Genomic DNA, 114,357 nt, shown 5'->3' with positions numbered 1-114,357 from the left:
CGGCGGGATGCGTGCGCCAATGCGCTCGAACTCGTCCGCGGAAGGGTAGAGCACCTGGAACGACTGGCCGATCAGCGCCTCGCGTACGCAGCAGAAGATTGCGGCGACCTGGTCGTTGCAATCGACGATGGTGCGCTCGCGCGCCAGTACGAGGCCGATGGGCGCGAGATGGAACGCGGTCTGGTAGTCGAGCGCGGAGCGTTCGACGGATTGGGTGGGAGCAGCCATGGCGGACGGTGCGGGTATTGCTTTATGTAGTTTTGCGTATTGTGCCGCAACAGGGGGCCAGCGTACGCTTTGCACCCATCGGAGGGGCAGTTTTCCAGGCTCGCGCGGCTCGTTTGGGCCCGTGCGCACGGCCCGGCCGGGCTGCCGGCTTCACGGCAGCGCCGCCGGGGCATGACTAGAATTGAACATCCGGACGCGCCAGACGTCCGCGCGACAAACCGGATTGGCGGATTTCCATTCGAGGAAGGGACACACTGATGAACAAGGTCTATAAAAGCGCGGCTGCCGCGCTCGAGGGCATCGTCAAGGACGGCCAGACATTCGCGGTTGGCGGTTTTGGGCTGTGCGGCATTCCCGAAGCCCTGATCGCCGCATTGCGCGATACGGGCGTGAAGGGCATCACCTGCATCAGCAACAACGCAGGCGTGGACGGCTTCGGCCTCGGCCTGCTGCTGGAGACGCGCCAGATCAAGAAAATGATCTCCTCCTACGTGGGCGAGAACAAGGAATTCGAGCGCCAGTATCTGTCGGGCGAACTCGAACTCGAATTCACGCCGCAAGGCACGCTGGCTGAAAAGCTGCGCGCGGGCGGCGCCGGCATCCCGGCGTTCTTCACGAATACCGGCTTCGGCACGCTGATCGCCGAAGGCAAGGAAACGCGCCAGTTCGGCGACAAGCACTATGTGCTCGAGCATTCGCTCACGGCAGACGTCGCGCTCGTGAAGGCATGGAAGGCCGACAAGTCGGGTAACCTGGTGTTCCGCCGCACGGCGCGCAACTTCAACCCGATGTGCGCGATGGCGGGCAAGATCACCGTGGCGGAAGTGGAAGAGATCGTCGAGAACGGCGCACTCGATCCGGACGCCGTTCATACGCCGGGCATCTTCGTGCAGCGCATCGTGCTCAACGCGCACCCGGAAAAGCGCATCGAACAACGCACCGTGCGCGCCGCAGCTGGCAAACCCGCGGGCAACTGAGGAAGGAGACCGACCATGGCTTGGAATCGTGACGAAATGGCCGCGCGCGCGGCGAAGGAACTGCAGGACGGCTTCTACGTGAACCTCGGCATCGGGCTGCCCACGCTCGTGGCCAACCATGTGCCCGCGGGCATGGAAGTGTGGCTGCAGTCGGAAAACGGCCTGCTCGGCATCGGCCCGTTCCCGACCGAAGAGGAAGTGGACGCCGACATGATCAACGCCGGCAAACAGACTGTGACAACGCTGGCGGGTTCGTCGATTTTCTCGTCCGCGGACTCGTTCGCGATGATTCGCGGCGGCCACATCAACCTGGCTATCCTCGGTGCGATGCAGGTGAGCGAGAAGGGCGACCTGGCCAACTGGATGATCCCCGGCAAGATGATCAAGGGTATGGGCGGCGCGATGGACCTCGTGGCGGGCGTCGGCCGCGTGGTCGTGCTGATGGAGCACGTCGCGAAGGGCGACCAGCACAAGATCCTCGAGGCCTGCACCTTGCCGCTGACGGGCGTGGGCGTGGTCGATCTCATCATCACCGACCTCGGCGTGATGGAAGTGAGCGATGCGGGTCTGAAGGTGACCGAACTCGCACCGGGCGTCACGATCGACGAGATCAAGGCGAAGACCGGCGCACCGCTCGACGTGAGCGCCGTGGGCTGAACGTCGTCGCGTAAGCACGATTGGCGGCGGGCGAGACTTCGGTCTCGCCCGTTTCGTTTTTGCGCATGGCTTGCGCACGGTCCGCGTGCGGCTTGACCGACGATGCCGTGCGGCAAAGCCGTTTACAATCGGCCGAAAGCCTTGATGCGCCTTCGAGCGAGGATTCCGCGATGACCGAATCGACCGCAGTGCCGCGCCAGCAATACGTCCAGTGTCTCAGTCCCGCGGGCCTGCACCGCATCGCGTACACCGAGTGGGGCGACCCCGCCAACCCGCGCGTGCTCGTGTGCGTGCATGGACTCACGCGCTCGGGGCGCGACTTCGACCGCTTCGCGGCCGCGATGGCCGACCGGTATCGTGTCGTGTGCCCCGACGTGGCAGGGCGGGGGCTGTCATCGCGGCTGCTCGACCCGCGCGGCTACGGCGTCGCGCAGTATGTGGCCGACATGGTGACGTTGATCGCGCGCACCGGCGTGGAGAAGGTGGACTGGTTCGGCACGTCGATGGGCGGCCTGATCGGCATGGCGCTCGCGGGGCTGCCGGGCGCGCCCATCGGCCGCATGCTGCTCAACGACGTCGGGCCGCATATCGAACCCGCGTCGCTCGCGCGCATCGGCGAGTACGTCGGGCAAGGCGGGTCTTTCGCTACGCTCCAGGAAGGCATCGACAACGCGGCGCTTCTCGCGGCCTCGTTCGGTCCGCTGAGTGCCGATGAATGGCGCGAGATCAATACGCCGTTGCTGCATGAAGTGGAAGGCAAGTGGCGCTACCGGTACGACCCGCGCATTGCGGAGCCCTTCAAGTCGCTCACGCCCGAGCAGAACGAGGAGGGCGAGAAGTTCCTGTGGCGCTCGCTCGCTGCGTTCGAAGGGCCTGTGCTCGTCGTGCGCGGCGCGCTTTCGGACCTGCTTTCGCGTGAAACCGTCGAAAAGATGGTCGCGACCGGGCGCCAGGTATCGAGCGTCGAAATCGAGGGCGTCGGGCACGCGCCGGCCTTCCTCGCGCCCGACCAGCTCGCGATCGCGCGCCGTTTCTTCGACGGCGAGGCCCTTCGCGCGTCATAATATGAGATTGGCCGGCATATTCCGGCGCGCGCCGATGCGCACCGGATCGTGCCGGTCCGGAAGTCGACCGTTTTTCACTTCTCAACAGGAATTTTCATGGCAGTCATTCGTCACCACGTTGGCCCGCGTCTCTCGGAAACCGCCATCCACAATGGCACCGTCTACCTGGCTGGCCAGATCGCCGAAGACACGACGCAAGACATCGGCGGCCAGATGCGCGAAGTGCTCGGCCACATCGACCGTCTGCTGGGTGAGGCGAACAGCGACAAGTCGCTGCTGCTCTCGGTGCAGATCTATATCGCCGACATGAAGGATTTCCCCGGCATGAACGCCGAGTGGGACAAGTGGGTTGCTCAAGGCGCGACGCCGCCGCGCGCGACGGTCGAAGCGAAGCTCGCGAATCCGGAATGCCTGGTCGAGATCGTCGTGGTGGCTGCGCAGCGCGATTGAGCAGCTGGTTTGATCCTTTTCGTTGTCGCCCGTCCGGCAAGCCGGTGGGCATCGCCTCATGAGTAGCGACACCGTTCCTCCTTCCCCCGCGGTTACCGCCGATCCCGGCGCGCTGCCGTCGCTCGACGACGCGCTTGCGTTCGTGCGCGAGCACGCCGGCGACGCACGTCTTTCCACGGGCGAGCCGCTCATCGAGCATGCGCAGGGCACGGCAGTCATCATGAGCCGGCTCAATGTCGACCCGCCTGCGGTGCTTGCCGCGGCGCTCTTCAATCTCGCGCCGCATCTCGACGATCCGGAAGGCGCGCTCGAAGCGCGCTTCGGCGCGGAAGTCGCGAAGCTCGTGTTCGACGTGCGCAAGCTCTTGCGGCTCGGCACCGTGAGCCTGCGCGCGGCGCAGCACGCCGTGCCCGAAGCGGGTCGCGAAAGTCGCGACGCCCAGGCGGCGCGGCGCGCGCAGGTCGAGTCGCTGCGCAAGATGCTGCTCGCGTTCGCGCAGGACATTCGCGTCGTGCTGATCCGGCTCGCGTCGCGTTTGCAGTCGCTGCGCTTTTATGCGGCGGCGAAGATCAAGCCTGCGCCCGAGATCGCGCACGAGACGCTCGAAATCTACGCACCGCTCGCCAACCGCCTCGGCATCTGGCAACTGAAGTGGGAACTCGAAGACCTCGCGTTCCGCTTCCAGGAGCCCGATACCTACAAGCGCATCGCAAAGCTGCTCGACGAAAAGCGCGTGGAGCGCGAGAGCTACGTGTCCGAGGCGATCGCGCGGCTGCAGAGCGAGCTTGCCGCTGCGCATATCCAGGCCGAGGTGAGCGGGCGGCCCAAGCACATCTACAGCATCTGGAAGAAGATGCGCGGCAAGGAGATCGACTTCTCCGAGCTTTACGACGTGCGCGCGTTCCGCGTGATCGTGCCCGACATCAAGGATTGCTACACGGTGCTCGGCATCGTGCACAACCTCTGGCAGCCGGTGCCTAGGGAATTCGACGACTACATCTCGCGGCCCAAGCCCAACGGTTATCGCTCGCTGCATACGGTCGTGATCGGCGACGACGGCCGCGCGTTCGAAGTGCAGATCCGCACGCACGAGATGCATCAGTTCGCCGAATACGGCGTGGCCGCGCACTGGCGCTACAAGGAAGCCGGTGCGAAGGGCTACGGCGGCCAGTTCAGCGCGAGCAGCAGCTACGACGAGAAGATCGCGTGGCTGCGCCAGCTGCTCGCGTGGAAGGACGATGTGTCGGATGGGCGCCAGCCGTGGGAGCAGTTGCGCCAGGCCACCCTCGACGACGACCACATCTACGTCCTCACGCCCCAGGCGCGCGTGATCGCGCTGCCGCAGGGCGCAACGCCGCTCGACTTCGCCTATCACCTGCACAGCGAACTGGGCCATCGCTGCCGCGGCGCGCGCGTGGACGGCGCGATGGTGCCGCTCAACACCCAGCTGCGCAACGGCCAGACGGTCGAAATCGTCTCGGTGAAAGAGGGCGGCCCGTCGCGGGACTGGCTCAATCCGCAGCTCGGTTATCTCCAGAGCCCGCGTGCGCGCCAGAAGGTCCGCGCGTGGTTCAACGCGATCGAGGCGCAGGAAAACATCGCCAACGGCCGCGCGATGGTGGAAAAGACGCTGCAGCGCGAGGGCCGCACGTCGGTCAGTCTCGATCAGCTCGCGGCCAAGCTGGGCTTCAAGTCGCCCGACGATCTCTTCAGCGTGGTCGGCAAGGAAGAGTTCAGCCTGCGCAACGTCGAGCACGCGCTGCACGACGCGCCCGCGGCCGAGCCCGAAGAGGAGACGCCCGAGCAGCTCACCAAGCGCGCGAGCGGCGCGAACGTCGCGCATGGCGGATCGTCGGGCGTGCTGGTGGTGGGCGTGGACGCGCTCCTTACGCAGCTCGCGCGCTGCTGCCGGCCCGCGCCGCCCGACGCGATCAGCGGTTTCGTCACGCGCGGCAAGGGCATGTCGATCCATCGCAGCGACTGCCCGACCTTCCGGCGCATGGCCGCCCGCGCGCCCGAGCGCGTGCTGCACACCACGTGGTCCGCCGACGTGATGGGCGGGCGCGGTCAGTCGGTCTACCCGGTCGACATCTCGATCGAGGCGACCGACCGCCAGGGTTTGCTGCGCGACATCTCCGAAGTGTTCGCGCGCGAGAAGATGAACGTGATCGGCGTGAAGACGCAGTCTCGCCGCAATGCGGCGTACATGCAGTTCACGGTGGAAGTGTCGAGTTCGGCGCAGATCCAGCGCGCCTGCGTGCTGCTCGGTGAGGTGGGCGGAGTGCAGCGGGCGTCGCGCAGGGGCTGAGGCGGCCACACGAGGCAGGCAAAGATTGCCGCGCTGCAAAAAATGCTTGCCAAGTCTGCGGCTACTTCATATAATCTTCCTTCTTCAGGCTCGTAGCTCAGCTGGTTAGAGCACCACCTTGACATGGTGGGGGTCGTTGGTTCGAGTCCAATCGAGCCTACCAACGAAATCGAATCCCTGGCTTTGCCGGGGGCTCAAGGCAGTAAATGCACACAGCGCGCTGCGCCTGCAAAGGAAGCAGCCATAAGGCGAATACGGTTATGACACCGCGAACGTTTACCGAAACTACTTCGGAGCGACGCTAGTCGAGGACCTCTTTCGCCTCTGCAGTCAGGTTTGAAAAGTGAATGCGGCCCCTCGAAAGCGGGGCCGCATTTTTTTTCGCTGCGAAGTTTTCCGCGGTCTGTTCCCCACGAACAATACGATGTGCCTGCGCGGCACTTCTGGAGAAAAACATGGTTGCGATACGTCTGCCCGACGGTTCGGTTCGACAGTACGATCATCCCGTCACGGTCGCCGAAGTGGCGGCTTCGATTGGCCCCGGCCTCGCCAAGGCGGCGCTCGGCGGCAAGCTCGACGGCGAACTGGTCGATACGTCGACGCTGATCGATCGCGACGCATCGCTCGCCATCGTCACGGACAAGGACGCCGACGGCCTCGACATCATCCGTCACTCGACGGCGCACTTGCTCGCCTACGCGGTGAAGGAGCTGTATCCGGAAGCGCAGGTCACGATCGGACCGGTCATCGACAACGGTTTCTATTACGACTTCGCCTATAACCGTCCCTTCACGCCCGAAGATCTCGAGAAGATCGAAAAGCGCATGCAGGAACTCTCGAAGAAGGACGAGCCGGTGTCGCGCCGCGTCGTCACGCGCGGCGAAGCCGTGGACTACTTCAAGAGCATCGGCGAGAAGTACAAGGCCGAGATCATCGAGTCGATTCCGGGCGACCAGGAAATCAAGCTGTACTCGCACGGCGGTTTTACGGACCTGTGCCGCGGCCCGCACGTGCCGTCCACGGGCAAACTGAAGGTCTTCAAGCTCATGAAGGTCGCGGGCGCCTACTGGCGCGGCGACTCGAAGAACGAGCAGCTGCAGCGCATCTACGGCACGGCCTGGACGAAGAAGGAAGACCAGGATCAGTACCTCCACATGCTCGAAGAGGCCGAAAAGCGCGACCACCGCAAGCTCGGCAAGCAGCTCGACCTGTTCCACATGCAGGACGAGTCGCCGGGCATGGTGTTCTGGCACCCGAAGGGCTGGACGCTCTGGCAGCAGGTCGAGCAGTACATGCGCGGCCGCCTGCGCCTGGCCGGCTACGACGAAATCAAGACGCCGATGATCATGGACCGTTCGCTCTGGGAAGCGTCGGGTCACTGGCAGAACTATCGTGAAAACATGTTCACGACGGAGTCGGAAAAGCGCGACTACGCGATCAAGCCGATGAACTGCCCGGGCCACGTCCAGGTGTTCAACCATGGCCTGCGCTCGTACCGCGATCTGCCCCTGCGCTACGCGGAGTTCGGCTCGTGCCACCGCAACGAGGCGTCGGGCGCGCTGCACGGCCTCATGCGCGTGCGCGGCTTCGTCCAGGACGATGCGCACATCTTCTGTACGGAAGATCAGATCATCAGCGAGTCGATCGCCTTCAACACGCTGGCGATGAGCATTTACAAGGATTTCGGGTTCGATCACATCGACATCAAGCTCTCGCTGCGCCCGGATTCGCGCGCGGGGACGGATGAGACGTGGGATCGCGCCGAGCAGGGCCTGCGCGAGGCGCTCACGGCCTGCGGTCTGCAGTGGGAAGAACTGCCGGGCGAGGGCGCGTTCTACGGTCCGAAGGTCGAGTACCACATCAAGGACGCGCTCGGCCGCTCGTGGCAGTGCGGCACGCTGCAGCTGGACATGGTCCTGCCGGAGCGCCTTGGCGCCGAGTACGTGGCCGAGGACAACAGCCGACGCCGCCCGATCATGCTGCACCGGGCCATCCTCGGTTCGATGGAGCGCTTCCTCGGGATTCTGATCGAGCACCATGCCGGCGCGATGCCGCCGTGGCTCGCTCCGGTGCAGGCCGTTGTGATGAATATCGCGGAAAGTCAGGCCGAATATGCCGCGAATCTGGTCCAATCGTTGCAAAAACAAGGGCTTAGAGTGGTGGCCGATTTGCGCAACGAGAAAATTAGCTATAAAATACGCGAGCACACGCTTGAGAAGGTCCCATACCTGCTTGTCGTCGGCGACAAGGAGCGTGAAGCACAAACGGTAGCCGTGCGTGCCCGTGGCGGCGTCGATCTGGGTGTCATGCCCGTCGATGCCTTTACAGCGCGTCTTGCGGAAGACATCAAGACGTTCAGGTAAGCCACTGCGGCAGCGCGGCTCGTTTTTTTAATTTTTAGAGGAAACGTAACATCGCTACGGATAAGTCGCATCGCATCAACGGTGAAATCACTGCACCCGAGGTGCGTCTCGTCGGAATCGAGAACGAGCCGCTCGGCATCGTAAAACTGGCCGATGCGTTCCGCATGTCGGAACAGCAGGACGTCGATCTGGTTGAAATTGCCCCGCAGGCGGTGCCTCCCGTGTGCCGCCTCATGGACTACGGCAAGTTCAAGTACCAGGAATCGAAGAAGCAGCACGAGGCCAAGCTCAAGCAGAAGGTCATCCAGGTCAAGGAAGTCAAATTCCGCCCGGGTACAGACGATGGCGATTACAACGTCAAGTTGCGTAATCTCATCCGCTTCCTCGACGATGGCGACAAGACGAAGATCACGTTGCGTTTCCGGGGCCGCGAAATGGCCCACCAGGAAATCGGTATGCGTATGCTCGAGCGCCTGCGCACCGACCTCGAAGAAGTCGGTCAGGTCGAGCAAATGCCGAAGATGGAAGGGCGCCAGATGATCATGGTGCTCTCGCCCAAGAAGAAGAAGTAACTGGCGTGCCGCGCGGTTCGACCTGCGCGGCGGTCAACATGCAGTTTTCAATGACGTCTTCGGCGCCCAGGCGCAGGAGGCGGCAAGCAGGTTCCGGAACGGCGCCCGCGCGCTGCACGTGAAGTGCGGCAAACGGGCGTTTTTCCTGGAAGCGGCGGCGAGCTTGTTTTCAAAAGCCAGCCAGTCGCCAAAACAAGTGGAGTGGGTTTCGAAGGGCGGAGTCCCGGCAAGGTGTGTGAACACTGCGCCAACCGCACACCCATGTCCATCAAATAATGGAGTTGTCTGTCATGCCGAAGATGAAGACCAAGAAGAGCGCTGCAAAGCGCTTCGTGGTTCGTCCGGGCGGTACCGTCAAGCGCGGTCAAGCCTTCAAGCGTCACATCCTGACGAAGAAGACCACCAAGAACAAGCGTCATCTGCGTGGTGCAACGGCCGTTCACGATTCCGATCTGAACTCCGTGCGCGCAATGCTGCCGTTCGCGTAATCCTCAACCGATAACTCATAGGAGCGAAACATGCCTCGAGTCAAACGTGGGGTTACCGCACGGGCCCGCCACAAGAAGATCATCAACCTGGCCAAGGGTTACCGCGGCCGTCGCAATAACGTCTATCGCATCGCCAAGCAGGCGGTCATGCGCGCGGGCCAGTACGCCTATCGCGATCGCCGCAACAAGAAGCGTGTGTTCCGCGCACTGTGGATCACGCGTATCAACGCGGCGGTGCGTCAGCACGACATGACCTACAGCGTGTTCATCAACGGCCTGAAGAAGGCTTCGATCGAACTCGACCGCAAGGTTCTGGCTGACATGGCTGTGTTCGACAAGGCTGCATTTGCTGCGATCGTCAAGCAGGTGAAGGCCGCCGTCGCTGCCTGATAGCAGGTATTGCGCAGGTTCGTTGCAGCAGACATTCCGGTAGTCTCGGTGATGCTGCAACAAAAACGGGGCTCCTCACCGAGCCCCGTTTTTGTTGGTAATTACGCTTCTTGCGCCGCTTCATGGAGTGTCTTCGCGCCGTCATTGCCAGGCGTCATCATGGCGTGCCGTGAGCGCGGAGAGGCTCCAAGTCTCAAACTCTGACGCTGAAAAGATGGGATCAATGGATCTGGACCAGATTGTCGCCGACGCGCAAAGCGCGTTCGCCTCCGCCCCCGACGTCAACACGCTTGAAAACGAAAAGGCCCGCTTTCTCGGCAAGTCCGGCGCGCTGACCGAACTGCTCAAGGGTCTCGGCAAGCTCGACGCGGAAACGCGCAAGACCGAAGGCGCGCGCATCAACGCCGTCAAGCAGCAAGTGGAAGCCGCGCTCACCGCGCGCCGCCAGGCGCTCGCGGACGCGCTCCTGAACCAGCGTCTCGCCGCCGAGGCGATCGACGTCACGCTGCCGGGCCGCGGCACGGGCACGGGCAGCCTGCACCCCGTGATGCAGACGTGGGAACGCGTCGAGCGCATTTTCGGCTCGATCGGCTTCGACGTGGCCGACGGTCCGGAGATCGAAACCGACTGGTACAACTTCACCTCGCTCAACAGCCCGGAGAACCATCCGGCGCGCTCCATGCAGGACACGTTCTACGTGGACGGCAAGGACGCCGATGGCCGTCAGCTTTTGTTGCGCACGCACACGAGTCCGATGCAGGTGCGCTACGCGCGCACGCACACGCCGCCCATCAAGGTGATCGTGCCGGGCCGCACGTATCGCGTGGACAGCGACGCCACGCACTCGCCGATGTTCAATCAGGTCGAAGGCCTGTGGATCGAAGAGAACATCAGCTTCGCAGACCTGAAGGGTGTCTACACGGACTTCCTCAAGAAGTTCTTCGAACGTGACGACATTCAGGTGCGCTTCCGTCCGTCGTACTTCCCGTTCACGGAGCCGTCGGCCGAAATCGACATGATGTTCGAGCAAGGCAAGAACGCCGGCAAGTGGCTCGAGATCTCGGGCTCGGGCCAGGTGCATCCGACCGTGATCCGCAACATGGGCCTCGACCCGGAGCGCTACATCGGCTTTGCGTTCGGCAGCGGCCTCGAACGCCTGACGATGCTGCGCTATGGCGTGCAGGACCTGCGCCTGTTCTTCGAAGGCGATCTGCGCTTTTTGCGTCAGTTCGCGTAGAGCGGCGACGCATTCGCTTGCAGTGCGCGAGGCGGACGCAGCACCTGTAGAAGGTGCGCGAGCATCCGCCTACGCGACGGTCACAATCTGTCTGGAACGTAAAACCAAATGCTATTCCCCGAATCCTGGCTGAGAAGCTTTGTCGATCCGAAGCTCACGACCGATGAACTGGCCCACGCGCTCACCATGGCCGGCCTCGAAGTCGAAGGCCTGAGCCCGGCGGCGCCCCCCACCACGAAAATCGTCGTGGGCCGTGTGCTCGAAGTCGTCAAGCACCCGGACGCGGACAAGCTCAACGTCACGCAAGTCGATGCCGGCACCGGCGCGACGCTGCAGATCGTATGCGGCGCGCCCAACGTCGCGCCCGGCATCAAGGTGCCCGTGGCGCTCGTGGGCGCCGAGCTGCCGCCCGCCGAAGAAGGCGGCAAGCCTTTCGCGATCAAGCTCTCGAAGCTGCGTGGCGTGGAAAGCCAGGGCATGCTGTGCTCCGCGCGTGAACTGAAGCTCTCGGAAGACCACAGCGGCCTGATGATCCTGCCGGAAAACACGCCGATCGGCCAGGACATCCGCGAAGCGCTCAATCTCGACGACACCATCTTCGAAATCAAGCTCACGCCGAACAAGGCCGATTGCCTTTCGGTGTATGGCATCGCGCGCGAAACGGCCGCGATCACCGGCGCGCCGCTGCAGGCGCCCGTGTATCCGAAGGTCGAAGTGAAGCTCGATGAAAAGCTGCCCGTGAAGATCTCGGCGCCGGACCTGTGCGGCCGCTTCTCGGGCCGCGTGATCCGCGGCGTGAACGCGCACGCGAAGACGCCGATGTGGATGGTCGAGCGCCTCGAGCGTTCGGGCCAGCGCAGCATCTCGGCGCTCGTCGATATTTCGAACTACGTGATGCTCGAACTGGGCCGCCCGTCGCACGTGTTCGATCTCGACAAGATCCACGGCTCGATGGACGTGCGCTGGGGCCGTAAAGGAGAGACGCTCAGGCTGCTCAACGGCAACACCGTCGAAGTCGATGAAACGGTTGGCGTGATCGCCGACGACCGCGAGATCGAAAGCCTCGCGGGCATCATGGGCGGCGACAGCACGGCCGTCACGCTCGACACCACGAACATCTATCTCGAAGCCGCCTTCTGGTGGCCGGACAGCATTCGTGGCCGCTCGCGCCGCTACAACTTCTCGACCGATGCAGGCCATCGCTTCGAGCGCGGCGTGGACTGGTCGACGACTGTCGAGCACATCGAGCGCATCACGCAGCTGATCCTCGATATCTGCGGCGGCGCAGCCGGCCCGATCGACGATCAAACCGTGAACGTGCCTACGCGCGAAGCGGTGAAAATGCGCGTGGCGCGCGCGAACCGCATCATCGGCGTGAAGATCAGTGCCGACGAGATCGCGCAGATTTTCACGCGCCTCGGCCTCGCGTTCACGCGCAGCGTTGACAACGCGGGCGACGAGAGCTTCATCGTCACGCCGCCGCCGTACCGCTTCGACATCGAGATCGAAGAAGACCTGATCGAGGAAGTCGCGCGTATCTACGGCTTCGAAAAGATTCCGGCATTGCCGCCGGTGGCGCGCAGCGAAATGCGCGCGACCCACGAAACGCGCCGTTCGATCCACGCCATTCGCCACGCGCTCGCCGCGCGCGACTACGCCGAGACGATCAACTTCAGCTTCGTCGATGCCGAATGGGAACAGGACTTCGCGGGCAACGCGAATCCCGTGAAGCTGCTGAACCCGATCGCGAACCAGCTCTCGGTCATGCGCACGACGCTGTTCGGCAGCCTCGTCAACGTGCTGCGCCACAACCTCAACCGCCGCGCCGACCGCGTGCGCGTGTTCGAGGCGGGCCGCGTGTTCCTGCACGATCCGTCGATCAAGGCGAGCGAGATGACGGTGGAAGGCTTCGCACAACCGAAGATGATCGGCGCGCTCGCGTACGGTCCCGCGCTCGAAGAGCAGTGGGGCGCGCAGACGCGCGGCGTGGACTTCTTCGACGTGAAGGGCGATCTCGAAGCGTTGTTCGCATCGCTCGGCGCCGCGAAGACGCCGCGTTTCGTGAAGGCAGAGCACCCCGCGCTGCACCCGGGACGTGGCGCACGCATCGAAGTCGATGGCCGTGCCGTGGGCTGGATCGGCGAGCTGCATCCGCGCTGGATGCAGAAGTACGACCTGCCGCATGCACCGATGCTCTTCGAGGTCGAGGCCGACGCACTGATGGCGCGCGAACTGCCGACGCCTGGCGAAGTCTCGAAATTCCCGCCGGTCCGCCGTGACATCGCTCTCGTTGTCGATCAAAAGATCGAGGTGCAAGCGCTGCTCGACGAGTTCCAGAAGGGCATGCAAGACGAGCCTTGCCGGATTGTGCAGAGGGTTGCGCTGTTCGATGAATTTCGTGCAAAATCAAATACTTCCGGACTTGGCGCGGACGAGAAAAGCCTTGCCTTCCGGGTGACCCTGCAAGATACTGGCGGAACCCTTCAGGACGAAACGGTCGATACGGCCATCAAGTCCCTGGTGGATCGCCTGGCTCGAGTGTATGGCGCCCGGTTGCGCGGATAAGCTTCTCGGCTCTTCACGTACCGACATCGGCTTCCGGTTTGCGAGGTGGCAAGTCAACCCCGCAACCGGCAGCGCGCCATTGCATAGATAGATGAACGAAATGAACTCGAGTGATTTCGAAGCCCTTCTTGCGGCACAGCGTAGCGCCATGATTCGCGACATTCCTGCCTCGTCGGCAAGCGCCACGAACGACACGCCCACGCTGACGAAAGCCGAACTCGCTGAGCTGCTGTTCGACAACGTCGGTCTCAACAAGCGCGAAGCGAAAGACATGGTCGAAGCCTTCTTCGAAGTGATTCGCGACGCGCTTGAAAGCGGCGACAGCGTGAAGCTGTCCGGCTTCGGTAATTTTCAGTTGCGCGACAAACCGCAACGACCCGGCCGCAACCCGAAGACGGGCGAGGCGATACCCATCGCGGCGCGTCGCGTGGTGACGTTCCATGCGAGCCAGAAGTTGAAGGCGCTCGTGGAGAGCGGTGCCGAGGCGAGCTTCCCGCGTTGATGCGTTGAGGTTGTTTGCCCGCGCTGGTGGCAATCTGGCGGGCGTGAACGTATAAGTAGAAATAGCGGACTTCAAGGACCCAGGCGGCGACGCCTCATTGCGCAACCCCCACGACGGCAACCCGGCGATGACATCGACAAGCGAAAAGGTCGTCTTGCCTCCCATACCCGCCAAGCGCTACTTCACCATTGGCGAGGTGAGCGAGCTGTGCGGCGTGAAGCCTCACGTACTGCGGTATTGGGAGCAGGAGTTCACGCAGTTGAAGCCGGTGAAGCGGCGCGGCAATCGTCGCTATTACCAGCATCACGAGGTATTGCTGATCCGTCGCATTCGCGAACTGCTCTACGAGCAGGGGTTCACGATCAACGGCGCGCGCAATCGGCTCGACTCGCATGGGGCGGCAGTCGACGAAGCGGGGCAGGCCGAAGCCGTGGGGGCACCAGTTGCCGAAGGCACGACCGCCCTCGTGGACGTCGATCAGTTGCGCAAGGAATTGCTGCATGTGCTCGATCTGCTCGGGCGCTGAAACACCCCGCTGAAGGCATGCATGTGAGTCGTTCACGAATTACGTGCGAAGCGGTTCTAATTAGGGAAACTCTCTGTTATACTTTCTAGCTCTCGGGGCGTAGCGCAGCCTGGTAGCGTACCTGCATGGGGTGCAGGTGGTCGGAGGTTCAAATCCTCTCGCCCCGACCAGAAATAGAGCCCGCGTAGTCGAAAGATTACGCGGGCTTTGTCTTTTGTGCACCGCGAAAAAACAAGAAGCACAGAAAGCACACGAACGAGACCGCAAGATCCGGCTGTTAATTTTTCTCACATATCGGTGAGAATCCTTCGTTATACGGCGCGTGCCGCTCGCCTTACGATACGCATACCTTCGCGCCGGTGATTCGTGCAATCGCGCGCCCGCGCGCAAACCCGTGCTCACTCAGCGCCACCTCACATGAACCCGATCGAACTCGCGCAACTGGTCCTCCTCGCCGCCCTGTGGGGCGGGTCGTTTCTGTTCATCCGCGTCGGCGTGACCGACTTCGGCGTCGCGCCGTTGATGGCGTTGCGCGTCGGCATCGGCGCGCTGTTCCTGCTGCTCGTGCTGTTTTCACGCCGCCCCGCGCGCGAGGCGCTCGGCACGCTGCGCGAACGCGCGTGGCCGCTTTTCATTGTCGGCATCCTCAATTCGGCCGCGCCGTTCTGCCTCTTCGCGTGGGCCGAACTCACGCTCTCCGCGGGCGTCACGTCTGTGATCAACGCGACCACGCCGCTGTGGGGCGCGGTCGTCGCGTATGTGTGGCTCAAGGATCGTTTGAGTGGCCTGCGCGTGGTCGGTCTCGCGATCGGCTTCGCGGGCGTGCTCGCACTGGTGTGGGATCAGGTCGTCACGCACGCCGGCGACGGCGCATCATCCATCAGCGCCGCGCTTGCCGCCCTCGCGGCGCTCGTTGCTGCGGCGCTGTACGGCGTTGCCGCGAGCTACACGAAGCGCCATCTCACGGGCGTCGATCCTCTCACGGTCGCTGCCGGGACGATGACGGGTGCGACGCTCGTACTCGCGCCGTTCGCCGTGGCAACCTGGCCGGCTACGCCCATCTCGCTGCATGCGTGGGGTGCAGTGCTCGGCCTTGGCGTGGCGTGCACGGGTATCGCGTATCTGTTGTTCTTCCGCCTGATCGCAGCGGTGGGCCCGGCGCGCGCGATCACGGTGACGTTCGTGATCCCGATTTTCGGCATTCTGTGGGGCGCGCTCTTTCTCGGCGAGCGCGTGTCGATGGGCATGGTCGAGGCATGCGCGGCGATTCTTGTGGGCACCGCGCTTGCCACCGGCTTCGTGAAGCGCTTGCCGGGATTCACCGCGCGCCGCAGCGGCGCAGGCGCGGAACGCTAGCAGCGTAGGGCGCGTAACGCACTGCCTTGCGCGCCGGTTTAACGAAATCGCGTGACGCTCACCGTCGCGCGATTTGCATTCTGAAGTTCGCTCAAGCCGCCGCGCGAGGCACGGCTTTCACTTCCTTCTCCCGATCGCTGCGGCCAGCGCGCCCGATCGGCAACGTCGCGACGATCACCGCCCCCAGCACGAGCAGCACCGCGGAATAGATGAGCCCCGCGGCATAGCTGTGCGTCGCGTCCTTGAGCCAGCCGACCACGAGCGGATTCGCCGCCGAGCTGATATTGCCGATCGCATTGATCACGGCGATACCCACTGCGCGCGCCTGCGGCGTGAACGCCTGATCGGGCGTGGTCCAGAAGATCGACATCGCCGTGTACGACCCCGCCGATGCGAGGCACACGCCAAGCAACTGCACGAGCGGCGCGCCGCCTTGCGCCGTCAGCACGCAGCCGAGCCCGGAGAGCAGCATGGGCGCGGCGAGGTGCCATTTGCGTTCCTGACGACGGTCCGAGCGGCGCCCCCACACGATCATCGCGACGATGGTGACGATCTGCGGAATCGTCGCGACGAGGCCCACGGTGACGTTGCTCGCACCGGCGCTGAAGCCCTTCACGATCAGCGGTGCCCATACTGCGACCATCGCGAGCGTATTGACGAGGCAGAAGTACGCCGCCGCGAAGCGCAGGACCACGGGCGAGCGCAGTTGCTGCCAGAGGCTGCGCTCGCTCGCTGCTTGCGCCGTAGGCGCAGCGAGGGCCTCGGACGGCTCGGCGAGCGCGGCTTCGAGCGTGCGCTTTTCTTGCGCGCTGAGCCAGCGCGCGGCGCGCGGCGTGTCGTCGAGATAAAAGAACGCCACGCAGCCGAGCAGTGCGGCCGGCATGCCTTCGAGCACGAACAGCCATTGCCAGCCGGCGAGTCCCGCATGGCCGTCGAGTTTGAGGATGAAGCCCGAGACCGCGGAGCCGAGCGCGGCCGTCACGGGCATCGCGATCATGAAGAGCGCGTTGGCGCGGGCGCGCCACGCGCTCGGGAACCAGCAGGTGAGATAGAGCAGCATGCCGGGCAGAAAGCCTGCCTCGGTCACGCCAACCAGCATGCGCAGCCAGTAGAGCGTGGTGGCGTTGGTGGCGAACATCGTCGCGGTGGAGGCGAGGCCCCACGCAATCATGATGAAGCTGATCCAGCGGCGCGCACCGACGCGCGCGAGCATCAGATTGCCCGGAATGCCGCACGCGATATAGGCGACGTAGAAGAGGGTGGTGGCAAAGCCGAACTGCGTGCTCGACAGGCCGAGGTCCTTCATCATCGTCAGGCCCGCGAAGCCGATGTTGATGCGGTCGAGGAACGAGACGACGAACAGCAGGAACAAGAAGCCGAGCAAATGGCGCGAGACCTTGCGCGTGACTTGTTCGGTGGCGGCTGCGCAGTTTGACTGTGCCTGCGCGGACGTTTGCGGCACGCGCGAAGCATGCCCTTGCGGGATTGGGCTCATGTGTCTCCTCCTAAGCACCGGGACGTGAGCGTGGCAAGGGTTATGACGTTGTTGTTTGCCGCGGATCACAATTCACGCGGATTATGCGAGGCGCCTGCGCGCTGTCTGTCCTCAATTTGGGTACAGCTGCGCAGCGCATTCCGCGAAGTTCGGGAATACCCGGGTCCAGGCGCCATGCCGGTTTTACGCAGAGGGATATCGGGACGACCAGCAAGTCTGAAAATCGTTATTCAGAGATCTGAATGCCCGGTAAATCTAAAGCTCGTAATTGAGACGGATTCGGTAACGAGGTGAGTCCTATTTCGCAAATCCTTCCGTCAATAATCGATGAGCACCATTTATTCGCCTCAATAATCGAAACTGAAAGCTGGCAGTCAGTCATTTTGAAGCCACAGGGCCTTGCAGTGGCGCGATTTGTTGGCTCGCCAGCGAGCGTGTTCGATTTTTCGACGCTAAACTTCGCTCTCATATGTGCGCCAGTCATTAGTGAACATTGGGGCGTGATGCTATTTGTTCTGTCCAGGTGACAAGCGCGTAGTGCATTTCGTATGGGATTTGTGCGGGTGCCGAACCTGCGCGAATCGTGGTTGTGCCCGATGCATGGCGTCATGCTGAATCGATCGAATCGGGGAAAGCTATGAAAGTAAGAAGATTCGTCTGGCACGCTCATGCAGTGCGTTGGGCGCTCACCGCGCTGTGCGCCCTCGGCGCCGCCGGCGCGCAGGCGGACAACACGTTTGGCGTGCAGCTTGGAGCGGGCGTAGCGGACCACGACGTGAAAAAGCTCGACCTCGGCCTGGTGTGGGATCCGGGCCTGCAGTGGTGGCACATCGGCGGGTATCACTTCACGCTGGTTGGTGAAGCACATGTCGCCTACTGGAAGCTGAATGCGCCGGACGCCGTCTACTCGCATATCTGGGAATACGGCGTGACGCCCGTTTTTCGCTTCATCAAGGACAGCGGCTGGTTCAAGCCCTTCATCGAGGCGGGCGTGGGCTTTCACTTTCTCTCGCACGTCCGGCAGACGCCCGATCGCGCGACGTCGACGTCCTTCCAGTTCGTCGACATGGTCGGTGTTGGTGCGCAGTTCGGCGAGCACGGCAACTATCAGGCCGGGTTCCGCTTCCAGCATTTGTCGAACGCCGATATCAAGGCGCCGAATCCGGGTACGAACTTCAGTCAGATCTACTTCCAGTACAACTTCTAGGGTGCCAGCGGGCACCCCGGCGTCTGTCAGGACGCGTGCTAGAATTTTTTTGCATGCCGCCTGTCGCGCGGCGCTCAATGACTGGATTTCCGACTGCATGGAGGTCCCATGCCCGCAGGCAGTCAACTCACGCTCTATACGAGCCGCAAGCACAAGAAGGGCCACAAGTCGGCGGTCGCGTGGATCATCGACGCCGCGCGTGCGCAGGGCGTCTTCGGCATCACCGTGCTGGAAGGCTACGAAGGCCTCGACGCCCACGGAAAGATGCACGCCGCCCACTTCTTCGATCTGGCCGACGAGCCCGCCGTGGTGCTGATCGTCGCCGACGAGCCCTCTATCGACGCGCTCCTCGTCACGCTCGAAGCGGGCGGCGTCGAACTCTTCTATACGCGCACACCAATCGAGTACGGCCGCCTCGCCGGCGCTTGACCGGCAGGGTCTTCACGCCGCCGCGCAGGCGCTTCGCCGCAGGTCCTCCCCGTCACGCGGGCGCCAGTCGATGCCCGCAACCCGTTACACTGTGGGTATTGGTGCGGTGCACCACGCATTGCGCCGCACGACCGGCATTTTCCATAGCGACACGCCGGAGTCGCAGACAAGGAGTGAGGACGAGGCATGGCAATCGAATCGGTAGGGATCGTGGGCGCAGGCACGATGGGCAACGGCATCGCCCAGGCCGTGGCCGTGGCGGGGCTCAAGGCGGTGATGATCGACGTCACCGATGCGGCGCTCGCCAAGGGCGTCGCCACGCTCACCCATAGCCTCGAGCGGCTCGTCTCGAAGGGCAAGCTCGAAGCCGGCGCGCGCGACGCCGCGCTCGCACGCATCGAAACGACCACCGACTATCAGCGCCTCGCGAGCGTCGATCTCGTAATCGAGGCGGCGACCGAGAACGCCGAGCTCAAGACGCGCATTCTCAAGCAGATCGAAGCCGCGGCCCGCCCCGACGCGATCGTTGCGTCGAACACCTCGTCGATCTCGATCACGGCCCTCGCGACCACGCTTGCCGACCCGTCGCGCTTCATCGGCATGCACTTCTTCAACCCGGTGCCGATGATGCCGCTCGTCGAGGTGATCCGCGGCCTGCAGACGCGCCCGGAGGTCGCCGAGTCGGTGCGCGAAATGGCGCTGCGCCTCGAGAAGACGCCGATCGCCGTGAAAAACGCGCCGGGCTTCGTGGTGAACCGCATTCTCGTGCCGATGATCAACGAAGCGTTCTTCGTGCTCGCGGATGGCATTGCGAGCGCCGAGGAAATCGACGCCGGCATGAAGCTCGGCGCCAATCATCCGATCGGCCCGCTCGCGCTGGCGGACCTGATCGGCCTCGACGTGTGTCTTTCGGTGATGGACGTGTTTCTGAAGGACTTCGGCGACTCGAAGTATCGTGCGTGCCCACTGCTGCGCGAGATGGTCGCGGCGGGCCAGCTCGGCCGCAAGACCGGCCGCGGCGTGTATCAGTACGACAAGGTGTCGTAAGGCCTGGCGCCCGGCTTCAGGCGAGCACGCTTACGCGGTATTGCGTGACCTGCCGATAGGTCTTGCCGGGCTGCAGCACCACTTCGTCACAGGCGGGCGCTTCCATGTTGATCTGGTTCGGGAAGCCGCCCGCTTCGAGGCACAGCCCCGCATAGCGCGCACACGTCGCGCCCCGGCGTCCCGGCTGTCCCTCCAGATAATTCCCCGTATAAAGCTGCAGGCCGCGCTGGTCGGTCGAGACGGCAAGCTCGCGTCCACTGCCCGGCTCGTAGACGCGCGCCACCGGCCGCACCGGCCATCGCCCCGGCGCGGCGTGCAGCGTGCCTGCCGTGCTCTCGGGTGCGCGCAGCACGTAGCAGTGGTCGAAACCGCGTGCGCGCTCGAGCTGGGCGTTCGGCCAGTCGAGCCGCGCGCCGAGCGGCGCGCCATGGCGGAAGTCGAAGGCGCTGCCCGAGACGTCGGCGATGCGCGCGGGAATCAACTGCGGGTCGACTTCGAGGAACGCGTCCGCGTCGATCGTCAGCACGTGGCCGCGAATGTCCGGGCTCGCCTCGCCGGAGAGGTTGAAATAGCCGTGGCTCGTGAGATTGAGCGGCGTAGGCGCATCGGTCACGCCCTCGTATTCGAGCGTCAGCGTGCCGTCGTCGTCGAGCGCGTAGCGCACCTGCACGCTCACGTTGCCCGGAAAGCCGCCGTCGCCTTCGGGAGAGTCGAGTCGCAGCACCAGCGAGCCCCGATCCTCTTCCACCTGCCACATCTGCCGATGAAAGCCGTTCGCGCCGCCGTGCAGCAGATTGCCGTTCTCGTTGCGATCGAGCGGATAGTCGATGCCGTCCAGCGTGAAATGCGCACCGGCGATGCGGTTGGCCCAGCGTCCCACCAGACCGCCCATGTACGTGGTGGCGGCGAGATAGTCCGCTGGCGTGTCGTGGCCGAGCAGGATATCCGCGAGGCGGCCGGCGCGATCGGGCGCGAGCCATGAAACGAGCGTGGCGCCGAGGTCGCTGACTGTCACCTTCATGCCCTGCGCGTTGCGCAGCGTGTAGAGCCGCACGGCGTCGCCGCCGGGCAGGGCGCCCCACGGTTCGGAGGTCAGATGGGCAGCAAGAGTGTTCATGAGGTGAAGGGAACGTATGAAGAAAGCGTGTTTGTCCGGGATGGCCGAAGCCGCTTCATCAAGTGGACAGGCGTGGGCCCGAAGCGTTCGCGACACTGTCCTGATATTCGCGCGGCGTGCATCCCAGTTCGCGCCGGAATACGGCATACATGTACTGCAGCGACGTGAATCCGCAGCGGATCGCCACCTCCGCGCTCGAGGCGTCGCGGCTCGCGAGCATCGCCTTGGCGGCGTCGAGCTTGTGGCGCAGGATTTCCTGGTGGACCGTGCATTGCAGTTCACGCCGGAAATAGTCTTCCAGCGACGAGCGCGATACGCCGACATAGTCGGCCACCTGCTCGGTCTTGATGCCCTGGCAGGCGTACTGGCGGATGAAGTGGCGCGCACGCATGACATGCGGGCTCGACAGCGGCTCGTGGCGGGTCGATTCGAGCACGTTGATGCCGACGGGCGGCACCAGAATGCGTTGGCCCGGAAAACGTGCACCGCGCAGCATCTGGTGCAGCAAGTGCGCGGCGGTCTTGCCCATTTCCTCCGTGCCCTGGATGACTGACGAGAGCGGAATGCGCGTGAGCGTGCGGGTGAGCGGATCGTTGTCGATGCCGATGATCGCCACCTGCTCGGGCACGGCAATGCCGTGAATCAGACACGCCTGGAGCAAATGCCGCGCCCGTGCGTCGGTCACGGCGATCACGCCCACGGGCTTGGGCAGGCTGTGCAGCCAGACGCTCAACTGCTCGATGGCCTGGTTCCAGGCGCTGGCGCTGGTGGCCTGGCCGCGGTAGATCGGCGCCTGTACGCCCTCTTCGCGGGCGAGCGCCTGGAACGCCAGTTCGCGCTCCTGCGCCCAGCGGTTTTCCTGCGCGACGGGCAGGCTGTACATCGCGAGGTTCGGCAGGCCCGCACCGATCAGATGCGTCCAGGCCAGCGAGACCAGTTTGCGGTTGTCGGTCGCGATATAGGGCACTTCGGCCGGGTACTGGGCGGCGTCTTCGAATGACGAGCCCACGGCGACCACCGGCAGCGGGCAGCCGCGCAGGGCGTCGGCCACGTCGGGGTCGTCGAAGTCGGCGATGATGCCGTCCCCGTCGAAGCGTTCGATGCCCGCGAGGCGACAGCGGAAGTCTTCCTCGAGAAAGAGATCCCATGCGACGCGCGTGGAGCGCAGATAGTGGCCAATCCCCGCAATGATCTCGCGGTCGTACACCTTATTCGCGTTGAACAGCAGCGCGATCCGGTGGGGTGTCTGGGAAGCGGGGGCACGGGTCATGTCGGGTCGGCGGTTGTTCGCCCGGCGCGGATCGCCGGCGGAAAACCGCCATGTCTCCAGTTCGGGCGCGGTGCGCGCCAAGGTGCACCGCGCTACGATGTCTCTGGCGCCTGCGGCGCGTCATTTTAAGCGTCCGGTTATTTTAGGCCCACATTCGGGTTCGCGGGCGCACCGGTCGCGGCCGTCGGCAGGAAACGTTAGAGGTCTCACGCAATTTCGCAATTGCCGCGCTTTGCGCGTCGCGGGCAGTATGGCGTCACACAGAGGGATGCACGCTGCGCCGCTGCGCTGCAACAACATTGGAGACATCATGTCGTATTTCGAACATATTCCCGCCATTCGATACGAAGGCCCGCAGTCGGACAATCCGCTTGCGTACCATCACTACGACCGTAGCAAAAAGGTGCTCGGCAAGACGCTCGAGGAGCATCTGCGCATTGCCGTGTGCTACTGGCATTCGTTCGTCTGGCCCGGCAACGATATCTTCGGGCAGGGCGCGTTTCACCGCCCGTGGCAGCAGCCCGGCGACGCCATGGAACGCGCGCACCAGAAGGCCGACGCGGCGTTCGAGTTTTTCTCGAAGCTAGGCACGCCTTATTACACGTTCCACGACACCGACGTCGCTCCGGAAGGCAAGGACCTGAAGGACTACACGGAAAACTTCAAGCGCATGGTCGACTACCTCGGCGAGCGCCAGCAGGCGAGCGGTGTGAAACTGCTCTGGGGCACCGCCAACCTGTTTTCGAATCCGCGCTACGCCGGCGGCGCCGCGACCAACCCCAACCCCGAAGTCTTCGCCTACGCGGCCGCGCAGGTATGTCATGCGCTCGACGCGACGCGCAAGCTGGGCGGCGAGAACTACGTCCTGTGGGGTGGCCGCGAAGGCTATGACACGCTGCTCAATACCGACCTCAAGCGCGAGCGCGAGCAGTTCGCACGCTTCCTTTCGATGGTGGTCGAGCACAAGCACCGCACCGGCTTCACCGGCACGCTGCTGATCGAGCCGAAGCCGCAGGAGCCGACCAAGCACCAGTACGACTACGACGTTGCGACGGTGCACGGCTTCCTCACGCAATACGGTCTGCAAAACGAAATCCGCGTGAATATCGAGGCCAATCACGCGACGCTCGCAGGCCACTCGTTCCACCACGAAATCGCCACCGCGTTCGCGCTGGGTGTGTTCGGCAGCGTCGACGCGAACCGCGGCGATCCGCAAAACGGCTGGGATACGGACCAGTTCCCGAACAGCGTCGAAGAACTGACGCTCGCGTTCTACGAGATCCTGCGCCACGGCGGCTTTACCACGGGCGGCATGAACTTCGACGCGAAGGTGCGCCGCGCGAGCAGCGATCCGGAAGACATGTTCTATGGTCACGTGGGTGCGATCGACGTGCTCGCGCTGGCGCTCGAGCGCGGTGCGGCGCTCGTGGAAAACGACCGGCTCGAGCAGTTCCGCAGCCAGCGCTACGCGGGCTGGGACAGCGAGTTCGGCCGCAAGATTCTCGCGGGCGGCTATTCGCTCTCGTCGCTCGCCGCCGACGCAATCTCGCACGGCATGAATCCGCAGCACGCGAGCGGCCAGCAGGAGCGGCTCGAGAATGTCGTGAACCAGGCCATCTACGGCCAGCGCTAGCCGTGCCACGGCGCGCGAAAAATCATTAGCGCGCGCCGTCAAATTCGCAATTGCGCCGTTTGCGATTGAAGGCAAACTGACGCAAAAAATCAGGACGGAGACATGTTCATCGGTATCGACCTCGGCACGTCGGGCGTGAAGGCCGTGCTGCTCGATCGCGCGGGCGATGTGCTCGGCAGCGCGAGCGCGCCGCTCACCGTGAGCCGGCCGCAGCCGCGCTGGTCCGAACAGGCGCCGCAAGACTGGTGGCTCGCCACGCAGAGCGCGTTGCGCGCACTCATCGACGAGGCGCGCGGGCGCGGCTTCGACCCCGCACGCATCGAGGCGCTCGGCCTGACCGGCCAGATGCACGGCGCGACGCTGCTCGACGCGCAGGGCGAGGTACTGCGTCCCGCCATACTGTGGAACGACGGTCGTTCGGATACCGAATGTCTCGAGCTGGAGCGCGCCGTACCGCAGTTGCACGCAATCGCGGGCAATCTCGCGATGCCGGGCTTCACGGCGCCGAAGCTGTTGTGGGTGCGCAAGCACGAGCCTGAGATCTTCGCGCGCATCGCGCACGTGCTGTTGCCGAAGGACTATTTGCGCTGGCTGCTCACGGGCGTGTTCGCCACCGATCCCTCCGATGCCGCCGGCACGCTGTGGCTCGATATTGCGAAGCGCGACTATAGCGACACGCTGCTCTCGGCCTGCGACCTCACGCGCGCCCAAATGCCGGAGGTATTCGAAGGCAACCAGGTGACCGGCACGCTACGGCCCGAACTCGCGCGCCAATTCGGCCTGCGCGAAATCCCGGTCGTGGCGGGTGGCGGCGATAACGCGGCGGGCGCCGTGGGCGTGGGCATCGTGCGGCCCGGCGACGCGATGCTTTCGCTCGGCACTTCCGGTGTCTATTTCGCAGTTTCGGACGGCTTTCTCGCCAATCCCGATTCCGCGGTGCACAGCTTCTGCCATGCGTTGCCGCATACGTGGCACCTGATGTCGGTGATGCTCAACGCGGCCAGCTGCCTCGACTTCACGGCGCAACTGACGGGTTACGAAAGCGTCGCCGCGTTGCTCGCCGACGCCGAGGCAAACTCGAACGCCGAGCGCGACGCGCGCCGGCCGTGGTTCCTGCCGTATCTGAGCGGCGAGCGCACGCCGCACAACAACGTCAACGCGAAGGGCGTGTTCTACGGTATGACCCCGCAGACCTCGCGCGCCGATCTGGCGAACGCAACGCTCGAAGGCGTGGGCTTCGCGCTGCTCGACGGCATGGATGCGTTGCATGCGGCGGGGCTCGTGCCGGACACGATCACGGTAATTGGCGGCGGCTCGCGCAGCGCGTGGTGGACGCAGATGCTCGCCGATATCAGCGGCCGCGCGCTCACGTTGCGCGCAGGCGGCGAGGTGGGGCCGGCCCTTGGCGCCGCGCGCCTCGCGCATCTCGCGCTCGAACCGGGCGCGCCGCTCGACGACGTGTGCCCGCAGCCGCCCGTGCTGGCGATTCGCGAACCTGACGCCGCACGCCACGCCTGGTATCGCGAGGCGCGCCGTCCAACCTTTAGCGCGCTGTATCGCGCGCTCGAACCGGTTTTCGCCACCGGCGCCTGACTAGCGGCGCCGGCGAAGAAAAAACTGCACGGCCAGTGTAGTCGTGCAGCTGATTAGTCGTCCTACGGTTATACCGCACGCTGTGCTGTTTCGCGTGTGTTCCGCATTTACATCGGCAGCACCCTGATAACCATCGCCGCGGCGGCGACGCGTTCGCGCGCGCCTGCGCACCGGCATCAAGAGGAGTATGGAGACATGAATTTCGCCAAACGTCGTTCGGTTCTGAGTTCGCTCGTATGCGGGGCCGTGCTCGCGAGCCTGTCGCTTGCTGCACCGCTCGCGCACGCGAGCAAGGATCACCCCGAGATCGGCTTCTGCATCGACGACCTGCGTGTCGAGCGCTGGTCGCGCGACCGCGACTACTTCGTCGCCGCCGCGGAAAAGATGGGCGCGAAGGTGTCGGTGCAGTCGGCGGACGCGAGCGAAGAGCGTCAGGTCTCGCAGATCGAAAACCTCATCTCGCGCGGCGTGGATGTGATCGTGATCGTGCCGTTCAATTCGAAGGCGCTCACCAATGTCGTTGCCGAAGCGAAGAAGGCGGGCATCAAGGTCGTTTCGTATGACCGCCTGATCCTCGACGCCGACATCGACGCGTACATCTCGTTCGACAACGAGAAGGTGGGCGAGCTCCAGGCGAAGGGCGTCTACGATGCACAGCCGAAGGGCAACTACTTCCTGCTGGGCGGCGCGCCGACCGACAACAATGCGAAGATGCTGCGTGAAGGACAGCTGAAGGTCCTCAAGCCGGCCATCGACCGTGGCGACATCAAGCTGGTCGGCCAGCAGTGGGTGCCGGAGTGGAGCGCGTCGACGGCGCTGCGCATCATGGAAGACGCGCTCACCGCGAACAACAACAAGATCGACGCAGTCGTCGCCTCGAACGACGGCACGGCAGGCGGCGCGATCCAGGCGCTCGCCGCGCAGCATCTCGCGGGCAAGGTGCCCGTGTCGGGCCAGGACGCGGACCTCGCAGCGGTCAAGCGGGTGGTGGCGGGCACGCAGACCATGACGGTCTACAAGCCGCTCAAGCTCATCGCGGGCGAAGCCGCGAAGCTCGCCGTCGATCTGGCGAAGGGCCAGAAGCCGGCGTACAACGCGCAGTACGACAACGGCAAGAAGAAGGTCGATACGGTGCTGCTGCAGCCGACGCTGCTCACGAAGAGCAACGTGGACGTCGTCGTGAAGGACGGCTTCTATACGCAGGCGCAACTGGCAAGCCAGTAACGCTTATGGCCTGACGGCCCGCGCGCGCCAGGAGCGTGGCCACGAATGTGGCCACTGCGTCGCGCGCGGGCCATCGCAGCGAGTAACCAGCGTATGACCGAACCCTTGCTGACGATGCGCGGCATCGTCAAGTCCTTTGCGGGCGTGAAAGCGCTCGACGGCATCGACCTCACCGTGCGGCCCGGCGAATGCGTGGGGCTGTGCGGCGAGAACGGCGCCGGCAAATCCACGCTCATGAAAGTGCTCTCGGGCGTGTACCCGCACGGCACCTGGAGCGGCGAGATCCGTTGGGAAGGCGCGCCGCTCGAAGCGCAAAGTGTGCGCGACACCGAACGCGCGGGCATCGTCATCATCCACCAGGAACTGATGCTCGTGCCCGAGCTGTCGGTGGCCGAGAACATCTTTCTCGGCAACGAAATCACGCTTCCGGGCGGGCGCATGAATTACGCGGCGATGTACCAGCGCGCCGACGAATTGCTGCGCGAGCTGAACATCGACGCCATCAACGTGGCGCAGCCGGTGATGAACTATGGCGGCGGCCATCAACAGCTCATCGAGATCGCGAAGGCGCTGAACAAGCGCGCGAAGCTGCTGATTCTCGACGAGCCGTCGTCTTCGCTCACGGCGGCGGAAACGAAGATCCTGCTCGACATCGTGCGCGACCTGAAGCGCCGCGGCGTGGCGTGCGTCTACATCTCGCACAAGCTCGACGAGGTCGAAGCCGTGTGCGACACGGTGAGCGTGATTCGCGACGGCCGGCACGTGGCCACCGAGCCGATGGCGACGCTCACGACCGATCGGATCATCGCGCAGATGGTGGGGCGTGAGATCCGCAATCTCTTTCCGCGCGAGGCGCATGATATCGGCGAGGTCGTGTTCGAGGCCCGCAACGTGACCTGCTACGACGTGACGAACCCGCGCCGCAAGCGCGTGGACGACGTCTCGTTCTCGGTGCGTCGCGGCGAAATCCTCGGCGTGGCCGGACTCGTCGGCGCGGGCCGCACGGAAACCATGCAGGCGATCTTCGGTGCGTATGCGGGCGCATGCACCGCGACGGTCTTGCTCGATGGCAAGCCGCTGAAAATCCGTTCGCCGCTCGACGCGATCAACGCGGGCATCGCCATGGTGCCCGAGGACCGCAAGCGTCACGGCATCGTGCCGCAACTGGGCGTGGGCCACAACATCACGCTCTCGGTGCTGCAGCGCTTTTCGAGGCACGGCCGCATCGACACGGCCGCCGAACTCGATACGATCCGCACGGAGATGCAGCGCCTTTCGGTGCGCGCGGCGAACCCCATGCTGTCGATTGCGAGCCTCTCGGGCGGCAATCAGCAGAAGGCGGTGCTCACCAAGATGCTGCTCACCGACCCCAAGGTGCTGATCCTCGACGAGCCGACGCGCGGCGTGGATGTCGGCGCGAAGTACGAGATCTACAAACTGATCTTCCAGTTGGCCAAACGCGGTGTGGCGATCGTGATGGTGTCGTCCGAATTGCCCGAAGTGCTGGGCATCAGCGACCGCGTGCTCGTGATCGGCGAGGGCGAGTTGCGCGGCGACTTCGTCAATGACGACCTCACGCAGGAAGACATTCTCGGCGCAGCGATCCAGAGCGTGCGCGCCCAACCCGATACAGCGAGTGCAGTATGACCCCCGACGTCACGACCCAGGGCGCACGCGAAGACCTGCCGCAAGGCGGTAATGGCTTCGCCATGCGTTTCCAGCAACTCTTCGCCCGCTACAAGATCCTCGCGCTGCTGCTCGCAGTAGCGGTGATCTGGCTGTTCTTTTCGCTGCTCACGCACGGCGCGTTCGTCACGCCGCGCAACGTGTCTAACCTGCTGCGGCAGATGTCGATTACCGGCATGCTCGCGTGCGGCATGGTGTTCGTCATCATCGCGGGCGAGATCGATCTATCGGTCGGCTCGCTGCTCGGCCTGCTCGGCGGCGTCGCGGCGATTCTCGATGTGAATCGCGGCTGGCCGATCGGCGTGACCGTGCCGGCGGTGCTCGTGCTTGGCGTGCTCGTCGGACTCTTCAACGGCTGGTGGTCGACGTACCGCCGCGTGCCGTCGTTCATCGTGGGTCTCGGCGGCATGCTCGCGTTTCGCGGCGTGCTGCTCGGCATCACGGGCGGCTCGACCATCGCGCCGGTGTCCGATCACTTCGTGTTTCTCGGCCAGGGCTACTTGCCGCGCGTGGCGGGCGACGTGCTGGCGCTCGCGCTCTTCGTGCTGCTCGCCGTGCTTACGGTGCGCCAGCGTGGGAACCGCAGGCGCTATCAGCTGAGCGTCGTGCCACTCTGGCAAGACGGCGTGAAGATCGTCGGGGCGGGTGCGATCCTGCTTGCCTTCGTGCTGATGCTCGACAGCTATGGCGGCATTCCGGTGCCCGTGCTGCTGCTGCTCGCGCTGCTCGGTATCTTCACATGGATCGCCACGCAAACCGTGTTCGGCCGGCGTATCTACGCGGTGGGCTCGAACCTCGAAGCCACGCGCCTTTCGGGCGTGAACACGAACCGCGTGAAGCTTGTCATTTTCGCGCTCATGGGTCTCATGTGTGCCTTCGCGGGTATCGTCAATACGGCGCGTCTCGCGGCGGGTTCGCCCTCGGCGGGCACGATGGGCGAGCTCGACGCGATCGCGGCCTGCTTTATCGGCGGCACGTCGATGCGCGGCGGTTCCGGCACCGTGTATGGCGCGCTGATCGGCGCACTCGTGATGGCGAGCCTCGACAACGGCATGTCGATGCTCGACGTGGACGCGTATTGGCAGATGATTGTGAAGGGCGGCATTCTCGTGCTTGCCGTGTGGATCGACGTGGTGTCGGGCTCGAACCGCCGCTGAGAAAGCGTGGCGCGCACGATTGCAAACCTGCTGACGCCATGAAAATCATGACCGTGTTCTTGCATCGCGCGTGACACCGCGGCGTAATTTTTGCGGATGACTGCCACGCGCAGTTGCTCTCCTCGCGCGCGCCGAGCGCGCTCTCAGGGCGGGACTCATGTCCCGCCCTTTTTCTTTGCTGTGGCCGCTCAAGCATCTCGCACCGAGCGGCGCATGTTCGACGCGCCGGCGACCGTTTCCTGCCACAATCGTTCGCACCTGTGCAGGGCGGCATGCGCACGCGATACGTGCGATTCATGCCGCCCGCAAGGTCATCGTCAGCCACAGCACCGCGTCGTCGTGTTCCAGCGCGTGCTCGCCGATTTGTCGCTTTGCTGGTGCAACCGCTGCATGAGTGCTCGCGTTGCACCGAATCATGCCGCGAGGTTGTGCCAGCGTTTTGCCAACTTCGGCGGCGCGATTCCGAACCCTCGGAGACAAGCCGACCATGCCCACTCTTTGCGAAATTTGTAACTCCCGGCCTGCAGTCGCGCGCGTGACTGTCGTGCAAAACGGGCAGCGCAAGTCCATGTCGATCTGCGACTACGACTACCGCCAACTGATGCGTCACCAAAGCATGCTCAACCCGTTCGATTCGCTGCTGGGCGGCAGTGGCCTGTCACGCTTTTTCGGTGGACAAGGCGGCGAGGACGAGCACGACGACGAGGGGCACGACCTCGCCGCCGAGGTGCCGCGCGAATCCGTCGATGCGACCGATGCATTCAGCGAGCAGACGCTCGAAATCCTGCAGCGCGCCGCGGAGAAAGCCCATGAACTGCAGCGCAATGAACTCGACACGGAACACCTGCTGTACGTCCTGGCGGACACCGATGTTTGCGCCGCACTCCTGAAGGAGTTGAAGCTCTCGCCGCAGGACATCAAAGGCTATATCGATCAGCACGCGCAAAAGGGCACGGCTTCGCCCGACGCGCCCATCGACAAGATGACGATTTCGCCGCGCCTGAAAAAAGCGTTTCAGTTCGCGTTTCAGGCCTCGCGCGATCTCGGTCACTCGTACGTTGGCCCCGAGCATCTGCTGATCGGACTCGCTGCGGTGCCCGACAGCATTGCGGGCGCGCTGCTCAAGAAGTACGGCGTGACGCCCGAGGCGCTGCGCCAGAAGGTCGTGAAGGTCGTGGGCAAGGGCGCGGAAGACGGCCGCGTCGATGCGCCTACGGGCACGCCCACGCTCGACAAGTTCGGCCGGGACCTGACAGCCATGGCACGGCAAGGCAAGCTCGATCCGGTGCTGGGCCGCGCGCAGGAAATCGAGAGCACGATCGAAGTGCTCGCGCGGCGCAAGAAGAACAACCCGGTGCTGATCGGCGAGCCGGGCGTGGGCAAGACCGCCATCGTGGAAGGGCTCGCACAACGCATCGTCAATGGCGATGTGCCCGAGGTGCTGCGCGGCAAGCGGCTCGTGGAGGTGAACATCAATTCGATGGTCGCGGGCGCGAAATACCGCGGCGAGTTCGAGGAACGCGCGAAGCAGCTGATCGACGAAGTGACCGCGAAACACGACGAGTTGATCCTCTTCATCGACGAACTGCACACGATCGTTGGCGCGGGGCAGGGCGGCGGCGAAGGCGGACTCGATATTGCCAACGTGCTGAAGCCCGCGCTGGCGCGCGGCGAGTTGAGCCTCATTGGTGCCACGACGCTGAACGAGTATCAAAAGTACATCGAGAAAGACGCGGCACTCGAACGGCGCTTTCAGCCCGTGCTCGTGCCGGAGCCCACGGTCGAGCAAACCATCGTGATCCTGCGCGGTTTGCGCGACAAGCTCGAAGCCCACCATCAGGTGACCTTCGCCGACGACGCCTTCGTGGCCGCGGCCGAATTGTCGGATCGCTACATCACGTCACGCTTCTTGCCGGACAAGGCGATCGATCTCATCGACCAGGCAGCCGCGCGCGTGCGCATCGGTTCGACGTCGCGTCCCGCCGAGATGCAGGAACTCGAAGCGGAGATCGCGCAACTCAAACGCGAGCAGGACTACGCGGCTTCGCGCAAGCGCTTCGACGAGGCTAAGGGTTTCGAGGAGCGCATCAACGAGAAGCAGGCAAAGCTCGAAGAGCTGACCGAGGCGTGGCAGCGCAAGACGGGTTCGGAAACGCTCGAAGTCACGGTGGCGTCGATTGCCGAGGTCGTGTCGCGGCTCACTGGCATTCCGGTCGCGGATCTCACCCAGGAAGAGCGCCAGAAGCTGCTCAAGATGGAAGAGACGCTGCGCGAACGCGTGGTAGGCCAGGAAGATGCCGTGGTCGCCGTAAGCGACGCCGTACGTCTTTCGCGCGCCGGACTCGGTCAGTCGAACCGGCCGATTGCGACCTTCCTGTTCCTCGGGCCGACCGGCGTAGGCAAGACCGAGCTTGCGAAGGCGCTGGCGGAAACCGTGTTCGGCGACGAGCAGGCGATCATCCGCATCGACATGAGCGAGTACATGGAGCGTCATGCAGTGGCGCGGCTCATCGGCGCGCCGCCGGGCTACGTGGGCTACGACGAGGGTGGCCAGCTTACCGAGCGCGTGCGGCGCCGCCCGTACAGCGTGATTCTGCTCGACGAGATCGAGAAGGCGCACGCGGACGTCTACAACGTGCTGCTGCAGGTGTTCGACGACGGGCGTTTAACGGACGGCAAAGGTCGCGTAGTCGACTTCAGCAACACGATTCTGATCGCCACGAGCAACCTGGGCGCGTCGATCATCATGGACAACCTCGAGCGCCCGGAGAAGTCGCGGCTCGACGACAAGACGATCCGTGCCGAACTCATGAAGGTGCTCAAGGGGCACTTCCGGCCCGAGTTCCTCAATCGCATCGATGAGATCATCGTGTTTCATGCGCTCTCGCGCGAGAACATCCGCGCGATCGTGCAGATCCAGCTCGAGCGCGTGACGCGCACGGCGTCCGCGCAGGGCATCACGCTCTTGATGGGTCAGACGCTCGTCGATCATCTCGTGGAGGCCGGCTATCAGCCGGAGTTCGGTGCGCGCGAACTCAAGCGGCAGATTCGCCAGGAAGTGGAAACGCGCCTTGCCAAAGAGATACTCGGTGACGCGCTGCAGTCGGGCGATACCGTCGAGATCGGCTACGACAAAACGAACGATCAAGTCACGATCAGCAAGATCGCTGTGCCACCCGACGTGAAGGAGAGCAAGCCGGCGAAGAAGGCCAAGAAAACGGCGGCACTGCCTGTCGACGAAATCGCGAGCGAGATGGCCGCCGACGACATGGAAGGCGATCCACCGCCCCCGCCTCCGAAGAAGAGCGGCAAGGGCGGGGGCAAGGCGAAGCCTGTTTGATTGAGTGGAGCAACGGCTGGCGCACCGAAACGTGCGCCAGTTTTTTACGTCACGATTGATCTGGAATCCAGATTAACTCGTAGCGATACGCCACCACGTGGGCAGCAGCGCGCGCACGCCGGGCTGTGCGAAGCGGTCGTCCATCAGGTGTACGACGCCGCGATCCTGCTCGGTGCGGATCACGCGCCCGGCGGCCTGCACGACCTTGCGCAGGCCCGGAATCAGGTAGGTGTAGTCGAAGCCGTCGCCGTAGAGCGTATCCATGCGTGCGCGCATCGCCTCGTTTACGGCGTTCACCTGCGGCATGCCGAGCGTCGCGATGAACGTGCCGATGAGACGTGTGCCCGGCAGATCGATGCCCTCGCCGAACGCGCCGCCCAGCACCGCGAAACCGATGCCGCAGCCGCCTTCCACGAAGCGCGCGACGAAGGCCTGCTGATCCGCTTCGTCCATGGTGCGCGACTGGAGCCAGACTTCCACCTCCGGATGGCGCGCCGCAAACGCATCGGCGGCTTGCTGCAGATAGTCGTAGCTGCTGAAAAAGCACAGATAGTTGCCGGGGCGTTCGACAAATTGCGCGGCCACGCGCCCGACCAGCGCTTCGAGCGAACGTTCGCGGTCCTTATAGCGCGTCGAGATATGGCGGGCGATGTGGACGTCGAGCTGCTCGGCGCGAAATGGCGTGTCGATGTCGATGCTCACCGTGTTGGCGGGCAGCCCGAGCATGTCGCTGTAGTAATGCGTGGGCGAGAGCGTCGCCGAGAAGAGCGTGATGCTGTGTGCCGTGGCGATGCGCGGGCGCAAGGCATCCGCCGGCACGATGTTGCGGATGGCGATCGTGGAACGCGGGCGGCGCGCGTTCTGATGCGCCAATGGCGTGACGTCGAAGAGTGAATGCGTATCGAAGCGTTCGGCAATGCGCGTGAAGTGCAGGGCGTCGAAATAGAAGCGCTCGAGTTCGGGATCGCGCACGAGCGCGGGTTCGGCGAGCTGGTCGCCGATCGCCCCGATCACGTCGCCAAGCGCGGCGACGAGGCCTTCGGGCAAGGTGTCGCTCGCGCGCCAGGCGCCGGGCAACACGGCGTTCTGCGCGTTCCAGTGCTTCTGCAGGCGCGCGAGCGCGCGCTTGAGCGGTGCGCTCGCGGCGCGGCGCACGGCGTCGATGCGCGTTTGCACGAGTTCCGCCGAATACATCGCGCGGGCGCGCTCGGGGAGGTTGTGGGCTTCGTCCACGAGCACGCTCGCGCGCCACTGGTTGTGCGCGGCGAGCATAAAGAGCATGGCGCTCGCGTCGAACCAGTAGTTGTAGTCGCCGACGATCACGTCGCTCCAGCGCGCGAGTTCCTGGCCAAGGTAGTACGGGCAGACGGCATGCTCGCTCGCCACCTCGCGCAGTGCCGCGCGGTCGAGCCGCACGCGTTCGAGCGCCGCCGCGCGCGCGGCCGGCAGACGGTCGTAAAAGCCGCGCGCAAGCGGGCATGATTCGCCATGACATGCCGCTTCGGGATGCTCGCACGACTTTTCGCGCGCGACGAGTTCGAGCACGCGCAGGGGCACGGGCGTTCGATGCGCTTCGGCGCTTGCTTCGTCTTGCGCGCTTGTCAGCGTAGCGAGCGCGTCGAGTGCCAACTGACGCCCAGAGCTTTTCGCGCTCAGAAATACGACCTTGTCGATCGCCGCGCGCGGGCAAGCCTTCAACTGCGGAAAGAGCGTGCCGATGGTCTTGCCGATGCCGGTGGGCGCCTGCGCGAGCAGACAGCGTCCCTGCGTCGCCGCGCGCCAGACGGCTTCGGCAAGATCGCGCTGGCCGTGTCGAAACTGCGGATGCGGCAGGCACAGTGTGGCAAGCGCGGTATCGCGTGCGACGCGGTGGGCGCTTTCCTGCTCGGCCCATGCAACGAAGCGACGACATTGCGTTTCGAACGCGGTGCGCAATTCCCGCGCGCTCGCATGCTCGACGAGCGCCGTCTCGCACCCCGAACCGATGTCGTAGTACACCAAAGCGAGTTCGAGCCCATCGAGGCCGAGTTTTTCGCAGAGAAGTGCGCCGTAGACGCGCAACTGCGCCCAGTGCAGCGCGCGCTGATTCTCGCGCATCGCATCGAGGTCGCCGCGATAGGTCTTGAATTCTTCGAGCCTGCGGCGCGCGGGATCGTAGCCGTCGGCGCGACCGCGCACGCTCAGCGATTCGAACGTGCCGGAAAGCGCGATCTCGGTCTCGTAGCCGGGCGGGCGCCGCGCGGCGATGGCGGCGTGGCCGGCGCGGCCGTCGCTTGCGTCCGGCGAGGGCGTGAAGCGCAAGTCGAGGTCGCCGCGCTTCGCGGTGAACTCGCACAGCGTGCGCACGGCCACCGTGTAGCTCATGGCGCGGGCAGCGCCTGGCCGGCGCTGTCGTCGGCTTCGTCTGGCAGGTTGGGCCAACGCACCTGCAATACGGAAACCGGCATGCCGTGCTGCACGCAATAGGCCAGCCAACGGCGCTGGTTGTCCTGCAAGCGGTCGCCGGGGCCTTTCACCTCGATCAGTTCGTAGCGCCGCTCGTGCGGCCAGAAGCGCACGAGATCGGGCAGACCCGAGCGGTTCGCGACGGGTTCGCGCAGCAGTCGCTCGAACCACAGGCGCAGATGAGCGGCGGGGAAGCAGTCGAGGGCGAGCGTGAGCAGTTCGTCGCTCAATGCGGGCCACGCGACGAACGGTGACTGGATGCCGGATTTTTCCGCATAGCGGCGCACAATCGACTCGCGGTAGGCGTGCGTTTCGAGTTCGGCGAGACATGTTTCGAACTGCGAAGCACGTCGTGCGACGAAGTCGGCGGCGTGCAGGTCGGCGGGGCCGCGCTGGAACGGGTGGAAGAACGCGCCTGGCATCGGCGCGAACAGCGCGGGCCAGCAGAGCAGGCCGAAGAGCGCGTTGATCAGCGTGTTCTCGACATAGAACACGGGCGCTTGCGGCGCGGCGAGCGCGATGCGCGCGGCTTCCTCGACGCGCAGTGCGCCAGGCGCCGCGGGCAGCGCGAGTTCGAGCTGCGCGAACCCCGGCCCGGCGCTCGTCTTCGACTTCGCCCGCGTGCGCGCGAGACGCCCGAGCGTGCGCGCCGCGCGCTGCGCTTCCTCTTCGTTCGCGGGCGCATCGGCAATGGTCTGCGCGAGCGCCAGCGCTTCCGCGCGTCGGTTCAGTTGTTCGAGCACACGCACGCGGCGGTAACGCGATTCAGGGTGAGCGCAGTCGAGATAAGCGCGCCACGCGAGTTCGGGTTCGCCCGCGCGCTCGGCGGCGAGCCCCGCGGCGTGACGCAGCTTGTCGTGGCGAGCGCGCAGCCAGGCGTTCGCGTGCGTGCGCGGGGCCAGCGCGTCGAGTGCTGCGAGTGTTGCGGTGATGGCGCCGGCAGCGTCGAAGTCCTGGGTCTCGGCGGCGCTCTGGAGTCCGTCGCGGCAATCGCGCAGCGCCAGATACGCGTCGATGTCCTCGCGTCGCTGGAACGCACGCGAGGCGTGATCGAAGGGCACGCTTTCGTAGCGAAAGACGCCGAGGTCGGCGAGCACGAACTCCGACCAGTCCTGATGCAGGTTGCCGAAGAACATCAGGCGCAGGCGCTCGCAGAGCGGGGCACTCGCGAACAAAAGCACAGTGTCGGACGAGGCCGGGAACCACGCACGCCAGTCGCGCGGTTCGGGCGCGGCGGCATAGTGTGCATCGAGCGCCTCGAGCGTTGCCGCGCGCGTGGCGCGAGCTTCGAGCGCGATGCCAAGACGCTCGGCGAGCGCTTGCAGTTCGGCTTTCGTCACAAGCGCGGCGAGCGCGCCGAGATCGAGTGCGGGCGCGTCGTCGAGCCAACCCGCCGCGACGAGCGGTGCCGCAGCCGCGCGCGGGCAGCCGATCTCGTCATACGCGAGCCGGCTGGCGCGAAAATAGGGACCCTTACGCATCAGCATGCGCACGAAGAGCGCGCGAGATGCTTGCGGCACCTGCACGAATTCGTCGGCGAAGCGGCGCTCGGCGTCGTCGAACAGGTCGGCGCAGCGCGCGTCGAGCCACGCTAGCGCACGCTCGAAGTTCGCGAGGTAATAGAACGGATCGGGAGAGTCGGGAAGCACGCGTGGCACTGTACGGATATACAGCAGCGATGATAGCAGGGTCGCCGGTGGGCGCGAGCGCCGTCAGGGATTCCCCGCCCCGTACGCTACAATTGCCGCAGCCTGAAAATCGGATGAGCGATGAACACACGTAACGCATGCTTCGCCGGCCTCGCGGCCGCCGTCACCCTGCTCGCGGGATGCGCGGCGCAGTACCGCAACACCAGCGCCTGCGAAGAGGCGATGCGTAGCCGCCTTGCCGAGACGACGCTCGGCGACCTCAAGGTCACGCATAGCGCGACGACGTATCGTGGCGCCCGTGTGGTGGTCGAAGGGCAGCTCGAGAACGGCGCGGCTTCGGCCGCCGTGGTCGCCTCGGCGCCGTCTGCCTCGGCCGCATCGGCGGCGGCGTCCACCACGGCGCAGGGCGCCAACGAGGCGCCCACGGTCACGGCGCCGATGGTGCAGGCGGCGGCGCTGCCCGGCACGATTTCGGTTCCCACCGCTCCAGTCGCCCAAGGCGGCACGCCAGAGGGCAAGCCGACCACGCCGGTCGCCGCGCTGGTCGCAAAGCTTGGTATCAAGAAGGCCGTCGGCACACCGGCGGCCGCGGAGTGCACCTTCAACGAGTCGGGCCTTGCGACGTTCCGCTGGCTCGCGCCGCCGAAGCTCGCGAAGACCACGCCCGACCCGAACGCCTCGAACGATTAAAACGAACGCACGCTGCTCGCCGTGGCGTTGCTACGGCAGCACCCGTCGTTGGCGCATTCTGCGCTCATGAAGGCCTCGCAAGAGGCCTTCGTCGTTTGTAGCTGATAAGACTCCGGTGATCGCCGGCGCGTTCAAAACGCGAAGAATGGTCCACTGCCTGCAGGTGTGTCCTGCAAGGCGATCGCCGTGAACACGCGGCGCCCGAAGAAGAACGGCAGTCCCCAGCCGAACGCGCGACCGTTGTAGCCAGCGAGATTGCTGAAGGCCCAGTTGCCGGTGGCGAGCAGCGTCGTCGAGCTTGCGACCGCGAAGGTCACGGAAGCGCCCACACCGTCGATGCCGGCTATCGTCGCACCGAGGCTGACCGGCGAACTCGGGCAATACCAGAACCCGCAGCGCGTCATCGTCGGGCTGTTGAAGTACAGCGCGTTCGAGCCCGTGTCGAGGTAGCTCAGCGAGTAGACCGTGCCGTCCGATGTCGTCGTCTTCACATAGCCGGTGCCCGAGTTCGCGCGCAGCACCGTCGCGCTGCCGAGCGCGTTGTTCGCCTGCGTGCCGATGCCGAAGATCATCGACCCCCTCACCCCGGACGCGCCGCTGTCGGCCAGGGGCGGCAGGTCGATGATCACGCCGTTGTTGTCGGTGGCAAAGCCCGCCACCGGGTTGCTGACTTGTTGCGCAAGCGGTTGCGCGCTCGCCGTGCAGCCGCTCGCGCGGCAGGCGTAGTACCACGGCGTGGCGGCCGCCCTGACGCAGGACACGCCGCAATCGGCGCTGAACGGCCCGACTCCGAGAATGCCGTTCGAGCGCAGCGCGGCGGCGCTGTTCATCGCGAGGCCGCTGCCGGCGCAGCCGTCCGGCGCTGACGCGGGCACGGCCGGGTCGGCGATCAACTGGATCGGCAGCGAAGCGGCAGTCTCGCCCGCGAGCTTCACGTCGGCGCTGCGCACCGTGCCCCACGTGTAGCCCGTGCCGAACACGGCGCATTCGCCGGCGATGTCGGCCCCCGCACCGGCTGGCACGGGGGGCAGCGAGAAGCCTGCCGGCAGCGCCGAAGCGAGCAGGCGCAGGCCTTGGGAGCCGGTATCGAGCTGGACGTTGTCGACGCTCGTGCAGTCCGCGGTGCCCGGCACGCAGACCGTGACGCTCGTCATCAGCATGTTGTGCGTCGAGGTGGGCGTCGGGCCCACCGTGACGGCCACGACATTGGGCGTGGTCGATTGCGGAATCGTGCGGCTCGTGCCGGCGGTCGACGGCGCGCTCGAGGGAGTTGAGGCGCTGGCAGGTTCCGCGGCGCCTGTGCTCGCGGACGCGGTTCCGGCATCGCCGCCACCGCACGCGGTGAGCGCGGCGCAAAGCGAGAAGAGCGCGAGGGGGGCGACGAGGGCGAGGCGCCGGGAGCGGGCCTTCATTGGAGATCCCCGACGCTCACGCCAGCGGGAAGTGCGGCGGGCAGCCACGCGCGTCCCACGTAGGCGCGCATGTGGCCGGCCGTCTCGACCACGACCTGAGCGCCGTCCACGCGCGCAGCGTGCAGGCCGTTGCGGCCGGTGGCGTGAAGCGCCGCGGCGGCGCTGCGCCAGTCGGCTGCGTAACGGCCCAGTAGCGCCCCAACGTTGGGCTGAGCCGGCCCCTGCCACGTGTACGCGAAGACCGTCCCGGCCGCGCTGCCCACATAGGCGTTGATGGTCGTGCCGTTGTCGTCGACGTAGCTGACGACGCGGCCGGCGCCGCCACCGATGCTGCGTTGGGCGGCGCCGGCCGGTACGGTCGCGGTGTCGCCGAGCGCGGCCCGGGCCGGCGCGGCGGCGAAGCCGAGGCAATTGAGCGCGCAGGCGAAGGCTGCGGCGCGGCCCGCCTGGGTGAGGCTGCAAGTTTTCATGACGCTCTCCGGTCCTGCTATTTACGAATCTTTTTTGAGATTTCGAGATGAAATTAGCACCAGGGTCGTTCTTGCGAGCGTCCCAGGCCGGGAGGGCGGCACAGCGCAAAGCAGCGTTTGCGCGTGGGGAGGAGTTAATGCGTTGATCCAAAAGGAAATTGGCGGCTTTTCAGTAGGTTCGCCGCGCCGGATCGAATGTGGATGAATGTTAAGGCGCGGTCGGTCTGGAGTGCCGCGACCGCGGTTCGGCGCGCGTCGCCGCTGCGGATATCGGGCCTGGATTGCGTGCCACCCCGTGGTTTTTGCACAGCGGGCCGCCGGACCGGTAAAATGTTTGGTTGATCCACGGAAACTGGCCGTGGCGTAGCCGAAGGGATTACCCGAACATGAGTGATTTTCATCAACGTCTTGCCGCACGCGCGCTCGCGCTTCTGATGGCGGGCGGGCTGGTCGCCGGCTGCAGCTCGCCGACGCCAGGCAAGATCGATTACCGTAGTGACGCCAAGGCGAAGCAGTCCTCGCTCGCTGTGCCGCCGAACATGCTCGACGAAGCGTCCGACCAGCGCTCGCTCGCGCCGCAGGGCGGCGAAACGTCGCTGTCCTCGCTCAAGCAGACCCAGGCCGCCGCGCCGCAGTCCGACGAGGCCCAGGTGGTCCCGCAGGTGCCGGGCATGCATATCCAGCGTGACGGCACGGAAAGCTGGCTCGTCATCGACAGCCGCACGCCCGAGCAGGTCTGGGCGCAAGTGCGCCGCTTCTGGCAGGAACAGGGCTTCCTGCTCGTGGTCGACCAGCGCGACAAGGGCGTGATGGAAACGGACTGGAACGAAACCCATCCGAAGATCAGCGACGGCCTCATCCGCAACACGCTCTCGTGGGCCACGGGCAACTCGTACGTGACCGCCGAGCGCAACAAGTACCGCACGCGCCTCGAAACGTCGCCCAGCGGCGGCACCTATGTGTTCATCAGCCAGAAGGGTCTGAGCGAACAGCTCTCGGGCACCAACAACGACACCAGCAAGTGGGTGCCGAAGCCCAACGATCCCGCGCTCGAAGCCGAGTACCTCAAGCGCCTCATGATGACGCTCGCGAACGCGAAGCCGGGCGTGCCCGACGCGCAGGTCGCGGCCGAAGCCGACGCCAAGGCCAACAGCAAGGGCACCGACGCGAAGTCGAAGGCTCCGGACGCCGCTGCGGCCGCCATGGCCGCGCAGAACGTCGCGGCCGTGGGCCAGCAATCGGGCAGCGGCTCGTCGAACGCGCAGGGCACGTCGGGTCAGTACACTTCGTCGGAGCTCACGCTCGGTGAGCCGTACGACCGCGCATGGGTGCGCGTGGGCATCGCGCTCGACCGCGCCAACTTCACGGTGGACGATCGCGACCGCACGAAGGGCATCTACTACGTGCGCTATGTCGATCCGAAGGACCACAGCTCGGACGAGCAGGGCTTCTGGAACCAGATCTTCCACGGCCGCAAGGAAAAGACCGCGAAGCAGTACAAGCTCAACGTGCGCGCCGTGACGGACAACCAGACGCGCGTCGCGATCGTGGACGACAGCGGCCAGATCGACTCGTCGCGTCCGGCGCAGGAGATCATGAGCCTCGTGGTCGACGAACTGCACTAAACATTGCGCGCACGCTCGAGCCAGCGTTGTCTGGCTCAAGGCCGCAAAAGAAAACCCGCCTGCGCATCGCCGCGCCGGCGGGTTTTTTCATGCCCGCGCGCGAGCCGTACTCAGTGCGGAATCATCCAGGTGAGCACGTTCTGCTGCAGCCACACGAGGATGCCGAGCAACACGGTCAACAGGATCGAGTGCTTGAACGTCTTCGCGAACACAATGCCTTCCTGGCCCTTGAGGTCCGTGGTGGCGACGCCCGTCGCGATGTTTTGCGGCGAGATCATCTTGCCCATGACGCCACCCGACGAGTTGGTCGCCGCCATCAGGATGGGGTTGAGATTGAGCTGTTTCGCGGCTACCACCTGGAGGTTGCCGAACAGCGCATTGCCCGAGGTGTCGCTGCCCGAAAGGAACACCGCGACCCAGCCGAGGAAGGCCGAAACGAGCGGGAAGAACGCGCCGACCGAAGACACCGCGAGACCCAGCGTATAGGTGAGGCCCGAGTAGTTCATGAGGAACGCGAGCCCGACGATGGTCGCGACCGTGAGGATGGCGATGCGCGTCTGCACCCAGGTATCGACGATCGCGACGCCGAAATCGGCGGGTTTCAGGCGCACGACGAACGCGGTGATGATCGCCGCGACGAGAATCGCCGTGCCGGTGGCGAGCGGCTGGAAGTCCCAGATCGCGCCATAGGGCGTGTTGTAGAGCGTGATGTAGACGGCCTTGTCGAGGCCCGGCCACGGCACCTTCACCTCGCCGATCGTGAAGACCCGCGCGACGGTCCAGATGATCACGACGGCCGCGACGATGATCCACGGATACCAGCCCTGCGCGCCCGTCACGGCGCCGCGCGCTTCCTTCGCGCGATCGACCTTGATGGCGAAGCGCGGATCGGGCGCGGGCTTCCACACGCGCAGGAACAGGATGGTGAGGATCAGCGAGACGAGCGACGAGAGCACGTCGGTGAGGCTGTAGTTGATGAAGTTGGCGGTGATGAACTGCGTGAGGGCGAAGCTGCCGCCCGAGACGAGCAGCACCGGCCAGATGCGCAGCATGCCGCCCATGCCCGCGTAGATCGCAATGACATAGAACGGCAGCAGCAAGGCGAAGAACGGCAACTGGCGGCCGACCATTTGACCGAGCAGATCGGCGGGCAGGTGCGTGACCGCGCCGAGCACCGTGATCGGCACGCCGAGCGCACCGAACGCAACAGGCGCCGTGTTGAAGATGAGCGTGAAGGTCAGGGCCTCGAGCGTCGGGAAGCCGAGCATGATGAGCAGCGAACTCGTGATGGCGATTGGCGTGCCGAAGCCGGAAATCCCTTCGAACAGCGCGCCGAACGAGAAGCCGACCACGACGAGCACGATGCGCCGGTCGTTGGGCAGATTGTCGAGCAACCACATGCGAAACGCCGCGAAGCGGCCCGAGCGCAGCGCGATGTTGTAGAGCAGGATCGCCGTGACGACGATCCACATCACCGGCCAGAGTGCGAACACCACGCCCGCGAGCACCGAGCTGATCGCGAGATTGACCGGAAACTGCCAGCCGGCGATCGCGACGATCAGACCGACCACGAGCCCCGCGAGCGAGGCTTGCCATGCAGGCCGCCGCGCCCAGCCGAGCAGGGCGAGCACGGTGAGAATCGGCAGCACGGCGATCAGAAACGAAAACAGCAGCGAATTGCCGATGGGGGTCAACAGCTGGTGGAACATCACGTCTCCTTTATGCTGGTTCGTTATCGGCGCAGCAGTGCGGCAGCATGCGCCGGGGCGCGTCGTCGGCTGTGGAGTTCAGGGCCCGGCCAGGCGGCCGAGTTAAGGCGGTGCTTCAATCCCCGCTAGCCCACTTGGAGGATAGATAACGAGACGGGAGCGTCAAGGAGGGAAAGTACGGTCCGGCACCGTTTTGTGGCGCAGTTCGCGGCGTGGCTGGGTGCGTGAACATTCAGTGATGCCAGTGCCTGCCGCCGCCCCAGTAGCCGAAGCCGAAAGAGACGGCGGGCGCGCCCCCGCCCCAGCCGTACGCAGGGTAAGGGTAGTACGCGGGATAGGTCGCGGGGTAGACCGCTGGATATGCTGGATAGGCCGGCCACGCAGGCACGGCGATCGCAACCGGCGGCGAGGGATAGAGCGGTCCCGGATACTGCGCGTCGGGCACGGCGGCAGGCGCGGGGTTCGGCGCCGTTTGCACGACCGCGGTTTCCTGCTGGGTGGCGGCGACGGGCACGGTGCCGTAGTAGTAGGGCGGGTAGCCGTAGGGGGCGTAGTAGTAGCAGCCGGAAAGCGCGGGGAGCGCGCTCGCGGCGGCGATCACAAGCACAGACGGACGTTTCATGGCGGGCTCCGCGAGTGGCGAACGGCCGCGCAGGATGATCGCCATCAGGCCCGGGCCGTCTGATTCGTTCGAGCTTACGCCGTACCAACGCGCTTTGCGTCGTGCTTCGTTAACAGAATATTTCGCGTAGCCGTGCCGCTGCGACGACATCGACCCAAGCAAACGCGGCGCAGCCCGTGAGGGTCTGCGCCGCGCATCCTTCCCTGATGCACGCCGTGGATGGCGTGTTGCCTGTCGTGTCGTTTCTGCTCTGTGCCGTCGCTTCGATCGTGCAGCCCGTCGTGCAGCCGCATCGTCGATCCGTACTGGCGCTAACGCTTACTTGCCCACCTGATTGCCGATCACGCCACCCACCGCTGCGCCGCCCACGGTCGAGAGCGCATTGCCGCCGATCGCCGCGCCGGCCACGCCACCCACGCCCGCGCCGATCACCGTATCGCGGTCGCGTCTCGACATGTTGTCGCAAGCGCCGAGACTGCCCAGCACGGCGATGAGTGTCGTCACCGTGAGTAGCGTGCGTGCACGTTTGAGCGTATTCATTTTTCGACTCCCTACGCATGATGCGTTCGAGTGTGCGGTGCGGCGTGCGCTGGCACGCACGCTGCGCCTTCGACACCCTCATGCTAGCCACGCGACCCGTATCAGGGTGTGTGCGCTTGTCAGAGAGTTGTGGGAATCGTTAGTAAATGTTTCGGCGGGCGGCGAGCGCCCGCCGGGGCGTAGTGAGCCCTGAGTCAGCCCGAAGTCAGCGCTTACTGGCGCTGATAGATTTCGGCGCCTTGCTTGATGAACTCGACCGCCTTCACTTCCATGCCCTTCTTGAGGGCCTCGTCGTCGCTCACGCCTTGCCTGGCCGCGAAGTCGCGCACGTCCTGGGTGATCTTCATCGAGCAGAAGTGCGGGCCGCACATCGAGCAGAAGTGCGCGACCTTGGCCGAGTCCTTCGGCAGCGTTTCGTCGTGGAACTCGCGCGCCTTGTCCGGATCGAGGCCGAGGTTGAACTGGTCTTCCCAGCGGAACTCGAAGCGCGCCTTCGACAGTGCGTTGTCGCGCACCTGCGCGCCCGGGTGACCCTTCGCGAGATCGGCCGCATGCGCCGCGAGCTTGTACGTGATGATGCCTTCCTTCACGTCGTCCTTGTTCGGCAGGCCCAGGTGTTCCTTCGGCGTGACATAGCAGAGCATGGCCGTGCCGAACCAGCCAATCATCGCAGCGCCGATGCCCGAGGTGATATGGTCGTAGCCCGGCGCGATGTCGGTGGTGAGCGGCCCGAGCGTGTAGAAGGGCGCTTCCTTGCACCAGTCGAGCTGGAGATCCATGTTCTCCTTGATGAGCTGCATCGGCACGTGGCCCGGGCCTTCGATCATCACCTGCACGTCGTGCTTCCACGCGATCTGCGTGAGCTCGCCAAGCGTCTTCAGTTCGCCGAGCTGCGCTTCGTCATTGGCGTCGTAGATCGAGCCGGGACGCAGGCCGTCGCCGAGCGAGAAGCTCACGTCGTATGCCTTCATGATTTCGCAGATCTCTTCGAAATGCTCATAAATGAAGGACTCCCTGTGATGTGCGAGACACCACTTGGCCATGATCGAGCCGCCGCGCGAGACGATGCCCGTCATGCGGTTCGCGGTGAGCGGCACGTATTGCAGGCGCACGCCCGCGTGAATCGTGAAGTAGTCCACGCCCTGCTCGGCCTGCTCGATGAGCGTGTCGCGGAACATTTCCCACGTGAGGTCTTCGGCTTTGCCGTTGACCTTTTCGAGCGCCTGGTAGATCGGCACCGTGCCGATCGGCACTGGCGAGTTGCGGATGATCCACTCGCGCGTTTCGTGAATGTGCTTGCCGGTCGAGAGGTCCATGACCGTGTCGCCGCCCCAGCGGATCGCCCACGTCATCTTGTCGACTTCTTCGCCGATCGACGAAGTGACCGCCGAATTGCCGATGTTCGCGTTGATCTTCACGAGGAAGTTGCGGCCGATGATCATCGGCTCGCTTTCCGGGTGGTTGATGTTCGCCGGAATGATCGCGCGGCCGCGCGCGATTTCGTCGCGCACGAACTCGGGCGTGATTGCCTTGAGCGCGTTCTCGCCGAAAGCGGCTGCGCCGAACGCCTGGCCCGGATGCTGGCGGCCCATCATCGCCGCGAGCTTCGCGCCGTTCGGGCCACTCGCCCTGAGGCTTTCCAGATACTCGGCGCGGCGCTGGTTCTCGCGAATCGCGATGTATTCCATCTCCGGCGTGATGATGCCCTGGCGCGCGTAGTGCATCTGCGTGACGTTCTTGCCCGCCTTCGCGCGGCGCGGCGTGCGGTGCAGGCCGGGGAAGCGCAGTTCGGCCGTCGCGGGGTCGGCGGCGCGCTCGCGGCCGTATTCGGAGGAGAGGCCCGGCAGCGCTTCGGTGTCGCCGCGCTTTTCGATCCAGCCCTGACGCAGCGCAGGCAGGCCCTCACGAATGTCGATCTTCGCTTCGGGGTCGGTGTACGGACCCGAGGTGTCGTAGACGTAGATCGGCGGATTCTTCTCGCCGCCGAAGCCCGTGGGCGTATCCGCCTGCGTGATCTCGCGCATCGGCACGCGGATATCGGGCTGCGAACCGGTCACGTAGATCTTGCGGGAATTGGGCAGCGGCGCGATCGCGGCTTCGTCGACGTGCGCGTTGGCGGAAATGAACTTCGGATTCGCGTTCATGCGTCTCTCTCTCCATGCAAAGCAAAGTGGGAACAGCGGCTTAGCAGGAGACGAGACGGAACGTGGACGGACTTCGCTGTGATGAGGTGAGGCGCTGAGCGATGTTGCGAAGTCCGGACGCTTCCCTGCGCTGGCATTATCCAGATCAGGTTCAAAGGGTATTTCTCACCCGCGAAATACGCTGCACGACTTTCGTTCGATGCGGCGCATGACGCAGGACCCCCGCGTAAGCAAGGCCAAACGATACACCGCGCTGCGACGATCTGGCAAGTGCCATCTCGCGCGCGATGTGCCAGGCGCGGGGTATCGCGATGTGTAGTGTGGCCCCAGCTTACAGCGTGAAATCCTTCGAAGCTTCCGGCTGAAACAGGATGCGCTCGATCTTCAGGGTTTCGACCGCGCCGCCCGGCGTCGTGAAGCGCACGGCGTTGCCGCGTTTCGCGCCGAGGAGCGCGAGACCCGCGGGTGAGAACACGTTCAGGCGCCCGGCGTCGACGTTCGCCTCATGCGGATAGACGACGGTGTACGTGAGGGATGCGCCGTTACGCTCGTCCACGAGCGTGACCTGCGAGTTCATCGTCACGACGTTGGCGGCCATGTCGCGCGATTCCACGATCACGGCGTGTTCGAGGAGTTCGTCGAGCATGGCCTGGCGCGCGGGCGCGGCGCCGGGTTCGGCGGCGCATTTTTCGAGGCGGGCGACATCGAGTTCGGTGAAGTAACGGATTTTCTTCGACATGGCAGTCTTCCTTGCGATCCAGAAAAGATTCGAGGTAACGGCGAGGGCTGGGAGCGAACTCGCGCAATCGGGCGCGGGCCGCAGCGGGGCGTAACGGCGGTGTAACGGATCGGCCCGGAGCCCGACCGACCGGCTCCGATGGGTTGGGGGAGGCGGTTCAGTGCGGACGCCGGGCGGCGTAAAGCGGAGCGGAGAGAGTAGCTAGGGCGCGCGCTCGGGTGTCGAGAGGCCACGGCGCGGTTCGCTCGCGCTCGGCGCGTACGCGTGCCGACGCGCCGCGCAAATGACGCGGCGGCAAGGCGAATACGGGACGCGAAACGAGCGAAAGCATGGCGAGCGGCGTGTATGAAATCCGGTTGGTGAAAGTTAAGCGAAAGGTTTTGTCATGCTAGCACGGTCTTCCCAGCGCGGCGCAACGCGGCCGTTACACGGCAATATGGTGCGCGATCCGCGGTCCTCGCTTGCGCCGCTCACACTGTGACGCGCACGCAACGAATCGCTGCGCATAAAGCATCCTGAAAGCATCCGCAACACCCGGCGTTGTTGCATAATGCGCTTCGCCCGTCCCGGGTGTCCTTCGTACTCCGTCTTTTTTCGCGTTTTTGCGCATCTGCACCATGCCGTCGAGCTTCACACGTCCCGCCACCTTGCTGCCGGGGCGCCCGCGGTCCTGCCTTTCACCTGCCGCGGTGAATTGACGATGCCTCCCCGTTTGCCTTTCCACGTGAACACTCAATCTTTATTCGCCGGGGCCCAGCAGGTCGCAGCCGCGCTATGGCGTTTCGCGCGTGCCGTACGGCTGCCGCAATCGCGCACCGGGCGCGTTGCGCTCTCGCTCGCCGTCGTCTACTTCGTTTGGGGCTCGACGTATCTCGGCGTGAAAGTCGCGCTCGATTCTTTCCCGCCGCTCCTGCTTTCCGGCTTGCGCAATCTGCTCGCCGGGATCGGCCTGTTCGTCTTCGCCATGCGCCGGCGGCCCGTCATGCCAACGCTGCTCGAAGTGCGCAACGCGGGCGTGGTGGGCACGCTGCTCGTGGGCCTGTCGAGCGGCATGCTCGCCTACGGCATGCGTACAGTGGGCACTGGCAAGGCGGCCGTGATGGTCGCCACGGTGCCGCTCTTTGCGACCGTGATCTCGGCGGTCACCGGGCGGCGCGTGGCAAAGGCCGAATGGGCCGCGGTCGCGCTCGGCCTCGTCGGCATAGCCATCCTGAGCCACGGCGGCGCCGCGGCCGGCTCGGCGGGCGGCAGCCTCGCGATTCTGTGCGGCGCGCTCTTCTGGGCAATCGGCGCGCATCTGGCGGGCAAGCTCACGTTGCCGACCGATCTCTTCGTCGCGACGGCGCTGCAGATCGGCCTGGGCGGCGCCATTTCGACGACGGTCGCGTGGATCAGTGGCGAACGCATGGGCGAGCTGTATTTCCTGCCGCTCGTGGCGTTTCTCTACCTGCTTTTCATCGGCACGATGGCGGCCTATGTCGCGTATGGCTACCTGATTCGCCATACCAGCCCGCTCGTCGCGAGCAGTTGCATGTACGTGAATCCCGTTGTTGCCGTCGCGCTCGGCGCGCTGCTGCTCGGCGAGCCGGTCACGAGCGCAACCGTTGTCGCGACCGTGCTGATTCTCGGCAGCGTGGGTCTGTCGTTCCTGTTCGACGACCGCCGCCGCACTGCCTGAGTTCATCCTGCCTTCGCGACGCGCCTCGCGTCGTCGCGCCGCGTTGCGTGCGCGGCCGCTGCGCATGCGAGGCGCACAGCGGCCGCGACTTCGTCGTTCACCGGTGATCGATGCCGGTAGCGTACGTACGAGCTACGCGCACGCGTTAGCCGTCATTCCGGCGCCTTTACCGTTTGCCGGACACTATTTTGCCTTTTCCGCCGAATTCGTGAGGGCGTGGCCGCCTGCGGAAACGTCCTCGCCGGCACCCGCCATCGTGTTGCAGGCCGAGAGCGCTGCCAGCGATGCGGTAACGAGAAAGAGGGCAATCAGGCGTTTCATGAGGAAGTCCTCCACGGTGTCAAAGGAGATCACTCTCCAGCATGTCTCGTGCCCGGTCATTTGTGCCGCCATGCGTCTGCGTGTGCGCAGGCGTCGGGTCCGCGGCTTGCGCTAGCGCTGACGCAGGCGCGACATAGCGCAGCACATCCGCCCACAAGGAGGACTACGCCATGCTTCACTACGCCATCGTGTTTTTCATCATTGCGATCATCGCCGCCGTGTTCGGCTTCACGGGAATCGCTGCGGGCGCGGCCGAAATCGCCAAGATCCTGTTCTATATCTTCCTCGTGGTCTTCGTCGTCACGTTGCTGCTAGGCGTGATGCACCGATGACGCGCGCATGCGAAACCCAATCCCACTCATGCATGTCATGTTCGAAGGAGAGTCAGATGTCGAAGACACACGCTTCGTTTGAGTTCGATCTCAAGCGCGTACGCGATGAGGCGCGCCGCAATCTCGACCAGGGGCCGGTCACGTCGGACTACCCCGCGAATCGCGAGACCGTGCTCAAGTTGCTCAACGATTCGCTCGCCACAGAGCTCGTGTGCGTGCTGCGCTACAAGCGGCACCATTTCATGGCGAAGGGCATCGAGTCCGAGTCGGTGGCGGCCGAGTTTCTCCAGCACGCGACCGAGGAGCAGCAGCACGCCGATATGCTCGCGGCCCGTATCGTGCAGCTAGGCGGCGAGCCAGACTTCTCGCCGGCAACGCTGCTCGAGCGCTCGCACTCGGAATACAAGGAAGGGGTCGACCTGAAGGACATGATCCGTGAGAATCTGATCGCGGAGCGCATCGCCATCGAGAGCTATCGCGCGATCATCAATTATCTCGGTCATGACGACACCACGACGCGACGCATCTTCGAGGAAATTCTCGCGACGGAGGAAGAGCACGCCGACGATATGACCGATTTGCTGTATGCGAGCAAATAACGCCTGACGCCAGCCCTCAGGAAGAAGTCTGCGCGCCCGCGCCCATGCGCGGGCGCGTTGCATGGTGAATCCAGCCGGCGAGCGCCGTGAATGCGATGCCCGCCACGCACACGCCGATCCAGCCGAATGCGTGCCACGCGGTTACGCCCACGGCGGAACCGGTCGCGCCGCCAATGAAGTAGCAGACCATGAACACCGTATTCACGCGGCTGCGCGCCTCGGGGCGCAGCGCGTAGATGCGCGACTGATTCGAGATCTGCGCGGCCTGCACGCCCACGTCGAGCACGATCACGCCGATCACGAGGCCAATCAGGCTCGTGCCGGAGAATGCGAAGATCACGAACGCGAGCGCCATCAGCGCGATCGACATCGTGATGACAGCGCGCGGCCCGCGCTTGTCGGCGGAGCGGCCCGCCATCGGCGCGGCCAGCGCGCCCGCCGCACCGACGATGCCGAACAGGCCCGCCGCCTGCGGCCCGAGATGGAACGGCTCGCCCGCGAGCAGCAGCGTGAGCACGGGCCAGAAGAGGCTGAACGCGGCGAAGAGGCAGGCGCCGGTCGCCGATGCTTCACGCAGTCCGGGCAGCTCCAGCACGAGATGCCACATCGAGCCGAGCAGCTTGCCGTAGCCGAGCGTCGAGGTCGGCTGGCTCTTCGGCAACTTTTTCACGATGACGAGCGCGAGCACGAGCAGCGCGACGATCGACGCGCCGAATACCGCGCGCCAGCCGAAGTACTGACCGACGAAACCGGCCGCGGTACGCGCGAGCAGGATGCCGAGCAAGAGGCCGCTCATCACCGTGCCCACCGCGTGGCCGCGCGCCTCGGGCGGCGCGAGTTCCGCGGAAAACGGCACGGCCTGCTGCGCGATGGTGGAGAGGATGCCGATCGCGAGGCTCGCGCCGACCAGCACGGCAAGCGAGGGCGCCGTGGCCGCGACGAGCAGCGCGACGCACAGGCCGGCGGTTTGCAGCAGGATGATGCGGCGGCGGTCGTAGCGGTCGCCGAGCGGCGCGAGCAGCAGCATGCCCGCTGCGTAGCCGAGCTGGGTGCCGGCCGGCACGGCGCCGATCCACGCGGCGCCGGCCGGGAAGCTCTGGCGGAAATCGTCGAGCAGCGGCTGGTTGAAGTAGATGTTCGCGACCGTGACGCCCGCGATGGTCGCGAGCAGGAGCAGCAGGCCGCGCAGCGACTGGCTTGCGCCAGCGGTTGCGGAATCAGGTGTGGACATGTGCGATGCGGGCGGCGCCCGGTGATGCGAAAGGCAGGCTTCGAGCGTGCCGATCATACCGGAGCGCGCACAATCGCGCTGGCGGCCCGGGAGCGCGCCGCCTGTCGCGCTTTCAGGCAATCAGCTCGCCCGTGGGCTCGTAGAACGGATACGGTCCGTCGAATGGATCGACGTAGCCATGATGCGTGACGATCCCGCCCCGCGGATCGTAGCGATGCAGCGCGAAGGCGGGCGGCTCCAGCGTGAACGTGGAGGGCGCATCGGGTGCGAGGTCGAGTGTGACCTGGTGGGCCGGCGCCGGCACGGCCGCAGCGATCGTGCCGCCGAAGCGCACGAACATGGGCCGGTGCACGTGGCCGCACAGCACGCGCTCGACGTTGGGATGGTGCGCCACGAGCGCTTCGAGCGCCTGCGCGGCACTGTCGTCGAGCCGAATCGCATCCATGTGGCCGATGCCGCAGTCGAACGGCGGGTGATGGAGTGCGACGATCACGGGCTTGCCGCGCGCCGCATCGAGCTGCTGCGCGAGCCACGCGAGGCGCGCGGCGCAGAGTGTGCCCGCGCTTTGCCCCGGCTGCATGGAGTCGAGCGCGATCACGCGCAGCGCGCCGAGGTCCACGGCGTACTGGATGAACTCGCCGCCTTCGCGCAGTTCGGGCCGATCGGCGAATACTTCGCGCAGCGGCTCGCGCGCGTCGTGGTTGCCGATCAGGAGCCAGTACGGAATCTCGAGCGTGTCGAGCAGCGATTTGAGGTGCCGGTATTCCTCGACCGAGCCCTGGTCGACGAGGTCGCCGGTCATGAGCACCGCGTCGGGGCGCGGCGTGAGCGCGTTCAACCGCGCGATGGTGCGTGCGAGGCTCGCGGCCGTATCGACGCGGCGATAGGCGAGCGCGCCCGGTGGCTTGATGTGCAGGTCGCTGATCTGGGCGAGCAGCATGGTAGTCCTCATTGAGTAAGAATTACGCGAGCGCGATGAGCGCTTCAGGGGCAATCGAAATGCCGACCGGCGTGCCGCGCGCCAGCTCGACGCGGCCCGCCACGTCGACGAGCAGGGCATCGGGCGCCGCGCCGCCGATCGTGAGCCGCGTGCGCTCGCCGAGAAAGGTCGCCTGCTCGATCACGCCGCGCAGCTGCGCGCCGACAGGGTCGGCGAGCGTGGCGTCTTCGGGGCGGAAATACAGCTCGGCGGCGCCGCTCGTCTGGTACGGGCCGGCCGGCACGGCGCCGCCGCTCGTGCGCAGCATGCCACCTTGCCATTCTCCGGCGATCCGGTTGAGCGTGCCGACGAACTGCGCGACCGCACGACTCGCAGGCCGGAAATAGATCTCGCGCGGCGTGCCGATCTGCTCGATGCGGCCTGCGCTCATCACGACGATGCGGTCGCCCAGCTCCATCGCCTCGGCCTGATCGTGCGTGACGTAGACCGTCGTCACGCCCAGCTCGCGCAACAGCGCGTTCATCTCGCTGCGCAAGGTGTCGCGCAGGCGCGCATCGAGCGCGGTGAGCGGCTCGTCCAGCAGCAGTACACGCGGGCGTGGTGCGAGCGCGCGTGCGAGCGCCACGCGCTGGCGCTGGCCGCCCGAAAGCTGGTTGATGGGCTTGGTCGCGTGCGCTTCGAGACGCATCATCGCGAGCAATTCGTCCACGCGTGCGCGCGCGTCGGCGGCGGGAACGCGCTGGATTTTCAGGCCATAGCCGATGTTGCCGCGCACGTCGAGGTTCGGAAAGAGGGCGTAGTTCTGGAACACCATACCGACCTTGCGCCGCTCGATCGGCAGCGCGGTCACGTCTTCGTCGCCAAAGGCCACGCGGCCGCCGGCGTCGGGCGTCTCCAGACCCGCGATCATGCGCAGCGTGGTGGTCTTGCCGCAGCCCGAAGGGCCGAGCAGCACGAGCGTTTCGCCGGCGCCGATCGCGAGGTCGAGCGGTTCGAGCACGCGCGTGCCGCGAAACGTCTTCGCGCAGCGCGTGAGCATAATCGGGATCGGTTCGAGTTTCATTCGGAATCCTTGTTGCTATTTTGCTGGCCTGCGAGGCGCTGCTTGCCAGAGGGCTTTCCTGAGGCGCCGGGCACGTCCACGCCGAGCCATTGCATCGCCACGAGCAGCGGCATCGTCATGACGAAGAAGAGGATCGTGTAGGCGCTGCCCACTTCGATGCGCAGCGACGCATAGGTGTCCGCGAGGCCGACTGGCAGCGTTTTGGTGTCGGGCGTGTGCAACATCCAGGTGAGATTGAATTCGCCGATCGAAAGCGTGAGCACCGCGAGCGCGCCCGCCACGATGCCGGGCCGTGCATTGGGCAGCACGATGGTCGTGAAGCGCTGCCAGAAGCCCGCACCGAGGCTCGCCGCGCCTTCTTCGAGCGTGCGCAGGTCCGCCGACGCGCACACGGCTGCCACGGGCCGCACCATGAACGGCAGCGTGAACACCACGTGGCCGACCACGATGAATGCCGCGCTCATGCGAAAGGTGCTGAAGCCGCCGTACACCACGAGCAGGGCGAGCGCCGAAGCGAGGCCGGGCAGGGCAACCGGCAGCACGAGCAATTCCTCGATCAAGCGCGAGAGGCGCGTGCGGCTGCGCGCGAGCGCATAGCCCGCGGGCACGCCGGTCGCGAGCGTGATGACGAGCGTGGCGGCCGCCACTTCGAGCGAGAGAAAGACGCTCGCGTGATACTGCGCCCAGACCTGGTCGAGCCAGCGTAGCGTAAGGCCGCTCGCGACGCCGCGAAAATAGTTGACGGTAAGCCCCGCGAGGATCGACATCACCACGGGCACGATGAGAAATGCGCAGGTGGCGAGCGTGACGAGCCATTGCGCGCACGCGATCCATGCGCGCACCGAGGGCCGGGCGAAGCGCCGCCGCGCGGCGGGCGGCTGGCCGGGCGCTTCGTGTACGTCTTGCGCAGCCGTTGCGGCGGGATTGACGACCGAATTCATTCTGGAGTCCTCGAAAACCACAGCGTGCTCATGCCGTGGCCGCGACGGCCGCGCCCGTCACGCTGCGCGCGAGCGTGAGCACCGCCCACGTCACGAGACCGAGCACGATCGAAAGGCCGGCTGCCGTGACCATGTTCGCGTTGAGCGTGAACTCGGTATAGATCGTCATCGGCAGGACGTCGATGTCGGTGGCGAGCGTGAAGGCCGTGCCGAACGCGCCCATCGCGGTCGCGAAGCAGATCGCTCCTGCGGCGACGAGGCCGGGCGCGAGCGCGGGCAGGATCACATCGCACAGCACGCGCCACGACGACGCGCCAAGCGATCGCGCGGCCTCTTCGAGCGAGCCGTCGAGCTGGCTTGCGCAGGCCATCACGGTCACGATCACGCGCGGAATCGAAAAGTACAGATAGCCCGCGAAGAGTCCCGCCATCGAGTACGCGAACACCCAGCGCTCGCCGGTGAGCCGCAGCGAGAGCGCGCCGATGAGCCCCTGGCGGCCGGCGAGCATGATCACCATGAAGCCGACCACCACGCCCGGAAACGCCAGCGGAAACGTGAGCAGCGCGACGAGCGCACGGCGCCCCGCGAATGTGCGCCGTGCGAGCAGAAGGCCGCAGATCGTCGAGACCACGAGCGTTGCCGCGGTCACGGCGGCCGAGAGCGCAATAGTCGCGCCAAGGCTCCTCATGTAGCGGCCATTCGTCAGGAGTGCGCGATAAGTTTCGATGAAGTGCCCGTCGGCGCTCACTTGCACGAGTGCGATCATCGGCAGCAGCCAGAAGGCGAGGAACACCGCGAGCGCGGGCGCGATGAGCGCCACACGCCAGCGCAGCGGAAAAGTGAGGTCATGCATGGAAGTGATCGGCCGGGGTATCAGTGCATGATCTGCAGATAGCGCTCGCCGAACGCCTGCTGCTGCGCCGCCATCTTCGCGAAGTCCACGGGTTTTGCGCGTGCATAATCGCTCGCGGGCAGGAACTTCGAAGCCGCTTCCGGCGAGAGCGCGCTTGCGCGCACCGGGCGCAGGTAGGCATTGGCCCAGAGCTTCTGGCCTTCGTCGGACAGCACGAAGTCGAGCACCTTCTTGCCGTTCGCTTCGTGCGGGCCGTTCTTCACGAGGCTCATCACGTAGGGCACCGAAATCGTGCCTTCCTTGGGGATCACGAACTCGACGTTTGCGTGGTCCTTGTACCTGGCGCGGTAGGCGTCGAAGTCGTAGTCGAGCAGGATCGGAATCTCACCCGACAGCACGCGCGCGTAGGCGGTCTGCTTCGGCACGATCGGCTGGTTGGCCTTGAGCTTGCCGAACCATTCGAAAGCGGGCTGGAAGTTGTCGAGCGTGCCGCCCAACGCGAGATTCACGGCTACCGCGCCCGCATAACCCACGAAGGCGCTCGACGGATCGAGGTAGCCGACCATGCCCTTGTACTCGGGCTTGAGGAGATCGGCCCACGAACGCGGCACCGGCTTGCCTTCGAGCGCGTCCTTGTTGACGAAGAAGCCGAGCGTGCCCGAGTGGATGGCGAACCAGTAGCCTTGCGGGTCCTTCAGGTCGGCGGGAATGTCGTTCCAGTGCGCGGGCTTGTATGGCGTGATCACGCCCTTGTCCTTCGCCTGGAATGCCGATGACACGCCGAGATAAACGACATCGGCGACCGGGCTCTTCTGCTCGGCCATCAGTTGTGCGATGGATTGGCCGGAGTTCTTGTTGTCGAACGGCACGCGAATACCGGTCTCTTTCTGGATCGCCTGGATCTGGCTCGCCCAGTCGGCCCATTCGGGCGGACAGTTGTAGCAGATGGCGGTCTGATCGGCCTGCGCCGTCAGCGGCGCGGCAAATCCGGCTACGAGGGCGGCGGCGCTCGCGGCGAGCGGCAGCGCGCGGGAGAAGCGGGCGAAGCGGGTCAGGCGCCGCACGGGTGCGGCTAGCGTGCGCAGGACGGCGCGCACGGGCACAAGCGAAAGCGGGCCGGCAAAGGCGAGTCGGCTGGTCAAGGCAGGTCTCCAGGTCGGTTGCGAGAGCGTTCTGGTGGATGAGGGCCGCGTGCGTGCACGGCCCCGGATTGTTCGGCTGGTTCGGTTTGTTCCTCAGACGCGCCACTGACTCACGAGAGCGCGCCGCCGAGTTCGAGGCCGCGATCGATCGCGCTTCCACGCGCGCCGAGCGGCGCGTGCGCGATCGCCGCGATGGTGCCGCCGGTGCGCAAGGTGTGCGGCAGCGTATTGGCGAGTGGCCCCGCATACTGGCCGCCGATGCGCGCCATCAGGCATTGCCACGCTTCGCAGCCGATATCGCGGTTCGGCGTGCCGATGCTCGCAAGCGGCGGCGCGAGCAGTTCGCTCATCGCGAGGCCGTCGAAGCCGAGAATCGACATGTCCTGCGGCACGCGCAGGCGGGCGCGGCGCAGTCCGCGCATCACGACCATGGCCAGCAGGTCGTTGCTGCAGAAGAGGGCCGTGGGCCGCGCGGGCCCGCTCGTCAGATGTGCGAGCACCGAAGGCGCAAGCTCTTGCGCGTTGAAATCGACTTCGAGGGCCGGCGCGGGCGTGAGGCCGGCCTGCTGCATTGCGAGGGCATAGCCCGCATGGCGCTGGCGCGCGCGGTCGGAGGCGGCGAGCGTGCCGGCCAGCATGAGGATGCGGCGATGGCCGTGCGCGATGAGCATGCGCACGCCGTCGCAGGCGGCCTGGTGGTTGTCCACCGACACCGAAGGGCGCCGTTTCGTGTCGTTGTGCATCAGCACGTAGAGCGGGCCGTCCGCGTCGAGTTCGTCGAGCAGGGGATGGGTGTCGGCGTCGGCGACGGTCAGGATCAGCCCCTCGACACGTTGCGCGCGCAACGTCTCGATCGCATGACGCTCGCGTTCGGCGTCGTACTGCGTGGTCATCAGCATGAGGCGAAAGCCCTGCGCCGCGGCGAGTTCGTCGATGCCCTGCAGGCACTCGGCGAACACCGGATTGGCGAGCGTGGGCAGCACCACGCCGATCAGACGCGTGCGCTCGCCGCGCAACTGGCGGCCGAGCGGGTTCGGGCGGAACTTCAGCGCGTCGATTGCTTCGCGCACCCGCGCGAGCGTGACGGGGTTGACCGTATGAGGCGCATTGATCGCGCGCGACACGGTGGCGATCGAGAATCCGGCGTGTGCGGCGACATCCTTGATGGTTGGCGTCATGCGATCGGCCCCGGCGTCGTATGTAAACGTTTTCGATGGGGCCGATTATGAAAAATGCGTATGACCGGCAGATGACGGATGCGGTCCCCCGTCCCGCCTTTGGGAGGCGCGCCGGGCAATGGTAGAATCGCGTCCGCCCTGCCGGGGTGATGAAATTGGTAAACATAGCGGACTTAAGAAACGATTGAGTGCCCGACCGGAAACGGCCGGTGCAGAACCCCTCAAATTCGGCGAAACCCCTGGGCCTGGAAGCGCGTCGCGCGCGAGGCGCCGAGGCAACGCCGAGCCAAGCCGGCTGCCGCGCAAAGCGGTGGTCAGGAAGGTGTAGAGACTAGACGGGGGGCGCCTAAGGCCAGGCGCGGCGTGAGATTACGCGGCGCTCAGCGACGGTGAAGGCATAGTCCAGCGCACGAACGCGCGCCCATGCATGGCGCGTGGCGTCGAAAGACGTGGTGTGACGAAAATCCGCCGCCTTACGGCTTGCCGGTTCGAGTCCGGTCCCCGGCACCAGATGTTGTTGTTCCAGCGAATGCCGCTGGATTCCCGAAACCCGCGATAGCTTCAGGCTTCGCGGGTTTTTCATTTGCATGGCTAAATCCGTGCGGGCGCACGAAGGGATCTGGCTACACCGAAGAGAAAAACAGGATAGGCCGGGAAAAGCCCCGGGCAGCCGCGCAGAATGGCGGCGCGAGGATCAGTCGGGCGCTGCGCCGCAACCGGGCGCTTGCGCACTCAACGACTACCGATCTTCCCGGTGAGAGGATTGATCAGCCTTGCGAACCCGAACAATGCCGCGATGCCGAAGGGGCAGGCGATAAAGAATGCGGTCAACATGACGCGGCCCTAAACGTAACAAAATGTATCGTCAGTTTAGCGCGGTCATGCGATTTGGGTATCAGGGTGAACGACAACAAACTATTGCGCCATCTCGAGCAATCTGGTCTGCAACAGCGCGCTAACGGGCTGCAACGCCCGTTTGACGCGGATGCGCGAGAAGACTATGCGGTCCCCCTCAGATGCAGTCGAAGATGACTTCTACTGTCTGGGACGTCATGCCGCGCACGCCTTCGCTGTGGATCTCGACCGTATGCAACTGCTTCTTCCGTTTTTCGCAGTAGTCCTCGGCTTCGCTGAGCCCGACTGCGCGCACGTGGTTCCACGAAACAAGCTCCCAGCGCGCGCGGCTCGTGACGGTGAGATGCCCATCCTGTCTCGAATTGACGGCCGTTACCGATGTGCACGCCGCCAGCATGCTGACTCCAAACAACAGGATGCAACCTTTCATAGATTCTCCGTGGTCCGCGAGCATTCTCGCCGCCAACCCGGGGAATTGGCAACCCGCAGCGGTGCGTCCCGGCGCGCCGGGTTTGCTTGACGCTGTGGAACCGCCCGCGCCTGCGTCAACGAGCGGGAGCGACTGAGCGGTGCCTGCGGAGGTATCGACTTCGGGTGGCGCGGATGCGCGTGAACTTACGGGCGTCAGCGCAAGTTGACGACTTGTCGCACCTGAGGTCAAGGGCGAAGGTGTCGGGCAGCCAGGTATTGGCTTCGGGTCGGTAATCGGGGCGGCCGCGGACATCGAGGTCCGCAGTGGCGGGCGTGTGACCCTGTCCAGCCGAATGCTGAACGGCGTTCGGCGGGTTGGTCATGAGCGCGCTCCGGCGGTGGGGCCGCGAGCGAGCGTGGTACCACGTGTCGCGCCGTTAAACCGCGCCCACGCCGCGAAACGCGGCTGGGCGCTCGCGGCGCGCAGGGCGCTCAGTCATTGGCGCTCAGTCGTGGGCGATCAGGTCGCCGACTTGACCCTGGCCTGAAACGAGACAGGAAGAGAGGAAGTTTTCGCTCTGGGCGCTCGCACCGTGTTCGCCGAATCCGCGCACGAGGGCTTCGGCCTTGACGAGTGCGGAGCCCTGGGCACAGGTAAGCGAGCCAGCCTCGTGAGCCTGCACACGTGTCATGGCACGATTCGCGAGGAGGAGTGCGAGGACGATGACAACACCAACGTTGAATGCTTGTCTCATGATTCCGTCTCCTTGTGCATTGAGACTATCTCAGCCGTTCGGCGTCCGAATCCAGGAGTTTCCCGGCGATGCACTGCAGCACATGCGGCGCACAAGAACCGTTTTCATGCGGTCTGCCTAATGCTTCGGCATCCTTTGCTTGCACCCCGCACGCCGCTGCGCCTTGAGCAGCGCGGCACGGTAAAAAGGCGCCGGTACGCTGGGTGAAGCGCTGCGGCGCAACAATGCCGCGACGCGTCAGATTCGACGTCTGCTAACAAATGTAGCCCTGTAGGGCGGCGAGCCGGACGTGGCACATCGACACGGTGTGTTTTTGCACAACGACCGCGTTGCCGTGGCGCGGTTCCGGGATGCTCAACGTGGCTTGAAATGCGATGGGGCTTCCTGCAAGATCGACGTCCGATCCCTTTTTACTGTTCGAGGTGAACCCATGCAGTTGATCGGTATGATGGACTCCCCCTACGTGCGTCGCGTCGCGATTTCGCTCCATGTGCTGGGGCTCGAGTTCGAGCACCGCAGCATTTCGGTATTTCGGCAGTACGACGAATTTGCTCAGATCAATCCCGTCGTGAAGGCGCCGACCTTCGTCGACGACGACGGCACCCAGTTGATCGACTCGACGCTGATCCTCGACTATCTGGACCGCAAAGTGCCCGCCGCGCGGCGGCTCATGCCGGAGGAGGCGCAGGAGCGGACCTTCGCGCTGCGCGTGAACGGTTTCGCGCTCGCGGCCATGGAAAAGACGGTGCAGCAGGTCTATGAACGCCAGTTGCGCCCCGCCGAGCGCCAGCACGAGCCGTGGTTCGAGCGCGTGAACGCCCAGATGCACGCGGCCTGGACCGTACTCGACCAACTCGTTGCGGGTCGCGACGGCTGGCTGTGCGCGGGCCGCATCACGCAGGCCGACATCACCGCGGCCGTTGCGTGGCGTTTCAACCAGTACATGCTGCCCGGCTGCGCTGATCCCGCCCGATATCCGGCGATTGCCGCGCTTTCCGCACGTGCCGAGACACTGCCGGAATTCGTCGCCACGCCCCTCGACTGAAGCGCGTCCGCAGGGCCGGAATTCGCCCAAAGCCGTGTGGCGCGGCCGCGCGCGATGCCCGGCGAACACGGCGGACCCCGCCGCCGCACCCCTTGTTTCAACATTCGGATCGATTGTTTGCGATTCTCGACAAGTGACTTCGCTGGGGGCCCATTTATCCACGCACGCCGCATTCCTAGAATGACAACCATGGAATGACCTTGCGTCAGGAGGACGCGGGGCATGCAGCGGGAGCGGTCATGAAATCCTTTATCGAACGACAGTTATATCAGCCAGCATTGGTCCTGCCGATGGTGGACCTGATGCAGCTGATGGTGTCGCACGACTTCAACATGGGGCAAATCGGCCTGATGATGGCGACGCGCGGCGCGCGCGCCGCATTCCTGCGCTCGCGCGAACTCTGGAACGCGGGCCACGGAGAATGTGCGGCCACCGATTGTGTGCACTGATTGTGTGCTGATTGCACGCACGCGGAGCTTCCTTAACTTCAACGATTGAATATCCAGTCACGGATTCACCGAACGCCTGACGCAAGCGTGTCCGAAGTTCGCCGATCCCCCTGACGCGCAGCGGCTTCGCCCGTTTGCTGTTGCGACGTCACCCTGTGAGCCGCCTCGACGTGCGAGGCGGCTCTTTTTTTGCCCCTGCGCTCCCCTTCGCAACACGTGCCAATGCGTACCCGATTCGCACAATCACGCTGCGGGCGGTGGCTATTCGTCGCGCGTAAGATGGCGCGATCGGCCGCCTTTCGCGACTCGCGGCTCAACTCGCGTCAACGGCAAAGGAGAGCGGCATGGCACAACGTTTCGATGCGATCGTGATCGGCACGGGGCAAAGCGGGCCGCCTCTCGCGGTGCGGCTTGGCAAGAGCGGCCGCAAGACCGCGGTGATCGAGCGCGCGTCATTCGGCGGGACCTGCGTAAACGTCGGCTGCACGCCGACCAAGGCCTACGTCGCCTGCGCACGTGCCGCCCATGTTGCGCGCCACGCGGCGGACTTCGGCGTGCAGATCGGCACGGGCGCGCAGCCCGGCGACGTGCGCGTCGATCTCGCGTTCGTGAAGGCGCGCAAGGAGCGCATCATCGGGGCGTCGCGCGACGGCGTCGAGCAGTGGCTGCGCCATGCGCCGAACGTCACCGTGTTCAAGGGTCACGCGCGCTTCACGGGCGCCCACACGGTGCGCGTGGCTGCGCACGACGGCGCGCAGGTCGATCTCGAAGCGCCCGAGATCTTCATCAACACGGGCACACGCGCGCTCATTCCTGCCATTTCCGGCGTCGAGACGATCCGCTACGAGACTAACTCGACGCTGCTCGCGCTCGCGCAACTCCCCGAGCATCTGGCGATCTGCGGCGGCAGCTACGTGGCGCTCGAATTCGCGCAGATGTTCCGCCGCTTCGGCAGCCGCGTGACGGTGCTCGTGCGCGGGCAGCGCGTCCTCGCACGCGAGGACGAGGATTATTCGCGCGCGGTCCAGGACGTGCTCGCGCGTGAAGGCGTGGAGTTTCGCTTCGGCGCCGAGCCGCGAAGCGTCGCGCCGCTCGATGGCCGGGCGGGCGTGCGCATCGCGCTCGACAGTGGTTCGCTCGACGTTTCGCATCTGCTCTTCGCGACTGGGCGCCTGCCTAACACTGACGATCTGGGGCTGGACGCGGCGGGCATCGAGCGCGACGCCCACGGGCTCATCGCCGTGGACGGCCAGTTGCGCACGCGCGTAGAGGGCATCTGGGCGCTCGGCGACGTGAATGGCCGCGGTGCGTTCACGCACACGTCATACGACGACTTTCAGATCGTCGCGGCGAATTTGCTGGACGGCAAAGCGCGCAGCGCCGACACACGCATTCCCGCCTACGCGGTGTTCGTCGATCCGCCGCTCGCGCGCGTCGGCATGAGTGAGCGCGAAGTGCGCGAGCGGGGCAAACCCGCGCTCATCGCCACCATGCCGATGTCGCGCGTGGGCCGCGCGCGCGAACGCGGCGAGACGGACGGCTTCATGAAAGCGCTGGTGGACCCGCCAACGCAACGTATTCTCGGCGCAGCGATCTTCGGTATCGAGGGCGACGAGGCGATCCACACGTTCATCGACACGATGACGGCCGACGCCCCCTATACGACGCTGCAATACGCGATGCACATCCACCCGACCGTGAGCGAGCTGGTGCCGACCTTGCTCGACGGCCTGAAACCTCTCGAATGAGCGCATTGGCATGAACGAACCGAACACGGTTGCATTCGGCAATCTCTTCGCAGGCATCGACGCAAATGCCGAGGATGAGCGCTTCGACACGCTCGTTTCGCGTGACGGGGTGCTGATCGAGCGCATCGTCTCCACGGGCCAGGCGAGCCCTCCGGGGTTCTGGTACGACGATGCGCGCGAGGAATGGGTGGCGCTTCTCGCCGGCGCGGCGACGCTGGAATTCGAGAACCCGGCAGTGCCGCCGCGACGCCTGCTGCCCGGCGACTATGTGCACATCCCGGCGCACTGCCGTCATCGCGTGTCATGGACCGATCCGACCGTGCCGAGCGTCTGGCTCGCGGTGTACGTCGGCGCAGCGCCTGAGGAAGGCGACGGCGAGGCGTGAGCGCGGTGATAATCGGCAGGATTCAACCGCAACGCAACTTCATGTCCGTGAAACATCCGCTACCTCCGCTACGTGTTGCACTGGTTTCCGACACGCATAATCTGCTGCGTCCGGAGCTACTCGCCTTCGTCGAGGGCGCGGACGCCATCGTGCATGCGGGCGACATCTGCGATCAGCGCGTGCTCGACATGCTCGCGGCCATCGCGCCGCTCACCGCCGTGCGCGGCAACAACGATCATGGCGCGTGGGCCGAGGCATTGCCGGTGCAAACGACCGTCGCGTTCGCTGGGCTCCGGCTTGCGGTGGTCCACGAATTACCTGACCTGCAGGGCGATCCTGCTGGCGAAGGCATTGCTGTGGTCGTGAGCGGGCATTCGCACAAGCCCGCGCTCGAAGCGCGCGAGGGGGTGCTGTATGTGAACCCCGGCAGCGCGGGGCCGCGCCGTTTCAAATTGCCGATCTCGGCAGCGATGCTGACGATCGGCGACGACGGCGCATTGGACGTCGAGCACGTCAATCTCGTCGAATAGGCTCAAGCGAGCGCGCAAGAAAAAAGGCCAGCATGAAGAGCTGGCCTTTTTGCGTTTCAGTGGTGCCCTATCAGGCGCGCACGGCGTTGGCGACAGCGTATTCCTCGTCGAGTTCGCGCGCGAGACGCACCCCGCGTAGCACCGCGTGTGCTTCCGCCCTGGTGCTCACGCTCGGCGCCGAGCCCGGCAGCGGGCGGCGCGCCGTTTCATGCAGCGCCAGCACCGAAATGATGCCGATCACGGCTGCGCCCATCAGGTAGTACGCGGGCATCATGAGGTTCTGCGTGTGCTGGACCAGCCATGCCGCCACGAGCGGCGTGGTACCGCCGAACAGCGACACCGAGACGTTGAAGCCGATGGCGAGCGCGCCGTAGCGGATCGCGGTCGGGAACAGCGCCGGCAGGGCCGAAGGCATCACGCCCGTGAAGCACGAGAGCAGCGCGCCGAGGATCAGGAGACCGAAAAACACCGGCACGAGGGCGCCCGTCTGGATCAGCGTGAGCGACGGGATCGACAGCAGGATCAGGCCCACGCAGCCCGCGAGCATCACGGGCTTGCGGCCCACGGCGTCGGACAGGCGGCCGAACGCGAGCGTCATCGGCATCATCAGCACCATCACGATCAGCACGAGGAAGAGGCCGTGCGTCTCGTTGAAGTGCAGCGTCGCCGAGAGGTAGCTCGGCAGGTACGACAGCGCCATGTAGTCGGTCACGTTGAAGATCAGCACGAGACCCACGCACAGCAGGAAGGGGCGCAGATGCTGTGTGAGGAGCGAATGCAGCGTGAGCTTGGGGCGCGTGTGCTCTTCGGCCTCGCGCAGTTCCGCTTCGCGCTTGAACGCCGGCGTTTCCTCGAGCTTCATGCGGATATAGAGACCGACGAGGCCGAGCGGGCCCGCGATCATGAACGGCACGCGCCAGCCCCAGTCGAGCAGTTGCTGGTGCGAGAGCACGGCGGTCAGCACGGCAACCGTGCCCGCGCCGAACACGTAGCCGATCAGCGTGCCGAACTCGAGGAAGCTGCCCATGAAGCCGCGGCGCTTGTCGGTGGCGAATTCGGCGATGAAGGTCGCCGCGCCGCCGTATTCGCCGCCGGTCGAGAAACCCTGAACGAGGCGTGCCACGAGCAGAAGCGCCGGCGCGGCAATGCCGATCGACTTGTACGAGGGAATCAAGCCGATGGCGAAGGTGCCGCAGGCCATCATGATCATCGTCATCGCGAGCACGCGCTGGCGGCCGATGCGGTCGCCGAGCGGCCCGAACACCATGCCGCCGATCGGGCGCACGACGAACGCGGCCGCGAATGTCCCGAACGTGGCGATGAGCTGCGCCGAGGGGCTGCTCGACGGGAAGAACACCTGGCCGAGCGTGACGGCGATGTAGCTGTACACGCCGAAGTCGAACCATTCCATGGCGTTGCCAAGCGCCATGGCGCCGACGGCGCGTTTGAGGAGGCTTTTGTCGACGATCGTGATGTCGTCGAGGGTAAGGTCGGTCTGGGCCGACGCGCCGGAAGTGGAAGCGGTCAAGGTCTGCATCTCCAATGACTGCGACGAACCCATGAGGGCCCGCCACGGTTGCCGGAGAGTACCGTTTCGCGATAGCGGCGACATTTCGCGCACGGCACGCCACGTTGCGTCAGCGACGAAGGCGGGCCGATGGTGCATCGCGCAAGGCGAGCGGCGCACGAAAGCAATGCTGAAGTGTCGCGAAACGACACTCGGACAAATTGTGTTTAACGTTGCGCCTGCGTGGCCGTGGATGGGGAGCAGGGCGCATGAGGACGCTGGACCGGCACGAGGTGCCTCGGATTGCCTGGTCAAAGCGCCACTGAAACGAAAAAGAAGCCCGCGTGGCGGAGCGTTCCTTTTGTCATATGCGCATTCGGAATGATGGCGTTTTTGGGCGCCGTGCCGAATGCAATTGATGGCTAATGCCTGTTGAACGAGGCCACATGTTAGCACGATAACGGAAGATCGCGCAAACCCAAGTATCTGCGGGGATTCGGGGCGCGGACTGGAAGCCCCACGCGGCGGGGGATTGCGCCGTTTCGATGGAACCGTTTCCGCGCCCTGGAATGCGCATGAAGCGCATAAAAAAACCGCGCCGGGGGCGCGGTTTTGCAGGCTAATCGGTTGCGTGATGCGGCTCAGGGACGGATCCCGGTGCGCATCGCGAGGCCTTAGCCTTCGGTCGGCGGCACGTAGCCCGAAGCCTGGTCGGCGCCTTCGCCGAAGAAGAACTTCTCGGTCTGCTTCATCAGGTACTGGCGCGCGCGCGGATCGGCCATGTTCAGGCGGTTTTCATTGATGAGCATGGTCTGCTGCTTGAGCCACTGCTGCCATGCCTCTTTCGAGACGCTTTCATAGATGCGCTTGCCGAGTTCGCCCGGCAGCGGCGGAAAGTCGAGACCTTCGGCTTCCTTGCCGAGCTTCGCGCATTGGATCATACGGGCCATGCTGTGCTTCTCCTGTAGTCGTATGTGTGGGTGGCGGCGCGCTCAGAGCTGTTTCATCAGCACGAGCGATTTGCGCTGCCAGTTATAGAGGCGGCGGCGGTCTTCGGGCAGGTCGTCGACCGTTGCCTTGACGAAGCCGCGCTTCAGGAACCAGTGTTCGGTGCGCGTGGTGAGCACGAAGATGCGTGTGAGACCGCGCGCCCGTGCACGCTGCTCGATGCGGCGCAAGAGACGTTCGCCGTCGCCGGAGCCTTGTGCTTCGGGAGAGACCGTGAGGCACGCCATTTCGCCGATACGCTCCTGAGAGTACGCGTAAAGCGCCGCGCAGCCGAACAGCACGCCATCGTGCTCGATCACCGAGAAGTGGTCGATGTCGCGCTCGATCTGGTGACGCCCGCGCCGCACGAGCGTGCCGTCGGTTTCGAGCGGCTCGATCAGCGTGAGAATGCCGCCGACGTCGTCAGGCGTGGCTTCGCGCAGGCTTTCCAGATTCTCGTACGAGATCATGGTGCCCACGCCGTCGTGCAAGAACAGTTCGAGCAGCAAGCCGCCGTCGAGCGCGTAGGGAATGATGTGCGCACGCCCCACGCCGCCGCGGCACGCGCGAATGGAGTGCTTCAGATAGAAGCCTTCGTCGCCGAGCACCGTGCCGCCTTCTTGCAGCTTGTAGGCGTCGTCGAGCGACATTTCGCGGATCAGCTCGCCTTCCTCGTCGATCAGGCCCTGCGTTTCCGTAAGGAAGACGATCTTGTCGGCGCGCAGCGCGATGGCTGCCGCCGAGGCGACGTCTTCCATCGACAGATTGAACGCCTCGCCCGTGGGCGAAAAACCGAGCGGCGAGAGCAGCACGAGCTTGCGGCTCGCGAGCGAGTGGCGGATCGAATCGGCGTCGATCTTGCGCACGACGCCCGTGTGCTGGAAGTCCACGCCGTCGAGAATGCCGACCGGCCGCGCCGTCACGAAGTTGCCCGACACCACGCTGATGTGCGCGTGCGCCATCGGCGTGTTCGGCAGACCCTGACTGATCGCGGCCTCGATGTCGAGACGCACTTCACCGGCCGCTTCCTTCGCCGATTCGAGCGCGCGGGCATTGGTGATGCGCATGCCGTGCGAGAACTCGGACTCGACGCCGTGCAGGCTCATCTGCTCCTCGACCTGCGGGCGCGAACCGTGCACGAGCACGATCTGGATGCCCATGGCCTGCAAGAGCGCGATGTCGGCGACGAGCGCGTTGAGCAGGTTCTGGTGCACGACCTCGCCGCCGAAACCGACGACGAACGTCTTGCCCTGGAACGCGTGGATGTAGGGCGCGACCGATCGCATCCAGTCGACGAACTGCGCGTGCTGCGCCATGATCTGCGAGTCGGAATCCGCAGCGGCGGCGGAGGCCGGCGCGCTGGCAGTAGCGGGGACGAGGTCGGTTTGGGAATTCATGCCCGGGATTATAATGCGCCCCCATGTCGAATGTACCCAAAAGACCTGCCTCGGCGCAGGGCAGCAACACCCCGGCCGGGAAGGAAACGGCGCAGGACGGCGCGAAAGCGAAAGGCGCGGCGCAGAAGTATGGCGACGGGCAAAAGCTCGCGTCGACGGACAAGCTTGCCGCGCTGATGGGCGGTGGCGCGTTGGGCGGCGCGCGCGTGCAGGACAAGCGTGCGGAGCAGAAGCAACCACAGGCGCAACAGCAGACGCCGCCGCGCGCGGAACAGCGCCCGGATCAGCGACCGGATCAGCAGCCGGATCAGCAACTGCATCAGCAGCCTGAGCAGGGAAACGAAACGAAACCCGCGCCGCAGTCGCCGTCACAATCGCCATCGCGAGGCGAACCGCGTGCGGAGCGCAGCGCCGCTCAGCCGGCCAGGCGACGCGAGGCGCGCGACGATCGACGCCCGGCGCAGCGAAACGAGCCACGAGATCGCCCGAACGAATCGCGCGAGGCACGCGCCGAGGCGCCGCGCAATCAACCGTCGCGCGCGCAGCAACCTCCGAAGCAGGCGAAGCCGCAGAACCCGCCGAATCCGCAGCGATCCGCCAAGCCGAAATCCGAACACGCGCCGCGCCCCGGCAGTGAAGGCGAACGTGATCGCGCGCCGCGCGCCGAACGCCAGGAACGTCCGCCGCGTGCACCACGCGCGCACATCGAGCCGAACAAGGTTCCGCCCATCACGTTCCCCGAAGCGCTGCCGGTCTCCGGCCGCCGCGAAGAGATCGCGCGTGCGATCGCACAGAATCAGGTCGTGATCGTGAGCGGCGAAACGGGCTCGGGCAAGACCACGCAGTTGCCGAAGATCGCGCTCGCGCTGGGTCGCGGCCTCGGCGCGGGCGGCACGGGTTTGATCGGCCATACGCAGCCGCGCCGGATTGCGGCCTCGGCCACGGCGCGGCGCATCGCCGACGAACTCAATACGCCGTTCGGCGAAGTGGTCGGCTACAAGGTGCGCTTCACCGACAATCTCTCGCCGGGCGCCTCGGTCAAGCTCATGACCGACGGCATCTTGCTCGCGGAGACGCAAACCGATCCGCTGCTCAAGGCCTACGACACGATCATCATCGACGAGGCGCACGAGCGCAGCCTGAACATCGACTTCCTGCTCGGCTATCTGAAAGAGATTCTGCCGCGCCGGCCCGACCTCAAGCTGATCGTGACGTCGGCGACCATCGACGCCGATCGCTTCGCGCGCCACTTCGGCAGCGAGGAAAAGCCCGCGCCGGTGATCGAGGTGAGCGGCCGGCTGTATCCGGTCGAAGTGCGCTATCGCCCGGTGCAGGAAGACAGCCCGGCGGTGAAGAACGCGCAGGGCACGACGGGCCGCGAAAAAGGTGCGAAGTCTCAGCGCGACACCGATCGCGACCTGATGGAAGCCATCGTCGATGCCGTCGACGAACTCTGCCGCGAGGGCTCGGGCGACGTGCTCGTGTTCCTGCCCGGCGAGCGCGAGATTCGCGACGCCGCGGAAGCACTACGCAAGCATCATCCGCCGCACACGGAAATCCTGCCGCTATTCGCGCGGCTGTCCGCGCAGGAGCAGGAGCGCGTCTTCAAGCCGTCGAATGCGCGCCGCATCGTGCTCGCGACCAATGTGGCCGAAACGTCGCTCACGGTGCCGGGCATCCGCTACGTGGTCGATACGGGCCTCGCGCGCGTGAAGCGCTATTCGTATCGCAACAAGGTCGAGCAGCTGCAGATCGAGTCGATTGCGCAGGCGGCGGCGAACCAGCGCGCGGGCCGTTGCGGGCGGGTCGCGGACGGCATCTGCATCCGGCTTTACGAGGAAGCGGATTTCATCGCACGGCCGCGCTTCTCCGATCCGGAAATCCTGCGCTCGTCGCTTGCCGCCGTGATTCTGCGCATGAAGTCGCTGCATCTCACGGCGATCGAGACGTTCCCGTTCATCGAGCCGCCGCCGGGCCGCGCGATCGCCGACGGCTATCAGCTGCTCAACGAACTCGGCGCCGTGGACGACGACAACGCGCTCACGCCGCTCGGCCGCGAACTCGCGCACCTGCCGCTCGATCCGCGTGTGGGACGCATGATTCTCGGCGCACGCGACGAGCAGGCGCTGCGCGAAGTGCTCATCATCGCGAGCGCGCTGTCGGTGCAGGATCCGCGCGACCGACCGATCGAGGCGCAGGAGCAGGCGGACCAGGCGCATCGGCGTTTTGCGGACGAACGCTCCGAGTTTCTGCAGTGGCTCAAGATCTGGGCCTGGTTCGAAGAGGCCGTCGCGCACAAGAAGTCCAACCGGCAACTGCTCGATGCGTGCCGCGCGAATTTTCTGTCGCACTTGCGTCTGCGCGAATGGCGCGACGTGCATTCGCAATTGCTGACGGTGGTGCGCGAGCATGGCTGGCGCATCAACGAAGCCGACGCGACCTACGAGCAGATCCATCACGCGCTGCTCACGGGCCTGCTCGGCAATATCGGCCTGAAGGCCGACGACGACCCGCATTACCTCGGCGCGCGCGGCATCAAGTTCCACTTGTGGCCGGGCTCGGCGCTCGTGAAGAAGGCGGGGCGCTGGGTGGTGGCCGCCGAACTCGTCGAAACGAGCCGCCTCTACGCGCGCTGCATCGCGAAGATCGAGCCCGAGTGGCTGGAGAAGGTCGGCGCGCATTTGCTGAAGACGTCGCTCTCCGAACCGCATTGGGAAAAACGCGCGGCGCAGGTGAGCGCGTTCGAGCGCGGGGTGCTGTATGGCCTGCCGGTGTATCAACGCAGGCGCGTGGCGTTCGGCAAGCAGGACCCGGCGCGCGCCCGCGAACTGTTCATTCGCGGCGCGCTCGTGGAGGGCGAGTTCGACACGAAGCTCGCGTTCTTCGCGCACAACCGCAAGCTGCTCGCCGATATCGAGCAACTGGAACACAAGTCGCGCCGCCAGGATGTGCTGGTCGATGATGAGCTGATCTACGGCTTCTACGATCAGGCGATTCCGGAAGGCATTTACTCGGGCGCGTCGTTCGAGCGCTGGTATCGCGACGAGGTGAGGAAGGGCGGCGAGCCCGAGGACAAGCTGCGTCTGTTGTACCTCTCTCGCGACGACCTGATGCGCCATGAGGCGGCGGGCGTGACGACCGAGCTGTTCCCGAAGCGCATGACGATGTCGGGCGTGGCGATGGCGCTCACGTATCACTTCGAGCCGGGCTCGCCGCGCGACGGCGTGACGCTCGCGGTGCCGCTCTACGCGCTCAACCAGGTCGATGCGCGCCGCTGCGAATGGCTCGTGCCGGGCATGCTCAAGGAGAAGGCGCAACTGCTGCTGAAGTCGCTGCCGCAGAAGCTGCGCCGCCACTGCGTGCCGCTGCCCGAGTACGCGGCCGGCTTCGCGGAGCGCGTGGGCGGCGAGCGTTTCGGCGCGGGCGGCCTGCTGGAAGCGCTGATCGCCGACGTGCGCGAGCAAAAGCAGATCGCCCTGAAGTCGGCCGACTTCAAGCTGGAGACGCTGCCTGCGCACCTCTTCATGAACTTCAAGGTGGTCGACGAGCACGGTCGCCAGCTCGCGATGGGCCGCAACCTCGCGCAACTGCGCGCCGAACTCGGCGCGCAGGCGCAGCAGCAATTCCAGAAGCTCGCGAGCGCGACGGCGCTCGCGGCACTGGAAACGCATGCGCAGGGCGGTGAGGCACCACAGAACGCGCCGGGCAAGCGCATCGCAAGCAACAACGCGCCGCAAAAGAGCAATGCACCACATACGCCCACGCTGGGCGACGGGGCGCCTGCCACGGCGCTCTACGAAAACCTCACGACGTGGAATTTCGGCAAGCTGCCCGAGCTGCTGGAAATCCGTCGCGGCGGACAAACGCTGTTCGGCTATCCCGCGCTCGTCGATCGCGGCACGCATTGCGACGTCGAAGTGTTCGATTCGCCGGAGGAGGCCGCACGCATCCATCGCGCGGGGCTGCGCCGGCTCTTCGCGCTGCAGTTGCGCGAGCCGATCCGCTACCTGGAGAAGAACCTGCCGGGCCTGCGCGAGATGGCGATGCAGTTCATGGCGCGCGCCACGCAGGAGGAGCTGCGCGACCAGCTGGTCGAACTCGCGCTCGATCGCGCCTGCCTGCAAGACCCGCTGCCCGATGACGACGCGAGCTTCCACGCACGCAAGGATGAAGGCCGCGGACGCCTTTCGCTGCTCGCGCAGGAAATCGCGCGGCTGGTCGGGCAGATCCTCGCGGAATACGCATCGTTGGCGAAGAAGCTCGTGCAGGCCAAGGCCTTTGGCGCGCCGGCCGCGGACATGCAGGCGCAGGTCGACGCGCTCATCAGCAAGCGCTTCATTCTGGAGACGCCCTATGCACAGCTCGTGCATTTCCCGCGCTACCTGAAGGGCGTCGCGCTGCGCATCGACAAGCTGCGCGCCGACCCCGCACGCGACGCGCGCCAGGCCGCCGAATTCCAGCCACTCGCGCAGCAGTATCAGCGCGCGCTCTCGCAGCGCGGGGGCGTGTTCGATCCGCGTCTTTCGGAGTTCCGCTGGCTGCTCGAAGAGCTGCGCATCTCGCTCTTCGCGCAGGAATTGCGCACACCGATGCCGGTCTCGGTCAAGCGCCTCCACAAGGTATGGGAATCGATGCAGCGATAAAGCGCATTGCGGGCCATAACAATTCTTCAAAATTGTTCGAAAAAGGGGCGCTCAATTGCGCCTCTTGCATATTTCAAGGGCTTTACGTCAACCTTGCTTGCGGGTAGACGTTCTACAATCACGAATCTGCCCGGGAACGATTCTTCATGCCGAACAACAACACCTTTAGCCGCGTCGCCGCCAAGGCCGCAACGTTTGCGCTCGCTTGCGCAGCGACGGTTGCCACTTTCGCCTCCACGGCCGCTTACGCGAATAACATCATCGTCCTGAATTCGGGCGAAGCCACGTTGAGCCTCATCGACGACAAGACGCACGAAGTCGTCGGCACCGTGCCCACGGGCAAGGAACCGCACCACCTCTTTCCCACGCCGGACAACACCTCGCTGATCGTCGCGAACTCGGTGTCGAACAACCTCCTGTTCGTCGATCCGAAGACCGGCAAGCCGCAGCGCTGGGTCGAAAACGTCGAAGACCCGTACCAGCTCGGCTTCTCGCCCGACCGCAAGTGGTTCGTGACCACGGGCCTGCGCCTCGACCGCCTCGACATCTACAACTACGCGGGCGGCAGCAACGTCACGCTCGCCAAACGCCTGCCGCTCTCGGCCATGCCGAGCCACCTGGCGTTCACGAACGACAGCCGCACCGTGTTCGTTTCGCTGCAGGTTTCCGGCGAAATCGCCGCGGTCGATCTGCCGACGCAGAAGGTGCTCTGGAAGATGAAGGTCGGCGCCGCGCCCGCTGGCCTGTGGCTCACGCCCGGCGACAAGTACCTGCTCGTCGGCATGACGGGCGCCGACTACGTGGCGGTGGTGGACTGGCGCAACCAGAAGATCGTGAAGACGATCCAGGTGGGCAAGGCCGCGCACAACTTCCGCTCGCTCGTGGACGGCCGCCATGTGCTGGTGTCGAGCCGCGTGGCGAACGTCATCAGCATCATCGACGAGGACACGCTCGAAAAGACCGGCGAGATCAGCGGCCTGATGCCCGGCCCCGACGACATGGAGCTGACCGCCGACAAGCGCTATCTGTGGGTGACGTTCCGTTTCGCGAAGCACATCGGCCTCATCGACATGCAAACCAGGAAGCTCATCAAAACCATCGCCGTGGGCCGCTCGCCGCATGGCATCTACTTCTACGATCGCGCGCCCGTCACGGCGCCGAACGGAGCTTAAGGCAACGGGGCGCGCGCATGGATACGGTGGCGTCGTTGCTGGCCTTCGTCGCGCACGCGGGCCAGTCCGTGATCGCGTCGGCAGACGACCTCGTCTCCTGGCTGCAAACGCTCCTCTACATCGACGTCATTCAGCCGCTGCTCTTCCGCGTCGGCATGATGGACGTGGACGAAGACACCTACGACGCACTGTACTGGGTGATCGTGGGTCTGCTCGAAGTGGGCCTGATGTACGCGCTGCTGCGCCCGCTCGAAGCGCTCGTGCCCGCGGAGAAGTGGCGCGACCGCAAGGGCGTGGGCGTCGACGCGCTCTACACGTGGGTCACGCGCCTCGGCATCCTGAACCTGCTGTTTTTCTTCACGATGCAGCCGTTCTTCGATCGTGCGCAGAGCGCGCTGCGGCTCATGGGCGTGAAGACGGTGGACCTCGACAATCTCTGGCCGGGCGTGAGCACGCAGCCACTCGTGGCGTTCGCGATCTATCTCGTGGTGCTCGACTTCTTCAGCTACTGGTACCACCGGCTTTCGCATCGCTACGGCGTCTGGTGGGAGTTGCACGCCGTGCACCACAGCCAGCGCAAGATGTCGCTCTGGTGCGACGACCGCAACCACCTGCTCGACGTGATCGGGCAGTCGTGCATGTTCGCCGCCGTGGCACTCGTCATCGGCGTGCCGCCCGCGCAATTCGTGGTGCTCGTCGCGCTCACGAACTTCGTGCAGAGCGTGCAGCACGCCAACATTCGCGTGCATTTCGGCTGGCTCGGCGAACGGCTGCTGGTGAGCCCGCGCTTTCACCGCCGCCATCACGCCGTCGGCTATGGCCACGAAGGCACCCACTATGGCTGCAACTTCGGCGTGCTGTTCCCCTGGTGGGACATGATGTTCGGCAGCGCGTCGTTCAATCGCGAGATCGAGCCCACGGGCATTCGCGATCAGCTCGAAGGCGTGAGCTATGGCGAGGGTTTCTGGGCGCAGCAGGGTTATGCGTTCACCCGCATCGCGCGGCGCCTGCGTTCGCGTTCGCACGCCGCCGCCGCCACGCCGGCCGAGGCGCGCGACGACGCCACCGTGACCTGAGCGCCGCCACGGCGTCCTTGCACTTGCTCGCACCCGTCTTACCCGCCATGCGCGCGGTGGTTTATGCTGTCGGCTTGGTCGCACCGATTTCGCCGACACCGTGTTCTCCACCCGTCCTTTTCGCCGTATTCCGCTCGCATGAATGACCTGTTGCGCTCGTTCGGACGCGCGCTCGCGAGCGTGTTCCATCCCGCCATGCTGCTGCTCACCTTCGTGCCATTTCTCGTGGCGGCGGCGGTGTGGGGCGCCGTGCTCTACGTGTTCTGGCAGCCGCTGCTCGACCTGATGCGCGGCGCGCTCGCGAACTGGTCCTCGACGGCCTACCTCTATCATCTGTTCGACGCGCTCGGTTTCGGCTGGCTGCGCGCGACGATCGCGCCGTTTCTCGTCATCATCCTGACGATTCCGCTCATCGTGATCACGGTGCTGCTGCTGATCGTCGCGATTTCGATGCCGCGCGTGATCCGCCATCTGTCGAAGCGCCAGTACGGGACGCTCGAGATGCGGCACGGCGGCAGTTGGTACGGCAGCCTGTTCTATTCGCTCGTCACGACGCTCGTCTGCCTGATCGTGATGATCGTGACGCTGCCGCTGTGGCTCATTCCGCCGTTCTTCGCGCTGATTCCGCCGCTGTTGTGGGGCTGGCTCACGTATCGGGTGATGACCTACGATGCGCTCGCGCTGCACGCAACCGTCGAAGAGCGCCGCACGCTGGTGCGCAGCCATCGGCTGCCGCTGCTCGTGATCGGCGTGGTGAGCGGACTGCTCGGCTCGCTGCCAACGGCCATCTGGGCCGTGTCCGCGTGGCTGCTGCTGTTCTTCCCGCTACTGGCGGCGGTGACCATCTGGATCTATGCGTTCATTCTGGTGTTCACGGCGCTCTGGTTCGGGCACTACTGCCTGCGGGCGCTGCAGCGCATGCGTGCCCACGATGTGCAGCAGGCGTCCGGCGACGTGACGATCGTGCACTAACGCTCAATCATCAAGACAATCCAACGAGGCGGCCCATGGCATTTGGCGTCATCATCATCGGCGATGAGATTCTCTCGGGGCGCCGCTCCGACAAGCATCTGCCGAAGGTCATCGAACTGCTCGGCGCGCGCGGCCTCTCGCTCGAGTGGGCCCAGTACGTGGGCGACGATCCCGAGCGCATCACCGAGACGCTGCGGCGCTCGTTCGCTTCGGGCGACATCGTGTTCTCGACGGGCGGCATCGGCGCGACGCCGGACGACCACACGCGCCAGTGCGCCGCTGCGGCGCTGGGGGTGCCGCTCGCGTTGCACCCTGACGCCGAGGTGGCGATCCGCGAGCGCATCCGCGACATGCACACGGGCGCCGATCCCGTGAATTACCAGTCGCCAGAGAATCTGCACCGCTTCCAGATGGGCACGTTCCCGCAGGGCTGCGAGATCATCCCGAACGGCTACAACAAGATTCCGGGTTTTTCGATTCGCGATCATTACTTCGTGCCCGGTTTTCCCGTGATGGCCTGGCCGATGATCGAATGGGTGCTCGACACGAAGTACGCGCACCTGCATCACCAGACGCCGCACGCCGAGAAGTCGCTGCTCGTGTTCGAGCTGCCGGAGTCGACGCTCACGCCGCTCATGGAGCGCATCGAGCGCGATTTTCCGGGCGTGCGGGTGTTTAGCCTGCCGAGCGTGGGCGATGCGGAGCGCGGCGGCATTTATGCGCGCCGGCACATCGATCTGGGCGTGAAGGGCGAGCCCGAGGCCGTGGCGGCCGCCTTCGTGAAGCTGCGTGAAGGCGTGCACGAGCTGGGCGGCGATGTGGTCGAGCCGGCGGCGCCGGGCGAGGGGACGCCCGATCGCGAACGCCGCAGCGCGCCGCGCGCCGGTTTTTGAATCAGCGTGTGAAGGTGGGCCGCGTGCGGCGGGAGGGCAGGCGGCGCATCATCGGCATGTCACACGGGGCGCTCAGAGTGGCCCGTTGGGTTGGAGCGGGGCGGTTTCAGGGTGTCAGGCGCCGATCCACGGCAGGCCGCGGAAGCACCAGCCCGTAACGGTCTTGCGGTGCCCCTGGCCGTCCTTGTCGCCTTCGAAGCCTTCGAGCAGGTCATAAGCCTTCGTGAAGCCGGCCTTGGCGGCCTCGATGGCGGCGAGCTTGGAGCGCGCGGCGCTGCGGCACAGGAACAGCACTGGCGCGTCGGCTTCCACGGCGCTCTTGAGCTGGGTGAGGAACTCGGCGTTGGGCACGCCGCCCGGATAGCGGGTCCATTCGACATGCGAATACTGGCCGTCGCCCACGACGGGACGGCCGACCCAGTCGAGTTCAGCGCGTGTGCGCACGTCGACGAGGCGCGCACGCGGGTCGAGCTGCAGAAGCTCGAATGCCTCTGCGGGCGACACCGCGCCCGCGTAGGGCAGCTGGTTCTCGACGCGGCGTTTCTCGGCCTGGGCGTACAACTGTTCGAGCGTACTCATGACAACGGATCTCCTGTTTCGCGTTGGACCAAAAAACCATTCTAGCGCGTAGGGACGGAGCGGGCTGGACGGTCCGGACAAGGTGAAACCGGACGTGCGCGATGGATGGGGGGGCACAAAGGGCGGGTTGCATTGAAATGGTGCATGCGAGGTGTTTTGCACCATAATGAAGAGAGATTCGCGCGCCAAATTCGGGATTGCACGAATTTGGTGCCGATGAGCCGCCACGGTGGCGGCTCCATAAAAGCGCGGCGCACGATTTTTGACTCCAAGTGCGTGTCGCGAAAGGGATTTGCGCCACGTTGGCGCATGCATGGCACGGAAGCTGCTTTATACGTCTCGATCGATTCGCAGCCGGCCAGCCAGGGCAGCAGGGCAGACCCGGGAAAGAGGCGGCCGGCGGGGATCAAACAAGATTGGGACGGCGGCAGCGTTCGCCGAAATCGTTAATCAGGAGAATAGGTTATGAGTAAATCCGTGGCCGACGTCATGCAACTCGTCAAGGACGAAGACGTCAAGTTTGTCGACTTCCGCTTCACGGACACGCGCGGCAAGGAGCAGCACGTTTCGGTTCCGCTGTCGGCATTCGACGAAGACAAGTTCGAGTCGGGTCATGCGTTTGACGGTTCGTCGATCGCCGGCTGGAAGGGCATCGAAGCCTCGGACATGTTGCTCGTGCCGGACCCGAACACGGCCTTCATCGACCCGTTCTACGAAGAATCGACGCTCGTGCTGACCTGCGACGTGGTCGAGCCGGCCGACGGCAAGGGCTACGAGCGCGACCCGCGTTCGCTCGCCAAGCGCGCTGAAGCCTACCTGAAGAGTACCGGCCTCGGCGACACCGCCTTCTTCGGTCCGGAGCCGGAATTCTTCATTTTCGATTCGGTCCAGTGGAACACGGATCAATCGGGCTGCTTCGTGAAGATCGGCTCGGATGAAGCACCGTGGTCGTCGGGCCGCGAAATCGAAGGCGGCAACACGGGTCACCGTCCGGGCACGAAGGGCGGCTACTTCCCGGTCGCACCGGTCGACACGTTCCAGGACATCCGCTCGGAAATGTGTCTGCTGCTCGAGCAGATCGGCATTCCGGTCGAAGTGCACCACCACGAAGTGGCGGGCCAGGGCCAGAACGAAATCGGCACGAAGTTCTCGACGCTGGTTCAGCGCGCGGACTGGACGCAGCAACTGAAGTACATCGTCCACAACGTCGCGCACACGTACGGCAAGACGGCGACGTTCATGCCGAAGCCGGTCGTCGGCGACAACGGTTCGGGCATGCACGTTCACCAGTCGATCTGGAAGGACGGCCAGAACCTGTTCGCGGGCAACGGCTACGCCGGTCTGTCGGAATTCGCGCTGTTCTACATCGGCGGCATCATCAAGCACGCTCGCGCGCTGAACGCCATCACGAACCCGGGTACGAACTCGTACAAGCGTCTCGTGCCGCACTTCGAAGCGCCGGTCAAGCTCGCTTACTCGGCACGCAATCGTTCGGCATCGATCCGTATTCCGCACGTGTCGAACCCGAAGGGCCGCCGTATCGAAACGCGCTTCCCGGATCCGCTCGCCAACCCGTACCTGTGCTTCTCGGCACTGATGATGGCAGGTCTGGACGGCGTGCAGAACAAGATCCATCCGGGCGAAGCCGCCGACAAGAACCTGTACGACCTGCCGCCGGAAGAGGATGCAAAGATCCCGACCGTCTGCGCCGGCCTCGACCAGGCGCTCGAAGCGCTCGACAAGGATCGCGAGTTCCTGACGCGCGGTGGTGTGTTCACCGACGGCATGATCGACGCGTACCTCGCGCTGAAGGAAAGCGAACTGCAACGCGTGCGTATGACCACGCACCCGGTCGAGTTCGAACTGTACTACTCGCTGTAATTGGCGATGGCGCTTCGCTGCATGCTACACAGCGAAGCGCCGGTTCAGTTTCTTCGACTCGCAGGACGCGTGCGCGTTGGGTCTCCAAGGGACGGCGGTGCCGTCCCTTTTTCGTTGGGACGCCTGTCGCTCGTCGACGAGACGTATCGACCCGCTAGTTGACCAGCGTATTGACCAGAACTAACGACCAGGACCGTTGCTGGCGCGCCGCATGGCGTCCGGCCTGAAACATGGTGCTCAAGAATCTGATCAGGGCAAGAAAGGGCCACGCCGAACCGCTCTCCGACGACGCGCCGCTCGTCGAGTCGGGCCTGCTGCCCGGCTTCGAGGCGCTGCCCACGGTCGTGCTCGTGCTCGACAAGCGCACATTGCGCGTTGCCTTCGCGAATCCGTCGGCGGAGGCGATGCTCGATCTCTCGCGCCGTCAGCTCGCGCAGATGGGGTGGTCCGATCTCTTCTCGAATGCGGACGAGCTGCTTTCGACGATCGCGTCGATCGCCGAGCATCGCTTTCACGCGACGCGGCTCGACGCTTCGCTGGAACGCCCCGGACGCGAGCCGCTGAACGTGCATGTGGTCGTGGGCTTTCTCGAAAGCACGCCCGATTACGTGCTGCTCGAACTCTTCGAGAACGAGCGGCATCTGCGCAGCGACCGCGAGGAGCGTATTCACGACCTCACGGCCGTGAACAAGCATCTGATCCGCAATCTCGCGCACGAGATCAAGAATCCGCTCGGCGGTATTCGCGGCGCGGCGCAGTTGCTCGAATTCGAACTCGGTGCGCTGGAGCGCGACGAGCTGCGCGAGTACACGCAGGTGATCATCAAGGAGTCGGACCGCCTGCAGACGCTCGTCGACCGGTTGCTGGAGCCGCACCGGCATCCGCATATCGTCGGCGACGTGAACATTCACGAAGTATGCGAGCGCGTGCGCGCCGTGATCCTCGCGGAGTTCCCGCGCGGCCTCACCATCGAGCGCGACTACGACGTGAGCGTGCCCGACCTGCGCGGCGACAAGGAGCAGTTGATCCAGGCACTGCTGAACATCGTGCGCAACGCGGCGCAGGCGCTGCGCGAACGCATTTCGCAGGGCGACGCGCGCATTGAATTGCGCACGCGCATTGCGCGCAAGGTCACGATTTCCAAACGCTTGTGCAAGCTGGCACTGGACTTGCATATCACTGACAACGGGCCCGGCATTCCCGAGGAGATTCGCGACCGCATCTTCTATCCGCTCGTCTCCGGACGCGAGGATGGCAGCGGTCTCGGCCTCACGCTCGCGCAGACGTTCGTCCAGCAGCACGACGGACTGATCGAAGTGGATAGCCGGCCGGGACACACCGAGTTTCAGATACTGCTGCCGCTCGAAAGTTGAATCGATAGCTAGACCTGAATTGAGACTTACCGATACCGCACGCCACCAGGACTTCTGACCGAACTTATGAAGCCGATCTGGATAGTAGACGACGACCAATCGATACGCTGGGTGCTAGAAAAGGCCCTCGCCCGCGAAAACTTCGCTACCCGCAGCTTTTCGAACGTGCGCGAAGCCGCGAGCGCGCTCGATCACGACAGCCCGCAGGTGCTCGTCTCCGACATCCGCATGCCGGGCGGCTCGGGCCTCGAGCTGCTGCAAACCGTGCGTGAGCGCGTGCCGGGCTTGCCCGTCATCATCATGACGGCGTTCTCCGACCTCGACAGCGCCGTTGCCGCGTTTCAGGGCGGCGCGTTCGAGTATCTCGCCAAGCCGTTCGACGTCGACAAGGCCGTCGAGCTGATTCGCCGCGCCGTGGACGAAAGCATGCGGGGCGAGCAGCAGTGGGACGAGCGTCCCGCCGAAGCGCCCGAGATGCTTGGCCAGGCGCCGGCCATGCAGGACATGTTTCGCGCCATCGGGCGGCTTTCGCATTCGGCGGCCACCGTGCTCATCACCGGCGAGTCTGGCACCGGAAAGGAGCTTGTCGCGCGCGCCTTGCACCGACATAGCCCACGCGCGAACGGTCCGTTCATCGCGCTGAACACTGCGGCGATCCCGAAGGATCTTCTGGAATCCGAACTGTTCGGCCACGAGCGCGGTGCGTTCACCGGCGCGCAGGCCATGCGCCAGGGCCGCTTCGAGCAGGCCGAGAACGGCACGCTGTTCCTCGACGAAATCGGCGACATGCCGTTCGACCTGCAAACGCGCCTCTTGCGTGTGCTCTCCGATGGGCAGTTCTACCGCGTGGGCGGGCACAACCCGCTGCGTGCGAACGTGCGCGTGATCGCCGCGACGCACCAGAACCTCGAAACGCGTGTGCGCCAGGGGCTGTTCCGTGAGGACTTGTATCACCGGCTCAACGTGATTCGGCTGCGTTTGCCTGCGCTGCGCGAACGCAGCGAGGACATTCCGCTGCTCACGCGCCACTTTCTCCAGAAGAGCGCGCGCGAGCTGGGCGTGGAGCCCAAGCGCGTGTCGGACGAGGCGCTCGCGTGGATGTCGTCGCTACCGTTTCCCGGCAATGTGCGTCAGCTCGAGAATCTCGCGAACTGGCTCACCGTGATGGCGCCCGCGCAGACCATCGAGATCAAGGATCTGCCGCCTGACCTCGTGCCTGCGCACGGCTCCGCGGGAGCGGTGGTGCATCTCGCCGATGCTTCGGCCGCCTCCGAAGTGGGCGCGGCGGCCAATGGCGCGGGCGGCGTTTCGCCGGTTGCGGGCGCCGTGGCCGGCGCGGGCTTGCCCGGCGTGATCGGCGGCGTGGTGTTCGGCACGCCCGCGTTCGGTGCGTCCAACGGCGCCGTTGCCGCAGTCTCGGCGCTGAGCGTGTGGGAGAGCGGTCTGCGCACGGAAGTCGCGCGTCTGTTGCGCGAAAACAGCGCCGACGTCATGGACGAACTCTCGCGCCGCTTCGAAGCCGCCGTGATCCGCGAGGCGCTCGACTTCACGCGCGGGCGCAAGGTCGAGGCGGCCGAGCGTCTTGGCATCGGCCGCAACACCATCACGCGCAAGATCCAGGAACTCAATCTGGAATGAGCGCGTACTAGCTTGTGGCACCGGTCCGGTCTCGCGTCACGCGAGCCGGCCCGGCGCGCAGTGCATCGGCGCGCACACAGGGCATAATCGACGCTGTTTTCCTGTCGACGACCGATCATGCCCGTGACTTCTCCCTGGCCCACCGAGGCCGATCCGTACCTTTCGCTCGAATCGCTCGACGACCCTGCCGTCATGGCCTGGGTCGAATCGCAGAACGCGCGCACGCGCGCCGCGTGGCAAGGTGGTGCGCGCTTCGAGGCGCTCGAGAAGCGCCTCGCGCAGGCCTACCTGCCGCGCGAGCGGCCCGTGATCCCGAGCCGCTGGCAGGAATGGGCCTACGATCTCTGGGAGGACGAAGACAATCCCAAGGGCCTGTGGCGCCGCGCGCTTTGGGCCGACTGGCGCGCCCACGAGCCGCAGTGGCAAACGCTCATCGACTTCGACGCGCTCGGCGCGAAAGAAGGCATGCCATGGGTGTGCGCCGGCATCGACATCCTCTACCCTGACGGCGACCGCGCGCTGATCCAGCTTTCCGATGGCGGCTCCGATGCGGTCATCGTGCGCGAGTTCGACATCGTGAAGTGCGAGTTCCTCGACGATGGTTTCGCCATCGCGAAGGAAGGCAAGCACATCATTTCGTGGATCGATCGCGATACCGTGTACCTGGGATGGGACGCGGGCGGCAAGAGCGGCAAGAAGATGCTCACGCGCTCGGGCTATCCGCGCGAGGTGCGCCGCTGGACGCGCGGCACCGCGCTCGCCGACGCACCCGTGGTGTTCAGCGGCGAGTTCGACGACATCAGCGTGGAGGGCGACTACGATCCGGTCGAGAAGCGCCACGACGTGGTGCGCAGTGTCGACTTCTTCGATTCATACACCTATCGTCTCGATGAGCGCGGCGACTGGCAGGTGTACGACGTGCCTACGCATGTCTCGGTCGGCGCGTGGCACGGCTGGCTGCTGCTCGAGCCGCGCCTCGACTGGAGCGTTGCGGGCGTGACGTACAAGGGCGGTGCGTTGCTCGTGATCCGCGAAGACGCTTTCCTCGCGGGCGATCGCGCGTTCACGACGCTCTTCACGCCCACGCCAGTTACGTCGGCGTGCGACTGGACCAATACGCTCAATGTCTTGATCGTCTCCTGGCTCGATGATGTGGAAAGCCGCACGATGCTATGGCAGCCGCAGCAGGACGATGGCGCATGGCGCTGGGAGTCGCGCGTGTTTCCTGCGCGTGCGAGTTCGCAGGTGGATGTCTCGCCCATCGAAGACACGCTCAACGACGAGGTATTCGTCGACGTCGACGATTACCTGCTGCCGCCCGAATACTGGCTCGCCGATCTCGCGCAAACCGATCTCCAGCAGTGGGAATTGCTCGACCGCTGGCCCACACAGTTCGATTCCGGCCCGCTCGCGGTGATCCGCTCGCACGCGCGCTCGGCGGACGGCACGAGCGTCCCGTTTACCGTGATCGGCCCGAAGGCCGTACTCGAAGGCGAGTCGCGCAAGGCGTCGCCGTGCCTGCTCACGGGCTACGGCGGCTTCGCCATCGCGCTCACGCCGCAATACCTCGTCGGCTCGGGCATTGGCTGGCTGGAGCAGGGTGGCGTGGTGGCGATCGCGCACATCCGCGGCGGCGGCGAGTACGGCACCGCCTGGCACGTCGAGGCGCAGCGCGAGCATCGCCAGCGCTCGTTCGACGACTTCATCGCGGTGGCTGAGCAGTTGATCGCCGATGGCTACACGAGCGCCGCGCAACTGGGCATCAAGGGCGGCAGCAATGGCGGGCTCCTCGTGGGCGCGTGCATGGTGCAGCGCCCCGAGCTGTTCGGCGCCGTGGTGTGCGAGGTGCCGCTGCTCGACATGCAGCGCTACCCGCTGCTGCATGCGGGTGCGTCATGGATCGACGAATATGGCGATCCTGAGGATGCCGAAGAGTCGCGTGCGTTGGCCGCCTATTCGCCTTACCACCATGTGAAGCCCGGTGTCGTGTATCCGCCGTCGCTGTTCACGACTTCGACGAGCGACGACCGCGTGCACCCCTCACACGCGCGCAAGATGGTCGCACGCATGGAGCAGCAGGGGCATGCGAACGTCTGGTATCTGGAGAACACCGAAGGCGGTCACGGCCCCGGCAGCGATTCGCTCGAGCGCGCGGAGTATGACGCCCTCGTTTATCGCTTTCTGTGGACCACGCTCGCGGGGAACTGGTAAGGCGCGCGTTCAGCCCGCCATATCGAGCGTGGCGATCACCGGTGTGTGATCGGACGGTTGTTCCCATTTGCGCGGCACCTTGTCGACTTCACACGCGGTGAGGTGCCCGGCGAGCGCGGGCGAGAGCAGGATATGGTCGATGCGCAAGCCCGCGTTGCGGCGAAACGCGAACATGCGATAGTCCCACCACGTGAAGAGCTTTTCGGGCTGCTCGAACTGGCGGAACGCATCGACGAAACCCAGTTCGATCAGGCGGCGAAACTGCGCGCGCTCTTCGGGCGAGACGAGGTTCTGGCCTTCCCAGGCCTTCGGATCGTGCACGTCGCGGTCTTCGGGCGCGATGTTGTAGTCGCCGAGCAGCGCGAGCTTCGGGTAGCGCTGCATCTCCTGCGCGAGCCAGTCGTGCATGGCGTCGAGCCATTGCAGCTTGTACGCGAACTTTTCGGTGCCGGGCGCCTGGCCGTTGGGGAAATACGCGCTCACCACGCGCACGTCGCCGATGGTCGTGGCAATCACGCGCTGCTGCGGATCTTCGAAGCCCGGAATGTTGCGCACGACCGTGGCCTCGTCGACGAACAGGCCTTCGCGCACGAGGATGCCCACGCCGTTATAGGTCTTCTGGCCCGCGAACCAGCTGCGATAGCCGTGCGCCTCGAGTTCGGCACGCGGGAACTTGTCGTCGGTGAGCTTGAGTTCCTGGAGGCAGAGCACGTCGGTCTTGCTCTCGTTGAGCCAGTCGATGACGTGCTGCAGACGGACCTTGAGGGAGTTGACGTTCCATGTTGCGATTTTCATGTGAGGCTCGATAGGGTGACGGTGTGCATTCGGTGCACTTCGCCGCCATTATCGCCTGCTTCGCCAGGCGGGCAACAGTTGCCTCACCATTGCTCGAGCCACGGCCGCAGATCGAGTTCGTGTGTCCACGCATCGCGCGGCTGCTGGTGCAGCGTCCAGTAGGCGTCGGCGATGTGCTCGGGGTTCAGGATGCCGTCGCGTTCCTTGAGCTTGTAGCGCTCGGGAAAATTCTCGCGGATGAACTCGGTATCGATCGCGCCATCGACAATGATCTGCCCGACGTGAATGCCCTGCGGACCGAGTTCGCGCGCCATCGACTGGGCGAGGGCGCGCAGCGCGTGCTTCGCGCTTGCGAACGCCGCGAAGCCCTCGCGCCCGCGCAGGCTCGCGGTGGCGCCCGTGAAGAAGATCGAACCGCGCTCGCGCGGCAGCATCACTTTTGCGGCTTCGCGACCCATCAAAAACCCGGCGAAGCAGGCCATTTCCCAGACTTTCTGATAGACGCGCGCCGTGGTTTCGGTAATGCCGAAGCGCACGTTCGCGCCGATATTGAAGATCGCCACCTCGATGGGCGCGATGCGCGTTTCGATCTCCGAGAAGAGCGCGATCATGTCCTCTTCCTTGCGCGCGTCCGAGCCGAAGGCGTGCGCTTCGCCGCCCTCGGCTTCGATCTGCGCGACGAGCGGCGCGAGCTTGTCGGCATTGCGGCGCGTCACGCACGCAATGTAGCCCTCGCGTGCGAAGCGGCGCGCGATGGCGCCTCCGGTGGCGTCGCCTGCGCCGATTACCAATACGGCTTTCTTTTGCGTCATGGTGCTTGTCTCACTGTCGATTGCAGCGGCCCGGTTTCAGGTATCTTAGGACGTCGGCGCGCCCGGGCAAAGGTGCGCGAATTCACATAGGGGAGACACGATGGCTGACATCAAGGTGCAGTTTCTGTTCGACTTCGGCAGTCCTAACGCTTACCTGTGCCACAAGGTGATCGGCGGCATCGAAGCGCGCCGGCAGGTGCGTTTCGAGTATGTGCCGATCCTGCTTGGCGGCCTCTTCAAGCTGAGCGGCAATCGCTCGCCGGCCGAGGCGTTCGCGGACATCGAAAACAAGCGCAAGTTCATGATCCTCGAGATGCGGCGCTTCATAGAGCGGCATGGGCTGAGCGCTTATCGGCCCAATCCGCACTTCCCGGTGAATACATTGCAGATCATGCGCGGCGCGATTGCGGCGCAGCGCTTCGGCACGTTCGAGCGCTACGTGGACCGCATGTTCGCGCACATGTGGGAAGAGGGCCTCAAGATGGACGACCCCGCCGTGATCCGCGCGGCGCTGGAGGCGGACGGCCTCGATGCCACGGCATTCGAAACGGCGGTTCAGGACGCCGATGTGAAAGCCGCACTGCTTGCGAACACGCAGTCGGCGTTCGAGCGCGGCGCATTTGGTTCGCCGACGTTCTTCGTCGGCGAGGAAATGTACTTCGGTAAGGATCAACTGCGCGACGTCGAAGAGGAAATCGCGCGCGTGAAGTCGCACGCGTAAAAGGCGTTGCATCACGAGGCGAGGCGGATGCGGCATGATCGCTCCCGCCTCGCGCTGCGCATCAGAGCGCGGCTTGTTCTACGGATTGTTGCTCGGCTAGCGGCGCGCTCACCACGCCGAGACGCGCGCGCGCCGCCTCGTATTCGCGCTTCAAACGCGCGATGAGTTCAGCCGCAGGCACGATGCTCTTCACCGCGCCAATGCCCTGGCCCGAGCCCCAGATGTCCTTCCACGGCTTCACGCGCGTCGAGCCGAAATTCATCGCCGACGGATCCGACTGCGGCAGCGCCTCCGGATCGAGACCGCTCGCCACGATGCTCTGGCGCAGATAGTTGCCGTGCACGCCCGTGAAGAGATTCGAGTAGACGATATCGCCCGCGCCGCCTTCGACGATCATCTGCTTGTAGGCGTCGAGGGCATTCGCTTCATGCGTGGCGATGAACGCCGAGCCGATATAGGCGAGATCGGCGCCCGCCGCCTGCGCCGCGAGAATCGCGTTGCCGTTGCCGATCGCGCCCGACAGCAGCAGCGGGCCGTCGAACCATTCGCGAATTTCGTGGATGAGGGCGAACGGCGAGAGTGTGCCCGCATGGCCGCCCGCGCCGGCGGCCACGGCGATCAGGCCGTCCGCGCCTTTCTCGATGGCCTTCTTCGCGAACGTGTTGTTGATCACGTCGTGCAGCACGATGCCGCCCCATGCGTGGATCGCGTGGTTGACCTCTTCGCGCGCGCCAAGCGACGTGATGACGATCGGCACCTTGTATTGGGCGCACACGCCGAGGTCGTGCTCGAGGCGGTCGTTCGACTTGTGCACGATCTGGTTGACCGCGAAAGGCGCCGCCGGGGCGTCCGGATGCTTTGCGTTGTACTCGGCGAGCTCGTTGGTGATGCGGTCGAGCCATTCGCCCAGCACGTGCTCCGGCCGTGCGTTGAGCGCGGGGAACGAGCCGACGACGCCCGCCTTGCACTGGGCGATCACGAGATCGGGATTCGAAATGATGAAGAGGGGCGAGCCGACGACCGGGATCGACAGGCCGCGGCGCAGCACGGCGGGAAGGGACATCCATATCTCCTAGACTGGCGGGGACGCCGGGTGCGGCTGCCCTCGCGTGATTCGATGCGCCGGCGTGCGCGCCGGCTGGCTGGCTCAAACATAGCAAAGCCGTCGAAACTATGCAACCAGTTGCATAGTGGGAAAATTCGATCCGCAACAGATCCGGCATCGGGCGGGGCGTGGTTTAGAATCGCCGCATGTCGACGCCGCATGCCATCCTCATCGCCTTGCTGGAAAAGCCTTCGTCAGGCTACGACCTCGCGCGCCGCTTCGATCGCGCAATCGGCTACTTCTGGCACGCCACCCATCAGCAGATCTATCGCGAGTTGGGCCGCATGGTCGACGCGGGATGGGTGTCGGTCATCGAGGACGAGACGGCCGCCGCGTCGCGCAAGAAGGTGTATTGCGTATTGCCGGTCGGGCGGGATGAAGTGGCGCGCTGGGTGCGCGAGACCGCGCTCGACCTCGACTCGCGCAACGTGTTTCTGCTCAAGCTGCGCGCCGATGCCGTGATCGGGCCGCTTGGCCTCGCCGAGGAGCTCACGCGGCTCATCGAAGAAAATCGTGCACGGCTCGCGACGTATCGGGAGATCGAGCAGCGCGATTTCGGCGCGGCGTCGCTCACGCGCGGGCAGCAGTTGCAGTACGCGATCCTCAAGGCGGGCATTCATACGCAGGAGATGTGGCTTGCCTGGGCGGCAGAGGTGCGCACGCTGGTGGAACCCGCGCAGGCACAGTGATGTGCCAGGTTGTCCGAAGGAATTCTCGTGTCGCGTTTGCTTGCCGACGGTGTCCGAACGCGCCATGTTTCAGTCATGTGAAAAAGACTCTTGACGCAGAAGCGCGTGCACCCTATAATTCTTTTCTCTGACGGACGCGGGGTGGAGCAGTCTGGCAGCTCGTCGGGCTCATAACCCGAAGGTCGTAGGTTCAAATCCTACCCCCGCAACCAAAGCCCAGTAAGGCTTTGCGCAAGTTCAGCAGTTTTGGGTAGTTCGCACTTTTCGCGATTTTGGGTAATAGGTGGGTAATCACCGCCAAATTCCCGCGAAACCGAACCCCGACCATCAAACCCGCTCCGGCGGGTTTTTTGTTTTCCGGGTCGGCTGGCGTTCTCCCCCACCAGTGCGCACGGGCAACCACGAACATACACGCCCAGCGAGTTAACGGTAATGTATGCGGGTTGTGCGGCCCGCAACCCCGCACGCCTGCGCGCAGAAGTCCGGCTAGACCCTGCCCACTGTTACCCAAACGTAAGGCCCCGTACCAGCGATGGACGGGGCTTTGTCGTTTACGCGGTCTGTCGGCGGCGCGCTGCGCCGGTTGCGCAATTGACTTGGAGGCAAGCATGAGCAGCAACGAGCAGCAATCGAAGCGGTTGTATGAAGCGGCCGATGAAGCAGATGCGGAGCATGCGGAGTATTTCGCGATGGGCCAGCATTGGGGACGCACCTATCCCAACGTTAACGCAGTGCGGCGCGTGGCGGATATCGACACCGACGCCGTGGCGCGGGCTTCACTGGTCGAGAGTGCGTGGGGCAGCGGCGTTGACCTCTACGCTGCGGTTGAAGGCATCGATGACATGGCCGATGGGTCGCGCATTGACCTTGAAGCCACGGTCGAGGCACTGATCGGCGAGCCGTACCCGGAAGTGGAACGCGTCATTGCGTTCATCGAAGGCGTGGCCGACGTGGTGGACGAGCGCATCACCGAGGCGTCACAATGAGCCGCACCGAAGGCAAGATCGTGCCGGGATGGGAGCCCGCCAAGATGCCGGAAGGGCTCCATCGCAAGCGTCCGCCGCGATCATGGGTAGCACCCAATGTTGGCCTGCCGTCATGGGTCGAGCAGCCAATCTGGCGGGCCGCATTCGGATGGCTTGACCCGCAGCGGCAGGAGCAGGTGTCCGAAGTGCAGATGATTCGCGCGACGGATGGACGGTTACTTGTTCTGCTCGCGTCGGCTCGGCATAAGTGGGCGGTACTGGCCGCGCTGAGTAACGATGACCCGCATGAGCGCGAATGGCTCGATATCGAAACGTTCAAGCAATTGCGAGGTGATGTGATACCACCGGCAGCACAGCCGTAGCAACCGGATCCGGCCCGCCAGCAGCCTCGCGCGGGCCGGTCCAAGTCCCTTACACCAGTATAATCGAGCAATCAGAAGTCGCTGCGCGGAATATAACAAACCCTGAGGACAGCATTGTGAGCAAGAGAATACTTACCGTTGGATTTGCACTCGCGTCACCAGAAGTTGAATCCGCCGAGTTTCGATCCAATGTATCCCTGCTTGACTGGGATATTGTTTTGTTCAGGCCTGATATTGACGAATTCGTCTCCTCGTCCTCGTACAGTGACCAGTTTCAAGGCAAACCGAGTCTGAGCGACAGCGTCTCCTTTCGCCTCAAAGAGTGCTGCGAACATTGGCGTCGAGAACTAAGACAAGCCGTCGACACTGGCAAGACCGTGATCGTTTATCTTCCGCCTATGACGGAGGTATATGTCGACACTGGCAAGCGCACATATTCAGGGACCGGTCGCAATCAAAAAACAACTACGCACGTTGCCCTTTATAGCAACTATGAAGCGATACCTGCTTCATTGTCTCCTACGGCGACCTCCGGGACTGCGATGAAGCTGGTCGATCGTGGTTCCGAGATTCTGGCTACGTATTGGGGGGAGTTCGAGAAGCTTTCAAGATACCAAGTACTTCTCACTGATGAGAACGTACCCGGATGCGTTATTACTCGCTCTGGCGGGAGGCTTGTCGGTGCTCTCTATCGAGACAAGACGTCGGGGGGGACGCTTTTATGCTTACCGGACATTGATTTCTACGACGAGAAATTTTTCGACGACGAGAGCGATGAGTCGGAATGGTCAAAAATCGGCCAACAATTTTCCAAGCGTTTCGTGGCGTCAATTGTAGGGCTAGACAAAGCCCTGCGAAGCTCACTTGAGGTGACTCCGGAACCCACATGGGCAAGCGAGAGTCGGTTTATGCTCGCTTCCGAAGCGAATCTGAACATCCAACTGCTCGCCGCCGAAAAACAGGTCGAAGAAGCGCAAAAGCGAAAGGAAGAAATATCGGAAGCCCTCAAATCTGCCGGAGCACTAAGAGCGTTGTTGTATGAAAAGGGAAAAGCTCTGGAAGCAGCAATTATTGACGCACTTCGACTTCTCGGTTTCAAGGCTGAGCCCTTTAAGGATTCGGAATCAGAGTTTGATGTCGTATTCGAATGTGACGAGGGACGGCTTATCGGAGAAGCAGAGGGCAAAGACAATAAGGCCGTGAACATTGATAAGTTGCGTCAACTCTCCATGAATATCCACGAAGATTTTCAGCGCGACGAAATAACGGTGCCCGCCAAACCGGTCTTATTCGGTAATGGCTTCCGACTTCAGCCGTTAGGTGACCGTGGGGATCCGTTCACGGAGAAATGTCACAGTGCGGCCGGGACTGCTTCTACTGCCTTGGTCTTTACGCCCGATCTGTTTCCCCCTGTGCAGTATTTAGTTGCATTCCCAGATTCCGGATACGCGCGAGCATGCAGACAAGCAATATTGTCCTCAACTGGACGTGTAACGTTTCCAGCAGCACCAGCCGATGAAAAGAGCGGCAATGTCACTGAGATGGAGATAGAGGCGGACGACTAAACGCTAGTGTCACGGGGGAAGCAACGACCCCGAAGCACGGTACCTGCCACTGACGGTGACTCGACAATCCGCAGCGGGGCGGCAAGCGCCGTCCCGCAAGTTCGCGAAAGCCACAATATTTGCGTGCGTGTGTCGGCGCACGGTTCGGCAGGTGTGCCGCTGGTCATCGTCGGGTCATCACCGGGTCTGTAGATCTTTTCGGCCCCCCCTTCGCGAGCTTGCGGCCATGCGAAGAAACGGGAGGGGGATGGTTTACGATCAGATGAAAAATTTTGTGAAGATGCCGCCCCGCCGTCATCGGCCGCGCAGTTTGAACGGGCAGTCATCGCGGCACGCGACCACGACGCCATCGCGCGTCTCCAAGCCCAACCATTGTTCGCCATCTTGCAGCGCACTCCGCACGAGGTCGCGCACGTCATCAGCGTAACGGCTACCGAGCAGCGCTTCGGCGGGCATATCGCCTTCGGTCACGCGTTGGAGCCCAATCATGCCCAGATAGATTCGCGTCATGGCGCGCGCCTCACTCCCCGCGATCCGCAGCGTCGAGGCGCACCACCACGTGCGGTTCGCGCTTCGGCAACGGGTGCGCCTCGCGGTGCTCACGCAACGCACGTTCAACCAACTGCTCGGCCAACGTCAGGTCGCGATGCTCGGTAATCACGGCATCGCCGTTTGCGCCAACCGTGACCAGTGACAGCTCAAGCCAACGCCATTTCGTGTATCGCTTGCCACCGCCTGCGATGGGCTCGGATTCCTCCGGGGCGAAGCCAATGCTCACCGCGCGCAGCAGCGAATTCTTCACGTGTGCCCACGCGTCGTCCACACGGTCCTTGAGCCTGCCCGGTTCAGCAATGCGCGCGATTTGCGCGCGGAACCTGATGCCCGACTTTTCGGCCGCTGCCCACGTCACACTCCCTACCGGTGCCTCGTGGTCGTGATGCCAGAGCAGGGGCAGCGGGAGCTTGAAGTGCGCACCGGTCGGCACGACCACATCGTTGTAACTGTCCACGCTCGCGGTCGAGGCCACGCCTTCGATGATGCGTAAGTCCGCGTCCACCGTGCGGGTCATCAGCAGACTGGTCGCGCGCACAATGGTCGCCACGCGGCCACGGTCAATGAAGCTCTCGTTCATGGTTGCCTCTCCTATGCCACGAGCCGCAGCGCGGCGGTCTGCTCGGCGGGCGTAACGTGCGCCACGCGCTGATCGCCGCCGACCCAATAGAACAACACGGTGCCGTCCTCGTTCGTCAGCACGTCATCGACCAGCACGGCGGCGGCGGGGCATTCGCGCAGCAGCAGCGCGTGGAGCGCAACGGCTTCTTCGCTCGCGCTGATGTGCTCGCCGCGCAGCAGGTCCAGCACGTCATGCTCGATGGCGCTCGCGCGGGCGACGCGCTCACGCTCCTGATCGAACTCCAGTTGGTTGCGGGCACAGGAGCAGCCGGGAACAAATGTCTGGTCACACATTGCTGCCTCCTTTCGCGCGCTTCGTTGCGGGTGCAGCGTTGCGCGTGTCATCGTCTGCCTGCGTGCCGATGCAGTCGAGCATGATGCCCGCCGCGTTGGACGTGAGCGGTTGCCAGTTGATGTAACGGATGGCGCGGATGCTTGCGGCGTTCTGCTGCCACAGCGAAACAATCTGGCTCGTCTCCCGTTGCAGGTCGTGGACAGCAATGGTGGATTGCTTGGACGTGCCGAGCGTGAGGCCCGCTTCGACCACAAGAATTTCGCTCGGGATCAGGTAGCCGATGCTGCCTTTGGGCACGCTCGCGCTCGTCACGCACGGATAACCCAGCAACTCGCCGCCATCACGGGCAGTCAATACGCCGTTACCGTTGAGCCCTTGTTCGATGCAGGTGGGCACGTCGAGCGGTGAAATGACCAGCACCACGTCTTGCAACTGGTTGGCGTCGAGCGATTCGAGCAACGTGGTGAGGTCTGCGGCGGGATGAAAGGTGCCGTGCAGGACGTTATCGGCGAACACGCTGGGCGGCTGCTCATCGGGCGTGCCCGCGTTGTCCGGCGCAAACATCGAGTCGTCCAGCGCAGTAGATACCGCACGCACCACGTCACGCCGGATTGCCTCGTCCACGCGCGGCGACGGCAGGCGCAAGAATTCTTCGCTATACACGGTGAGCACCGCGAGCTTGAGCGGGCTGATACGCGAAGCGACGAACGCTTGCGCGCTGTCCGCAATCATCGCGGCCTCGGGCGTCCATGTTGCGGTTGCGTGCATCGAGAGCCCGAGCACGGGAGCACCGGGCGGCACGTTGGCAAACGGCACGAGAGCGTTGACGCGGCCCCACGCACTGCGCCGCTCGATCAGTTCCACGATGTGCGCGCCAACGTTGTAGAGCGTGGCGTCGCCGGTATCAATCGAACCCGTGTCGGTCAACTGCTTCGTCAGCACGTCGCACACGTCGCTCGTCGCGCCCCACTGTTGCGCGGCGAACGCCCTCGCGGCAACAAGGTTGCTCCCATTCACCGCAGCGGCACGCGCGGCGCGCACTGCGGTCAGCCCGGTAACGTCTCGCACGTTCATCGCCGTCCCCCGTTGGTTGGTGGCTTAGATTGCGCGGGCACCGGCCAACGGCACAACTTCAAATACATCACTCGGCGAAGCCCACCTCCAGCCACACCGCAATGTCGCGGACGCGGTAGAAGCGGCGCGTGCCCGTGGTGCGATAGCGGGGCACCGAGGCAAGGTCGCGCACGCGCTGCGCCAGATACGTCCGGTCCTGCGAGCCGCACAACTGGCACGCCACACGCTCGGGCACGCAGTCGTCGGGTGTCACCTCGTGCCCGCGCTCGCGAAGCCACGCGCGCAGCATGGCCTCACAACGATCAACGCGGGCGTCGAGGCTCGGCACGGGTCAGTGAAGCGGGGCGTCGAGCCGCCGCTCGATATCGGTCACGATGGCTCGCAGCGCGGCAAGCTCCGCCTCGGGGTCGGCGTTGGGGTCCTCCGTCTGCGCGTTGCCGTCGCGCTTCGCACGGCGCAGGCAATAGCCGACCATTGCTTGTTCGGCGATGGGCCGGTTGCAGACGGTGGCGACCAGTTGGCGCATCTCGTCGCGCATCTCGCGTGAGAGCGCGGGGTGCACGTTCAGGAATTCCAGCGTCGCGCCCAGTTCACCCGCCGTCCGCGCGCAGTGTGTCCAGAGCGCGTTGGGGTCCAATTCGTTCATGGTGCCTCCTGAAAATAGGCGGTGGGCAAACTGCCCACCGCTCTCATTGCTCACTCGGCGATGCTCGTGGCGGGCAACACGTGCCGCATCTTGCGTTTTTCGTTGGCGATGGTGAAAGCCAATGCGGCGTCGCTGAAACTCAACCCCTGCTTCAACGCGGGCAGCAGCGCGAGAAATGCAACGTGCTGGATCAGGTAACGGTCCCGGTCGTCGTTGTCGAATGCTTCGATAAGGCCCGGAATGTCTGCGGCGGTCAGCTTCGACCATTCGACTTCGCGCTTGTGATACGGCCTTGCCTGCGCGTCGAACACATACGGCAATTCCGTTTCATCAACGCTCGAATCGGCCACCTGCTGCGCGTACTCTGCGCGGCTCTCGTCGCTCATGCCCGTTTCGATAATCTCGCGATAGTTGCGGGTGTCCGGTTGGTACAGGTGATTCGCTTCGTCTTTCGTGCTCATGGTTCCTATCTCCAAAGGTTGGTTACTGCACTCGCTACTCCATGTAACGCTTAGGCGTTACGTGGTCCTAACTAGTGCCTACAAAAAAATGGCGACTCAATGAACCGCGTCGTTGCTGCCTGCCGGTGATGCGTCGAGCCGGTACCGGACAGGCTCAACCTCTTCGTCGTGCGGCTCGCGCGAGCGGTGCCGGAGGGTGAGCGTGTTGTGCACCGATGCCCACTGAGGCTTCCTGCCCGCCAACATGCCCGCCTGCGCTTCGTGGTACGCGGCAATCACGTCCTCCGGTGTGCGGCCGTGCAATGCGTGCTGCAACACCTGCCTCGCCATCAGTTGAACCTTGCCGCTCGTACTGCCCGCACGGCATTCGTCGGGCAGTACCGCCAGTAGTGCACGAGCCTCACTGCGCTGCTCTGGCGTGGCGTCCTTCCAGTACGTGTTGGCCATGTTGGCGATCCGGTTCGGCTTCCAGAGGGGACCGGGCACATCGGCCGCGCTTTGCAAAGCAAAGTCGGCCCCTAAGTAACCCTCTGTTAACCCTCCTAAACCCTCTAAAACCCTACCGCCTGATAGCCGGGCAAGTTCGGGGTCCGTGCCGGGCAAGTTCGAACCGTCTGCCGGGCAAGTTCCGCTCGCGTGCCGGGCAAGTTCGGCACCCTCGGCGGGCAAGTTCGGCTTCGCCGTACCATTGACGAACTTCACCGGCTCGCGGGCAACTTCGTCTAACTTGCCCGGTGGGCGGTTATCTTTCCGGCCGTTGAGCCACTTCTGGTTACGCGGCTCCTGCCACATGCGCTCGCGCACCAACTCCCACGCCTCGCGCTTCGGGTACGTCTGCACAAGCGCGTCCGTGTCGAACTCGTAGACGTTGGAGCCGCCGCGTCCCGTCTTGCCCACGATGCGCAGCACGCCGCACTTCTTCAACTCGGCAAACGTGTCGTTGATGACCGACCTTGCGTAGCCAGTGCGCGCCGCCATGAACGCGGCGGAAGGGTTGATCTGGTGACTGCTGTCGCTCACGAGCCGCGCGAGCGTGATGGTGATGTGACGCTGAGTGGGCGTTCTCCAATGGTCCTCCGCCGCACGCGTCGCTTCCTCACGCGGAGACAGGTTCTCCGGATCGACTTCGTGATCGGCGCTCATGGGAGCCGCCTTACGCGTTTGCGTCAGCCGTCGCTTCGCGGGTGCGCCCAACCATGCGGCGCTCCCACTCGCGCGCCGCAGCGTAGGTGATGAGCACCTTGCGGCCGATGAGCACCACGTCCGGGGCGATGCCCTCGCGGCGCATGTGGTAAAGCGTCCCACGGTCGATCTTGTAGCGCTCGCAGAACTCCGTCATCGTCATCGCGCCGTGTTCGGGATCGGGATTCAGCGGCGGGGCGCGCGGTTGCGGTGCGACGTGGGCCTCGCCTTCATTGGGGTCGCTCTCGTTCTGCTGGGCGACACGCGTGCGCGGACCGTTGTTAGACTTCGCGCCTGCGGCGCTTGCCTTACGCACGCCAGCAATCAGAGTGCTCAACTCTGGAACCTGCGTTTCACGTACTTTCGTATTCATCGGTTGCCTCTCGTTGGTGGCGGGTGTACGTGGCAATAGTAGGCGCGCGCAGACGCTAAATGTTCGTGGGATCTACAGGCATTTTGTAGGACTCCGGCTGAGTGGTTACCGGTCAGAACGCGTGGCTGCGCGTTGCTACGTTACGCAACGGGCGGGAAGTGAATCCTGTTCGCGAAGGCGTGCCGCGAGGCAGAACATTGCGGGGTGTGCGCGAAAATAAAAACGCCTGCCGGGTGGCAGGCGCTTCGAATGAAGGATCGCGGGTTACGCGGTCATGCTGCTGCGTTCTTGCGCGGCGAACGCTTCTTCGCCGGGGCATTGTTGAACGCCGAGTTGATCGCTGCGTGCAGATGGTCGGGTGCGAGGTGCGCGTAGCGCTCCACCATTGCGTAGCTCGAATGCCCGAGCAGCGTCTTGACCACGTAGAGGTCGGTGCCCTGCGACACGAGCCGGGTTGCGAAGTCGTGGCGCGTGTCGTGAAAGCGGAACCGCGTTATCTCGGCCGCTTCAAGCAGTCCGTCCCACGCACCGCCAAAGTCGGTGAGCGGCGCGTTGGTGTCCTTGTTGCCGAACACCCATACGCGGTGAGCAAGCGGCTTCCACGCCGTGAGGCACGCGAGCAGTTCATCGGAGATGGGAATGTCGCGGCGCTTGTCGCTTTTTGCGACCGCGCGCTGCACGTGGATCGTGCGCAGTTCTAGGTCCACGTCCTGCCATTCGAGTGCCAACAATTCGCCCTTGCGCATACCCGTGTTGAGCGCGGTCACGACGAGCGGTTGCAGGTAGTCGGTGTAGCGCACGTTGCGGATCGACGGCGGGGCGGGCAGCTTGCGCATCCGGCGATGGGCGATGGTGCGCTGGCGCGCGTCCCGGTTCTCTTCCTCGCGGGCCTCCATCGCTGCGTACAGGCGCTCGCGCTCGTCGGTACTCAGATACCGCACGATCACGTCCGCTTTGCCGTTGCGCGTCACCTTGCGAGCCGGGTTATCGGCAATGTGTCCGGCATCGGTTGCCACGCGAAGCAGACCTTGCAGAGCGACGAGCTTGTTGCTGATCGTCTTGGGCTTGACGCCGGTTTTCGCGACGCGCGACTTCCAGCCCTCCAGCAGCCACGGCGTGAGTTCGTCCAGAGCGCGGTCCAGCAGGTCGGGAAACGACGAACTGATCAGCGCGGCGTTCTTCTCGCTGATGCCGTTCGTTTGCAGGTACACGAGATAGTCGCCGTCGAGGAACGTGCCCAAGGTCGGCACGCCGTGCGCGCGCCGCACGCTCTCGGCGTGGCGGCGCTTTTTTTCCTCGACCACGGCGGGCGCGTCTTTTTGCTGGGGGCTCTGGTCCAGCAACTTGCGCGCGGCCTCGCGTGCATCGTTCGGCATCGTCTCCGGGAAGCTGCCGAGGCTCCTGCGGGTGAACGTGCCGGTGGGCGTCTTGAAGCGCACCGAGTAGGTTTTTTTGCCAGCGGGTGTGACGCGCAGGGAGAACCCGGTGAGCGTGGCGTCGGCGTACTCCTGAAAGGCGCCCGTCACGGGCAGGTCGCGCACGAAATCACGGGTTATCGCGACGCGCGTGTTGGTTTTGGGCATGGTTGCGGTTCCGGCTTGGGTAATTTTTGGGTAATGCCCGCCGCCAACGGCAGGCCACGAATGTCACCCAATATACACCTAAGCCTTTGTTTTTTATACGATAACGCACCACGCTCAACCGTCATCAACGGGTGAAATCGGGCTCATAACCCGAAGGTCGTAGGTTCAAATCCTACCCCCGCAACCAAACGTCTGAAGCAGCAAGGCCTCGTGCCAATCAATGAACCCGCTCCAAGCGGGTTTTTTGTTTTCTGCATCTCGAAGCAGCCACGAGCGTCATAGCGCTAAGCACCTGCCTCGCTTCCAATCGCCCAATCCACCGCAGCCTGCGCGTGCAACGCGGTCGTGTCGAACACCGGCAGGGCAGAATCGTTCTGCCCGATGAGCAGCGTGATTTCCGTGCAGCCGAGAATGACCGCCTGCGCGCCGCGTGCCGCGAGGTCATCGATCACGCGCTGATACACGCGCCGCGACTGCGCATCGACGTTGCCGTGACACAGCTCGTCGTAGATGATCCGATGCACGTCCGCGCGATCGTGTTCGTTCGGCACGATCGCTTCGATGCCGTGCGCCTCGCGCAATCGTCCCACGTAAAAGTCCTGTTCCATCGTGTAGCGCGTGCCGAGCAGGCCCGCGCGCGTGAAGCCGGCGGCGCGCAACGCCTGGCCGGTCGGGTCCGCGATATGCAGGAAGGGGATCGAAATCGTCGCCTCGATTGCCGCGCGCACGCGGTGCATCGTGTTCGTCGCGAGCAGCACGATATCGGCGCCGCCGCGTTCGAGCTGCTGCGCGGCCTCGGCCATCTGCACGCCTAGCGCGTCCCAGTCGCCCGCGCGCTGGAGCGCTTCGACCTGCGCGAAGTCTACGGTCACCATCAGGCTGCGCGCGTTGTGATGGCCGCCCAGACGCGCCTTGGCGTGGCGGTTCAGCAGCCGGTAATACTCGGCCGACGATTCCCAACTCATCCCCCCAATCACTCCGATTGTCTTCATCGATTCGTTCCTCACGCTCGTGGCCTGTTCAGTCCGCACGAGTATAGGCCCGCGCAGCCAGCAGTCCAGAGACGGTCCGGCCGATCCGAAGCGGTACGGGAGCCGACAAAGGGCGCGGACACTTGTCTTGAAAATAATACTGTGTTTTTGTACAGTATCGGGACCGTGACCTCGCCTTCTTCCGACCTCGCGCCGCCGCCTGCACCCGACCCGGGGCGCACCGCCGCCGCACTTGCCGCCGCCGCTCGCAAGATCATCCATTGCGACTGCGACTGCTTCTATGCGTCGGTCGAAATGCGCGACGACCCCTCGTTGCGCGGCCGTCCGCTCGCGGTGGGCGGCCGGCCCGACCAGCGCGGCGTGATCGCCACCTGCAACTACGAGGCGCGGCGCTTCGGCATTCATTCGGCGATGTCCTCGGCGCTCGCCATGCGCAAGTGCCCCGAGCTCTTGATCCTGCCCACGGCGATGGAGAAGTACCGCACCGCCTCGCGCGCGATCATGGCGATCTACCGGGACTACACGCCCGACGTCGAACCGCTCTCGCTCGACGAAGCCTATCTCGACGTCACCCGCGCCTCGCGCTGCAAAGGCAGCGCCACGCTGATCGCCGAGGAAATACGCGCGCGCGTGCGCGAAACCGTGGGCGTGACGGTATCGGCCGGCGTCGCGCCGAACAAATTCATCGCCAAGATCGCCTCGGACTGGAACAAGCCCGATGGCCTCTTCGTCGTGCGGCCGCCTGAAGTCGATGCCTTCATCGCTGCACTGCCCGTACGCAAGATTCACGGCGTCGGCAAGGTCACGGCAGCGAAGCTCGAAAACCTCGGGCTCACCACGTGCGCGCAACTGCGCACATGGTCGCTGTTCGATCTGCATCGGCATTTCGGCGTGTTCGGCAAGCGGCTCTACGAACTCGCGCGCGGCCTGGACGACCGGCCCGTGCGCGCCGATCAGGAGCGCAAGTCGGTGAGCGTCGAGACGACCTACGTGGACGATCTGCTCACGCTCGAAGCGTGCAGCGAGGAGCTGAAGCGTCTTGCAGTGCAGCTCGACGCGCGCATCGAACGCGCGGGTTGCGCGCACGCCGTGCGCAAGCTCTTCGTGAAGATCCGCTTCGCCGACTTCCAGCGCACGACGGTCGAGTGTGTGGCCAGTTCCACCGATGTGCGCACCCTGCTGCTGATGCTCGAAAAGGGGCTCGCGCGACGCAAGCTGGCGGTGCGGCTGCTCGGCGTGGGCGTGCGGCTCGAAGAGGAGAGCCCGGCGTTGCGCGGGCAGTTCGCGCTTTTCGACGACGACCCAGCGGAAGACGATGGCCCGAACGCGCTCGTGTGACGCCTTCGCGTGGAGGGGGGCCACGCCGCTGGCGGCGCCATTCTGGCGCCGATAGAATCGACGCGAGCCGAAACGAAAGCGCCACGCCACCACGCCAGAACAAGGAGCCGCAGATGGACCTGATCATTCGCCGCGCGGTGCTCGCGCATGCGCATCCCGCCGGGTATCCCACGGTGGATATCGGCATCGAGGCGGGGCGCATTACCGCGGTGGAGCCGCACCTCGCGACCGCGGCGCGCGAGGAGATCGACGCCGCGGGTGCGCTCGTGAGCGCGCCGTTCGTCGATGCGCATTTCCATATGGACGCCACGCTCTCGTACGGCCTGCCGCGCGTGAATGCATCGGGCACGCTGCTGGAGGGCATCGCGCTGTGGGGCGAGCTCAAGCCGCATCTCACGCAGGAGGCGCTCGTCGAGCGCGCGCTGCAGTACTGCGACTGGGCCGTCGCGCGCGGGCTTCTCGCGATCCGCTCGCACGTCGACGTGTGCGACGCACGGCTACTCGCGGTCGAAGCGCTGCTCGAAGTGAAGCGCCGCGTCGCGTCGTATCTCGATCTCCAACTCGTGGCGTTTCCGCAGGATGGCGTATTGCGCAGCCCCGGTGCATTCGACAATCTCAAGCGCGCGATCGCGATGGGGGTGGACGTGGTGGGCGGCATTCCCCACTTCGAGCGCACGATGGCCGACGGCGCCGAATCGGTGCGCCTGCTCTGCGAGTTCGCCGCCGAAAAGGGCCTGCGCGTGGACATGCATTGCGACGAATCCGACGACCCGCTCTCGCGCCACATCGAAACGCTCGCGGCGCAAACGCATCGGTTGGGCCTGCATGGGCGCGTAGCCGGCTCGCATCTCACGTCGATGCATTCGATGGACAACTACTACGTGAGCAAGCTGATCCCGCTCATGCGCGAGTCGGGTGTCGCGGCGATCGCGAATCCGCTCATCAATATCACGCTGCAAGGGCGCGCCGATACCTATCCGAAGCGCCGCGGCATGACGCGCGTGCCCGAGTTGATGGCGGCAGGCGTGACCGTCGCGTTCGGCCATGACTGCGTGATGGACCCGTGGTACAGCTTCGGCTCGGGCGACATGCTCGAAGTCGCGCACATGGGCCTGCACGTCGCGCAAATGACGGGCACCGAGGCCTCGCGCGCCTCGTTCGACGCGGTGACCGTGAATGCCGCGACGATCCTCGGCCTCGAAGGCTACGGCGTGGCGCCCGGTTGCGCGGCGAATCTCGTGGTGCTCGACGCGCGCGATCCCATCGAGGCGATCCGGCTGCGCGCGGCGCGGCTCGCGGTCGTGAGCCGGGGCAGGGTGGTGAGCCGGCAACCCGCGCAGCGCGCGGCGCTTGCACTCGAAGGTCGGCCGCCAAGCGTCGATTTCAGGCTGTATCGATAAAACGCGGGGCAATAAAAAACCGCGTATGCGTTCCACACCCATGCGCGGTTTTTGTTCGGATCGCTTACGAGCGGGTCACGCGTTCACTGCTGTGCCGGCGGCTGCTCCATGCCGTTGTGGCGCAGCAGCGCGTCGATGTTCGGCTCGCGGCCGCGGAAGGCCTTGAACGATTCCATCGCCGGGCGGCTGCCGCCCACTTCCAGAATTTCCTTGCGGTAGCGCGTGCCGGTCGCTTCGTCGAGCACGCTCGACTTCGCGGCCTGCGCGGCTTCCTCGAAGGCCGCATAGGCATCGGCGGAAAGCACTTCGGCCCACTTGTAGCTGTAATAGCCGGCCGCGTAGCCGCCCGCGAAGATGTGGCTGAACGTGTTCGGCCAGCGCGAGAACGATGCCTGCGGAATGACGTGGTAGCGCTCGTTGATCTCGCGTGCGAGGTCGTTCGCGCTCTTGCCCTTCGAAGCGTCGAAGTCCACGTGCAGCGCCATGTCGAACATCGAGAACACGATCTGGCGCAGCGTGCCGAGACCGCTCTGGAAGTTCTTCGCGGCGAGCATCTTGTCGAAGAGTTCGCGCGGCAGCGGCCTGGCGGTTTCGACGTGCGAGCTCATTTCGCGCACTACGTCCCATTCCCAGCAGAAGTTTTCCATGAACTGCGAGGGCAATTCGACGGCATCCCACTCCACGCCGTTGATGCCCGACACGCCCAGTTCGTCCACACGCGTGAGCATATGGTGCAGGCCGTGACCGAACTCGTGGAAGAGCGTAATGACTTCGTCGTGCGTGAAGCACGCGGGGCGGCCGCCGACCGGCGCCGAGAAGTTGCACGTGAGATACGCGACGGGCGTTTGCACGTCGTTGCCTTCGAGCTTGCGGCGCGAGCGGGCGTCGTCCATCCATGCGCCGCCGCGCTTGCCTTCGCGTGCATAGAGGTCGAGATAAAACTGCGCGACGAGCGTGCCGTCCGCGTTTTCCACGCGGAAGAAACGCACATCGGGATTCCACACCGGCGCGCTGTCCGGGCGGATGCGCACGCCAAAGAGCGTTTCCGTGACCTTGAAGAGGCCCTGCAGCACGAAGTCTTCCGGGAAGTACTGCTTCACTTCATTTTCCGAAAACGAGTAGCGCTTCTGGCGCAGACGCTCGGCGGCAAATGCCATGTCCCACGGCTCGATCTGCGTGAGGCCCAGTTCACTCGCGGCGAACTCGCGCAGCTCTTCCCAGTCCTTTTCGGCGTGCGGGCGCGCGCGCGTGGCGAGGTCTTCGAGGAAGCTCATCACCTGAGCCGGCGTTTCCGCCATCTTCGGCGTGAGCGAGACTTCGGCGAAGTTGTCGTAGCCGAGCATCTTCGCTTCTTCGGCGCGCAGCTTCAGTTGCTCCTCGATGATCGCCGTGTTGTCCCATTCGGCCTTGCCGCCGCCGTAGACGGGGCCCAGCTCGGACGCGCGTGTGACGTAGGCGCGGTACATCGTCTCGCGCATCGCGCGGTTTTCCGAGTACTGCAGCACCGGGAAGTACGAGGGGAAGTGCAGCGTGAACTTCCAGCCTTCCTTGTTCTCGCGCTCGGCGGCTTCGCGCGCGGCGGCGATCACGTCCTCGGGCAGGCCCGCGAGGTCGGCTTCATTCGTGGCATAGAACGCGTAGCCATTGGTCGCGTCGAGCACGTGGTCGGAGAAGGCTTTGGCGAGCGCGGCCTGGCGCTCCTGCAGCTCGGCGAAGCGCGGTTTCTGGTCTTCGGGCAGTTCCGCCCCGGAGAGGCGGAAGTCGCGCAGCGAGTTGTCGAGGATCTTCTTGCGCTCGCCCGAGAGCAGCTCGAACGAGTTGTGATTCGTAATGGCCTTGTACTTCTTGAAGAGCTCGAGATTCTGGCCGACGCTCGACCAGAATTCGGTCACGCGCGGCAGGTTCTCGCCGTGCGCGGCGCGCAGTTCTGGCGTATCGGCGACGGCGTTCAGGTGGCCGACCACGCCCCAGGCGCGCGAAAGCGGCTCGCTGGCGCGCTCGACCGGCTCGACCACGTCGCTCCACTGCGCGGGCGTCATGGGTTGCGCGGCGCGCTCGACCGCGGCCTTCGCGTTCGCGAGCAGGACGTCGAGCGCGGGCGTCACGTGCTCGGGGCGGATTTCGCCGAAGCGCGGCAGTCCGGTGAAGTCGAGGAGCGGATTGTCGGAGGGGGTAGTAGCCATGATGCTTCCTGTTCCTGTCTGTCGCGGGTTAGGGGACCGGGGCGCGGCATGCGTGCGCCCGATAGCCAGAGTATTGGGGCGCCAGGCGCGCTTTCCAACCGGGTTATCCGAGCAAATTAACAGATGTCGGGGGGCGGTGCCGCAATCGCGGCTGCACTCGTTCAGGCGGGCGGCGCCGCAAAAAGAAAGCGGCCCGTGAGGGGCCGCTTGGGGAACGTCATGCTGTGACGCGGCGTCGCGTGTTGCTTACGCGCCTGCCGCGCGCTCCGCCGCTTCGATCGTGTTCACGAGGAGCATCGTGATGGTCATCGGGCCGACGCCGCCCGGCACCGGCGTGATGAAGCCGGCCACGTCCTTCAGGCCCGCGAAATCGACGTCGCCGCAGAGCTTGCCGTTGTCGTCGCGGTTCATGCCCACGTCGATCACGGTCGCGCCGGGCTTGACCATGTCGGCGCTCAGCACGTTGCGCTTGCCCACCGCGGCGACCACGATGTCGGCGTCGCGCGTGTGCTTCGCGAGGTCGCGCGTCTTGCTGTGGCAGATCGTGACCGTCGCGCCCTTTTCGAGCAGCAGGAGCGCCATCGGCTTGCCGACGATGTTCGAGCGGCCGATCACCACGGCGTTCGCGCCTTCGAGCGGGATCTCGTATTCCTCGAACATCTTCATCACGCCATAGGGCGTGCAGGGGCGAAAGAGCGGCTGGCCCGTCATGAGCGCGCCCGCGTTGGCGACGTGAAAGCCGTCCACGTCCTTCTCGGGCGCGATGGCTTCGATCACCTTGTGGCTGTCGATGTGCTTCGGCAGCGGCAACTGCACGAGAATGCCGTTGATTTTCGGGTCGCGGTTCAGCTCGTCGATGCGCTTGAGCAGGTCGGCTTCGGAAAGCGAGTCGGGATAGCGGTCGTACGACGAGTAGAGGCCGTTGTCCTCGCAGGCCTTGACCTTGTTGCGCACGTAGACCTCGCTTGCCGGATTGTCGCCGACCAGCACGACGGCGAGTCCCGGCTGATGGCCGCGGGCGGTGAGGGCGGCGGCGCGCGTAGCGACTTGCGCGCGCAGTTTCCTGGAGAGGGCGTTGCCGTCGATGATAGTGGCAGTCATGGTCGGTCGGGGTCGAGAGTGGGCTATGCGGGCTCGTGTGGGCGCGAGCGCTGGCGCGCGTGGGCGGGCGCCATTCGAAGGCCGATATTATACCCGCGCAGCGGCCGTGCTCCTGCCTGATCGGACGATGGGGGGTGGAAAGAGGGTCGCGGCGAGACGCCGGCGGCAGCATGCGCGCGCCGTGGGTGCGCATGCATGCTGCCGGAGAAAGACGTGCTTACTGCTGCGCTTGTTGCGGCTTGTTGGAGAGCGCGAGTCGCAGCAGGTCGGCGACCGTGTTGACGTTGAGCTTCTCCATGATGTTGGCGCGGTGCGCCTCCACCGTCTTGATGCTGATCCCAAGGTCGTCGGCGATCTGCTTGTTCAGGCGGCCCGCGATGATGCGCTCGAGGACCTGGTGCTCGCGCGCCGTGAGCTTGCCGAGGCGTTCGGCGGCCGCGCGCTGTTGCTGCACGTTGGTGCTTTCGTTGCGCGCCTTGTCGAGCATGCGCTCCACCAGCTTGCGCAGCTCGGCTTCGTCGAAGGGCTTCTCGATGAAGTCCATCGCGCCCTTCTTCATGGTCGAAACGGCCATCGGCACGTCGCCGTGGCCCGTCACGAAGATGATCGGCAGCGAGGCGTTTTCGGCGATCAGACGTTCCTGCAGTTCGAGGCCGCTCATGCCTTGCATGCGTACGTCGAGAATCATGCAGGCGATCTGCCCGGCTTGTTGCGCCGGCTGGTACGCCTCGAGGAACTCCTCCGCGCTGTTGAAACACTGGACGCGGTAGCCGTTCGCTTCGAGGAGCCAACGCAGGGAATCTCGTACGGCCTCGTCGTCATCGACAACAAAGACGGTTTCCTGGGTGGTGACTGGGCTGTTCATGGCTCTCCCGTAACGGTTTGTGGAGTCGGTTCGTCGGTGTTCCGCGAGGGGGTGTCCGATTCGCCGATAGGCAGACTGCAATGGAACGTTGCGCCGCTGATGTGGCCGTCGGATTCGACGTTGTTGACCACCCAGAGACGCCCGCGGTGCGATTCGATGATGGAACGGCAGATGTTCAGGCCCATGCCCATGCCGTCCGACTTGGTGCTGTAGAAGGGTTCGAAGAGACGCTCGGCCGTGGCTTCGTCGACGCCGGGGCCCTGATCGACCACGCTGATGCAGACGTTGCCGCCTTCGCGCTTCACGATCACGCGGATCACCGGGTCGATCGCATTCGGGCGCGCTTCGGCCATGGCTTCCGCGGCGTTCTTCAAGAGGTTGACGAGCACCTGTTCGATCAGCACCGGATCGACGTAGATCACGGGCATGCGCGAGCGCATGTCGGTCACGATGCGGATGCGGCGCTTGCGCGCCTCGATCTCGGCGAGGCCCACCGCGTCGGCGACGATGTCGGCCACGCGCGTGGCCTGCCGCTTGGGCTCGGAGCGTTTCACAAACTCGCGGATGCGCTTGATGATCATGCCCGCGCGCACGGCTTGCTGCGCCGTTTTCTCGAGCACGGGCAGCAGGTTGTCGGGCGCGGCACGGCCCGACTTCACGAGCGCGACGGTGCCCGAGGCATAGTTGTTGATCGCGGCGAGCGGCTGGTTCAGCTCGTGCGCCAGCGACGAGGCCATTTCGCCCATCGTCATCAGGCGGCTCGTGAACTGGAGCTTTTCGTCCTGCTGGCGAGCCAGTTCCTGCGCCTGCTTGCGCGTGGTGATGTCGGTCGCGATCTGCATCTGCGCGAGGTGGCCGTCCACCCACTGGATGTACTGACGGCGCACTTCGAACCACTTCTGGATGCTCTCGACATAGACCTCCTGCGCGTCCGCCGTGCTCTCGGTGAGCGCGGTGGCGGGCAGGCCGGCGAAGGCGTCGACCATGTCGATCGAATCGGAAGAGGCGCTCGCCGAATCGAAGCCGCCGCCGCCCGCGAGTTCCAGATGGCCGTCCGGGCGGATGCCGAAGAGGTGGCGGTAGTAGCGGTTCGCAAACAACAGTTCGGCTTCGTCGGCGGCGAGCACCGAGACGGCGGCGTCGAGGCTTTCGAGCACGGTGGTGAAGCGCTCGTGCGCGGCGGCGAGTTCTTCGCGTGCGCGCTTGGGCTCCGTGATGTCGGTCATCGACGACATCCAGCCAGTCTGGCGGCCCGAGCTGTCGATGAGCGGCGAGACATAGAGGCGCGCATGGAACTGCGAGCCGTCCTTGCGGCGCACGCGCAGTTCGAACCCCGAGGAGGGCGCCTTGCCACGCAGCGTCATGTCGAGCTGGCGCTGCATTTCGGGGTAGGCATCGCGCGGCCAGTAGGGGAACGGTGCGTTCTTGCCCACGAGGTCGCTTTCGTCCCAGCCGGTCATGCGGCAGAACGCCGGGTTCACGTGCGTGATGCGGCCGTGCATGTCGAGCACGCGCATGCCGATCAGCACCGAGTTTTCCATCGCGCGGCGGAAGAACGCCTCCGCGTAAAGTGCCTGCTGCGCCTCGAAGCGCTGGCGCGTGTGCTTCCAGAGGCTCCAGAGGCTCCACAGCACGAAACACGACAGCCCCGCGACCAGCCACACGAGCGTGTTGTTCGTGAAGTTGGTCATCTGCGGATACGAGTACACGCGTACCGACACGCCCTGGCCGGGCGGATCGAGCGGCAGGTCGTAATAGACGTCGCGCGGCAGGCGCGGCCGCGTCGAGGTGGTCGCGAGCTCGCGGTTGTTCGCGTCGAGGATCGAAATCTTGTACTTGGCCGACAGCTCAGATGGGATGTCGTGCTTCAGGATGCCTTCGACCGAAAACACGGCCGCGATCGACCCAAGAAATTCACGATCGCGGTATACCGGCGTTTGCAGCGTGATGTAGCCGTTACCGACGTCGTCGTAAATAAGCGGCGAATACACCTGGCGGCGCGTGGCGCGCGCCTCGGCGAAAGCGGCCTTCACGGCCTCGTCCATTTGCGCGTCGTTGGGCTTCGCGAGGCGCTGGCCGAAGACCGGCATCGCCGTGTTGGGCCAGCGCGGCGCCTCCTGGCTCGTGTACCAGTTGAGATAGAGGATCTCCGGATGGCCCTGCATGATGTCCGTGGTGGACGTCTGGAAATACTGCGGATCGCTGTGGCCCGCGGCGAGGTCGCGAGCGAGCGCCTGCAGCTGCTCCTGCGCGCCTGTCATGGATAGCCGGATCTGTTGCTGGGCCCATGCGACGTTGCGATAGAGCGTGTCTTCCTGCTGCTGTTGCTCGCGGCGGTTCAGGCTCCACAAGATCAGGCTCATGACGATCAGGAACACGAGGATCGACAGGAGTGGCGTCAGCAAATAGGAATTCGACCACCAGGGTCCGTGGTGCCAGCGAGACGGCGACGACTCGCCGGGCGTTCCGGGCGGCCGCGCCGAGCGTGCGAAAAGCCGTTCGGTCAACATGGCAAGGATTGTAGCTCAGCGTAAGACACGGAAATGCCGCGAAAAAAGCCGTAAATCGCCGATAAACAGGTGCAAACTGGCCGTTATCGGCTCAAGGGCGCGAACGATTAAGCGTGCGCTGCAGCAATTTTTCGCATTATAAAATCGCATCTCGCAATTCGAAAATTTTGTTGCGCAATGGTCAGGGGGGTCATTACAATCGCCCCGAAGCTGCTGCGGTTGGCCCGGTCACGTCTTAAGCGTTGCCGCCCGCATGGTCCGATCAACAGCGTTCCCCTATATTCAGGAGACGAGCATGTCCGCTGTACCCGACGAAGTCCTCAAGTACGTTGCCGCCGACAAGGACGAGGATCCCCAGGAAACCGCCGAATGGCTTGAAGCGCTGGACGGCGTCATTTCGACTGTCGGCCCTGATCGCGCCCACTACCTGATCGAAAAGCAGATCGAATTCGCCCGTGTGCACGGCGAGCATCTGCCGTTCTCGGCGAACACGCCTTACATCAACACGATCCCCGTCGCCAACCAGGCCAGGAACCCGGGCGACCAGGATATCGAACACCGCATCCGCTCGTACACGCGCTGGAACGCCATGGCCATGGTGCTGCGCGCGGGCAAGCACACGAACGTGGGCGGCCACATCGCTTCGTTCGCATCGGCGGCCACGCTCTATGACGTCGGCTACAACCACTTCTGGCGCGCGCCTTCCGCCGAGCATGGCGGCGACCTCGTGTTCGTGCAGGGCCACTCGTCGCCGGGCGTCTACTCGCGCGCGTTCCTGCTCGGCCGCCTGACCGAAAAGCAGCTCGACAACTTCCGCCAGGAAGTGGGCGGCGAGGGCATCTCGTCGTACCCGCACCCGTGGCTCATGCCGGACTTCTGGCAGTTCCCGACCGTCTCGATGGGTCTCGGCCCGATCATGGCGATCTACCAGGCGCGCTTCATGAAGTACCTGCAGGCGCGCGGCATTGCCAGGACCGACGGCCGCAAGGTCTGGGCCTTCCTCGGCGACGGCGAAACGGACGAGCCGGAATCGCTCGGCGCGATCGGCATGGCCGGCCGCGAGCGTCTGGACAACCTCGTGTTCGTCATCAACTGCAACCTGCAGCGCCTCGACGGCCCGGTGCGCGGTAACGGCAAGATCATCCAGGAACTCGAAAGCGAGTTCCGCGGCGCCGGCTGGAACGTCGTCAAGGTCATCTGGGGCAGCCGCTGGGACGCGCTCTTCGCACGCGACAAGTCGGGCGCGCTGATGCGCCGCATGATGGAAGTGGTCGACGGCGAGTACCAGACGTACAAGTCGGAGTCGGGCGCGTTCGTGCGCGAGCACTTCTTCAACACGCCGGAACTGAAGGCGCTGGTCGCCGACTGGTCCGACGACGACATCTGGAATCTGAACCGCGGCGGCCACGACCCGCACAAGATCTACGCGGCGTTCCACGAAGCTTCGAACTCGAAGGGCCAGCCGACCGTCATCCTCGCGAAGACGATCAAGGGCTATGGCATGGGCGAAGCCGGCCAGGCCATGAACATCACCCACCAGCAGAAGAAGATGCAGGTGGATCAGCTCAAGAAGTTCCGCGACCAGTTCCGCCTGCCGATCACGGACGAGCAGATCGTCGACGTGCCGTACCTCACGTTCGAAGAAGGCTCGAAGGAACTCGAGTACATGCGCCAGAAGCGCATGGACCTCGGCGGTTATCTCCCGGCTCGCCGCCAGAAGGCCGAGTCGCTGCCGGTGCCGGCGCTCGACGCATTCGAGCCGCTGCTCAAGGGCACGGGCGAAGGCCGCGAGATCTCCACGACGATGGCGTTCGTGCGGATCCTGAACATCCTGCTGAAGGACAAGGCGCTCGGCAAGCGCGTCGTGCCGATCGTGCCGGACGAGTCGCGTACCTTCGGTATGGAAGGCCTGTTCCGCCAGATCGGTATCTGGAATCAGCAAGGCCAGAAGTACGTGCCGGAAGATTCCGACCAGCTGATGTTCTACAAGGAATCGGAAACCGGTCAGATTCTGCAGGAAGGCATCAACGAAGCCGGCGGCATGTCGGACTGGATCGCAGCTGCGACGTCGTACTCGACGCACGGCGAGATCATGATCCCGTTCTACATCTTCTACTCGATGTTCGGCTTCCAGCGTATCGGCGACCTGGCCTGGGCCGCAGGCGACATGCGTTCGCGCGGCTTCCTGCTGGGCGGCACGGCGGGCCGTACGACGCTCAACGGCGAAGGTCTGCAGCACGAAGACGGCCACTCGCTCCTGTGGGCGGCTTCGGTGCCGAACTGCGTGAGCTACGACCCGACGTTCGGCTATGAACTCGCGGTCATCATGCAGGACGGTCTGCGCCGCATGGTGCAGGACCAGGAAGACGTGTTCTATTACGTCACGGTGATGAACGAGAACTACGAGCACCCGGCGATTCCGCAGGGCGAGAGCGTGGCGGCCGACATCATCAAGGGCATGTACTCGTTCCGCAAGGCCGACGCGAACGCCAAGGCGCCGCGCGTTCAGCTGATGGGCGCGGGCACGATCTTCAACGAAGTGATCGCGGCCGCTGACCTGCTGAAGAACGACTGGGGCGTCGAAGCCGATCTCTGGAGCGTGCCGAGCTTCACCGAACTCGCTCGCGAAGGTCATGAAGTCGAGCGCTGGAACCTGCTGCACCCGAGCGAGCCGCGCCGCGAATCGCACGTCGAGAAGCTGCTCAAGGACACGCAAGGTCCGATCATCGCTTCGACCGACTACGTGCGTGCGCTGGTCGACCAGATCCGCGGTCTGGTGCCGCGCAAGTTCGTGGTGCTCGGCACCGACGGCTTCGGCCGTTCGGACACGCGTGAGAAGCTGCGTCACTTCTTCGAAGTCGATCGTTACTGGACCACGGTTGCAGCGCTCAATGCGCTCGCAGACGAAGGCAAGATCGAGCGCAAGGTGGTTGGCGAGGCGATCGCCAAGTACAACCTCGATCCGTCCAAACCCAACCCGATGACCGTCTAACCCATCACCCCTGTGCATGGCATGTGCGCCTCCCCGAAACGGGGAGGCGTGTCGTATGCGGCCCCGGAGACACTAACAATGAGTCAAGCGATCGAAGTCAAGGTGCCGGACATCGGCGATTACAAGGACATTCCTGTGATCGAGGTGCTGGTGAAGGCGGGCGATACCGTCGAAAAAGAGCAGTCCCTCATCACGCTCGAGTCGGACAAGGCGACCATGGACGTGCCGAGCCCGGCGTCGGGCACGGTCAAGGAAGTGAAGGTCAAGGTCGGCGATAACGTGTCGGAAGGCTCGCTCGTGCTGGTGCTGGACGGCGCCGGTGCAGGCGCTGCGCCCGCCGCTCCCGCGCCCGCCGCGAAGGCAGAGAAGGCAGAGAAGGCCGCTCCTGCCGCCGCGCCCGCGCAGGCGGCTGCGCCGGCCCCCGCTGCAGCGCCCGCCGCAAGCGGCGGCGTGCAGTCGGTCAAGGTCCCCGACATCGGCGACTACAAGGACGTACCGGTCATCGAGATCGGCGTGAAGGTCGGCGACCGCGTCGAGAAGGAGCAGTCGCTCGTCACGCTCGAATCGGACAAGGCGACGATGGACGTGCCGAGCCCCGTGGCCGGCGTCGTCAAGGAAATCAAGGTCAAGGTCGGTGACAACGTGTCGGAAGGCACCGAGATCGTCGTCGTCGAAGCAGAAGGCGCCGTGGCACCCGCCGCCGCACCGGCTGCGAAGCACGTCGAAGAGCCGTCGGACGCGCCCCAGCAAGCGCCGGCCAAGGCTGCCGCCGCAGCGCCTTCGGCACTCGCGCAGGCGCCGATCATTCCGGCAGGCGAAGGCGGCTCGAGCCGACCGAGCCATGCCTCGCCGTCCGTGCGCAAGTTCGCGCGCGAACTCGGCGTGGACGTTGCCCGTGTCACGGGTACGGGTCCGAAGGGCCGCATCACCCAGGACGACGTCACCGCGTTCGTGAAGGGCGTGATGACGGGCGCGCTCGCAGCGCCGGCCGGCGCCGCAGCCGCACCGGCTGCGGGCGGCGCGGGCCTGAACCTGCTGCCGTGGCCGAAGGTCGACTTCACGAAGTTCGGCCCGATCGACACGCAGCCGCTGTCGCGTATCAAGAAGATCTCCGGCGCGAACCTGCACCGCAACTGGGTCATGATCCCGCACGTCACGAACAACGACGAAGCGGACATCACCGAACTCGAAGCGCTGCGCGTGCAGTTGAACAAGGAAAACGAGAAGGCGGGCGTGAAGTTCACGATGCTCGCGTTCGTCATCAAGGCCTGCGTCGCGGCGCTCAAGAAGTTCCCGGCGTTCAATGCGAGCCTCGACGGCGACAACCTCGTCTTCAAGCAGTACTACCACATCGGTTTTGCCGCCGACACGCCGAACGGCCTCGTCGTTCCGGTGATCCGCGACGCGGACAAGAAGGGCCTCGTCGACATCGCGAAGGAAATGGCCGAGCTCTCGAAGCTCGCGCGCGAAGGCAAGCTCAAGCCGGACCAGATGCAAGGCGGCTGCTTCTCGATCTCGTCGCTCGGCGGCATCGGCGGCACGCATTTCACGCCGATCATCAACGCACCGGAAGTGGCGATCCTCGGCCTGTCGAAGAGCGCGATGAAGCCGGTGTGGGACGGCAAGCAGTTCGTGCCGCGCCTCACGCTGCCGCTGTCGCTCTCGTACGATCACCGCGTGATCGACGGTGCAGCGGCCGCGCGCTTCAACGCGTACCTCGCTTCGATCCTCGGCGATTTCCGCCGCGTGATTCTGTAAAACCGATTTGACCGGCACGCGCTAACGCGCCGCACGTCCACGACGTGCGCGCTGCGGCAGGCGCGGCCGGTCATCCTTTAGGGGTAGGGGACACCATGAGTCTCGTCGAAGTGAAAGTGCCGGATATCGGCGACTTCAAGGACATCGACGTCATCGAAGTCAATATCAAGGCGGGCGATGTCATCGAGAAGGAGCAGACGCTGCTCTCGCTCGAGTCGGACAAGGCCACGATGGAAGTGCCCAGCGACGTCGCGGGCACCGTCAAGGAAGTGAAGATCAAAGCCGGCGACAAGGCTTCGCAGGGCACGGTGATCGCGCTGGTCGAGGCGTCGGAAGGCGCAGCGGCGCCGGCTCCGAAGGCTGAAGCGCCCAAGGCTGCCGAAGCACCGAAGGCGGCTGAAGCACCGAAGACCGCAGAAGTTTCGAAAACCGCGGCCCCGCAAGCCGGCAGCTTCGGCGGCAGCGCCGATGTCGAATGCGACATGCTCGTGCTCGGCGCGGGCCCCGGCGGCTACTCGGCGGCGTTCCGCTCCGCCGACCTCGGCATGAAGACCGTGCTGGTCGAGCGTTATTCGACGCTCGGCGGCGTGTGCCTGAACGTGGGCTGCATTCCGTCGAAGGCGCTGCTGCACACGGCGCTCGTGATCGACGAAGCCGAAGCGCTCGGCTCGCACGGCATCACGTTCGGCAAGCCGCAAATCGACCTGGACCGCCTGCGCGACTTCAAGTCGGGCGTCGTCAAGAAGCTGACGGGCGGCCTCGCCGGCATGGCGAAGGCGCGCAAGGTCGAAGTCGTGACGGGCGTGGGCGCGTTCCTCGATCCGAACCACATGGAAGTGGTGGGCGAGAACGGCAAGAAGATCGTCAAGTTCAAGCAGGCGATCATCGCTGCGGGTTCGCAGGCCGTGAAACTGCCGTTCATGCCGGAAGATCCGCGCGTGGTCGATTCGACCGGCGCGCTGGAACTGCGTCAGATTCCGCAGAAGATGCTTGTGATCGGCGGCGGCATCATCGGTCTGGAAATGGCCACCGTCTACGCGACGCTCGGCGCGCAGATCGACGTCGTGGAAATGCTCGACGGCCTGATGGCCGGCGCGGACCGCGATCTCGTGAAGGTCTGGGAGAAGTACAACGCGAAGCGCTTCGCGAACGTCATGCTCAAGACCAAAACCACGAACGCCGAGGCGAAGGACGACGGCATCTATGTGTCGTTCGAGGGCGAAAAGGCGCCGGCCGAGCCGCAACGCTACGACCTCGTGCTGGTCGCCGTGGGCCGCTCGCCCAACGGCAAGAAGATCGGCGCGGACAAGGCGGGCGTAGCGGTGACGGACCGCGGCTTCATCGAAGTCGACAAGCAGATGCGCACCAACGTGCCGCACATCTTCGCGATCGGCGACGTGGTCGGCCAACCGATGCTCGCGCACAAGGCCGTGCATGAAGGCCACGTGGCGGCGGAAGCGGCGCACGGCGAGAAGGCGTACTTCGACGCGCTGCAGATTCCTTCGGTGGCTTACACCGATCCGGAAGTGGCGTGGGCCGGCAAGACCGAAGACCAGTGCAAGGCCGAAGGCATCAAGTACGGCAAGGCGGTGTTCCCGTGGGCCGCTTCGGGCCGCGCGATCGCCAACGGCCGCGACGAGGGCTTCACGAAGCTGATCTTCGACGAAGAGACGCATCGCGTGATC

98 protein-coding genes, 3 tRNA genes and 1 riboswitch (2 of these 102 cut by a window edge) are annotated in these 114,357 nt (G+C 64.9%); of the genes, 55 read left to right on the top strand and 46 right to left on the bottom strand.

Annotation, left to right across the window (positions count from 1 at the left end; genetic code table 11):
* Positions 1-228 carry the 5' end (the start) of a LuxR C-terminal-related transcriptional regulator gene (locus AB3X99_RS18675; RefSeq protein WP_069268195.1) on the bottom strand. The gene continues 345 nt to the left of window position 1, outside the view, so 228 of the gene's 573 nt are visible here — the first part of the coding sequence; it begins with the start codon at positions 226-228; the stop codon falls past the left edge of the window.
* Positions 229-485: 257 nt separating this feature from the next.
* On the opposite strand from AB3X99_RS18675, the gene AB3X99_RS18670 reads away from it, so the two are divergent.
* The 16 genes from AB3X99_RS18670 to AB3X99_RS18595 all read left to right on the top strand — a co-directional run bounded on the left by AB3X99_RS18670 (position 486) and on the right by AB3X99_RS18595 (position 15,683).
* The gene (locus AB3X99_RS18670; RefSeq protein WP_069268194.1) at positions 486-1,205 is read left to right on the top strand and encodes a CoA transferase subunit A; all 720 of its coding nucleotides are present in this window, start codon (positions 486-488) and stop codon (positions 1,203-1,205) included.
* A gap of 15 nt (positions 1,206-1,220) precedes the next feature.
* A complete protein-coding gene (locus AB3X99_RS18665; protein WP_368617739.1) occupies positions 1,221-1,862 on the top strand; it encodes a CoA transferase subunit B in 642 nt (213 codons plus the stop codon).
* A 170-nt stretch (positions 1,863-2,032) separates the two neighbouring features.
* Positions 2,033-2,926, top strand: a complete 894-nt coding sequence (locus AB3X99_RS18660) for an alpha/beta fold hydrolase (protein ID WP_368617738.1) — start codon at positions 2,033-2,035, stop codon at positions 2,924-2,926.
* Between the two features lie 96 nt (positions 2,927-3,022).
* The gene (locus AB3X99_RS18655; protein WP_069268191.1) at positions 3,023-3,376 is read left to right on the top strand and encodes a RidA family protein; all 354 of its coding nucleotides are present in this window, start codon (positions 3,023-3,025) and stop codon (positions 3,374-3,376) included.
* A 58-nt stretch (positions 3,377-3,434) separates the two neighbouring features.
* Complete coding sequence (locus AB3X99_RS18650; protein ID WP_342945945.1) at positions 3,435-5,684, top strand: bifunctional (p)ppGpp synthetase/guanosine-3',5'-bis(diphosphate) 3'-pyrophosphohydrolase; 2,250 nt, start codon at positions 3,435-3,437, stop codon at positions 5,682-5,684.
* An 86-nt stretch (positions 5,685-5,770) separates the two neighbouring features.
* A tRNA-Val gene (locus tag AB3X99_RS18645) sits at positions 5,771-5,847 on the top strand.
* A gap of 292 nt (positions 5,848-6,139) precedes the next feature.
* Positions 6,140-8,047 (top strand): threonine--tRNA ligase, encoded by a 1,908-nt coding sequence (gene thrS, locus AB3X99_RS18640; protein ID WP_069268189.1) that lies wholly within the window; start codon positions 6,140-6,142, stop codon positions 8,045-8,047.
* Positions 8,048-8,097: 50 nt separating this feature from the next.
* Complete coding sequence (gene infC, locus AB3X99_RS18635; protein WP_083245567.1) at positions 8,098-8,619, top strand: translation initiation factor IF-3; 522 nt, start codon at positions 8,098-8,100, stop codon at positions 8,617-8,619.
* A 290-nt stretch (positions 8,620-8,909) separates the two neighbouring features.
* On the top strand, positions 8,910-9,107 hold the full coding sequence (gene rpmI, locus AB3X99_RS18630) for a 50S ribosomal protein L35 (RefSeq protein ID WP_004191477.1): 198 nt from the start codon (positions 8,910-8,912) through the stop codon (positions 9,105-9,107).
* A gap of 30 nt (positions 9,108-9,137) precedes the next feature.
* Positions 9,138-9,497: a 50S ribosomal protein L20 gene (gene rplT / locus AB3X99_RS18625; protein WP_004192938.1), complete on the top strand. Its 360-nt coding sequence runs from the start codon at positions 9,138-9,140 to the stop codon at positions 9,495-9,497.
* A 223-nt stretch (positions 9,498-9,720) separates the two neighbouring features.
* Entirely contained in the window at positions 9,721-10,734 is a 1,014-nt protein-coding gene (gene pheS, locus AB3X99_RS18620; RefSeq protein WP_069268188.1) for a phenylalanine--tRNA ligase subunit alpha, read from the top strand.
* Between the two features lie 108 nt (positions 10,735-10,842).
* The gene (gene pheT / locus AB3X99_RS18615; RefSeq protein ID WP_368617737.1) at positions 10,843-13,299 is read left to right on the top strand and encodes a phenylalanine--tRNA ligase subunit beta; all 2,457 of its coding nucleotides are present in this window, start codon (positions 10,843-10,845) and stop codon (positions 13,297-13,299) included.
* A gap of 91 nt (positions 13,300-13,390) precedes the next feature.
* Positions 13,391-13,801 carry an integration host factor subunit alpha gene (locus AB3X99_RS18610; RefSeq protein WP_028204248.1) on the top strand — a complete coding sequence of 137 codons (411 nt, stop codon included), beginning with the start codon at positions 13,391-13,393 and terminating at the stop codon, positions 13,799-13,801.
* 127 nt (positions 13,802-13,928) lie between these two features.
* Positions 13,929-14,327, top strand: a complete 399-nt coding sequence (locus tag AB3X99_RS18605) for a MerR family transcriptional regulator (protein WP_368617736.1) — start codon at positions 13,929-13,931, stop codon at positions 14,325-14,327.
* Between the two features lie 93 nt (positions 14,328-14,420).
* Positions 14,421-14,497: transfer RNA gene (locus AB3X99_RS18600), tRNA-Pro, on the top strand.
* Between the two features lie 247 nt (positions 14,498-14,744).
* Positions 14,745-15,683, top strand: coding sequence for a DMT family transporter (locus tag AB3X99_RS18595; RefSeq protein ID WP_368617735.1), 939 nt, complete (start codon positions 14,745-14,747; stop codon positions 15,681-15,683).
* 91 nt (positions 15,684-15,774) lie between these two features.
* On the opposite strand, the gene AB3X99_RS18590 is transcribed toward AB3X99_RS18595, so the two are convergent.
* On the bottom strand, positions 15,775-17,178 hold the full coding sequence (locus tag AB3X99_RS18590) for an MFS transporter (RefSeq protein WP_368617734.1): 1,404 nt from the start codon (positions 17,176-17,178) through the stop codon (positions 15,775-15,777).
* A 637-nt stretch (positions 17,179-17,815) separates the two neighbouring features.
* Here AB3X99_RS18590 and AB3X99_RS18585 point away from each other — a divergent pair.
* The 3 genes from AB3X99_RS18585 (at position 17,816) to AB3X99_RS18575 (ending at position 19,861) form a co-directional block, all read left to right on the top strand.
* Positions 17,816-18,385 (top strand): acyloxyacyl hydrolase, encoded by a 570-nt coding sequence (locus tag AB3X99_RS18585; RefSeq protein ID WP_069268184.1) that lies wholly within the window; start codon positions 17,816-17,818, stop codon positions 18,383-18,385.
* A 108-nt stretch (positions 18,386-18,493) separates the two neighbouring features.
* Entirely contained in the window at positions 18,494-18,814 is a 321-nt protein-coding gene (locus tag AB3X99_RS18580) for a DUF190 domain-containing protein (protein ID WP_069268183.1), read from the top strand.
* A gap of 186 nt (positions 18,815-19,000) precedes the next feature.
* Positions 19,001-19,861: a 3-hydroxybutyryl-CoA dehydrogenase gene (locus tag AB3X99_RS18575; RefSeq protein WP_368617733.1), complete on the top strand. Its 861-nt coding sequence runs from the start codon at positions 19,001-19,003 to the stop codon at positions 19,859-19,861.
* 16 nt (positions 19,862-19,877) lie between these two features.
* Here AB3X99_RS18575 and AB3X99_RS18570 read toward each other — a convergent pair whose 3' ends face one another.
* Together AB3X99_RS18570 and AB3X99_RS18565 are read right to left on the bottom strand one after the other, a co-directional pair.
* Positions 19,878-20,978 carry an aldose epimerase family protein gene (locus AB3X99_RS18570; RefSeq protein WP_368617732.1) on the bottom strand — a complete coding sequence of 367 codons (1,101 nt, stop codon included), beginning with the start codon at positions 20,976-20,978 and terminating at the stop codon, positions 19,878-19,880.
* Between the two features lie 58 nt (positions 20,979-21,036).
* Positions 21,037-22,248 carry a XylR family transcriptional regulator gene (locus tag AB3X99_RS18565; protein WP_368617731.1) on the bottom strand — a complete coding sequence of 404 codons (1,212 nt, stop codon included), beginning with the start codon at positions 22,246-22,248 and terminating at the stop codon, positions 21,037-21,039.
* Between the two features lie 310 nt (positions 22,249-22,558).
* Between AB3X99_RS18565 and xylA the strand changes: the two genes are divergently transcribed.
* The 6 genes from xylA (at position 22,559) to AB3X99_RS18535 (ending at position 32,881) form a co-directional block, all read left to right on the top strand.
* Positions 22,559-23,881 (top strand): xylose isomerase, encoded by a 1,323-nt coding sequence (gene xylA, locus AB3X99_RS18560; protein ID WP_342945937.1) that lies wholly within the window; start codon positions 22,559-22,561, stop codon positions 23,879-23,881.
* Positions 23,882-23,983: 102 nt separating this feature from the next.
* On the top strand, positions 23,984-25,474 hold the full coding sequence (gene xylB / locus AB3X99_RS18555) for a xylulokinase (protein ID WP_368617730.1): 1,491 nt from the start codon (positions 23,984-23,986) through the stop codon (positions 25,472-25,474).
* Between the two features lie 195 nt (positions 25,475-25,669).
* Positions 25,670-26,698 (top strand): D-xylose ABC transporter substrate-binding protein, encoded by a 1,029-nt coding sequence (xylF, locus tag AB3X99_RS18550; protein WP_069268207.1) that lies wholly within the window; start codon positions 25,670-25,672, stop codon positions 26,696-26,698.
* 93 nt (positions 26,699-26,791) lie between these two features.
* A complete protein-coding gene (xylG, locus tag AB3X99_RS18545; RefSeq protein ID WP_368617728.1) occupies positions 26,792-28,345 on the top strand; it encodes a D-xylose ABC transporter ATP-binding protein in 1,554 nt (517 codons plus the stop codon).
* Positions 28,342-29,541 (top strand): sugar ABC transporter permease, encoded by a 1,200-nt coding sequence (locus AB3X99_RS18540; protein ID WP_368617727.1) that lies wholly within the window; start codon positions 28,342-28,344, stop codon positions 29,539-29,541. Before xylG ends, AB3X99_RS18540 begins: the two co-directional genes overlap by 4 nt.
* 487 nt (positions 29,542-30,028) lie before the next feature.
* Positions 30,029-32,881 carry an AAA family ATPase gene (locus AB3X99_RS18535; protein ID WP_368617726.1) on the top strand — a complete coding sequence of 951 codons (2,853 nt, stop codon included), beginning with the start codon at positions 30,029-30,031 and terminating at the stop codon, positions 32,879-32,881.
* A gap of 72 nt (positions 32,882-32,953) precedes the next feature.
* Here the strand turns inward: AB3X99_RS18535 and AB3X99_RS18530 are convergent, their stop codons facing one another.
* Entirely contained in the window at positions 32,954-35,245 is a 2,292-nt protein-coding gene (locus AB3X99_RS18530; RefSeq protein WP_368617725.1) for an ATP-dependent DNA helicase, read from the bottom strand.
* Positions 35,242-36,975: a VRR-NUC domain-containing protein gene (locus tag AB3X99_RS18525; RefSeq protein ID WP_368617724.1), complete on the bottom strand. Its 1,734-nt coding sequence runs from the start codon at positions 36,973-36,975 to the stop codon at positions 35,242-35,244. The genes AB3X99_RS18530 and AB3X99_RS18525 overlap by 4 nt, the downstream gene beginning before the upstream one ends.
* Before the next feature lie 120 nt (positions 36,976-37,095).
* Between AB3X99_RS18525 and AB3X99_RS18520 the strand changes: the two genes are divergently transcribed.
* Positions 37,096-37,665 (top strand): hypothetical protein, encoded by a 570-nt coding sequence (locus AB3X99_RS18520; RefSeq protein WP_368617723.1) that lies wholly within the window; start codon positions 37,096-37,098, stop codon positions 37,663-37,665.
* Positions 37,666-37,796: 131 nt separating this feature from the next.
* Here the strand turns inward: AB3X99_RS18520 and AB3X99_RS18515 are convergent, their stop codons facing one another.
* Both AB3X99_RS18515 and AB3X99_RS18510 read right to left on the bottom strand, forming a co-directional pair.
* The gene (locus tag AB3X99_RS18515) at positions 37,797-39,077 is read right to left on the bottom strand and encodes a DUF3443 domain-containing protein (RefSeq protein ID WP_368617722.1); all 1,281 of its coding nucleotides are present in this window, start codon (positions 39,075-39,077) and stop codon (positions 37,797-37,799) included.
* On the bottom strand, positions 39,074-39,547 hold the full coding sequence (locus tag AB3X99_RS18510) for a DUF2844 domain-containing protein (RefSeq protein WP_342945928.1): 474 nt from the start codon (positions 39,545-39,547) through the stop codon (positions 39,074-39,076). Before AB3X99_RS18510 ends, AB3X99_RS18515 begins: the two co-directional genes overlap by 4 nt.
* Positions 39,548-39,933: 386 nt before the next feature.
* On the opposite strand from AB3X99_RS18510, the gene bamC reads away from it, so the two are divergent.
* Positions 39,934-41,172, top strand: coding sequence for an outer membrane protein assembly factor BamC (gene bamC, locus AB3X99_RS18505; protein ID WP_069268172.1), 1,239 nt, complete (start codon positions 39,934-39,936; stop codon positions 41,170-41,172).
* A gap of 110 nt (positions 41,173-41,282) precedes the next feature.
* Here bamC and AB3X99_RS18500 read toward each other — a convergent pair whose 3' ends face one another.
* From AB3X99_RS18500 to AB3X99_RS18480, 5 genes are all read right to left on the bottom strand, one after another.
* Complete coding sequence (locus AB3X99_RS18500) at positions 41,283-42,881, bottom strand: L-lactate permease (protein ID WP_368617721.1); 1,599 nt, start codon at positions 42,879-42,881, stop codon at positions 41,283-41,285.
* Between the two features lie 232 nt (positions 42,882-43,113).
* On the bottom strand, positions 43,114-43,503 hold the full coding sequence (locus tag AB3X99_RS18495) for a hypothetical protein (RefSeq protein WP_368617720.1): 390 nt from the start codon (positions 43,501-43,503) through the stop codon (positions 43,114-43,116).
* A gap of 318 nt (positions 43,504-43,821) precedes the next feature.
* On the bottom strand, positions 43,822-44,043 hold the full coding sequence (locus AB3X99_RS18490) for a glycine zipper 2TM domain-containing protein (RefSeq protein ID WP_069268170.1): 222 nt from the start codon (positions 44,041-44,043) through the stop codon (positions 43,822-43,824).
* Positions 44,044-44,255: 212 nt separating this feature from the next.
* Positions 44,256-46,187, bottom strand: coding sequence for a phosphomethylpyrimidine synthase ThiC (gene thiC / locus AB3X99_RS18485; protein WP_368617719.1), 1,932 nt, complete (start codon positions 46,185-46,187; stop codon positions 44,256-44,258).
* A gap of 104 nt (positions 46,188-46,291) precedes the next feature.
* A riboswitch (TPP riboswitch) is annotated at positions 46,292-46,421 on the bottom strand.
* Between the two features lie 97 nt (positions 46,422-46,518).
* Positions 46,519-46,926 (bottom strand): GreA/GreB family elongation factor, encoded by a 408-nt coding sequence (locus AB3X99_RS18480; protein WP_069268168.1) that lies wholly within the window; start codon positions 46,924-46,926, stop codon positions 46,519-46,521.
* A gap of 799 nt (positions 46,927-47,725) precedes the next feature.
* Between AB3X99_RS18480 and AB3X99_RS18475 the strand changes: the two genes are divergently transcribed.
* Complete coding sequence (locus AB3X99_RS18475; protein ID WP_368617774.1) at positions 47,726-48,604, top strand: EamA family transporter; 879 nt, start codon at positions 47,726-47,728, stop codon at positions 48,602-48,604.
* Between the two features lie 183 nt (positions 48,605-48,787).
* On the opposite strand, the gene AB3X99_RS18470 is transcribed toward AB3X99_RS18475, so the two are convergent.
* Positions 48,788-48,925, bottom strand: coding sequence for an entericidin A/B family lipoprotein (locus AB3X99_RS18470; RefSeq protein ID WP_042264962.1), 138 nt, complete (start codon positions 48,923-48,925; stop codon positions 48,788-48,790).
* 170 nt (positions 48,926-49,095) lie between these two features.
* Here AB3X99_RS18470 and AB3X99_RS18465 point away from each other — a divergent pair, with 170 nt between their 5' ends.
* Both AB3X99_RS18465 and AB3X99_RS18460 read left to right on the top strand, forming a co-directional pair.
* The gene (locus AB3X99_RS18465) at positions 49,096-49,257 is read left to right on the top strand and encodes a DUF1328 family protein (RefSeq protein ID WP_028204224.1); all 162 of its coding nucleotides are present in this window, start codon (positions 49,096-49,098) and stop codon (positions 49,255-49,257) included.
* A gap of 56 nt (positions 49,258-49,313) precedes the next feature.
* The gene (locus tag AB3X99_RS18460; protein WP_256094991.1) at positions 49,314-49,856 is read left to right on the top strand and encodes a bacterioferritin; all 543 of its coding nucleotides are present in this window, start codon (positions 49,314-49,316) and stop codon (positions 49,854-49,856) included.
* A 16-nt stretch (positions 49,857-49,872) separates the two neighbouring features.
* Here the strand turns inward: AB3X99_RS18460 and AB3X99_RS18455 are convergent, their stop codons facing one another.
* The 10 genes from AB3X99_RS18455 to AB3X99_RS18410 form a co-directional block, all read right to left on the bottom strand.
* Positions 49,873-51,087 (bottom strand): MFS transporter, encoded by a 1,215-nt coding sequence (locus AB3X99_RS18455; protein WP_368617718.1) that lies wholly within the window; start codon positions 51,085-51,087, stop codon positions 49,873-49,875.
* A gap of 112 nt (positions 51,088-51,199) precedes the next feature.
* Positions 51,200-52,027 carry a phosphodiesterase gene (locus AB3X99_RS18450; RefSeq protein WP_368617717.1) on the bottom strand — a complete coding sequence of 276 codons (828 nt, stop codon included), beginning with the start codon at positions 52,025-52,027 and terminating at the stop codon, positions 51,200-51,202.
* A 22-nt stretch (positions 52,028-52,049) separates the two neighbouring features.
* On the bottom strand, positions 52,050-53,090 hold the full coding sequence (locus tag AB3X99_RS18445) for an ABC transporter ATP-binding protein (protein ID WP_368617716.1): 1,041 nt from the start codon (positions 53,088-53,090) through the stop codon (positions 52,050-52,052).
* The gene (locus tag AB3X99_RS18440) at positions 53,087-54,031 is read right to left on the bottom strand and encodes an ABC transporter permease (protein WP_368617715.1); all 945 of its coding nucleotides are present in this window, start codon (positions 54,029-54,031) and stop codon (positions 53,087-53,089) included. Before AB3X99_RS18440 ends, AB3X99_RS18445 begins: the two co-directional genes overlap by 4 nt.
* Before the next feature lie 28 nt (positions 54,032-54,059).
* Positions 54,060-54,884 (bottom strand): ABC transporter permease, encoded by an 825-nt coding sequence (locus AB3X99_RS18435; RefSeq protein ID WP_368617714.1) that lies wholly within the window; start codon positions 54,882-54,884, stop codon positions 54,060-54,062.
* Positions 54,885-54,904: 20 nt separating this feature from the next.
* Entirely contained in the window at positions 54,905-55,948 is a 1,044-nt protein-coding gene (locus AB3X99_RS18430; RefSeq protein ID WP_368617773.1) for an ABC transporter substrate-binding protein, read from the bottom strand.
* Between the two features lie 188 nt (positions 55,949-56,136).
* On the bottom strand, positions 56,137-57,204 hold the full coding sequence (locus AB3X99_RS18425; RefSeq protein WP_342945920.1) for a LacI family DNA-binding transcriptional regulator: 1,068 nt from the start codon (positions 57,202-57,204) through the stop codon (positions 56,137-56,139).
* Between the two features lie 346 nt (positions 57,205-57,550).
* Positions 57,551-57,793 (bottom strand): hypothetical protein, encoded by a 243-nt coding sequence (locus AB3X99_RS18420; RefSeq protein WP_141710864.1) that lies wholly within the window; start codon positions 57,791-57,793, stop codon positions 57,551-57,553.
* Between the two features lie 423 nt (positions 57,794-58,216).
* A complete protein-coding gene (locus AB3X99_RS18415; protein ID WP_069268162.1) occupies positions 58,217-58,489 on the bottom strand; it encodes a hypothetical protein in 273 nt (90 codons plus the stop codon).
* A gap of 487 nt (positions 58,490-58,976) precedes the next feature.
* Complete coding sequence (locus AB3X99_RS18410; RefSeq protein ID WP_069268161.1) at positions 58,977-59,225, bottom strand: hypothetical protein; 249 nt, start codon at positions 59,223-59,225, stop codon at positions 58,977-58,979.
* 430 nt (positions 59,226-59,655) lie between these two features.
* On the opposite strand from AB3X99_RS18410, the gene AB3X99_RS18405 reads away from it, so the two are divergent.
* The 5 genes from AB3X99_RS18405 to AB3X99_RS18385 all read left to right on the top strand — a co-directional run bounded on the left by AB3X99_RS18405 (position 59,656) and on the right by AB3X99_RS18385 (position 63,382).
* Positions 59,656-60,270: a glutathione S-transferase gene (locus tag AB3X99_RS18405; RefSeq protein WP_342945918.1), complete on the top strand. Its 615-nt coding sequence runs from the start codon at positions 59,656-59,658 to the stop codon at positions 60,268-60,270.
* A 239-nt stretch (positions 60,271-60,509) separates the two neighbouring features.
* Positions 60,510-60,719 (top strand): hypothetical protein, encoded by a 210-nt coding sequence (locus AB3X99_RS18400; RefSeq protein ID WP_069268200.1) that lies wholly within the window; start codon positions 60,510-60,512, stop codon positions 60,717-60,719.
* Between the two features lie 344 nt (positions 60,720-61,063).
* The gene (locus tag AB3X99_RS18395) at positions 61,064-62,467 is read left to right on the top strand and encodes an FAD-containing oxidoreductase (RefSeq protein WP_368617713.1); all 1,404 of its coding nucleotides are present in this window, start codon (positions 61,064-61,066) and stop codon (positions 62,465-62,467) included.
* 10 nt (positions 62,468-62,477) lie between these two features.
* On the top strand, positions 62,478-62,852 hold the full coding sequence (locus AB3X99_RS18390; RefSeq protein ID WP_069268158.1) for a cupin domain-containing protein: 375 nt from the start codon (positions 62,478-62,480) through the stop codon (positions 62,850-62,852).
* 41 nt (positions 62,853-62,893) lie between these two features.
* Positions 62,894-63,382, top strand: a complete 489-nt coding sequence (locus AB3X99_RS18385; protein ID WP_368617712.1) for a metallophosphoesterase — start codon at positions 62,894-62,896, stop codon at positions 63,380-63,382.
* Between the two features lie 70 nt (positions 63,383-63,452).
* On the opposite strand, the gene proP is transcribed toward AB3X99_RS18385, so the two are convergent.
* From proP to argA, 3 genes are all read right to left on the bottom strand, one after another.
* Positions 63,453-64,919: a glycine betaine/L-proline transporter ProP gene (gene proP, locus AB3X99_RS18380; RefSeq protein WP_141710863.1), complete on the bottom strand. Its 1,467-nt coding sequence runs from the start codon at positions 64,917-64,919 to the stop codon at positions 63,453-63,455.
* A gap of 644 nt (positions 64,920-65,563) precedes the next feature.
* Positions 65,564-65,839 (bottom strand): oxidative damage protection protein, encoded by a 276-nt coding sequence (locus AB3X99_RS18375; RefSeq protein ID WP_069268157.1) that lies wholly within the window; start codon positions 65,837-65,839, stop codon positions 65,564-65,566.
* 42 nt (positions 65,840-65,881) lie between these two features.
* A complete protein-coding gene (argA, locus tag AB3X99_RS18370; protein WP_069268156.1) occupies positions 65,882-67,273 on the bottom strand; it encodes an amino-acid N-acetyltransferase in 1,392 nt (463 codons plus the stop codon).
* 23 nt (positions 67,274-67,296) lie between these two features.
* On the opposite strand from argA, the gene hrpA reads away from it, so the two are divergent.
* The 5 genes from hrpA to AB3X99_RS18345 all read left to right on the top strand — a co-directional run bounded on the left by hrpA (position 67,297) and on the right by AB3X99_RS18345 (position 76,029).
* Positions 67,297-71,916 (top strand): ATP-dependent RNA helicase HrpA, encoded by a 4,620-nt coding sequence (hrpA, locus tag AB3X99_RS18365; protein ID WP_368617711.1) that lies wholly within the window; start codon positions 67,297-67,299, stop codon positions 71,914-71,916.
* Between the two features lie 146 nt (positions 71,917-72,062).
* Entirely contained in the window at positions 72,063-73,088 is a 1,026-nt protein-coding gene (locus AB3X99_RS18360) for a beta-propeller fold lactonase family protein (RefSeq protein ID WP_368617710.1), read from the top strand.
* A gap of 17 nt (positions 73,089-73,105) precedes the next feature.
* Complete coding sequence (locus AB3X99_RS18355) at positions 73,106-74,164, top strand: sterol desaturase family protein (protein ID WP_342945911.1); 1,059 nt, start codon at positions 73,106-73,108, stop codon at positions 74,162-74,164.
* A gap of 138 nt (positions 74,165-74,302) precedes the next feature.
* Positions 74,303-75,136: an EI24 domain-containing protein gene (locus AB3X99_RS18350; RefSeq protein ID WP_368617709.1), complete on the top strand. Its 834-nt coding sequence runs from the start codon at positions 74,303-74,305 to the stop codon at positions 75,134-75,136.
* A gap of 35 nt (positions 75,137-75,171) precedes the next feature.
* Positions 75,172-76,029 carry a molybdopterin-binding protein gene (locus AB3X99_RS18345; RefSeq protein ID WP_342945910.1) on the top strand — a complete coding sequence of 286 codons (858 nt, stop codon included), beginning with the start codon at positions 75,172-75,174 and terminating at the stop codon, positions 76,027-76,029.
* Between the two features lie 114 nt (positions 76,030-76,143).
* On the opposite strand, the gene AB3X99_RS18340 is transcribed toward AB3X99_RS18345, so the two are convergent.
* Complete coding sequence (locus tag AB3X99_RS18340) at positions 76,144-76,608, bottom strand: rhodanese-like domain-containing protein (RefSeq protein WP_133181498.1); 465 nt, start codon at positions 76,606-76,608, stop codon at positions 76,144-76,146.
* Positions 76,609-77,073: 465 nt separating this feature from the next.
* Between AB3X99_RS18340 and glnA the strand changes: the two genes are divergently transcribed.
* The 4 genes from glnA to AB3X99_RS18320 all read left to right on the top strand — a co-directional run bounded on the left by glnA (position 77,074) and on the right by AB3X99_RS18320 (position 83,711).
* Complete coding sequence (glnA, locus tag AB3X99_RS18335) at positions 77,074-78,489, top strand: type I glutamate--ammonia ligase (RefSeq protein ID WP_042264808.1); 1,416 nt, start codon at positions 77,074-77,076, stop codon at positions 78,487-78,489.
* A gap of 230 nt (positions 78,490-78,719) precedes the next feature.
* A complete protein-coding gene (glnL, locus tag AB3X99_RS18330; RefSeq protein ID WP_069268150.1) occupies positions 78,720-79,862 on the top strand; it encodes a nitrogen regulation protein NR(II) in 1,143 nt (380 codons plus the stop codon).
* Positions 79,863-79,928: 66 nt separating this feature from the next.
* Entirely contained in the window at positions 79,929-81,500 is a 1,572-nt protein-coding gene (gene ntrC / locus AB3X99_RS18325; protein WP_368606285.1) for a nitrogen regulation protein NR(I), read from the top strand.
* A gap of 117 nt (positions 81,501-81,617) precedes the next feature.
* The gene (locus tag AB3X99_RS18320; protein ID WP_368617708.1) at positions 81,618-83,711 is read left to right on the top strand and encodes a prolyl oligopeptidase family protein; all 2,094 of its coding nucleotides are present in this window, start codon (positions 81,618-81,620) and stop codon (positions 83,709-83,711) included.
* Positions 83,712-83,720: 9 nt separating this feature from the next.
* Here the strand turns inward: AB3X99_RS18320 and xth are convergent, their stop codons facing one another.
* Both xth and AB3X99_RS18310 read right to left on the bottom strand, forming a co-directional pair.
* Positions 83,721-84,506, bottom strand: coding sequence for an exodeoxyribonuclease III (gene xth, locus AB3X99_RS18315; RefSeq protein ID WP_069268147.1), 786 nt, complete (start codon positions 84,504-84,506; stop codon positions 83,721-83,723).
* An 83-nt stretch (positions 84,507-84,589) separates the two neighbouring features.
* Positions 84,590-85,318: an SDR family oxidoreductase gene (locus AB3X99_RS18310; RefSeq protein WP_368617707.1), complete on the bottom strand. Its 729-nt coding sequence runs from the start codon at positions 85,316-85,318 to the stop codon at positions 84,590-84,592.
* Between the two features lie 100 nt (positions 85,319-85,418).
* Between AB3X99_RS18310 and AB3X99_RS18305 the strand changes: the two genes are divergently transcribed.
* Positions 85,419-86,039 (top strand): 2-hydroxychromene-2-carboxylate isomerase, encoded by a 621-nt coding sequence (locus tag AB3X99_RS18305; RefSeq protein WP_368617706.1) that lies wholly within the window; start codon positions 85,419-85,421, stop codon positions 86,037-86,039.
* 61 nt (positions 86,040-86,100) lie between these two features.
* Here the strand turns inward: AB3X99_RS18305 and AB3X99_RS18300 are convergent, their stop codons facing one another.
* Positions 86,101-87,102 (bottom strand): NAD(P)H-dependent flavin oxidoreductase, encoded by a 1,002-nt coding sequence (locus AB3X99_RS18300; protein ID WP_368617705.1) that lies wholly within the window; start codon positions 87,100-87,102, stop codon positions 86,101-86,103.
* Positions 87,103-87,290: 188 nt separating this feature from the next.
* On the opposite strand from AB3X99_RS18300, the gene AB3X99_RS18295 reads away from it, so the two are divergent.
* The 5 genes from AB3X99_RS18295 to AB3X99_RS18275 all read left to right on the top strand — a co-directional run bounded on the left by AB3X99_RS18295 (position 87,291) and on the right by AB3X99_RS18275 (position 90,746).
* Positions 87,291-87,833 (top strand): PadR family transcriptional regulator, encoded by a 543-nt coding sequence (locus AB3X99_RS18295; RefSeq protein ID WP_368617704.1) that lies wholly within the window; start codon positions 87,291-87,293, stop codon positions 87,831-87,833.
* Positions 87,834-87,968: 135 nt separating this feature from the next.
* Positions 87,969-88,045: transfer RNA gene (locus AB3X99_RS18290), tRNA-Met, on the top strand.
* A gap of 396 nt (positions 88,046-88,441) precedes the next feature.
* The gene (locus AB3X99_RS18285; RefSeq protein ID WP_368617703.1) at positions 88,442-88,819 is read left to right on the top strand and encodes a hypothetical protein; all 378 of its coding nucleotides are present in this window, start codon (positions 88,442-88,444) and stop codon (positions 88,817-88,819) included.
* The gene (locus AB3X99_RS18280; protein ID WP_368617702.1) at positions 88,816-89,181 is read left to right on the top strand and encodes a hypothetical protein; all 366 of its coding nucleotides are present in this window, start codon (positions 88,816-88,818) and stop codon (positions 89,179-89,181) included. Before AB3X99_RS18285 ends, AB3X99_RS18280 begins: the two co-directional genes overlap by 4 nt.
* A gap of 116 nt (positions 89,182-89,297) precedes the next feature.
* Entirely contained in the window at positions 89,298-90,746 is a 1,449-nt protein-coding gene (locus AB3X99_RS18275; RefSeq protein ID WP_368617701.1) for a hypothetical protein, read from the top strand.
* A gap of 294 nt (positions 90,747-91,040) precedes the next feature.
* Here the strand turns inward: AB3X99_RS18275 and AB3X99_RS18270 are convergent, their stop codons facing one another.
* The 11 genes from AB3X99_RS18270 to AB3X99_RS18220 all read right to left on the bottom strand — a co-directional run bounded on the left by AB3X99_RS18270 (position 91,041) and on the right by AB3X99_RS18220 (position 98,525).
* Entirely contained in the window at positions 91,041-91,256 is a 216-nt protein-coding gene (locus AB3X99_RS18270) for a hypothetical protein (protein ID WP_368617700.1), read from the bottom strand.
* A gap of 10 nt (positions 91,257-91,266) precedes the next feature.
* Positions 91,267-91,878 carry an HK97 family phage prohead protease gene (locus AB3X99_RS18265; RefSeq protein ID WP_368617699.1) on the bottom strand — a complete coding sequence of 204 codons (612 nt, stop codon included), beginning with the start codon at positions 91,876-91,878 and terminating at the stop codon, positions 91,267-91,269.
* Positions 91,879-91,889: 11 nt separating this feature from the next.
* Positions 91,890-92,213, bottom strand: coding sequence for a hypothetical protein (locus tag AB3X99_RS18260; RefSeq protein WP_368617698.1), 324 nt, complete (start codon positions 92,211-92,213; stop codon positions 91,890-91,892).
* Positions 92,206-93,282: a phage major capsid protein gene (locus AB3X99_RS18255; protein ID WP_368617697.1), complete on the bottom strand. Its 1,077-nt coding sequence runs from the start codon at positions 93,280-93,282 to the stop codon at positions 92,206-92,208. The genes AB3X99_RS18260 and AB3X99_RS18255 overlap by 8 nt, the downstream gene beginning before the upstream one ends.
* A gap of 73 nt (positions 93,283-93,355) precedes the next feature.
* Entirely contained in the window at positions 93,356-93,541 is a 186-nt protein-coding gene (locus tag AB3X99_RS18250; RefSeq protein WP_368617696.1) for a hypothetical protein, read from the bottom strand.
* Between the two features lie 78 nt (positions 93,542-93,619).
* Complete coding sequence (locus AB3X99_RS18245; RefSeq protein WP_368617695.1) at positions 93,620-93,934, bottom strand: hypothetical protein; 315 nt, start codon at positions 93,932-93,934, stop codon at positions 93,620-93,622.
* Positions 93,935-93,984: 50 nt separating this feature from the next.
* The gene (locus AB3X99_RS18240; RefSeq protein ID WP_368617694.1) at positions 93,985-94,395 is read right to left on the bottom strand and encodes a hypothetical protein; all 411 of its coding nucleotides are present in this window, start codon (positions 94,393-94,395) and stop codon (positions 93,985-93,987) included.
* Positions 94,396-94,491: 96 nt separating this feature from the next.
* The gene (locus AB3X99_RS18235; RefSeq protein WP_368617693.1) at positions 94,492-95,538 is read right to left on the bottom strand and encodes a hypothetical protein; all 1,047 of its coding nucleotides are present in this window, start codon (positions 95,536-95,538) and stop codon (positions 94,492-94,494) included.
* Between the two features lie 10 nt (positions 95,539-95,548).
* Entirely contained in the window at positions 95,549-95,950 is a 402-nt protein-coding gene (locus tag AB3X99_RS18230) for a hypothetical protein (protein WP_368617692.1), read from the bottom strand.
* A 272-nt stretch (positions 95,951-96,222) separates the two neighbouring features.
* A complete protein-coding gene (locus AB3X99_RS18225; RefSeq protein WP_368617691.1) occupies positions 96,223-97,533 on the bottom strand; it encodes a tyrosine-type recombinase/integrase in 1,311 nt (436 codons plus the stop codon).
* 284 nt (positions 97,534-97,817) lie between these two features.
* A complete protein-coding gene (locus AB3X99_RS18220; protein WP_368617690.1) occupies positions 97,818-98,525 on the bottom strand; it encodes an aspartate/glutamate racemase family protein in 708 nt (235 codons plus the stop codon).
* Between the two features lie 165 nt (positions 98,526-98,690).
* Between AB3X99_RS18220 and dinB the strand changes: the two genes are divergently transcribed.
* Both dinB and AB3X99_RS18210 read left to right on the top strand, forming a co-directional pair.
* Positions 98,691-99,863: a DNA polymerase IV gene (gene dinB, locus AB3X99_RS18215; RefSeq protein ID WP_368617689.1), complete on the top strand. Its 1,173-nt coding sequence runs from the start codon at positions 98,691-98,693 to the stop codon at positions 99,861-99,863.
* A gap of 113 nt (positions 99,864-99,976) precedes the next feature.
* On the top strand, positions 99,977-101,263 hold the full coding sequence (locus AB3X99_RS18210) for an amidohydrolase family protein (RefSeq protein WP_368617688.1): 1,287 nt from the start codon (positions 99,977-99,979) through the stop codon (positions 101,261-101,263).
* An 83-nt stretch (positions 101,264-101,346) separates the two neighbouring features.
* On the opposite strand, the gene AB3X99_RS18205 is transcribed toward AB3X99_RS18210, so the two are convergent.
* From AB3X99_RS18205 to fixL, 4 genes are all read right to left on the bottom strand, one after another.
* Positions 101,347-103,446: a M3 family metallopeptidase gene (locus AB3X99_RS18205; RefSeq protein WP_368617687.1), complete on the bottom strand. Its 2,100-nt coding sequence runs from the start codon at positions 103,444-103,446 to the stop codon at positions 101,347-101,349.
* 246 nt (positions 103,447-103,692) lie between these two features.
* Positions 103,693-104,547 carry a bifunctional methylenetetrahydrofolate dehydrogenase/methenyltetrahydrofolate cyclohydrolase FolD gene (gene folD, locus AB3X99_RS18200; protein WP_342945898.1) on the bottom strand — a complete coding sequence of 285 codons (855 nt, stop codon included), beginning with the start codon at positions 104,545-104,547 and terminating at the stop codon, positions 103,693-103,695.
* Positions 104,548-104,764: 217 nt separating this feature from the next.
* Positions 104,765-105,412, bottom strand: a complete 648-nt coding sequence (fixJ, locus tag AB3X99_RS18195) for an oxygen response regulator transcription factor FixJ (RefSeq protein WP_042264842.1) — start codon at positions 105,410-105,412, stop codon at positions 104,765-104,767.
* Positions 105,409-107,922: an oxygen sensor histidine kinase FixL gene (fixL, locus tag AB3X99_RS18190; protein ID WP_368606274.1), complete on the bottom strand. Its 2,514-nt coding sequence runs from the start codon at positions 107,920-107,922 to the stop codon at positions 105,409-105,411. The genes fixJ and fixL overlap by 4 nt, the downstream gene beginning before the upstream one ends.
* 295 nt (positions 107,923-108,217) lie before the next feature.
* Here fixL and aceE point away from each other — a divergent pair, with 295 nt between their 5' ends.
* From aceE to lpdA, 3 genes are all read left to right on the top strand, one after another.
* Entirely contained in the window at positions 108,218-110,914 is a 2,697-nt protein-coding gene (aceE, locus tag AB3X99_RS18185; protein ID WP_368606273.1) for a pyruvate dehydrogenase (acetyl-transferring), homodimeric type, read from the top strand.
* Between the two features lie 78 nt (positions 110,915-110,992).
* Positions 110,993-112,672 carry a dihydrolipoyllysine-residue acetyltransferase gene (gene aceF, locus AB3X99_RS18180; RefSeq protein WP_368617686.1) on the top strand — a complete coding sequence of 560 codons (1,680 nt, stop codon included), beginning with the start codon at positions 110,993-110,995 and terminating at the stop codon, positions 112,670-112,672.
* A 95-nt stretch (positions 112,673-112,767) separates the two neighbouring features.
* Positions 112,768-114,357, top strand: partial view of a dihydrolipoyl dehydrogenase gene (gene lpdA, locus AB3X99_RS18175; protein WP_368617685.1) — the 5' portion only. 192 nt of this gene lie beyond the right edge of the window; the window shows 1,590 of its 1,782 coding nt (coding positions 1-1,590); its start codon is at positions 112,768-112,770; the stop codon falls past the right edge of the window.

Origin of the sequence: Paraburkholderia sp. BR10882 (assembly GCF_040948855.1) — a bacterium.
Classification (GTDB): Bacteria; Pseudomonadota; Gammaproteobacteria; order Burkholderiales; family Burkholderiaceae; genus Paraburkholderia; species Paraburkholderia nodosa_A.
Note: the sequence above shows the minus strand (reverse complement) of the source record. Positions and strands in the feature narration are given on the sequence as shown.

What these genes read in the sequence shown, in the direction of transcription:
- AB3X99_RS18270 (WP_368617700.1), bottom strand. Translation starts at nt 91,256, where the DNA reads ATGACGCGAATCTATCTGGGCATGATTGGGCTCCAACGCGTGACCGAA.
- AB3X99_RS18460 (WP_256094991.1), top strand. Translation starts at nt 49,314, where the DNA reads ATGTCGAAGACACACGCTTCGTTTGAGTTCGATCTCAAGCGCGTACGC.
- thrS (WP_069268189.1), top strand. Translation starts at nt 6,140, where the DNA reads ATGGTTGCGATACGTCTGCCCGACGGTTCGGTTCGACAGTACGATCAT.
- AB3X99_RS18595 (WP_368617735.1), top strand. Translation starts at nt 14,745, where the DNA reads ATGAACCCGATCGAACTCGCGCAACTGGTCCTCCTCGCCGCCCTGTGG.
- AB3X99_RS18300 (WP_368617705.1), bottom strand. Translation starts at nt 87,102, where the DNA reads ATGTCCCTTCCCGCCGTGCTGCGCCGCGGCCTGTCGATCCCGGTCGTC.
- thiC (WP_368617719.1), bottom strand. Translation starts at nt 46,187, where the DNA reads ATGAACGCGAATCCGAAGTTCATTTCCGCCAACGCGCACGTCGACGAA.
- AB3X99_RS18355 (WP_342945911.1), top strand. Translation starts at nt 73,106, where the DNA reads ATGGATACGGTGGCGTCGTTGCTGGCCTTCGTCGCGCACGCGGGCCAG.
- AB3X99_RS18360 (WP_368617710.1), top strand. Translation starts at nt 72,063, where the DNA reads ATGCCGAACAACAACACCTTTAGCCGCGTCGCCGCCAAGGCCGCAACG.
- AB3X99_RS18535 (WP_368617726.1), top strand. Translation starts at nt 30,029, where the DNA reads ATGCCCACTCTTTGCGAAATTTGTAACTCCCGGCCTGCAGTCGCGCGC.
- AB3X99_RS18660 (WP_368617738.1), top strand. Translation starts at nt 2,033, where the DNA reads ATGACCGAATCGACCGCAGTGCCGCGCCAGCAATACGTCCAGTGTCTC.
- AB3X99_RS18350 (WP_368617709.1), top strand. Translation starts at nt 74,303, where the DNA reads ATGAATGACCTGTTGCGCTCGTTCGGACGCGCGCTCGCGAGCGTGTTC.
- AB3X99_RS18205 (WP_368617687.1), bottom strand. Translation starts at nt 103,446, where the DNA reads ATGGCTACTACCCCCTCCGACAATCCGCTCCTCGACTTCACCGGACTG.
- aceF (WP_368617686.1), top strand. Translation starts at nt 110,993, where the DNA reads ATGAGTCAAGCGATCGAAGTCAAGGTGCCGGACATCGGCGATTACAAG.
- AB3X99_RS18305 (WP_368617706.1), top strand. Translation starts at nt 85,419, where the DNA reads ATGGCTGACATCAAGGTGCAGTTTCTGTTCGACTTCGGCAGTCCTAAC.
- AB3X99_RS18520 (WP_368617723.1), top strand. Translation starts at nt 37,096, where the DNA reads ATGAACACACGTAACGCATGCTTCGCCGGCCTCGCGGCCGCCGTCACC.
- AB3X99_RS18470 (WP_042264962.1), bottom strand. Translation starts at nt 48,925, where the DNA reads ATGAAACGCCTGATTGCCCTCTTTCTCGTTACCGCATCGCTGGCAGCG.
- AB3X99_RS18450 (WP_368617717.1), bottom strand. Translation starts at nt 52,027, where the DNA reads ATGCTGCTCGCCCAGATCAGCGACCTGCACATCAAGCCACCGGGCGCG.
- pheT (WP_368617737.1), top strand. Translation starts at nt 10,843, where the DNA reads ATGCTATTCCCCGAATCCTGGCTGAGAAGCTTTGTCGATCCGAAGCTC.
- AB3X99_RS18585 (WP_069268184.1), top strand. Translation starts at nt 17,816, where the DNA reads ATGAAAGTAAGAAGATTCGTCTGGCACGCTCATGCAGTGCGTTGGGCG.
- proP (WP_141710863.1), bottom strand. Translation starts at nt 64,919, where the DNA reads ATGCAGACCTTGACCGCTTCCACTTCCGGCGCGTCGGCCCAGACCGAC.
- AB3X99_RS18530 (WP_368617725.1), bottom strand. Translation starts at nt 35,245, where the DNA reads ATGAGCTACACGGTGGCCGTGCGCACGCTGTGCGAGTTCACCGCGAAG.
- AB3X99_RS18580 (WP_069268183.1), top strand. Translation starts at nt 18,494, where the DNA reads ATGCCCGCAGGCAGTCAACTCACGCTCTATACGAGCCGCAAGCACAAG.
- AB3X99_RS18500 (WP_368617721.1), bottom strand. Translation starts at nt 42,881, where the DNA reads ATGTTCCACCAGCTGTTGACCCCCATCGGCAATTCGCTGCTGTTTTCG.
- ntrC (WP_368606285.1), top strand. Translation starts at nt 79,929, where the DNA reads ATGAAGCCGATCTGGATAGTAGACGACGACCAATCGATACGCTGGGTG.
- AB3X99_RS18410 (WP_069268161.1), bottom strand. Translation starts at nt 59,225, where the DNA reads ATGAGACAAGCATTCAACGTTGGTGTTGTCATCGTCCTCGCACTCCTC.
- AB3X99_RS18435 (WP_368617714.1), bottom strand. Translation starts at nt 54,884, where the DNA reads ATGCATGACCTCACTTTTCCGCTGCGCTGGCGTGTGGCGCTCATCGCG.
- pheS (WP_069268188.1), top strand. Translation starts at nt 9,721, where the DNA reads ATGGATCTGGACCAGATTGTCGCCGACGCGCAAAGCGCGTTCGCCTCC.
- AB3X99_RS18395 (WP_368617713.1), top strand. Translation starts at nt 61,064, where the DNA reads ATGGCACAACGTTTCGATGCGATCGTGATCGGCACGGGGCAAAGCGGG.
- AB3X99_RS18295 (WP_368617704.1), top strand. Translation starts at nt 87,291, where the DNA reads ATGTCGACGCCGCATGCCATCCTCATCGCCTTGCTGGAAAAGCCTTCG.
- AB3X99_RS18210 (WP_368617688.1), top strand. Translation starts at nt 99,977, where the DNA reads ATGGACCTGATCATTCGCCGCGCGGTGCTCGCGCATGCGCATCCCGCC.
- AB3X99_RS18280 (WP_368617702.1), top strand. Translation starts at nt 88,816, where the DNA reads ATGAGCCGCACCGAAGGCAAGATCGTGCCGGGATGGGAGCCCGCCAAG.
- xylB (WP_368617730.1), top strand. Translation starts at nt 23,984, where the DNA reads ATGTTCATCGGTATCGACCTCGGCACGTCGGGCGTGAAGGCCGTGCTG.
- AB3X99_RS18605 (WP_368617736.1), top strand. Translation starts at nt 13,929, where the DNA reads ATGACATCGACAAGCGAAAAGGTCGTCTTGCCTCCCATACCCGCCAAG.
- folD (WP_342945898.1), bottom strand. Translation starts at nt 104,547, where the DNA reads ATGACTGCCACTATCATCGACGGCAACGCCCTCTCCAGGAAACTGCGC.
- AB3X99_RS18575 (WP_368617733.1), top strand. Translation starts at nt 19,001, where the DNA reads ATGGCAATCGAATCGGTAGGGATCGTGGGCGCAGGCACGATGGGCAAC.
- AB3X99_RS18345 (WP_342945910.1), top strand. Translation starts at nt 75,172, where the DNA reads ATGGCATTTGGCGTCATCATCATCGGCGATGAGATTCTCTCGGGGCGC.
- AB3X99_RS18415 (WP_069268162.1), bottom strand. Translation starts at nt 58,489, where the DNA reads ATGAAAGGTTGCATCCTGTTGTTTGGAGTCAGCATGCTGGCGGCGTGC.
- AB3X99_RS18455 (WP_368617718.1), bottom strand. Translation starts at nt 51,087, where the DNA reads ATGTCCACACCTGATTCCGCAACCGCTGGCGCAAGCCAGTCGCTGCGC.
- AB3X99_RS18375 (WP_069268157.1), bottom strand. Translation starts at nt 65,839, where the DNA reads ATGGCCCGTATGATCCAATGCGCGAAGCTCGGCAAGGAAGCCGAAGGT.
- bamC (WP_069268172.1), top strand. Translation starts at nt 39,934, where the DNA reads ATGAGTGATTTTCATCAACGTCTTGCCGCACGCGCGCTCGCGCTTCTG.
- AB3X99_RS18405 (WP_342945918.1), top strand. Translation starts at nt 59,656, where the DNA reads ATGCAGTTGATCGGTATGATGGACTCCCCCTACGTGCGTCGCGTCGCG.
- xylG (WP_368617728.1), top strand. Translation starts at nt 26,792, where the DNA reads ATGACCGAACCCTTGCTGACGATGCGCGGCATCGTCAAGTCCTTTGCG.
- AB3X99_RS18590 (WP_368617734.1), bottom strand. Translation starts at nt 17,178, where the DNA reads ATGAGCCCAATCCCGCAAGGGCATGCTTCGCGCGTGCCGCAAACGTCC.
- fixL (WP_368606274.1), bottom strand. Translation starts at nt 107,922, where the DNA reads ATGTTGACCGAACGGCTTTTCGCACGCTCGGCGCGGCCGCCCGGAACG.
- AB3X99_RS18440 (WP_368617715.1), bottom strand. Translation starts at nt 54,031, where the DNA reads ATGAATTCGGTCGTCAATCCCGCCGCAACGGCTGCGCAAGACGTACAC.
- AB3X99_RS18565 (WP_368617731.1), bottom strand. Translation starts at nt 22,248, where the DNA reads ATGACCCGTGCCCCCGCTTCCCAGACACCCCACCGGATCGCGCTGCTG.
- AB3X99_RS18235 (WP_368617693.1), bottom strand. Translation starts at nt 95,538, where the DNA reads ATGAGCGCCGATCACGAAGTCGATCCGGAGAACCTGTCTCCGCGTGAG.
- AB3X99_RS18390 (WP_069268158.1), top strand. Translation starts at nt 62,478, where the DNA reads ATGAACGAACCGAACACGGTTGCATTCGGCAATCTCTTCGCAGGCATC.
- rplT (WP_004192938.1), top strand. Translation starts at nt 9,138, where the DNA reads ATGCCTCGAGTCAAACGTGGGGTTACCGCACGGGCCCGCCACAAGAAG.
- AB3X99_RS18510 (WP_342945928.1), bottom strand. Translation starts at nt 39,547, where the DNA reads ATGAAAACTTGCAGCCTCACCCAGGCGGGCCGCGCCGCAGCCTTCGCC.
- argA (WP_069268156.1), bottom strand. Translation starts at nt 67,273, where the DNA reads ATGAATTCCCAAACCGACCTCGTCCCCGCTACTGCCAGCGCGCCGGCC.
- AB3X99_RS18230 (WP_368617692.1), bottom strand. Translation starts at nt 95,950, where the DNA reads ATGAATACGAAAGTACGTGAAACGCAGGTTCCAGAGTTGAGCACTCTG.
- aceE (WP_368606273.1), top strand. Translation starts at nt 108,218, where the DNA reads ATGTCCGCTGTACCCGACGAAGTCCTCAAGTACGTTGCCGCCGACAAG.
- AB3X99_RS18665 (WP_368617739.1), top strand. Translation starts at nt 1,221, where the DNA reads ATGGCTTGGAATCGTGACGAAATGGCCGCGCGCGCGGCGAAGGAACTG.
- glnL (WP_069268150.1), top strand. Translation starts at nt 78,720, where the DNA reads ATGGTGCTCAAGAATCTGATCAGGGCAAGAAAGGGCCACGCCGAACCG.
- AB3X99_RS18425 (WP_342945920.1), bottom strand. Translation starts at nt 57,204, where the DNA reads ATGACGCCAACCATCAAGGATGTCGCCGCACACGCCGGATTCTCGATC.
- AB3X99_RS18245 (WP_368617695.1), bottom strand. Translation starts at nt 93,934, where the DNA reads ATGAACGAATTGGACCCCAACGCGCTCTGGACACACTGCGCGCGGACG.
- AB3X99_RS18490 (WP_069268170.1), bottom strand. Translation starts at nt 44,043, where the DNA reads ATGAATACGCTCAAACGTGCACGCACGCTACTCACGGTGACGACACTC.
- AB3X99_RS18515 (WP_368617722.1), bottom strand. Translation starts at nt 39,077, where the DNA reads ATGAAGGCCCGCTCCCGGCGCCTCGCCCTCGTCGCCCCCCTCGCGCTC.
- rpmI (WP_004191477.1), top strand. Translation starts at nt 8,910, where the DNA reads ATGCCGAAGATGAAGACCAAGAAGAGCGCTGCAAAGCGCTTCGTGGTT.
- AB3X99_RS18225 (WP_368617691.1), bottom strand. Translation starts at nt 97,533, where the DNA reads ATGCCCAAAACCAACACGCGCGTCGCGATAACCCGTGATTTCGTGCGC.
- hrpA (WP_368617711.1), top strand. Translation starts at nt 67,297, where the DNA reads ATGTCGAATGTACCCAAAAGACCTGCCTCGGCGCAGGGCAGCAACACC.
- AB3X99_RS18670 (WP_069268194.1), top strand. Translation starts at nt 486, where the DNA reads ATGAACAAGGTCTATAAAAGCGCGGCTGCCGCGCTCGAGGGCATCGTC.
- AB3X99_RS18650 (WP_342945945.1), top strand. Translation starts at nt 3,435, where the DNA reads ATGAGTAGCGACACCGTTCCTCCTTCCCCCGCGGTTACCGCCGATCCC.
- AB3X99_RS18540 (WP_368617727.1), top strand. Translation starts at nt 28,342, where the DNA reads ATGACCCCCGACGTCACGACCCAGGGCGCACGCGAAGACCTGCCGCAA.
- AB3X99_RS18570 (WP_368617732.1), bottom strand. Translation starts at nt 20,978, where the DNA reads ATGAACACTCTTGCTGCCCATCTGACCTCCGAACCGTGGGGCGCCCTG.
- AB3X99_RS18400 (WP_069268200.1), top strand. Translation starts at nt 60,510, where the DNA reads ATGAAATCCTTTATCGAACGACAGTTATATCAGCCAGCATTGGTCCTG.
- glnA (WP_042264808.1), top strand. Translation starts at nt 77,074, where the DNA reads ATGAGTAAATCCGTGGCCGACGTCATGCAACTCGTCAAGGACGAAGAC.
- AB3X99_RS18340 (WP_133181498.1), bottom strand. Translation starts at nt 76,608, where the DNA reads ATGAGTACGCTCGAACAGTTGTACGCCCAGGCCGAGAAACGCCGCGTC.
- AB3X99_RS18260 (WP_368617698.1), bottom strand. Translation starts at nt 92,213, where the DNA reads ATGTGTGACCAGACATTTGTTCCCGGCTGCTCCTGTGCCCGCAACCAA.
- xth (WP_069268147.1), bottom strand. Translation starts at nt 84,506, where the DNA reads ATGAAAATCGCAACATGGAACGTCAACTCCCTCAAGGTCCGTCTGCAG.
- AB3X99_RS18240 (WP_368617694.1), bottom strand. Translation starts at nt 94,395, where the DNA reads ATGAGCACGAAAGACGAAGCGAATCACCTGTACCAACCGGACACCCGC.
- AB3X99_RS18385 (WP_368617712.1), top strand. Translation starts at nt 62,894, where the DNA reads ATGTCCGTGAAACATCCGCTACCTCCGCTACGTGTTGCACTGGTTTCC.
- AB3X99_RS18265 (WP_368617699.1), bottom strand. Translation starts at nt 91,878, where the DNA reads ATGAACGAGAGCTTCATTGACCGTGGCCGCGTGGCGACCATTGTGCGC.
- AB3X99_RS18495 (WP_368617720.1), bottom strand. Translation starts at nt 43,503, where the DNA reads ATGAAACGTCCGTCTGTGCTTGTGATCGCCGCCGCGAGCGCGCTCCCC.
- xylF (WP_069268207.1), top strand. Translation starts at nt 25,670, where the DNA reads ATGAATTTCGCCAAACGTCGTTCGGTTCTGAGTTCGCTCGTATGCGGG.
- AB3X99_RS18310 (WP_368617707.1), bottom strand. Translation starts at nt 85,318, where the DNA reads ATGACGCAAAAGAAAGCCGTATTGGTAATCGGCGCAGGCGACGCCACC.
- AB3X99_RS18285 (WP_368617703.1), top strand. Translation starts at nt 88,442, where the DNA reads ATGAGCAGCAACGAGCAGCAATCGAAGCGGTTGTATGAAGCGGCCGAT.
- AB3X99_RS18655 (WP_069268191.1), top strand. Translation starts at nt 3,023, where the DNA reads ATGGCAGTCATTCGTCACCACGTTGGCCCGCGTCTCTCGGAAACCGCC.
- AB3X99_RS18220 (WP_368617690.1), bottom strand. Translation starts at nt 98,525, where the DNA reads ATGAAGACAATCGGAGTGATTGGGGGGATGAGTTGGGAATCGTCGGCC.
- AB3X99_RS18420 (WP_141710864.1), bottom strand. Translation starts at nt 57,793, where the DNA reads ATGCAAATGAAAAACCCGCGAAGCCTGAAGCTATCGCGGGTTTCGGGA.
- AB3X99_RS18610 (WP_028204248.1), top strand. Translation starts at nt 13,391, where the DNA reads ATGAACGAAATGAACTCGAGTGATTTCGAAGCCCTTCTTGCGGCACAG.
- xylA (WP_342945937.1), top strand. Translation starts at nt 22,559, where the DNA reads ATGTCGTATTTCGAACATATTCCCGCCATTCGATACGAAGGCCCGCAG.
- AB3X99_RS18480 (WP_069268168.1), bottom strand. Translation starts at nt 46,926, where the DNA reads ATGTCGAAGAAAATCCGTTACTTCACCGAACTCGATGTCGCCCGCCTC.
- AB3X99_RS18320 (WP_368617708.1), top strand. Translation starts at nt 81,618, where the DNA reads ATGCCCGTGACTTCTCCCTGGCCCACCGAGGCCGATCCGTACCTTTCG.
- AB3X99_RS18445 (WP_368617716.1), bottom strand. Translation starts at nt 53,090, where the DNA reads ATGAAACTCGAACCGATCCCGATTATGCTCACGCGCTGCGCGAAGACG.
- fixJ (WP_042264842.1), bottom strand. Translation starts at nt 105,412, where the DNA reads ATGAACAGCCCAGTCACCACCCAGGAAACCGTCTTTGTTGTCGATGAC.
- AB3X99_RS18465 (WP_028204224.1), top strand. Translation starts at nt 49,096, where the DNA reads ATGCTTCACTACGCCATCGTGTTTTTCATCATTGCGATCATCGCCGCC.